Consider the following 115,343-nt stretch of genomic DNA (forward strand, 5'->3'; position numbering starts at 1 on the left):
TCAACCCCAACAACCCCACCGGCGCGGTCTACCCGAAGGAGATCATCGAGGGCATCCTCGACCTGGCCCGTCGGCACGGCCTGATGGTCTTCGCCGACGAGATCTACGACCAGATCCTGTACGACGACGCCGTGCACCACTCGGTCGCCGCGCTCGCCCCCGACCTGGTCGTCCTGACCTTCTGCGGCCTGTCCAAGACGTACCGGGTGGCCGGCTTCCGGTCGGGCTGGCTGGTGGTCACCGGCCCGAAACAGCACGCCAGGAACTATCTGGAGGGCCTGACCATGCTGGCCTCCATGCGCCTGTGCGCCAACGCGCCCGCGCAGTACGCCATCCAGGCGGCGCTCGGCGGCCGCCAGTCCATCCACGAGCTCACCGCGCCCGGCGGCCGCCTGCACGAGCAGCGCACCGTGGCCTGGGAGAAGCTCAACGAGATCCCCGGCGTGTCCTGCGTGAAGCCGAAGGGCTCGCTGTACGCGTTCCCGCGCATCGACCCCAAGGTCCACAAGATCCACGACGACGAGAAGTTCGTCCTGGACCTGCTCCTGCGGGAGAAGATCCAGGTCGTCCAGGGCACCGGCTTCAACTGGCCGACCCCCGACCACTTCCGCATCCTGACCCTGCCGTACGCGGACGACCTGGAGGCGGCGATCGGCCGGATCGGACGGTTCCTGAGCGGGTACCGGCAGTAGCGGGCGCGGCGGTGGGGTCCGTGGCGGACCGGGCGGCCGGCGGGCCCGCCGGCCGCCTCCTCCCCCGCGCCGCCCGCGCCGCCCGCGCCGCCCGCGCCGCCCGCGCCGCCGATCGCTGACATGCGCGCGCCCAGGTCCTGTGTCACGGTGCTGAAGAGGCACGGCAGGAAGGGGCACGCGCGCGTGGGCGACCTGTTTCTCGTGCGGCACGGCGAGACCGAATGGTCCCGCTCGGGCCGGCACACCGGATCGACGGACGTCCCGCTCACCGAGCGCGGCCGGGACGAGGCGCGGCGGCTGCTGCCGCTGATCCGCCCGCTCCGGGTCGGGGCCGCGTTGGTGAGCCCGTCACAGCGCGCGCGGGAGACGGCGGAGCTGATCGGACTGCACGAGGTCCGGGTCGACGCCGGTCTGCGGGAGTGGGACTACGGCGCCTACGAGGGCGTCACGACCGTCGACATCCAGCACACGCGACCGGGCTGGTTCCTCTTCACGGACGGGGTCGCGCCCGGTCCGCCCGACCACCCCGGAGAGACAGTCGAGCAGGTCGGCGAGCGGGCCGACCGGGTACTGACCCAGGTCGACGCGGCGCACGCCGACACCGACGGATGTGTGGTGCTGGTGGCACACGGGCACTTCCTGCGGGTGCTGACCGCCCGCCGGCTCGGGCTGCCGGCGTCGGCGGGAGCACTGTTCCAACTGGCGACGGGGACGCTGTGCCGACTGGGCACGGAGCACGGGAGGCCGGTGATCGCCGCCTGGAATGTCAGACCCGGGTCGTAGCCTTCGACCAGGCCCCCGCCGGGGGCAGCACTCGGAGGGAGCACGCCGTGACCCGACCGCCGACCGCCGCCCAGCGGCGTGTCATCGAGGCCGCCGACCCGGTCAGCGGACGGCTGCGGGGTACGCAGCCGCAGTTGGCGGCCCTGGTGCGGCACGGCCTCGCCTTCCGGCACCCGCGCCCGCCGCACGACCACTTCCTGACGCCGACGGGGCACCGGATACGCGAGACGGTCCAAGCGCCCGAGGCCACACCCGGACCGGCTCCGCAAGCCGCTCCCCGGGCTTCTCCCGAGCCGGCGTCGGCGGACACCGGTGTGTTCGCCGCGCGCGTCGGCGGCGAGGAGAACGCCGGGCCGGCCGCGCCCTCCCGGGCCCGCGAGGTGCACAGCGCCTGGCAGGGACTGCTCGAGCTGCGCCGGATGACCAACCCGGACGGGGGCACGGACCGGCCCTGCGGCTGGGAGCGCACGCACCTCGTGCGGGCCGCCGCGCTCGCCCTGGAGGCGGCCGGCCACCGCCCCGCCGGGCCGGAGGGCGCCGACGGCTACCGGGTGCGGGCGACACCACAGCCGGAGGCGGTCGCCGTGCACGGGCCGGACGACGCGACGCTGCGGGCCTGCGCGGCCACCTTGGAGAAGGCGGGCTGGCAGGTCGGCGAGCACACCGACCCCCGGGCGAGAGCGCGCTATCTGCTGGCTTCCCCACGCCGGGCGTGAGGGGACATGCCAAGATCGATGGGCAGGCCACCGACATCGACAAGGGGACACCGTGAGCGAGCCGTTCTCCGTCCGGATCACCGTACGCGGATACGAGACCGACGTGCAGGGCCACCTCAACCAGAGTGTGTACATCAACTACGCGGAACACGCCCGCTGGTCACTGCTCCAGGCCGCGGGCATCAGCCAGGCGGGTCTGGTCGCCAAGGGGGTGGGCCCGGTCGCCCTGGAGACGACCATCCGCTACCGGCGCGAACTCCTGGCCGGCGACGAGGTCGACGTGACCTGCGTCTTCGAGTGGGGCGGCGGCAAGACGTTCCGGATCGAGCAGAGCATCGTCAAGACCGACGGCACGGTGTCCGCCCAACTCAGCGCGGTCGGCGGGTTACTTGACCTGGAGAAGCGGCGGATGGTCGCCAATCCGCAGGACTACTTCAAGGAACTGGCCACGGATCCCGGCATGTTCGGGCTGTGACCCACGCCGGCTCCGCCCCTCGCTCGGCGTCAGAGGCCGCCGTCGCCTCCACGATGTGGACCCGGCTGCGCTCGGCCCGGTCCGTCGGACCTGCCCGGGCCTCGCGCCTCCCGCACCGGGATCAGGGGGCGGTGTCCGACCGGGACCGGACAGAGGGGTCCGACCGGGACGGGACCGGACAGAGGGTCCGACCCGGGCGGGCCCGGGCAGGCGGAGACCTCGCCCCCCACCGGCCCGGTGCACCGCCGCTTCCGCCCCCGCCCCACCCTCGCTCGCTCACCCCGCGCCGAACGCCTCCCGGTGGTCCCGGGCCCATTCCCGGTAGGTCCGCGCCGGGCGTCCCAGCAGCTCAGGCACATCCTCGGTGACGACGGCGTTCCCGCCCCGGCGGACGTAGGCGGAACCCTTCGCGACTCCGTCCGCGACCGCTTCGCCCTGCCCCCAGCCGAGGAGGTGCTCACGCACCTCGTCCGGGGCGAGGTCGTGTGTCGTCACCGGGCGACCGAGGACGTCCGCGAGGACGGCGGCCTGGCCGGGCACGCTGATGGTCTCGGGCCCGGTCAGCGTGTACGTCCGTCCCGCCCACCGCTCGTCGAGGAGGGCCACGGCCGCCGCCTCGGCCACGTCCCGCGGATCGACGACGCCCTGGAGTCCGTCGCCGCTCAGGTTGGGCACCGGCTCGCCGGCCCCGATCGCCTGCGCCCAGGCGAGGGTGTTGGAGGCGAAGGAGGACGGCCGAAGCACCACCCACTGTGCCCCGCTCTCCCGGACGGCCCGCTCGCCCTCGACGTGCCACTCCCCTCCCGGGCCCACCTCGGGATCACCGGTGGCGATCGCGGACAGCTTGACCAGCCGGCCCACGCCCGCGGCCCGTGCCGCCGCCACCAGGGCGCCGTCGTGCTGCACGGACGGTCCGGGCAGGCCCACCAGGAAGGCTGCCGCCACTCCGGACATCGCCCTCTCCAGCGAGGGCCGGTCGAGGTAGTCCCCACGTGCCACCTCGACCTCCGAAGGCACCACGGCCCTCGCCGGGTCGCGAGTCAGGGCGCGCACCTTCTCACCGCGCGCCGCCAGGTGTCGCAGGAGTTGGCTGCCGATGGTGCCCGTGGCACCGGTCACGAGAATCATGCCGACCACGCTGCCGCCCGGCCTCGCCGCGTCTCTAGGAAATTCCGGCACGCTTCGGCCGCCCGGAGCGACCCGTGACGCGCTTACCGTGGGAGCGTGACCAACAGTCCCGCGGGTCCGGCGGATCCGCCGTCCCCGTCCGAGCAGACCCTGCCCGTCCCCGCCGCGCTGCGCCCCTGGATCACCGGCATCGGGACGGTCGCGGTCGACCGCCCCCTCGACGACGCCTTCGCGCACATGCCGGACACGGCCACGAAGGTGGTCGTCCGTGAGGAGGCGAACGGGCGGCGCGACACGCTGGTCGTCGGTCCGCGCACCCGTGCCTCGTACCACACGGACCCGAACAAGCGGGTGGTGTCGTGCGTGCAACTGCGCCTGGAAACAGGGGCGGTGGGACCGCTGTTCGGCGTGGCCGCGGTGGACCTCGTCGGCCGGGTGGTCCCGCTCGGCGACCTGCCGGCCGGGGCGGCCCGGCGCCTGGCCCGCGAGCTGACCGAGGTCGAGCGGGACGGGATCACGGCACGTCTGGCGGATCTGCTCCCGCCCGCCGAGGACGGCTCACGCGAACGGCTGCTGCGGGCCGCCGTCGACGCCCTGTCGACCCGTCGGCACCGCACCCCCGCCCCGGTGCGGGACGTGGCCCGCGAACTCGCCGTCAGCGAGCGCCAGTTGCGCAAGCTGTTCGCGGACGGCGTGGGCGTCTCCCCCAAGCACTACGCCCGCATCGACCGGGTGCGCCATGTCCTCACCCACGCGTCCTCCGCCCCGTGGGCCGAACTCGCCGCCGCCACCGGCTACTACGACCAGTCGCACATGACGGCCGACTTCCGCACCCTGATGGGCGTCCCGCCCCGGGCGTTCTTCACCGGGCGGCTGCCCCGGGCCACGCCCTGCCAGGCGTTCCGCCGGCGCTGAATCCGGATGCGGCACCCCGTGCGGACCTGCGATGCTCCGGTCCCATGGCACGCCGTGTGAAACCCAGCCTCTACATCTCCGTCGACATCGAGGCGGACGGTCCGATCCCGGGACCGTACTCGCTGCTGAGCCTGGGCGCGGCGGTCGCGGGACGGCAGGACGTCGACGGGTTCACCGCGGCCGATCCCACCCGGCAGACCTTCTACCGGGAACTGCGTCCGATCAGCGCCGAGTTCGACCCCGAGGCACTGGCCGTGAGCGGACTCGACCGGAAGCGGCTGGCCGAGGAGGGGCTCGAACCCGGCCCGGCGCTGGCCCGGTTCACCGACTGGGTGCGCGAGGTGAGCGGGGACGCCCAGCCGGTGATGTGCGGCTATCCGGCGTCGTACGACTGGACGTTCCTCTACTGGTACCTGATCCGTTTCACCGGCGAGAGCCCCTTCGGGCACTCCGGCTGCCTCGACATGAAGACGCTGTACGCCACCAAGGCGGGACTGCCGCTGCGGGCGGTGGCGAAGCGGACGATGCCGGCGCACCTGCTGTCGAGGCGTCCTCACACGCACCATGCGCTGGACGACGCCGTCGAGCAGGCCGAGCTGCTCGCGAACCTCATGGCGTGGCCGGGGCCCGGGCCGACCCGGTGAGCCCTTCCCCCGCCCCCATCGGGTGGGTCACGTCCGTCGCGTTCCGCACCTGGCGGTCATGGAGGTACCTGGAAACCGACCGGGACGGTGAGGAACCGTTCCGGGGCACGCGCGTCCGCGCGCGCCCCGGTCACGGCCACCACGGACCCCGCTCGGAGGTCCGTGGCTCCCGGTCGAGGGCCGTCCCCCTCGACCGGAGTCCGGTGCCCGCCCGTGGGAAGCAAGTCCCTTACGGGCAGGGAGCGTTCAGCCCTGTGCGGCGATTCGCGCCAGCCGCCGGGCCTCCTCCCTCGTCGAGCGGGCGATCGCGTCCTCGTCGGCGTGCAGCAGGCGGCTGTTCTCGACGATCCGACGGCCGTTCACGAAGGAGGCGGTGACGGGAGCGGCCGCGCCGAAGACCAGGGCGGTGACCGGGTCGGCGATGGAGGCGTGGGCGAGGGTGTCCAGCTTCCACAGCACCAGGTCGGCCAGCTTGCCCGGCTCCAGGGAGCCGATCTGGGCGGCGCGGCCCAGCACCTGGGCGCCGCCGAACGTACCGAGGCGCAGCGCCTGACGGGCGTTCAGGGCGGCTTCACGATGGGCTCCGAGGCGGTTGACGAGCAGGGCGTTGCGCAGCTCGGTGTGGAGTTCGCCGGACTCGTTGGACGCCGTGCCGTCGACCCCGAGGCCGACCGGGACGCCGGCCGCCAGCATGTCCGGGACGCGGGCGATACCGGCCGCCAGACGGGCGTTGGACGACGGACAGTGGGCGACGCCCGTTTTCGTCCGGGCGAAGGCGTCGATGTCGGAGTCGTTCATGTGGACGCAGTGCGCCATCCACACGTCCTCGCCGAGCCAGCCGGTGGACTCGAAGTAGTCGGTCGGGCCCATGCCGAACAGCTCGTGGCAGAACTTCTCCTCCTCGACCGTCTCCGAGCCGTGGGTGTGCAGGCGCACGCCGAGACGGCGGGCCAACTCGACGCCCTGGCGCATCAGTTCGGTCGACACGGAGAAGGGCGAGCAGGGGGCGACGGCCACCTGGGTCATGGCGTCGAAGGAGGTGTCGTGGTGCTGCCCGACGGTCTCCTCGGTGGCGGCGAGGGCGTCCTCCAGCGTCTCGACGGCGAAGTCCGGGGGCAGGCCGCCGTCCTTCTCGCTGCGGTCCATGGAGCCTCGGGCGAGGGTGAAGCGGACGCCCATGTCGCGGGCGGCGCCGATGATCGCGCCGGACAGGTCGCCGGAGCCCTTCGGGAAGACGTAGTGGTGGTCCATGGCGGTGGTGACGCCGCCGCGGGCCATCATCGCGAGGGAGCCCTGGGCGGCCGCGCGGACCATCTGCTCGTCGATGCGCGCCCAGGTGGGGTAGAGGGCGACGAGCCAGTCGAAGAGGTTGTGGTCGGTGGCCAGGCCCCGGGTGATCCACTGGTAGAAGTGGTGGTGGGTGTTGACCAGGCCGGGGGTGACCAGGTGCCCGGTGGCGTCGATGCGGAGTTCGACGTTCTCCAGGCCCTCCGGGGCCCTGCCCGCGCCGAGCGACTCGATCCGGTTGCCCGCGAGGACGAGGTGCCCGTTCGCGTACTCGGTGTCTAGCGCGTCGACGGTCGCGATCGAACAGTTCTCGATGACGATGCGCCGGTCTGCTGCCATGGTTTCGTCCTTTTCACTCAGTGGACTCTGGTCGAGAGGGCACGGCAGGACCCTGAAAGTTTGAGTGCCGTGGCCGGAGGCGCGGGCTCGCCGGCCACGGGTGCCGAGAGGGTGGCGGTTCAGAGGTTGGTGAGGTCCACCGGGATCCTCGCCTCGCAGCCGTCCCGCAGCACGGTGGCCTCGATCAGGCCGTAGGGACGGTCGGCGGCGAGGTAGACGGCTCCGTCGGCGGTGTCGTTCTTCAGCCCGAACGGCTTCAGGTCGACCAGGAAGTGGTGCTTGTTGGGGAGCGAGAACCGGACCTCGTCGATCTCGGCGCGGTGGTCGATGATCCGCGCGCCCATGGCGTAGAGGGTCTGCTGGAGGGAGAGGGAGTACGTCTGCGCGAAGGCCAGCAGGAGGTGCTTCTTGACCTGGGCGTACGACTCCTCCCAGTCCGGCGTCCGCTGGGCGTCGTCGGACCAGTTGAAGCGCCAGCGGCTGGACACCTCGGTGGCCAGGATGCGGTCGTGCGCCTCGGGCAGGGTCGTGTACTTGTCCTTGACGTAGCCCCAGAACTCGGAGTTCGTCGAGTTCATGACGGTCAGGTCCTTGAGGCCGGAGACGACCTCCCAGGAGGAGCCGTCGTACGTGATCTGGGTCAGGCGGGTCTCCTGGCCCTGGCGGACGAAGGAGTGCTCGTCCTCGCCGGGCGTCCCGATCCGCTCCCAGGTGTACTCCTCGATACGGATCCGCGCGGTCCTGATCGGTTCCTGCGAGGTCACGAAGTGGCGGGCGAGGTGGATGCCGAACTGCTCGGCGGACTCGATGCCGTGCTCCTTGGCGAACGCGTACACCGTGTTCTTGGTGGTGTCGGTCGGCAGGACGTTGGCGTTCGAGCCGGAGTAGTGGACCTCGTCCATGTCGCCGCTCAGCGACACGGAGACGTTGAGGTCCTTGATGTGGTGGGTGGCGCCGGCCCGCGTGATCTTCACGACTCGGTTCTCGGCCTTGCCGTACTGGTTCTGTCCCAGATAGGTGGGCATCTAGCTAGCTCCCTCGGTAAACGGAGTAGCCGAACGGGTTGAGCAGCAGCGGTACGTGGTAGTGCTCGCCGGGCCTGACGGCGAAGGTGATCGCCACCTCCGGGAAGAACACTTCTGTGGCACCGCTGTCCCGATTCGCGGGGGCGTCCTGCTGCGCATCGGCTTGCTTCTTCTCGGATCGCTCGAAATACGCCTCCACGGCGAAGTCGAGCCGTACATGGGTGGTTCCCTCCGGCAGCGCCGGCAGGTCCTTGCACCGGCCGTCCGCGTCGGTCGCGGAACCGCCGAGCGCCTGCCAGTCCGCCCCTTGCCCGTGGTGGGCGCCCTGGCCCGGGCGGGCGGAGAGGTGGACGGCGACGCCCTCGGCGGGCCGGCCGACGGAGGTGTCCAGGATGTGGGTGGACACCGATGCGGTGGTGCTGGTGCTCATGGGGTGTCTCGGTCCTCTTCGACGAGTCGGGCGAGGCGGATACGGTTGATCTTGCCCAGTTCGACGCGGACGATCTCCCGCTCCTGGTCCGGCGCGTTGCCGATCCGCTCCTCGACCGCGTCGCGCATCTGCTCGCCGGTGCGGCCGGTGGCGCAGATCAGGAAGACGTGGCCGAACTTCTCCTGGTAGGCCAGGTTCAGTTCGAGCATCTCGGCCTTGAGCTCCTCGGTGGCGCCGGCCATGCCGCGCTGTTCGCGGGCCGAGGTCGGGTCGCCGGGTCTGGGGCGGCCGATCGGCGGGTGCCCGGCCATCGCCTCAGCCAGGTCCGCGGCGGTCAGGTCGGCCATGGCCGCGTCGCTGACGGTGTACAGGTCGGCGACGGTGGCGTAGGGGCGGGCCACGAGCAGTCGGGTGGCCCACGCCTCGGAGGCGCACGCCTCGTGGAGCGCGGCGAGGGCCGCGGACTCCTCGAGGGCGTTGAACCGGGCCAGGCCCGGCGGTGGGGAAGTCGAAGTCACGGGAGCCTCCGTGGCCGCGGGACGGCCTTCGTGCTTGAGCGGGCTGCGGCCAGCTAACGCCTTGCCGCGACACCGCGTCAACACTTTGTTGAAAATTCCGGGTAACGAAACCCGTGGCCCGCCATTGCCCCCATCGACCTTGGGGGGCGCACTCCGGGAACGCGCCCGGAGACGTCCCGGAGAGGGCGCTCAGGCGTCCTTCTCCCGGTTGAGATAGTTGTAGACCGTGAAGCGGCTCACCCCGAGCGCGCTCGCCACGGTCTCCACGCCGTGGCGTACGGAGAAGGCGCCGCGCGCCTCGAGTATCCGCACCACCTCCTGCTTGGCCTTGCGGTCCAGGTCGGCGAGCGGCTTGCCCTTCCGGCGCTCCATGGCGGCCAGGATGTGGTCGAGGGAGTCGGCGAGCTGTGGCAGGCGGACGGCGACGGTGTCGACACCGTCCCAGGAGAGCACGACGTCATCGGCGCCGGCCTCGTCGGGCGGGAGCATCTCGCCGCCCATCGCGTCGACCAGCGGCTTCACGGCCGCGATGAAGGCCTCGTCACCGGAGGTGCTCACGCGCCCTCCCCGATGACGTCACCGTCGACGCCTCCGCCCGCGTTCCCGTCGGCGTCCCCGAGGACGTTGACCTGGAGCGAGATGCGGGTGGCGCCCGCGCCGAGGGACTCGCGCAGCAGGGCGTCCACGGCGCCGAGCACCGCGTCGGCGGCGCCCTCCACGGTGTTGCCGAACGGCCCGACGTCCACCGTGTCCAGGTCGGCCGCCTCGATCACCGCACGGGCGACCAGCGCGTGCGCGGGTGCCTCGTCGAGGTCGAAGGGCTCGGTGGTGAACTCCACTTTCAGTCGCATCGTGCCCCACACCTCTCTGAACGGGACCGGACCTTCGGCACCCGTACCCCGACCTTAACGGACCGGACGGACCGATCACCCGGGACTCGGGATTCCGCCGCAGCCGGGCCCGGACGCTTCCGCGTCCCCTTGACAAGCCGCCCGAGCGAGCGGCAATCTTCCAACAAGCAGAAAACAACTTCCGCAATACGGAAATACTCGATACGGAAGGGAGCGCGGAACCCCATGGGCTTCGAAGACCAGCGCTTCAACGTCAACCTGTCGATCCTCTTCACCGAACTGCCGCTCCTGGAGCGCCCCGCGGCCGCCGCCGCGGCCGGCTTCACCGCGGTCGAGCTGTGGTGGCCCTGGGTCGACTCCCCCACTCCCGAGCGGTCCGAGCTCGACGCCCTGAAGAAGGCGGTCGAGGACGCGGGCGTCCGGCTCACGGGCCTCAACTTCTACGCCGGACGGCTCCCCGGCCCCGACCGGGGCGCCCTGTCGCTGCCCGGGGAGGAGTCGGAGCGGTTCCGCGCCAACATCGACGTGGCCGCCGACTTCGCGCAGTCCCTGGGCTGCGGCGCGCTCAACGCGCTGTACGGCAACCGCGTCGACGGCCTGGACCCGGCCGAGCAGGACGCGCTCGCGCTGGAGAACCTGGTCCTCGCGGCCCGGGCCGCGAGCCGGATCGGCGCGATCCTGCTCGTCGAGGCGCTGAACCGGCCCGAGTCGCCCCGGTACCCGCTGGTGAGCGCGCCGGCCGCGATCGGGATCGTCGACAAGGTCAACGACGCGACGGGGCTCGGCAACGCGAAGTTCCTGATGGACCTCTACCACCTGTCGATGAACGGCGAGGACCTGCCGTCGGTGATCGAGCGGTACGCGTCGAGGACCGGCCATGTACAGATCGCCGACAACCCGGGCCGCGGCGCGCCGGGCACGGGCTCGCTGCCCCTCGAGGACCTCCTCGACCGGCTGCGGAAGGCCGGATACGACGGCTGGGTCGGCCTGGAGTACAAGCCGGGCGACCGTCCGAGCGCCGAGGCCTTCGACTGGCTGTCCCGCTGACACCCCCGTACCGAGAGGCACCCCCGATGAGCAACGCACTTCCCAAGATCGCCTGGATAGGCCTCGGCATCATGGGCTCCCCGATGTCCGAGAACCTCGTCAAGGCGGGCTACGACGTCACCGGCTTCACCCTGGAGCAGGACAAGCTGGACCGGCTGGCCGCCGCCGGCGGCCGTGCCGCGGGGTCCGTCGCCGAGGCGGTCCGTGACGCCGACGTCGTGATCACGATGGTGCCCGCCTCCCCGCAGGTCGAGGCCATCGCCCACGGGCCCGAAGGCATTCTGGAGAACGCGCGGTCCGGAGCGCTTCTGATCGACATGTCCTCGATCACCCCGCAGACCTCGATCGACCTGGCACGCGCGGCGAAGGACAGGGGCGTCCGGGTGCTCGACGCCCCCGTCTCCGGCGGGGAGGCCGGCGCCGTCGAGGCCGTGCTGTCCATCATGGTGGGCGGCGAGCAGGCCGACTTCGACGAGGCCCGGCCCGTCTTCGAGGCGCTCGGCAAGACCGTCGTGCTGTGCGGTCCGCACGGTTCGGGCCAGACCGTGAAGGCCGCCAACCAGCTGATCGTCGCCGTGAACATCCAGGCGTGCGCCGAGGCCGTGGTCTTCCTGGAGAAGTCGGGCGTGGACCTGAAGGCGGCGCTGGACGTCCTGGGCGGCGGGCTCGCCGGCTCGACGGTGCTGACCCGGAAGAAGGACAACTTCCTCACCCGCGACTTCAAGCCGGGCTTCCGGATCGACCTGCACCACAAGGACATGGGCATCGTGACGGACGCCGCCCGCACCGTCGGCGCGGCCCTGCCCGTCGGGGCGGTGGTCGCCCAGCTGGTCGCGAGCCTGCGTGCGCAGGGCGACGGCGGGCTGGACCACTCGGCCCTGCTGCGAGCCGTGGAACGCCTCTCCGGCGCGCGACTCTGATGCTTCCGGGCGGCGCCGTCGCCGACATCTGTCGTGTCGCGCCCAGGCGACGACGCCGCCCGGAACCGACCCACCGCACAAGCGGCCCGCAGCAGCCGAACGGCCCGGATGAGGGGTGACCGGTCGGTGGCGTGCGGGCAGGGTGAGGACCGCGGCGGCGTATGAGCCAGTGCGGTGGTGAAGGAACCGAACCGCCTTCTCGACCTGAGGGAAGGCGTGCCCGGTTCCGTCGTACCCGCCGCGGTCCAGCCGCGCAGAACCCCGTCCGGCGGCGCGAACGTCCTGTCGCGCCCGGCCTCGCGCCGTCGGACGGCCATGCCCGGACCCTCCGCTCCGGCGCCCCCGTCGGCGAGACCGACGAGGGGCGCCGGCGCTGTGCGTCGCCCCGGTCGTCCCGCTCCGCATCCGGCGTGCCGCTCCTCCTCCGGCATGCCACTCCCCCCTCCGGCGTGCCGCTCCTCCTCCGGCGTGCGGATCCTCCCCCGCCGCAGGAGGCTGAGGGCATGGGCAATCCGGAGCAGTTCCCCCAGATCGTGGTCCACCCTCCGGCGTTGGACGGGTCCCGCCGGGTCACCTCGGGTGATGCCGTGCTCGGGGTCGCCTCGCATCTCGACGACGTCGTCGAGATCCTGCGTCTGGCCGACCTGGACCGCATCGAGGTGGAGGAGAGCGACCTCATCGAGTGGCGGGGCGGCGGCCCCGACGACTGGCCGGGGCTGTCGGAGCCGCACGGGGCGTAGGGCACGTCGACACCGGCCTCTCCGGCGGCGGAGGTGGCGGCGCGGCGCGGACCGAGCCCGCAGCAGTACGCGCGGGGGACGCGCAGGGGAACCGCGTCCGCGCAGGCGCACGGGAGACTCGTACCGAAGACGCGTACGGAGACGGAAAACGCAGCCAGAAGGAAGGGCGGCCCCTCCCCCCGGACGGGCCGCCCTTCTCGCACGACGAAGCGCGTCAGACCTTCAGCGTCCTGATCGACGTCGGCGCATGCCCCGGCTCGGTGGCGAGTTCCTCGAACTCGACCACGTTGCCGATGTCGTTGGTGCCGCTCATCGAGATGTTGGTGACGCGCTCCAGGATCGCCTCCACGACGACCGGCACCTGGAACTCGGCGGCCAGCTTCCCGGCCTGCTCGAAGGCGGCCCCCAGTTCGGCGGGGTCCGTCACCCGGATCGCCTTGCAGCCGAGACCCTCGACGACCTTGACGTGATCGACGCCGTACACGCCCAGCTCGGGCGAGTTGACGTTCTCGAACTCCAGATTGACCTGGAAGTCGATGTCGAACGCCCGCTGCGCCTGCCGGATCAGCCCCAGGTAGGAGTTGTTGACGAGGACATGGACGTAGGGGATCTTGTGCTGCGCGCCGACCGCCAGTTCCTCGATCATGAACTGGAAGTCGTAGTCCCCGGAGAGGGCGACGACCTGCGCCTGGGGGTCGGCCTTGGCGACCCCGAGGGCCGCCGGGATCGTCCAGCCGAGGGGCCCCGCCTGGCCGCAGTTGATCCAGTGGCGCGGCCGGTGGACGTGCAGCATCTGGGCGCCGGCGATCTGCGAGAGGCCGATGGTGGTGACGTACCGCGTCTGCGGGCCGAATGCCTTGTTCATCTCCTCGTAGACGCGCTGCGGCTTGATCGGGATGTCGTCGAAGTGCGTACGGCGCTGGAGGGTGGCCTTCCTCTCCTGCGTGGCGGCCGCCCACGCCGAGCGGTCGGGGAGCGTGCCTGCCGCCTTCGACTCCCTTGCCGTCTCGACGAAGAGCTCCAGAGCGGCCTTCGCGTCCGAGGCGATCCCGTAGTCCGGAGCGAAGATCCTGCCGATCTGGGTGGGCTCGACGTCGACGTGGACGAAGGTGCGGCCGGCCGTGTAGACGTCGAGGCGGCCGGTGTGGCGGTTGGCCCAGCGGTTGCCGATGCCCAGGACGAAGTCGGACTCCAGGAACGTCGCGTTGCCGTAGCGGTGCGAGGTCTGGAGGCCGACCATGCCGGCGTTGAGCTCATGGTCGTCGGGGATCGCACCCCAGCCCATCAGGGTCGGGATGACCGGAGTGCCGGTCAACTCGGCGAATTCCACCAGGAGTTCGGTGGCGTCGGCCGTGATGACACCACCGCCCGCGACGATCAGCGGCCGCGCGGACGCGTTGAGCATCGCGATCGCCTTCTCGATCTGCGCACGGGTCGCGGCCGGCTTGTACACGGGCAGCGGCTCGTATGTGTCCACGTCGAACTCGATCTCCGTCTGCTGGACGTCGACCGGCAGGTCGATCAGGACCGGGCCCGGCCGGCCGGAGCGCATGAGATGGAAGGCCTGCTGGAAGACGCCGGGGACCTGGGCCGCCTCCAGGACGGTGACCGCCATCTTGGTCACCGGCTTGGCGATGGAGGCGATGTCGACGGCCTGGAAGTCCTCCTTGTGGATCACGGCGGTCGGAGCCTGACCCGTGATGCACAGGATGGGGACGGAGTCGCCGAGGGCGGAGTACAGCCCGGTGATCATGTCGGTTCCGGCCGGACCGGAGGTGCCCACACAGACCCCGATGTTGCCCGGGCGGGTACGGGTGTAGCCCTCGGCCATGTGCGAGGCGCCCTCGACATGTCGGGCGAGGGTGTGGTTGATGCCGCCGGCGGCGCCGAGCGCCGCGTAGAAGGGGTTGATCGCCGCGCCTGGGACACCGAACGCGTCGGTGACGCCCTCGCGCTTGAGGATCTCGACTGCCGCGCGGGCAGCGGTCATACGGGCCATGGAGTACTCCTGCTTCGGCTGTCGGAATCGCTCTCCCGTCGCGCCCCGCGGTGAGAACCGTATTTCCATGATGCGGAAAATATTTTCTGCTATCTGGAAGTAATGTAGGTGGGCGCGCAAAGGTCGTCAAGAGACGGACAAGCGGGGGCCGAAGGAGGACGATGGGGCCATGCCCGAGAGCGTGCCGGTGCGCTGCCCGGCCTGTCGGCGCGAGCGCCTCTACACCGCGCCGTCCTACCCGTGTGCGTGCGGTGCTCCCGTCACGCCCGTGCTCGACCGGCGGTCGGGGCCGACGACCGTCGTACACCGGGCGTGGGACGACGAGTGGGTCGCCCTGCGCTGTCCCGCCTGCGGCCTGCGGCACCAGTGGCCGCAGCCGGAACTGGGCTGCGCCTGCGGAGCGGTGCTGCGGCTCCCGGTGAGCGACCCGCCCCCCGAGCCGGAGCCGGGAACCACCGCGACGACCGCGACACGGCCATCGACACCGCCTCCGCCGAAGCCCGCGCGCACGGCGCCGGCGACACAACGGCGTGCGTTCCGTCCCGTCACCATCCGTACCGCGCGCGACGCGGTCACGGCCGCCGCGCTCTATCTGAACTGGCTCGGGCACGGGGACATCCGGCGGGCGGATCAACGGCCCACGTCCGGCGTCGGCCTCGCCGCCCGCGGGCTCGTGGCGCAGGTGGACCCCAGCGTGCGCCCGGCCTCGCCGCGGGACGTGGAGTGTCTGTGGCTGACGGCCATGACGGAGTCCGCGGACTGCGTCTACTTCTCCCTCGCCGGGTACGACGACGACGCCCGCGCCCGGGCCGACCAACTGCGCGTCCCGCTCTTCGTCCTGGATCTCACGGGCACCCCGAAGCCGGTCAACGCGATGGCCGACGCCCTCGACGCGGGGAGCGTCTGAGGGCGACGGCGGCGCCACGCCGAACCGCTAGCGGGCGTACTTCTCCCGCAGCTCGATCTTGCGTACCTTCCCCGAGACGGTCATCGGAAAGGCCTCCATGACCCGCAGCCTGCTCGGGATCTTGTAGTGCGCCAGCCGACCCTCGCAGTGGGCGCGCACCTCCTGGAGCGTCGGCGGGTCCGCCGCGTCGGCCGGGATCACACAGGCGAGGACCTCCTCGCCGTACCTCTCGTGCGGGACGCCGACGACCTGCACGTCCCGGATCTTCGGATGGCCGTAGAGGAACTCCTCGATCTCGCGCGGGTAGATGTTCTCCCCACCCCGGATGATCATGTCCTTGATGCGGCCGACGATCTCGACGTAACCGTCCTCGCGCATCACCGCCAGGTCCCCGGTGTGCATCCAGCGTCCCGCGTCGATCGACTCGGCGGTCTTCTCCGGCTCGTCCCAATAACCGAGCATCACGCTGTAGCCGCGGGTGCACAACTCGCCCGCGCTGCCCCGGGGCCGGGTCACCCCGGTCGCCGGGTCGACGACCTTGATCTCGATGTGCGGCAGGACGCTGCCCACCGTGCCGGTGCGGTGCTCCAGGTCGTCCTCGCGGCGGGTCTGGGTGGAGACGGGCGAGGTCTCGGTCATGCCGTAGCAGATCGACACCTCCGCCATGTTCATCTCGGCGACCACCCGCTTCATCACCTCGGCCGGGCAGGGCGAGCCCGCCATGATGCCGGTGCGCAGGGAGGAGAGGTCGTAGCTCGCGAAGTCGGGGAGGTTCAACTCCGCGATGAACATGGTCGGAACGCCGTACAGGGAGGTGCACCGCTCCCGCTGGACCGCCTCCAGCGTGGCCCTCGGGTCGAAGGACGGGGCCGGGACGACGATGCAGGCGCCGTGCGAGGTGGCCGCGAGGTTTCCCATCACCATGCCGAAGCAGTGGTAGAACGGCACCGGGACGCAGATCCGGTCCTGCTCGCTGTAGGCGATCGACTCGCCCACGAAGTAGCCGTTGTTGAGAATGTTGTGGTGGGAGAGGGTGGCCCCCTTGGGGAAGCCCGTGGTGCCCGAGGTGTACTGGATGTTGACGGGGTCGTCGCAGGACAGTTCGGCCCGTCGCGTGCGGAACTCGTCCCGCAGGTCGGGCGTTCCGCGGCGCAGCATCGCCTCCCAGCTCGGGTCTTGGACGTAGACGGTCTCCCGCAGCCGCGGGCAGCTGCCGCGCACCTCCTCGACCATCGCCCGGTAGTCGCTCGTCCGGTGACTCAGCGAGGCGAACAGCACGGAGATCCCGGCCTGGTTGAGGACGTACTCCACCTCGTGCGTGCGGTACGCCGGGTTGATGTTCACCATGATTGCGCCGATGCGGGCGGTGGCGTACTGGACCAGTACCCACTCGGCGCAGTTGACCGCCCAGATGCCCACCCGGTCGCCCTTGGCGACCCCGCTCGCGAGCAGCGCGTACGACAGCCGGTCGACGTCCGCCACGAACTGACGGTACGTCCAGCGCCGTCCGGACGGCACGTCGACGAGCGCCTCGCGATCCGGCCAACGAGCCGCCGTCCGGTCCAGGTCGGCCCCGATGGTGTCCCCGAGCAGCGCGGTCCCGCTGGTCCCGTGGGCGTACGAGACGGCTTCGCCGGGCGCGTCCGAAGCGGCCCGGCCCCGCGCCCGCGAGGCTCCCCCGCCCTGCGGGTGAGACGCCTCGCTCACCGGAAGTCCTCCTCGCGGTACTCGTCCGCCGAACCCGCCTCGGTCGCCTCCCGCAGCTCGATCCGGCGGATCTTGCCGCTCACCGTCTTGGGCAGCGGGGCGAACTCCAGGCGCCGGACGCGCTTGTAGGGGGCGAGGACCTCACGGGAGTGCTCGAACAGCACCTTCGCGGTGTCGGGGCCCGGCTCCCAGCCCTCGGCGAGGACGACGTACGCCTTGGGCACGGCGAGGCGCAGTGCGTCCGGGGCGGGGACGACGGCCGCCTCGGCGACCGCCTCGTGCTCCAGCAGCGCGCTCTCCAGCTCGAAGGGGCTGATCTTGTAGTCGGAGGCCTTGAAGACGTCGTCGGCCCTGCCCACGTAGGTGAGGTAGCCGTTCTCGTCGCGGCTGCCGATGTCGCCGGTGCGGTAGTAGCCGCCCGCCATCACCTCCGCCGTGCGGTCGGCGTCGCCGTGGTAGCCGGTCATCAGGCCGACCGGCCGGGCCGACAGGTTCAGCGCGATCTCGCCCTCCCGCGCACCCGGCGCGCCCGACACCGGGTCGAGGAGTTCCACCCGGTAGCCGGGGCTCGGCCGGCCCATCGAGCCGGTCTTCAGTTGCTGTCCGGGGCTGTTGGCGATCTGCACGGCCGTCTCGGTCTGACCGAAGCCGTCCCGGACGGTCACCCCCCAGGCGCGGCGCACCTGCTCGATGACCTCGGGATTGAGGGGCTCGCCGGCGGCCACCGCCTCGCGGGGCGGGGTGCGCAGCTGGGTGAGGTCGGCCTGGATGAGCATGCGCCAGACGGTGGGCGGTGCGCAGAAGGTCGTCACCCCCGCCCGGTCCAGCTCGGTCATCAGCCGGGCCGGGTCGAAGCGGGTGTAGTTGTGGATGAAGACGGTCGCTTCGGCGTTCCACGGGGCGAAGAGGTTGGACCAGGCGTGCTTGGCCCAGCCGGGCGAGGAGATGTTGAGGTGCACGTCGCCGGGTCGGAGCCCGATCCAGTACATCGTGGACAGGTGTCCGATCGGGTACGAGGTGTGGGTGTGCTCCACGAGCTTGGGCCGGGCGGTCGTGCCGGAGGTGAAGTACAGCATCAGCGGGTCGTCGGCGAAGGTGGGGCCGTCGGGCGTGAAGCCGGCCGGGGCGGTGTGGGCCTCCTCGAACGGCTCCCAGCCCTCGGGCGCGCCGCCGACCGCGATGCGCCGGTAGTCGCCGGGGACCTCGTCGAACTTGCCGGTGTCCTCGGTCCGGACGAGGACGTGCCGGACGCGGCCGCGCTCCACGCGGTCGGTGAGGTCGGCGGGGCCGAGCAGCGGGGTGGCCGGGATGACGACGGCGCGCAGCTTCATCGCGGCCAGCGCGGTCTCCCAGAGTTCGGCCTGGTTGCCGAGCATGACGAGGATGCGGTCCTCGGCGGCGACCCCGCGCCCGCGCAGCCAGTTCGCGACCCGGTCGGAGCGCTCCGACAGTTCGGCGAAGGTGAGACGGGTCTCGGAGCCGTCCTCCTCCACGATGTGCAGGGCGGTGCGCCCGTTGCCTTCGGCGATGACGTCGAACCAGTCGAGGGCCCAGTTGAAGTGTTCCGGGCGGGGCCACTCGAAGCGCTCGTAGGCGGTGGTGTAGTCCTCGCGGTGTTCCAGCAGGAAGTCGCGGGCTCTGCGGAAACTCTCCGTGGCCGACGTCATCCGTCCTCCTCGCTTGGTGGTCGTGCGTCTGCGGGGCGCTCTCGGTCCCCGCGGCTCACTCCCGTGGTGCCGGACCATTGCCGGGCGGCTCTCTGCCATCGTGTAATCCGTGATGCAGGTCTCACTACCCCCGGACGGGGGTGTGCGGCACCAAGCCGCGCGGAAAGGGCGAGAACGTGGCGGCAGACGCGGCCGGAACGGTGGAGATTCGCGGTGCGCTGGCACGGCTGCGACGCGCGACGGGACTGCCGGTCGCCTTCGGCGGCCTGGTGGAGCCGGGGCGGCAGCGGATGCGCATCAGCGAGTTCAGCGGGGCGGCCGGTCTCGCGCTGCGCGGGCTGGCGGTGACCTCGGGCAACGGTCTCGGCGGCAAGGCGGTGGCGCTGGCCCGCCCGTGCGCCGTGACCGACTACTCCGTGTCCCGGCAGATCAGTCACGAGTACGACGCGGCCGTCGCCGAGGAGGGCCTGCGTTCGGTGCTGGCGATCCCGGTGATCGTACGGCGCCGGGTGCGCGGGGTGCTGTACGGCGCCCTGCGGACGGCCCAGCCGCTCGGCGACCGGACGCTGACGGCGGCGATGCAGGCGGCGCGGGACGTGGAGCAGGCGCTGGTGGTCGGGGACGAGGCGCGCGACCTGCTGTCGGCGGCCCGGCCGTGCGACGCGCGTGCCGAGCCGGGTCCGAGCACCGGCACGGGGGCCGACCGGGAGCAGGTGCGCGAGGCGCACACGGCCCTGCGCGCCCTGGCCCCGCGGATCTCCGACCCGGTCCTGCGCGCCGAGCTCCTCGCGGTCTGCGGGCTGCTGGCCCCGAGGGGGCCGGAGCGGCCGGCCGGGCGGCCGGTCGTGCTGGCCCCGCGTGAGCTGGACGTGCTGGCGTGCGTGGCGGCGGGGGCGACCAACGCGGCGGCCGCCGAGCGGCTGGGGCTGCGCCCGGAGACGGTGAAGGGCTATCTGCGGTCGGCGATGCGCAGGCTGGGCGCGCGGACCCGGGGAGAGGCGGTGGTCGCCGCCCGCAGGGCGGGTCTGCTGCCCTGAACGCGGGGCGCGCAACACGCCCGTAGCGCGCACAGGGCAAGATGCCGGGGAGCACCGATCACATCAAGCCAGGGAGGCCCCTCACGACAAGCGTCCATTCATTCATCGCCGCCATGAATTTCCCTATGCGGCACGTTGTTATATGCCTCACCACGCCGTGCCTCCGAATTTCAAAGGGACGTTGCCTAGAATTTGGCCCGGACACGACACTCGGAGGGGAGCGGTGACCGTGCGACGGGACTTCAAGGAGCCTGCCAGATGCCGCCCCGACCTGGTCATCGGCAGGGACGAGCTGTTCACGGCCGCCCAGGACCAGCTGGCGCGCGGCGGCAGTGTGCTGCTGCACGGCCCGGCCGGAATAGGAAAGTCGACCGTGCTGCGGGCATTGGCCGCGGATTACGGCGAGGCGGCACGCACCGTCCTGCGCTGCTCGGCGACCGAGTCCGAATCCCACCTCCCGTTCCTGGCCCTGGCGGACCTCTTCGGCCTCGTCCTGGACGAGATCTCGGACAAGCTCCCCGCCGCCCAGCGCACCGCCCTGGAGTCGGCGCTCACCGGCCGCGGCGAATCGACTCTGCAACGCGACGGCCTCGCCCTGCGCCTGGCCGTGCTGTCGGCCCTGCGCGCCCTCGCCGCCGAGGGTCCCGTCCTGCTCGTCGCCGACGACCTCCAGTGGCTGGACTCGGCCAGCGCCGAACTCCTCGGCTTCGCCGCCCGCCGCCTCGGCGACACCCCCGTCCAGCTGCTGTGCGCGGTGCGGACGGAGGAACAGGAGTACGACCGTCATCTACGCGCGTCCCCGCCCGACACCCTGGCCGTCCGCCTCAACCCTCTCTCCCGCGCCCAGGTCTCCGCGCTGCTCGACCACCGCGGCTACACCGACCTGCCCCGCTCGACGATGCGGGAGATCCACCGCACCAGCGGCGGCAACCCCCTCTTCGCCCTGGAACTGGGCCGCGCCCTCGGCGAGAGCCAGACGCCGCCCCGGCCGGGCGAGCCCCTGCCGGTGCCGACCTCGCTGCGCGCCCTGGTCCTCAGCCGCCTCGACATGCTGTCCGACGAGGCCCGCCGCACCCTGCTGGTGGCCAGCGCCGGAGCCCGCCCCACGCTGGCCCTGCTGCACGCGGCCGGCCGCGAGAACGCCGAGGCCGAGACCGCGCAGGCGGCTGCGCTCGGGCTGCTGGCGACGGAGCCCGAGGGACCGGCCGTACGGTTCGCGCATCCGCTGATCTCGGCCGCGCTGTACGCCGAGGCGCCCGCCCACGAGCGCCGGGCCGCGCACGCCGCGCTGTCCACCGCCGCCTCCGATCCGATCGAGCGGGCCCGCAACCTCGCCCTGGCCACCACCGGCACCGACCCGGAGGTGGCCGCCCGGCTCGCCGAGGCCGCCGCGCTCGCCCGCGACCGGGGCGCCCCCTCGGTCGCCGCCTCCCTCGGACTGCTCGCCGCCCGGCACACCCCGCCGGACGGCGCCCCCGCCCCGGACGAACACCGGCTGCGGGCCGCCGAGGACGCGATCACCGCCGGCGAGGTGGACCTGGGACGCGACATCGCGCGCGAGGTGCTGACCCGGGCCACCGTGCCCGCCGACCGGATCCGCGCCTGGGAGGTGGTCATCGAGGCGGCCGGGCAGGCCCTCGGTGACGTCGACGCCGTCTTTCCGCAGGCCCTCGCCGACGCCGGCGACGACCCCCGGCTGCTCGCCCTGGTCCACTACCACCTCGCCTGGCGCAAGCTGATCGTCGAGGGCGACTTCTCCGAGGCCCGGCAGGAGGCCGCGCACGCGGCGGAGCTGGCCGCGCGCGGCGACGACCGGCGCACCGAGCTGATGGCGTTGTCGTTCCAGTCCTCCACCGAGACCCTCATGGGCCATCCGAACGCCCCCGCGACCATCAAGCGGGCGCTGAAGGAGCCTCAGGACCCCTACGTGGCCTGCCATCACAACGGTGTCGGCGCGGCCCGGTTCCGCTGGCTGATGATGAGCGACCAGCTCCCCGAGGCCCGGTCGACCATCACCACGCTGCTGCGCGAGGTGCGCCGGCGCGGCATGGTCGAGAGCGAGGTGCACTTCCAGCGCTTCCTCGCCGAGACCGAGCTGCGCTCCGGGCACTGCGGACGCGCCCTCGACCTGGCCCGCGAGAGCCTCAGGCTGGCCCGGGACTCCGGCATCGGTCTGGGCGCCTCCGCGATGCTGACCTCCCTCGCCGAGGCTTCCGGCGGCGACGTCGACCGGGCGCTGGCGCTGGCCCGGGAGGCGGCGGAGCGCGCCGAGGAGGACGGCGACCAGATGTACCTCTCGCGCGCCCTGGCCGCGCTGGGCCACGCCCAGCTGGTGGCCGGGGACGCGGCGGGCGCGGTCGGCTCGCTGCGCCGGGTGCGCGAGCTCGAGGCAGGACTGCGCATCACCGACCCGGCACGCGGCCGCTGGCACGGCGACCTCGCCGAGGCGCTGGTCCGGGTCGGCGAGCCGGGCGAGGCGCAGGACGTCATCGACGTGACGCGCGAGCACGCGCTCCGGCTCGGCCGGGAGAGCGTGCTGGCGGTGCTGGACCGGTCGGAGGCCATGGTGCGGGCGGCGCTCGGCGACCACGAGGCGGCACTGTCCCGGCTGACGTCCGTTCAGGACCGCCTCGCCAAGCTCGGGTACGGCCTGGAGGAGGCACGGGCGGCGTTCGAGCTGGCCCGGCTGCGCACCGGGCGGCCGGGGCCGACGTCGTACGACGAGGCGGCGCGGCTGTTCCGGCGGTGCCGGGCGCTGCCCTGGCTGCGTCAGGTGGACGCGGCGATCGCGGCGGGCGCTCCGGCGGCGGTCGCCGTTCCCCCGCGGACGGCTCCCCCGGCCGACGCGCTGGAGGGGCTCGCCTCGATGGAACGTCAGGTCGCCGCACTCGTCATGGAGGGCGCGACCAACCGGGAGATCGCCGCGCGGCTGTTCATCAGCGTCAAGACGGTCGAGGCGACCCTGACCCGGGTCTACCGCAAGCTGGGGATCCGTTCGCGGGTGGACATCGTCCGACTGGCGGCGGGGCGCCACGCGAAGTGAGGAATCCACGGGTTAACTGCCCCTCAGGGGCTCACTGCCCTCTGTGGGTTCTGCGTCCCGCGCGGCGGGTCACCTGAGCGCCCCCTCGGCGGCGACTGTGGGTTCCCTGGGACGACCGAGGGTTTTCCCTGCCCCAACTCCCTTAGGGGGTTCCCTCATTGGGGGAAACGGGTGCCGGGTCCTAGCTTAAGGGACGTGCCGCTCGCCGGGCACACGGGGGTCGGTCCCGCGACCCCCGTGCAACCCCCACACCCGCGCGACCCCCCACCGGCAATCCCACCGAGGAGATCCATGTTCGGGCCCAACCGGTTCAAGAAGACCGCCGCCGTCCTCGCGGCGACCGCCGCGGCGGCGGCGACCGCACTGCTCAGCGCCCCCACCGCTGTCGCAGCGCCCCAGCCGATCGTCGGCGGCACGACGACCACGACCACGACGTACCCGTTCATGATGCAGATCACGGACGCCTCGCAGAACCAGTTCTGCGGCGGCACCCTCGTCTCGGCGACGAAGGTGGTCACAGCCGCCCACTGCATGGTCGGCGAGACCACGAGCAGTGTGCGCGTCGTCGGTGGGCGCACCTACCTCAACGGCACCAACGGCACGGTCAGCCGGGTCAGCAAGATCTGGATCAACCCGAGCTACACGGACGCCACCAACGGCGACGACGTGGCCGTCCTGACCCTGTCGACGTCGATGCCGTACACCACGGCGTCGTACGTCTCCTCGTCCCAGACCGGCGTGTACGCGGCCGGCACCACCGCCCGCATCATCGGCTGGGGCACCACCTCGGAGAACGGCAGCTCCTCCAACCAGCTGCGGACCGCGACCGTCCCGATCGTGTCCGACACCAGCTGCAAGAGCTCCTACGGTTCCGACTTCGTCGCGACCGACATGGTTTGCGCCGGATACACATCCGGCGGCGTAGACACCTGCCAGGGCGACAGCGGCGGTCCCCTGCTCATCGGGGGCGTCCTGGCAGGGATCACTTCTTGGGGCGAGGGCTGCGCGGAGGCCGGTTACCCGGGTGTGTACACCCGGCTGACCACCTTCTCCAGTCTGGTGACGACGCAGGTCAACTCGTAGTCACCCGGTAACAGCCTCCAAGAACTCCTGAGTATCCCTCAGGGAACGACCGGGGGGCGCTGCGAGCCTCCACGAGCGGCCCGCAGCGCCCCCTATCCAAGCCCTCACCGGTCCCCGGTGGGGGCTCCCGGCGTCTCCGGCGCTTCGTTCTCCTTCTTCGCCCGTTCCCCCTTCCGGCCGCCGGCCTGCCGGTGGTCATGGCCTAACGACGGTGCCGAACCGGATGTCGTTGGGCCCGCCCGGGTGCATCGCGGCCAGCATCCGCTCGCCCTCCGTGGCCACGTCCTGCCGCTGGGCCTTGGTCAGGGTGCCGAAGGGCTCGACGACCAGGGCGTCCCGCTCCAGTCGCCACAGGCCCGCCAAGAAGCCGTCGACGAGGAGGGTGCAGTACGCCTGGTTGCCCTGCCAGGCGCGGCCCCAATACGCGGACGGGACGACCCGGGTGCGGTCGGCGTGCGACAGCAGGAGGTTGTCGAACTCGGGGAGGAAGCGGGGCGGGGCCGGGGTCAGGGGGTCGGGACGCGGGGCGTCGGGGAGGTCGAAGAGTTCGACGCCGTGCTCGTCCCGGAAGGCGAGGAGCCGCGGGCGGAGGCGCTCGAAGGCCTCGCGCAGCCGGGTCAGCCCGGCCCAGGTCTGCATGTCCTTGACGGAGGCCGGGCCGAAGGCCGCCAGATAGCGCAGGACCACGGAGTCCGGCGTCGGGGCCGGTTCCGCGGGGCGGCCCAGCCAGTGCTCGGCGGTGGTGAGCGCGACCTGTCCGCTCCTGCCCCACAGTCCACGCGGGGTCACCTGGACGAGGGGCAGCCGGCAGCGGGCGGCGACCGCGAGGGACTGCGGGTCGGCGTCGGGCCACTGGGCGGAGAGCGCCTCGCGCAGCTGCTTCATGGTGCGCGGCTCGGCCTCGACCAGATCGCGGGCGAGGGCGGCGAGCCGGTCGAGGTCGACTCCGACGAGACCCTTGCGGAAGTACGTCAGCTCCCGGTCGCGGGCGGGCTGGACGAGCGGCCGGAGCGTGAGGCAGTCGTCGGCGGTGTGGGTGTGGATGGTGGAGCGCATGCTGACGATGCGGACGACCGAGCGGTCGGCCATCAGCGTCGACAGCCGCTCGGGGACGAAGCCTTCGAGACGGGCGGCGAGCGCGTAGTACGGCGGCTTGGCGTTCTGCGCCTGGAGCCCGAGCAGGTGCTCCACCGCGGCCCCCGCGGACAGCGGAGAGGGCCGCAGCAACAGCTGCCGCTCGAGGGTGGCGCGGTTGAGTGCACGGGCGCCGAGCACGGGGGCCGCCGGATGCGTCGTCTTCGTCATGTACGGCAAGCTAACCGGGCTTGCGGACACCTTCCGTCCGCAACGCACCCGCGGGCGCGGACCGGTTCCCAGGACGGCCGGCCGCACGGGGGCCGAATACCCGCGGCCACCGCCCGACGTCCGACGCCGGTCCGGGGCGGCCTCCGGCAGGAACAATAGCGTTCACTCCTCATCCATTGCAACGGTCAAGGCCTGGGTCCGTTGCGTTACCCTCAGGCCTATTGCAACGATTTCATGGCTTCTAGCTGGCATTTCGCAGATGGCATGCAACAAATACGTTGCCGTACCTTCGAATGCAACGTAGCGTTTCCATCACAGGAAACAACAGCTCGCCGATCTCGCGGTTCGAGGGGTGCGCGTGTCGCGGAGTGAGCGACAAAAGGGGGCGGGTCATGGAAACAGTGGAAACAGCGCAGAGCCGGGAGCAGACGGCATCCGGAGCGTTCGCCCGCTTCGTGCTCTGCGGCGGCGGAACAGGCCTCGCCTCCAGCTTCGCCGTGGCCGGCCTCGCCTCCTGGCTTCCCTGGGCCCTGGCCAACGCCCTGATCACCGTGGCCTCCACGCTCCTCGCCACCGAGCTGCACGCCCGCTTCACCTTCGGCGCGAGCGGGCGCGCGACCTGCCGCCAGCACGCGCAGTCGGCCGGGTCCGCCGCAGCGGCGTACGCGGTGACCTGCGTGGCGATGATTGTCCTGCGGCAGCTGGTGGCCGCCCCCGACGCGCTGCTCGAGCAGCTCGTCTACCTGTCCGCCTCCGCACTCGCCGGTGTCGCGCGGTTCGCGGTGCTGCGCCTCGTCGTCTTCGCGCGGAACACGGACCGCCGCGGGCGGCCTCCGGGCACCCCTGCGCTCTGCCCCTGGGTGAGCGCACCTACACCTGCACCGCGTGCAAGAGCGTGTCCCCACGGGACAAGAACTCCGCACGCGTCATGCTCATCCGGGCTGGTCTCAACCCGGCTGGTGCCGAGGGCGCAAGACCTCCTGGAGCGCTGCTCCAGGAGGCAGCCTGAGCCAGGACTCCCCTCCCTTCAGGGAGGGGAGGATTCAACGGAGCGCCCCCTCCTCGCCGAACGACAGGGGCAGGAAACGCTCGGCCATGCGGGCGTAGCCGGCCGCGTTCGGGTGCAGGCCGTCCGGGAGGTCGGCGACGTCGTCGGGCCCGAACAGCGTTGTCCCGTCGACGAGTCGGAGCCGGTCGTCGCCGCTCCTACGGCGCTGCTCGACGTGCCGGCCCAGCAACTCGCGGATGCGGGTGAGCGTGAGCGCGCCGAGCGCGAGTTCGGCGGGCCGGTCGAAGGTGCGGACCATCGCGTCGGGGCCCGCCGGCGTGGGGCCGGGCCGCTGCTCGGCGGCCGGACAGACGATGGGGCTGATGACCAGCACCGGCGTGTCCGGATGCCCGTCGCGGATCGTGTCGAGGAACCCGTGGAACGCCGGTACGAAAGTCCGCTCCCGCATGCTGTCGGCGTTGACCACGTTGATGCCCAGTTCGAGGCTGATCGCGCTCGCGGGAAGGTCGCGGACGGCGCGGGCCATGAACGGGTCGAGCTGGCACTGTCCGCCGAGGCCCAGGTTGAGCAGGGACCGGCCGGCGGAGCGGGCCACGACGGCCGGCCAGGTGGAGGTCGGACGGCCCGCGTCCGCGCACTGGCTGATGGAGCTGCCGTAGTGCACCCACAGCGGGCCGCTCGCCGGGGCCGGGCGCAAGGACGCCCCGTCCGGGATCCGTACGTCGAGCAGCGTGCAGGCCGGGGTGACGGGCAGCCAGATCTCCACGCGTCGTTCGCGGGCCCGCGAGCCCAGGCGGAACCGCACGGTGGCGGGCCCGGCCGGCCGGTCCTCCAGGGCACCGGTGGCGGGGTCCAGGAAGATCAGGCTCTGTTCCGTCGCCACCACCGGCTCGCGCAGTTCACCGTCGACCACCAGGTCGAAGACACTGCCGGCCGACGGCATCCCCGGTGGGAGGACCACGCGCAGCCGCGCGTCGAGCTCGAGCTCGGTGGCGTCCGTGAGCATCTCCAGCCGCACTCCGGACGGCACGGCGCTGCTGAAGTCGAAGGCGCTGTCGGCCAACTGCGCACGTCCCCGCTCCGGCGAACGGTGCAGGGTGACTCCGGCGGGTTGGGCGGGTTCCGTGGGTTCGGTGGGTTCGGTGGGATCGGTGGGATCGGTGGGTTCGGTGGGTTCGGTGGTCTTCCCGAGCGCGCCGACGACACAGTCGAGCGCGAGATCGAGGACGGAATGCACGAAGGGACCTCTCGACGGGGCGCGGCAGGGTCGGATCAGTCGGGCCGGTTGAGTCGGGTCGGTTGAGTCGGGTCGGTTGAGTCGGGTCGGTTTGACCAGGTCGCTTGATTGAGTCAGGTCAGGTCAGTCGTAGTTCTTTGTCCGCCATTCGTCGCGCCAGTCCACGACGGCCGTCTCCGTGTCGAAGCGCACGGGCACGCGTGCGGGTTCCGGACTCCTTCCCGAGCGGTACGCGGTGCTCCTCCTGGAGGAGGACGCAAGCCCGTCGGCTCGTGCAGCGGCACCAGGCGGGAGTGCCAGCACGGGCACGATGCCCCGGCGCACCCCCTCGGGCCAGGCTGGACGTCCACCCGAACCCATACCTGGAGATCCGTTTCCCTTGGCTACCTTGCTCTACCGGATGGGCCGGACCGCCTTCCAGCGGCGCTGGCTCGTGACGCTGTTGTGGGCGGTGATCCTCGGCGCCGTCGGTCTCGGCGCCGCCAAGGCGCCGGCCGCCTCCGACGACGGCACGTCCTTCATGCCCGGCATCGAGGCGCAGCAGGCCTTCGACCTGATCGGAGAACGTTTCCCCGGCTCGGACGCCAATGGCGCGAACGCGCGGATCGTGTTCGTCGCGCCCGACGGGGAGAAGGTGACCGCGGCCGGTCACCGTGCCGCCGTCGACACGCTCGTGGCGGAGGCCGCCGACGAACCTCAGGTCGACAGTGCCGTGAACCCGTTCACGGCGGGTGCCGTCAGCAAGGACGGCACGACCGCCTACGCCACGGTGAACTACAAGGTCAAGGCCGACGACCTCACCGACGCCGACAAGGCCGCGCTGGAGAAGGCCGTCGACGAGGTCCGTGACTCCGGGCTCACGGTCGAGGTCGGCGGTACCGCACTCGCCACCCAGCCGGCGGCGGGCGGGTCCTCGGAGGCCATCGGCATCGCCCTGGCCGCCGTCGTCCTGCTGATCACCTTCGGCTCGCTCGCGGCCGCCGGCCTGCCGCTGCTCACCGCCGTCATCGGCGTCGGCATCAGCATGGCCTCGATCATGGCCCTCGGCAGCGCCTTCGGGCTGTCCCTGACCACCGGGACGCTCGCCACGATGCTGGGGCTGGCGGTGGGCATCGACTACGCCCTCTTCGTGGTCTCCCGTTACCGGGAGGAGCGCGCGAACGGTCATGTTCCGCGCGAGGCGGCCGGCCTCGCGGTCGGCACGGCCGGCTCCGCCGTGGTCTTCGCCGGACTCACCGTCGTCATCGCGCTGGCCGGCCTGTCGGTGGTCGGCGTTCCGATGCTGACCAAGATGGGCCTGTGCGCCGCGGGCGCCGTGGTCGTCGCCGTCCTGATCGCCCTCACCCTGGTCCCCGCACTGCTCGGCATGTGGCCCGAAGCCGTGCTCTCCCGCGCCACGCGCAAGGGCCGCGCCGTGTCCGAGCCGGCCGGCAACGGCGGTTCCCGGTGGGCACGCTTCGTGCTGCGCCGCCCGGTGGCCGTGCTGGTGGCGTGCGTCGCGGGACTGGGCGCCCTGGCGCTGCCCGCCACGCAGCTGGAGATGGGCATGCCGGGGGCCGAGTCCAAGCCCGTCTCGTCGACGGAACGACGGGCCTACGACGCGCTCGCGGACGGCTTCGGGGCGGGTTTCAACGGGCCGCTGACGATCGTCGCGGACGTCAGGGGTTCGGCCGGACCCGAGGCGGCCGTGCAGGCGATCGCCCGGGAGATCGGCGCGACCCGCGGGGTGGTGTCCGTCTCCGCCGCGCAGTTCAACCGGGCCGGTGACACCGCGCTGTTCTCGGCGGTTCCGGCCACCGGTCCGAACGACGAGGACACCAAGGACCTCGTCGAGACGATCCGCTCGGAACGCCCGGACCTCGAGCGGGAGACCGGGGCGACGTTCGAGGTCACCGGCAGCACCGCGATGAACATCGACGTGGCGCAGGCCCTCCAGGCCGCACTCGTCCCCTACCTGGCCGTCATCGTCGTCCTGGCGCTGCTCCTGCTGCTGGTGGTCTTCCGTTCCGTGCTGGTGCCCGTGAAGGCCGCCTTCGGCTTCCTGCTGTCGGTGCTGGCCTCCCTCGGCGCGGTCGTGGCCGTCTTCCAGTGGGGCTGGGGCGCGGAGCTGCTGGGGGTGGAGCAGACCGGTCCGGTCATGAGCCTGATGCCGATCTTCCTGGTGGGCATCGTCTTCGGCCTGGCCATGGACTACGAGGTGTTCCTGGTGGCCCGGATGCGGGAGGCGTACGTCCACGGGGACCGCGCTCCCCAGGCGGTCGTCACCGGCTTCCGGCACAGTGCGCGGGTGGTGGCGGCCGCGGCGGTGATCATGATCGCGGTCTTCTCCGGATTCATGGGCGCCGACGAGTCGATGATCAAGACCATCGGCTTCGGTCTCGCCGTCGCCGTGCTGTTCGACGCCTTCGTCGTCCGCATGGCGCTCGTGCCCGCGGTGCTGGCCCTGCTCGGCGACAAGGCGTGGTGGCTGCCCAGGTGGCTGGACCGGCTGCTGCCGCAGGTCGACGTCGAGGGCGTCGGGCTCACCGCGCCGCCGGCGCCCACCGCCGGACGGGCGGGCGGCGAGCCCGCGCCCAAGGAACCGGCCCGCACCTGAGCCCCGCACCCCCCTGTGGCCGCAGGACACCGGGAGGACAGGTCGCGGCGCCCGGCACGACGGCGTCGCGACCCGCGCCGTGTGCCGGCCCGCGATGTGTGAGCATGTCTGTCCCCCGACCCTCTCGGAGCGTGATGAGCACCAGCTGGCAGCGCCGGGCGGCGGCCCGTCCGGAAGCCGTCGAGGCCACGACGTCGGTCCTGCTGTGCGCGCTCACCGTCGCCGGCGTCTTCGTCACCCGGGCGATCATGCCCGCGACGCCGGCCCTGTGGCCCGGCGTCGGGCTGGCCGTCGTCGCCTGCGCGGCACTGCGCCGACGCCGTGACCACCCCCTTCCGGTCCTCGCCGTCACCCTGGTGTGCACCATGGCGCAGGCCGCCCTGGGCTACTTGCTGACCCCGGGGCTGATGGGCCCGCTCCTGTGGGCGCAGTACTCCGTGAGCGTGCGGAGCCCTCGCCGCGCCACCTGGAACAGCGCGCTCACGGCCGCCGCCGGCATCGCCGTCACCGGTCTGTTCCTCACCTCGTTCCACGACTCGCCGATCCTCGCCATCGTCAACCCGGCGGCCTGGGTGCTGCTCTCCGCGGCCTTCGGCGCCTACGTCAGGGTGCGGCGCGAGTACGCCGCGGCCCGGGCCGAGCACGCCGACCGGCAGCGGGAGGAGGAGGCGCGTCACCGGGTGATCCAGGAGCGCATGCGCATCGCACGGGAACTGCACGACGTGGTCGCCCACCACCTGACCCTGGCCGACGCCCAGGCCGGCACCGCTGCCCACCTCTCGCGGACCGACCCCGGCAAGGCCCTGGAGATCATCGACAAGCTGCCCCGGACGACGGCCGCCGCGCTGCGTGAGCTCAAGGCGACCGTCAGCGTCCTGCGCGAGGACGCCGACTCCGCGGACGAACTGACGCCCGCGCCGGGGCTGGGGCAGCTGCCCGGCCTGGTGGACTCCTGCTCGGCGGCCGGTCTGGAGGTGACCGTCGCCGTCGAGGGGCCGCCGCGCCCGCTGCCCCCCGTCCTCGACCTGACGGCGTACCGGATCGTGCAGGAAGCCCTGACCAACGTCAGCAAGCACGCCGCGACCCGTACCGCGCGGGTCCGGCTCGGCTACGCCCCCCACTGTCTGACCCTCACCATCACCAACGACACCGTCCCCGGCCGCCCCGCGTCGGTACCCGGTCCGGGCCGCGGCTTCGGCCTGCTCGGCATGCGCGAGCGGACCGCGGCGGCGGGCGGCACCTTCCGGGCCGGCCACCGGCCGCGGGGAGGCTTCGAGGTCGCCTGCGTTCTTCCGCTCGACCGCCCCGACGAAAGTCCCGCCCCATGACGATCCGCGTCCTGCTCGCCGACGACCAGGCCCTGCTCCGGGCCACCTTCCGCATTCTCATCGAGTCGGTCGCCGACATGACCGTCGTCGCGGAGGCGGCCGACGGACAGGAAGCCGTCGACCTCACCGACACGCACCGGCCCGATGTGGTGATCATGGACATCCGGATGCCGAACGTCGACGGCGTGGCGGCCACCGCCGCCATCTGCGCCCGGCCGGAGCTGTCGGGGACCCGGATCCTCGTCCTCACCACCTTCGAGGACGACCGGAACGTCGCCAAGGCCCTGCGCGCCGGCGCGAGCGGCTTCCTCGGCAAGGGCGTCAGCCCCGAGGTCCTCCTGTCCGGCATCCGTACCGTGGCGGCCGGCGACGCCCTCCTCTCCCCCACCGCCACCCGGGCCCTGATCACCCGTTTTCTCGCCGTCCCGGACACGGACGACCTCCTCGGGCTCCCCGAGGTGCTCAAGGCCCTGACGGACCGCGAGCGCGAGGTCATGGCCCTGGCCGCGCTCGGCAGGTCGAACGCGGAGATCGCCGCCGAGCTGGTCCTGAGCCCGTTGACCGTCCGCAGCCACATCCAGCGGGCCATGACCAAACTCGACGCCCGCGACCGCGCCCAGCTGGTCGTCGTCGCGTACCGGAGCGGGCTGGTGAAACCGCCGGATCAGCGCGGCTGAGCGCGGCACTCCGAGGGAGCGGCCGTGAAACCCGGCACCGCCCGGCACCCCGCCTCCGCGGCACTCCGACGGAGCGGCCGTGAAACCCGGCACCGCCCGGCGCCCGGCCTCGTTCCGGTCCGCCCCGATGACGCCGATCAGCCCCGGAGCGTCCCGCCGCTCGACGGCGTACCGGAACGGATCGTCAAGGGTGCGGGCCAGGTCGCTCGGTGTTGTCGCCGTGTCGCGGTCCCGTGGCTCGCTGGTGGGGCCCCGGGCCCGGGTGCCAGAGTCTGCTCATGGCCATCGATGTCACCGCCCTCCGAGCCCGTTTCCCGTCCCTCGCGCAGGGACTCGCCTTCTTCGACGGGCCGGGTGGGACACAGACCCCCACCCCCGTCGCCGAGGCCGTGACCAGGACGCTGACCGGCCCGCTGTCCAACCGGGGACTGGTCAGCGCCTCCGAGCGCAACGCCGAAGCGGCCGTCGCCGGCTTCCGGGCCGCCTACGCCGACCTGCTGGGCGTACCGGAGAGGGGCGTCGTGCACGGGCGCAGCGCCACCCAGCTCACGTACGACTTCTCCCGGACCCTGGCGAAGAGCTGGCGGGCCGGTGACGAGATCGTCCTGAGCCGTCTGGATCACGACGCCAACGTCCGCCCCTGGATCCAGGCTGCCGGGCGCGCCGGGGTCACCGTCCGCTGGATCGAGATCGACGGCGCGAGCACGGAACTCGACCTCGACTCCTACGAGCGGGCGCTGTCGCCGCGGACGCGGCTGGTCGCGGTGACGGCGGCCTCGAACGTCCTGGGCACCATGCCGCCCGTGCGCCGGATCGCCGACCGGGCCCATCAGGCGGGGGCCCTGGTGTTCGTGGACGGGGTGCACTACGCCGCGCACCATCTCGTGGACGTGCCCGCACTGGGGGCCGACCTGTTCGTCTGCTCGCCGTACAAATTCCTCGGTCCGCACTGCGGGGTGCTGGCCGGATCGCCCGAGGTCCTCGAGGTCCTCGCACCGGACAAGCTGCTGCCGTCGCCCGACACGGTGCCGGAGCGCTTCGAGTTCGGCACGCTGCCCTACGAAATCCTGGCGGGCGCCACCGCAGCCGTGGACTTCCTGGCCGGGCTCGACGCGAGCGCCGCGATCGGACCGCGGCGACCGGATGACGCGCCGGGGACGGCGGTGTCGCGCAGGGAGCGGCTCGCGCGGTCGCTGCGGTCCCTGCACGACCACGAGAACGCGGTCCGCGCCAGGGTGGAGGAGGGGCTGCGCGCGCTGGGCGGCGCCGTCACCGTCCACTCGAAGGCGCGGGACCGCACGCCGACCGTCCTGATGAGTTTCGGGGGCCGGGACGCACGCGAGGCGCAGGCGCACCTGGCCGCACGGGGTGTCGTGGCCCCGGCGGGCTCGTTCTACGCCTACGAGGCCTTCGCCGCGCTGAAGCTCGACGATCCCGCGCTGCGGGTGGGACTCGCGCCCTACAACGACACCGAGGACGTCGACCGGCTCCTCGACGGGCTCGCCTCGTTTCTCTGACATGCGGCGTTTCCCAGACTTGTACCATTCGTTTTCTTGAATCGTTCGTGTTTATGCAGTAGGTTCGCCGTCATGACAGCACCCCGTACACCGACGACCGCCGAGGAGTTGCGCGGTGTCGGCCTGCGGGTGACGGCCGCCCGTGTCGCGCTGCTCGAGACCGTCCGGGAGGGCGACCACCTCGGCGTCGAGGCACTCGCCTCCGGAGTGCGCGGCCGCGTGGGCCACATCTCCCTCCAGGCCGTGTACGACGCCCTGCATGCGCTGACCACCGCGGGACTGGTGCGCCGCATCGAGCCCCCGGGCAGCCCCGCCCGGTTCGAGGGACGCGTGGGGGACAACCACCACCACCTCGTCTGCCGGTCGTGCGGCGCCGTCGTCGACGTCGACTGCGCCGTGGGTCACGCCCCCTGTCTGACCGCCTCCGACGACCGCGGCTTCGCCATAGACGAGGCCGAGGTCATCTACTGGGGCCTGTGCCCCGACTGTTCCACCGCCCGCAGCACCTGAGCACCTGAGCACCCGCAGTGGTACCGCGGTTCCCGAGACCTGCGGTACGTGAGCATGTGATCCGACCACCAGAAGGATTCCCCCATGACCGAGAACCATGATGCGATCGTGACCGAGCCGAAGGCGGCGGAGGCAGGCGGCTGCCCGGTCGCCCACGGTCGCGCCGCGCACCCGACCCAGGGCGGCGGAAACCGCCAGTGGTGGCCGGAGCGGCTCAACCTGAAGATCCTCGCCAAGAACCCGGCGGTGGCCAACCCCCTCGGTGAGGGCTTCGACTACGCCGAGGCGTTCAACGCCCTCGACCTGGCGGCCGTGAAACAGGACATCGCCGAGGTGCTGACCACCTCGCAGGACTGGTGGCCCGCCGACTTCGGCAACTACGGCCCGCTCATGATCCGCATGGCCTGGCACAGCGCGGGAACCTACCGCATCAGCGACGGCCGCGGCGGCGCCGGCGCCGGCCAGCAGCGCTTCGCTCCGCTGAACAGTTGGCCGGACAACGCCAACCTGGACAAGGCCCGCCGTCTGCTGTGGCCGGTCAAGAAGAAGTACGGCCAGAGCATTTCCTGGGCCGACCTCATGGTCCTCACGGGCAACGTCGCGCTGGAGCAGATGGGCTTCACGACCTTCGGCTTCGCCGGCGGCCGCGCGGACGTCTGGGAGGCGGAGGAGGACGTCTACTGGGGTCCCGAGACCACCTGGCTCGACGACCAGCGCTACACCGGCGACCGCGAGCTGGAGAGCCCGCTCGGCGCCGTCCAGATGGGCCTCATCTACGTCAACCCCGAGGGCCCCAACGGCAACCCGGACCCGCTGGCCGCGGCCCGCGACATCCGCGAGACGTTCCGCCGGATGGCGATGAACGACGAGGAGACGGTCGCCCTGATCGCGGGCGGTCACACCTTCGGCAAGACGCACGGCGCCGGCCCGGCGGACAACGTCGGCGACGACCCCGAGGCCGCCGCGCTGGACCAGCAGGGCCTCGGCTGGAAGAGCACGTACGGCACCGGCAAGGGCGGCGACACCATCACCAGTGGCCTCGAGGTCACCTGGACCAGCACGCCGACCCAGTGGGGCAACGGCTTCTTCGACAACCTGTTCGGCTTCGAGTGGGAGCTGACCGAGAGCCCGGCCGGCGCCAAGCAGTGGGTCGCCAAGGACGGCGCGGGCGCGGGCACCATCCCCGACGCGCACGACCCGTCCAAGAGCCACGCCCCGACGATGCTCACGACCGACCTGTCGCTGCGCTTCGACCCGATCTACGAGCAGATCTCGCGTCGCTTCCACGAGAACCCCGACCAGTTCGCGGACGCCTTCGCCCGTGCCTGGTACAAGCTGACCCACCGCGACCTGGGCCCCAAGGCCCTGCACCTCGGCCCGGAGGTTCCGGCCGAGACCCTGCTGTGGCAGGACCCGCTGCCCGCCGCCGAGGGCGATGTCATCGGCGCCGAGGACATCGCGGCCCTCAAGGCCAGGCTCCTCGCCTCCGGACTGAGCGTCTCGCAGCTGGTGTCCACCGCGTGGGCGTCGGCCTCCACCTTCCGCGGCAGCGACAAGCGCGGCGGCGCCAACGGCGCCCGTATCCGCCTGGAGCCGCAGCGTGGCTGGGAGGTCAACAACCCGGACGAGCTCGCCCAGGTGCTGCGCGTCCTGGAGGGCATCCAGGCGGAGTTCAACTCCGGCGCGAAGAAGGTCTCCCTGGCCGACCTGATCGTCCTCGGCGGTGCCGCCGCCGTGGAGAAGGCCGCCAAGGACGCCGGCCACGACGTGGAGGTCTCCTTCACGCCGGGCCGGGTGGACGCCTCGCAGGAGCAGACGGACGTCGAGTCGTTCGCCGCGCTCGAGCCGACCGCCGACGGGTTCCGCAACTACCTCGGCAAGGGCAACCGCCTGCCGGCCGAGTTCCTGCTGATCGACCGGGCGAACCTGCTGAACCTGAGCGCCCCCGAGCTGACCGTTCTCGTCGGTGGCCTGCGCGTGCTGGGCGCCAACCACGCCCAGTCCTCGCACGGCGTCCTCACCGACGCCCCGGGCAAGCTGACCAACGACTTCTTCGTCAACCTGCTCGACCTGGGTACGACGTGGTCGTCGACCTCCGCGGACCAGGCCACCTTCGAGGGCCGCGACGCCGCCACGGGCGAGGTCAAGTGGACCGGCACCCGCGCCGACCTCGTCTTCGGCTCGAACTCCGAGCTGCGCGCGCTGGCCGAGGTCTACGCGAGCGACGACGCGAAGGAGAAGTTCGTGAACGACTTCGTCGCGGCGTGGGTCAAGGTCTCGAACCTCGACCGGTTCGACCTGATCTGATCCCGGACTCTCCGTCAGGAGAGGCCGGCAGGAACGGAAGAGCAGCACACCCAGGGCGCCCTGCCCGGTCCCACAGCGACCGGGCAGGGCGCCCTGGCGCGTTCCCCACCGCGCGCCGGCCGTACGGGGCGGTTGTGGCCCGGGCCGACTCCCGATGCCGGTGGGGCTGTCGAAACCATTGACGAGGACATGCACGCCCCCTATCTTCTGGCCGAAGTTACGAACTGTGTTCGAAATCTCGGACAGGCAGCTTCACGGACAAGGGACGGTCCTGTATGCCTCGGAAGTACCGCCACAGACCCCTGCTCGTCTGCGTGCTGGCCCTTCTCGTCGCCTTGGTGGCGGCGACCCAGCCTGTGTCCGCGGCGGACGGCCGCCCGTACACCAACCCGCTGAAGTCGGCCAAGGGCGCGGACCCCTGGCTGGAGTACTACGACGGCAACTACTACCTGATCACCACGACGTTCACAGGCGTCCTCGGCATGCGCAAGGCGCCGACCCTGGCGGGTCTCGCCACCGCGCCCACCGTGCAGGTGTGGTCGGACACCACCTCCACCCGCAACACCAACATCTGGGCGCCGGAGATCCACCAATTCAACGGCCACTGGTACCTGTACTACTCGGCCGGCCAGGGCGGCACGGCCTGCTGCGACTCCCAGCGCACCCACGTCCTGGAGAGCTCCGGCACCGACCCGCTGGGCCCGTACACCTACAAGGGCTCCCTCACCGGCTCCAATCTCACGCCCGGCGGCTGGCTGATCGACGCGAGCGTGCTGCAGGCGAACGGAAACCTGTATCTCGTCGGCAGCGGCTTCGTGAACGGCAGCACACAGAGCCTGGTCATCGCGCCGATGAGCAACCCGTACACACTTTCCAGCAGCACCTTCACGGTGATCTCCAGCCCCACGCTGGACTGGGAGCGGGTGGGCGCGCCCGTCAACGAGGGCCCGGAACCGCTGTACCACGGCGGCCGTACCTTCCTCAGCTACTCCGCCAGCTACTGCCAGACCGCCGACTACAAACTCGGCCAACTGGAGTTGACGGGAAGTGATCCGCTGAACCCCGCGTCGTGGACCAAGAAGCAGACGCCCGTCTTCCAGCGCAGCGACACGAACGGCGTCTACGGGCCGGGCCACAACGGCTTCTTCACCTCGCCCGACGGCACCGAGAACTGGATCGTCTACCACGCCAACTCCTCGGCGAGCGGGGGCTGCGGCAACGGCCGCACGACACGCGCTCAGAAGTTCACCTGGAACGCCGACGGCACCCCGAACTTCGGCACTCCCGTCGCTCTGGGTACGACGCTCCCCGGCCCGTCCGGCGAGACGGCGACGACCCCGACGGCGTACACCCTCGTCAACCGCAACAGCGGCAAGTGCCTCGACGTGTCCGGCGGTTCGACCGCCAACGGCACCAACATCCTCCAGTGGACCTGCTCCGGCGGGGCCAACCAGAAGTGGCGGATCGAGGACCAGGGCGACGACACCAGCCGGCTGGTGAACGTGGCCACCGGCGGGGTGATGGACACCGCCGACTGCTCCACCGCCGACGGCGCGGACCTGCGCCAGTGGTCGTGGCTGAACAACAAGTGCCAGCGATTCCGGCTCGTCTTCACCGCGAGCGGCGACTACGTCCGGCTGGTGGGCGAGAACAGCGGCAAGGTCGCCGACGTGGCGGACTGCGGGACCGCGAACGGCACCGACGTGCGCCAGTGGACCTGGCTGAACAACACCTGCCAGCAGTGGCGCCTCGTGCCCACCACATGAGCCCCGAAGCCTCTCTCCGCCCGGCCCGCCCCGAGGCACACCCCCCTGCACACCCTCCCCTCCCCCCATCCATCTGGAGAACCCCCTTGAGACGCAACGCCGTTCGGCTGCTCCTGGCCGGCCTCGTCGCCCTCGCGGCCGTCCTCACCGGCGTGGGCGCCCCCGCCCAGGCAGCCGTGCCCGACTCCCCCGCGGTGACGTACACCAACCCGATCGCGGAGAAGCGCGCCGATCCGCACATCTACAAGCACACCGACGGCTACTACTACTTCACCGCCACGGTCCCCGAGTACGACCGCATCGTGCTGCGCCGGGCGACGACCATCCAGGGCCTGTCGACGGCCCAGGAGGTCACCATCTGGACCAAGCACAGCAGCGGGGTCATGGGCGCCCACATCTGGGCGCCGGAGATCCACTTCATCGACGGCAAGTGGTACGTGTACTTCGCGGCCGGGTCCACCAGTGACGTCTGGGCGATCCGGATGTACGTGCTCGAGGGCACCGGCGCCAATCCGCTCACCGCGGCCTGGACCGAGAAGGGCCAGATCAAGACCACGTGGGAGAGCTTCTCGCTGGACTCCACCACGTTCGTCGTGAACGGCGTGCGCTATCTCGCCTGGGCGCAGCGCAACCCGTCCGAGGACAACAACACCAGCCTGTTCATCGCGAAGCTGGCCAACCCCTGGACGATCGAGGGCACTGCGGCGGAGATCTCGCAGCCGACGCTCTCCTGGGAGACGATCGGCTACAAGGTCAACGAGGGGCCCGCGCTGATCCAGCACGGCGGGAAGGTCTTCATGACCTACTCGGCGAGCGCGACCGACGCCAACTACTGCCTGGGCATGCTGACCGCCTCCGCGACCGCCGATCTGACGAACCCGGCATCCTGGACCAAGGGCGCCCAGCCGGTCTTCACCACGAACGCCTCGACCTCGCAGTACGGGCCGGGCCACAACTCCTTCACGGTCTCCGAGGACGGCAAGTCCGACATCCTCGTCTACCACGACCGCAGCTACCGGGACATCACCGGCGACCCCCTGAACGACCCCAACCGCCGTACCCGCGTGCAGAAGCTGTACTGGAAGGCGGACGGTACCCCCGACTTCGGCATCCCGGTGGCCGACGGGGTCACCCCGCAGCGCTTCTCCTCGTACAACTTCGCGGACCGCTTCATCCGGCACTGGGAGTACCGCGCCCGTATCGAGGCCGGTGTCAGCCCGCTCGCCGACTCGCAGTTCCGGGTGGTGAGCGGTCTCGCCGGCACCGGCACGGTCTCCCTGGAGGCGGCCAACCTCCCCGGCTACTACCTGCGGCACAAGAACTTCGAGGTGTGGCTGGAGAAGAACGACGGCACCTCGACGTTCGCGTCCGACGCGAGCTTCTACCGGCGGGCCGGTCTCGCCGACGCCGCCGGGGTCTCGTACGAGTCGTACAACTACGCCGGCCGCTACGTCCGCCACTACAACTACCTGCTGTACGTGCAGACACCAAGCACGGCGACGGACCGGGGCGACGCCACGTTCTACGCCCAGTGAGGCCCGTTCCGGCCTGAGGAGCGCATGACGACCCAGACTATACATAGGGTGTATACACCCTATGTATAGTCTGGGCATGCCTTCTCTGACCAGGAAGATGAAGAAAACGGGGGCCGGGTTGCGTGCCGTCGCCGTCTCGGCGGCGGCCACCTGCCTGGCGGTCACACTGACCGGCTGCGGCGGTGCCGACATCACCCACCCCAGCACCGCCCGCGCCCGTCCGGCGGCCACCACCCAGGCCGCCCGCTTCGGCCCCGTCGACTGCCGGGAGGCGAAGTGCATCGCCCTCACCTTCGACGCCGGCCCGAGCGAGAACTCGGCCCGTCTGCTCGACATCCTGAAGGAGCGACAGGTCCCCGCGACCTTCTTCCTGCTGGGCGAGCGGCACATCGAGAAGTACCCGGAGCTCGTCCGGCGCATGGCGGCCGAGGGACACGAGGTGGCCAGCCACACCTGGGACCACAAGATCCTCACGCAGATCACGCCGGAGGAGATACGCGACGAACTCCAGCGGCCGAACGACGAGATAGAACGCCTCACCGGCCGACGCCCCACCCTGATGCGCCCGCCGCAGGGCCGCACCGACGAGACCGTGCACGGGATCTGCCGTGAGCTGGGGCTCTCCGAGGTGCTCTGGACGGTGACCGCCAAGGACTACACGACGACCGACTCCGCGCTGATACGGCGCCGGGTACTCGCGCAGGCGAACCGGGACGGCATCATCCTGCTGCACGACATCTACGACGGGACGGTGCCGGCCGTACCGGGGATCATCGACGCGCTGAAGGAGCGCGGCTACGTCTTCGTGACGGTTCCCCAACTGCTGGCCCCCGGCACGGCGGTGCCGGGCCAGGTCTACCGCTGAGGGGTCACCACACCGCGAAGGTCTGTCCGAGGCTGTGGGCCGGAGGGTGATCCGCCGTCGGACCGTCCCGACTCCCTACGATCACCGAGTGGTCATCTTCCAGCTCGAACGCACGGTTCCGCTCTCCCCGGACGACGCCTGGCGTCGCCTGACCCAGTGGCCCCGGCACGGCGACGTGGTACCGCTCACCCGCGTCACCGTGCTCACTCCCCCGCCGACCCGTGAGGGAACGGTCCTCGTGGCGCGTTCGGGCCTCGGCCCGCTCGCCTTCGACGACCGGATGGAGGTGACCGTGTGGCAGCCGCCGTCCCCCGACGGGCCGGGCCGATGCCGGCTGGACAAACGCGGCCGGGTGGTCCGGGGCTGGGCCGAGATCGAAGTGCGGCCGGGGCCCGGTGGGCGGGCCCGGGTGGTCTGGCGGGAGGAGGTGCGGGTGCGCTTCCTGCCGCCCCTCTTCGACCCGCTCCTCGGGGCCGCGGCCCGCTCGGTGTTCGGGCGCGCGGTCAACCGGCTGCTCCGCGGACAATGACGGTGCGAGGGCGGTGACCACCGTGTGAGGGTGGGCGCATGACGACAGCTGACGAGGTCGAGGAACTCGCCGTGGACGCCCTGCGCTGGATGCGGGGCACGGCGCGGGACACCGGAGGCGGGGGGCTCGGCTGGCCAGTCGGCCCCTCAAACGACGACGTCGATCCGATGCTCTACAACGGGACGGCCGGGGTGGTGCCCGTACTCCTGGAGGCCTGGCGGCACTTCGGCGACGACTCCTACGCCGACACCGCCCTGCGCGCCGCCCGCAGCCTCGCGGACGCCGTCGACGAACACCCCGACGACTCCCTGTACTTCGGGCTGACCGGCATCGCCCTCGTGCTGCGGACCGTGCACCGCGAACTCGGCGCCGAGAGCTCCGGCACCGCCGCGGACCGGGCCCTGGAACGGGTGCGGTCACGCTTCGACGGGACGCGCTGGGGCGAATTGTTCGAGCTGATGGGCGGCAACGCCGGCATCGGCCTCGGCGCGCTGGCGGCCGGCGACCCCGACCTCGCCGTACGGGCGCTGGAGCCGTATCTCGGCACCGCCGAGACCACCGAACGGGGCGGGGTCACCTGGGAGTTCCGGCTCGGTGCGCCGGCCCGGCTGCACCATGTCTCGCACGGCACGCTCGGAATCGGATACGCCCTGGCCGCCGTCGGGGCCGCCACCGGCCGCGGGGACCTGGTGGAGCTCGCGCGGGCCGCCGTCGCGGATGTCGTCGCCCGCGACGAGGGCGGCCCGGACGGCTTCCTGGTGCCGCACTCCGACCCGCCCCACCGGCCAGACGTGGTCGAGCGGTTCAGCTACGGCTGGTGTCACGGCCCGGCCGGCGACGCCCAGGTCTTCCGGCTGCTGCGGGACGTACTGGGCGAGCCCTCCTGGCAGGAGCTCGGCGACCGCTGCTGGCACACCGTGACCCGCTCCGGTCTGCCCGGCCGGCTGCGCCCCGGGTTCTGGGACAACAACGGCCGCTGCTGCGGGACGGCGGGGGTGCTGGCGCTGGCCTGCGACCGGATCGCCGAGCAGGGCGACTCCCCCGACTTCGCCGGGGCACTCGTGGCGGACCTCGTCTCGCACGCCACCCGGGACGCCGACGGCGCCCGCTGGTCCAACGTCGACCACCGGGCCACCCCGGGCGGCCTCGAACCGCAGACCGGCTGGGCGATGGGCAACGCGGGCATCGCGCGCGAGTTGCTGCGCCATGTCCGGCTGAGCAGGGGCGGCGATCCGCGCTACGCCTTCACCTGGCCGGACCAGCCGGCCGTGCGCGGGGCGACGGCTCAGGCCACCGAGCCGATCCGGCCCGTGGGCATCGAGGCCACGTCGTGATGGATGGGTGTGTGCGCCCCGGTCAGTGAGACCCCGCTGCCGCCGCGCCGGTCGGCCACGATCTCCGCGGCGATCGACAGCGCCGTCTCCTCGGGCGTACGGGCGCCCAGGTCGAGGCCGATGGGGGACCGCAGCCGGGCCAGCTCCAGCTCGGTCACGCCCACCTCACGCAGGCGGGCGTTGCGGTCGAGGTGGGTGCGGCGGGAGCCCATCGCGCCGACGTAGGCGACCGGGAGTCGCAACGCCAGCCGGAGCAGCGGTACGTCGAACTTGGCGTCGTGGGTGAGGACGCACAGGACCGTCCGCGCGTCCACCTCCGTGCGCTCCAGGTACTCGTGGGGCCAGGCGACGACGATCTCGTCGGCCTCCGGGAAACGGGCCCGGGTCGCGAAGACGGGACGCGCGTCGCACACCGTCACGTGGTAGTTCAGGAACTTGCCGACCCGCACCAGCGCCGACGCGAAGTCGATCGCGCCGAACACGATCATCCGGGGCGGCGGGACCGACGACTCGACCAGGACCGTGAGCGGAGCCCCGCAGCGGGAGCCCTGCTCGCCGATCTCCAGGGTGCCGGTGCGGCCGGCCTCGAGGAAGGCGCCGGCCTCGGCAGCGACCGTGCGGTCCAGCTCGGGATGGGCGCCGAAGCCGCCTTCGTACGCACCGCTGCCGTCGTCGCCTCCGGTGGGGCGGACCAGCAGCGCGCGGCCGACGAGGTCCGCCGGGCCGGTCACGATCCGCGCCAGCGCCGTGGCCCCGCCGGAGGCGGCGGCCTCCAGTCCGGCCGCGATCACCGGCCGGACGCGGTCGCCCGCCCGCACCGGGGTGACGAGGATGTCGATGATCCCGCCGCAGGTGAGCCCGACGGCGAACGCGTCGTCGTCGCTGTAGCCGAAGCGCTCGAGGACGGACTCCCCGTCCTCCAGCGCCTGTCGGCACAGCTCGTACACCGCGCCCTCCACACACCCACCGGAGACCGAGCCGATCGCCGTGCCGTCGCCGTCCACCGCCAGGGCGGCGCCCGGGCGGCGGGGCGCGCTGCCGCCGACGGCCACCACGGTGGCGACGGCGAAGTCACGGCCCTGCTCGACCCACCGGTTCAGCTCCTCGGCGATGTCCAGCATCTCTCGGCCTCCTTGACTGCGGTGGTGTGGGGGGCGGTTGTGCGCAGGGCGGGTGCCCCTCGGGTCTGGGGACCTGCGTTTGGATCAGGGCGGATCAGGGAGCGGGGTCCGGCGCCGTGCGTCGCAGGGCGGGCGACGGAGTCGGGGCGCGGTCCTGGCGACCGGCGACAACGCGGCGAGGTGCGGCGCCGGACCCCGCGGGCCCGGCCTGATCCGAACGAGAGGCCCTAGTGCACGCCCAGCCAGCTCTCGATCGGGTTGAGGGCGAAGTAGACGAGGAAGATCGCCGTCAGCCCCCACATGAAGGCGCCGATCTCCCGCGCCCTGCCCTGCGCGGTCTTGATGGCGACCCAGGAGACGACTCCGGCCGCGACACCGGTGGTGATGGTGTACGTGAACGGCATCAGGACGACGGTCAGGAACACCGGGATCGCGGTCGCCCGGTCGGCCCAGTCGACATGACGGGCGTTCATCAGCATCATCGCGCCGATGACGACCAGGGCGGCGGAGGCGACCTCCTGCGGGACGATCGCGGTGAGCGGGGTGAAGAAGAGACAGGCCGCGAAGAAGGCGCCGGTGACGACCGAGGCGAGACCCGTGCGGGCTCCCTCGCCCACGCCGGTCGCCGACTCGATGAACACGGTCTGGCCGGAGCCGCCCGCCACGCCGCCGATCGCTCCGCCGGCGCCGTCGATGAACAGCGCCTTGGACAGGCCGGGCATCCGGCCCTTGTCGTCGGCGAGCCCGGCCTCGGTGCCGACGCCGATGATGGTGGCCATCGCGTCGAAGAACCCGGCGAGGACGAGCGTGAAGACGATCATGCCGACGGTCATCGCGCCGACCTCGCCCCAGCCGCCGAACTCCACGTCCCCGAAGAGCGAGAAGTCGGGCATCGAGACCGCGCTGCCGTGCAGTTCGGGAGCGCCGGCCGCCCACTGCTTCGGATCGACGACGCCGGTGGCGTTGAGGATCGCGGCGACGGCCGTGCCGCCGACGATGCCGACGAGGATGGCGCCGGGGATGTTCCGGGCCTGGAGCATGAAGATCAGCAGGAGCGTGCCGGCGAACAGCAGGACGGGCCAGCCGGCGAGTTCGCCCGCCGGGCCGAGGGTGACCGGGGTCGCCTCGCCCTGGTGCACGAAGCCGGACTTGTAGAAGCCGATGAGCGCGATGAACAGGCCGATGCCCATCGTGATGCCGTGCTTGAGCGCGAGCGGGATCGCGTTCATGATCATCTCGCGCAGGCCGGTGACGACCAGCAGCATGATGACGACGCCGTACATCACGCACATGCCCATCGCCTGCGGCCAGGTCATCTGCGGAGCGACCTGGGAGGACAGCACGCCGGAGACGGAGAGGCCGGCGGCGAGGGCCAGGGGCACCTTGCCGAGGAAGCCCATCAGCAGCGTGGTGAGGGCGGCGGCGAAGGCGGTCGCGGTGATCAGGGCCTGCCGGCCGAGGGTGTCCCCGGCCACGTCCCTGCCGGACAGGATCAGGGGGTTGAGCAGCAGGATGTACGCCATCGCCATGAAGGTGGTGACGCCGCCGCGCACTTCGCGCCCGGCCGTGGATCCCCGCTCGGATATGTGGAAGTACCTGTCGAGCCAGGACCGTCCGGCCGGGACGCGGGTGCCTTCGCCCGCGTCCTCGGCTGTGCTCCTCGGCTCCAGTGACTGCTGGGTCATGGGCCATCTCCCAAGGTTCAAAGGGACACCCGCGTGGCGCCTTCGGCAGCAGCGGGATTTGGGAATGGACGACCCGGGGGACGGCCCGAGACGAACAAGGGGTCCGGGGGATGCGGCAGGGTGCGGCACCCCCCGGGTGACAGCGGCTCAGACCCCTTGGGGTCCCGTTCCGGTGAGGTGCTCCGGACGTACCGGTGTGCGGTTGAGCTCCAGCCCCGTCGCGTTCCGGATGGCCGCGAGGACCGCCGGAGTCGACGACAGGGTGGGTGCCTCGCCGACGCCACGGAGCCCGTAGGGGGCGTGGTCGTCGGCGAGTTCGAGCACGTCGACGGGGATGGTCGGCGTGTCGAGAATCGTGGGGATCAGGTAGTCCGTGAAGGACGGGTTCCTGACCTTCGCCGTCTTGGGATCGATGATGATCTCCTCCATGACCGCCACGCCCAGACCCTGGGTCGTGCCGCCCTGGATCTGACCGATCACGGACAGCGGGTTGAGCGCCTTGCCGACGTCCTGGACACAGGCCAGCTCGATGACCTTCACCAGGCCGAGCTCGGTGTCCACCTCGACGACGGCACGGTGCGCGGCGAAGGAGTACTGGACGTGTCCGAAGCCCTGCCCGGTGCGCAGGTCGAACGGCTCGGTGGGCCGGTGCCGCCACTCCGCCTCGACCTCGACGCTCTCGTCCTCGAGCACGTCGGCCAGGTCGGCGAGGACCTCACCGCCGTCGGTGACGACCTTGCCGCCCTCCAGGAGCAGCTCGGCGGTGGCCCAGGCGGGGTGGTAGGAGCCGAACCTGCGACGTCCGATCTCCAGGACCTTCTCCCGGACGAGCTCGCAGGAGTTCTTGACGGCGCCGCCGGTGACGTACGTCTGCCGGGAGGCCGAGGTCGAACCCGCGCTGCCGACCTGCGTGTTGGCGGGGTGGATGGTCACCTGGGCCACGCCCAGCTCGGTGCGGGCGATCTGCGCGTGCACGGTGACACCGCCCTGGCCGACCTCCGCCATGGCCGTGTGGACGGTCGCGACGGGCTCACCCGCGACGACCTCCATGCGCACCCTGGCGGTCGAGTAGTCGTCGAAGCCCTCGGAGAAGCCGACGTTCTTGATGCCGACCGCGTAGCCGATTCCGCGTACGACGCCTTCGCCGTGCGTGGTGTTGGACAGCCCGCCGGGCAGCTGCCGTACGTCCGCGCCCTCGCTGCTCTCCCACTGGCGCTCCGGGGGCAGCGGCATCGCCTTGACGCGGCGCAGGATCTCGGCGACCGGCGCCGGGGAGTCGACCGGCTGCCCGGTCGGCAGGAGGGTTCCCTGCTCCATGGCGTTGAGCCGGCGGAACTCCACCGGGTCCATCCCGAGTTCCGCCGCGACCTTGTCCATCTGTGCCTCGTAGGCGAAGCACGCCTGGACCGCGCCGAAGCCGCGCATCGCGCCGCAGGGCGGGTTGTTGGTGTAGAGGGCGATGGCCTCGATCTCGACGTCGTCGACGACGTACGGGCCGATGCCGAGCGAGGAGGCGTTTCCGACGACGGCCGGGCTGGCCGAGGCGTACGCGCCGCCGTCGAGGACGATGCGGCACTTGACGTGGGTGAGCTTGCCGTCGCGGGTCGCGCCGTGCTCGTAGGAGAGCTTCGCCGGGTGGCGGTGGACGTGACCGAAGAAGGACTCGAAACGGTTGTAGACGATCTTGACGGGTTTGCCGGTGCGCAGGGCCAGCAGACAGGCGTGGATCTGCATCGACAGGTCCTCGCGGCCGCCGAACGCGCCGCCGACGCCGGCCAGCGTCATCCGCACCTTGCTCTCGGGCAGGCCGAGGACGGGCGCGATCTGGCGCAGGTCGGAGTGGAGCCACTGGGTGGCGATGTAGAGGTGGACGCCGCCGTCCTCCTCGGGCACGGCGAGGCCGGACTCGGGGCCGAGGAAGGCCTGGTCCTGCATGCCGAAGGTGTACTCGCCCCTGACCACGACGTCGGCGCGCGCGGCGGCCGCGGTGGCGTCGCCCCGGATGATCGGCTGGCGGTGGACGATGTTGGGGTGGGCGACGTGGCCGACGTGGTGGTCGTCGCGGCCCTCGTGGATCAGGATCGCGTCCGGGGCGGTCGCCGAGGCCTCGTCGGTGATGACGGGCAGTTCGCGGTACTCGACCCTGATCTTGGCGGCGGCGCGGCGGGCGGTCTCCGGGTGGTCGGCGGCGACGATCGCGACCGGCTCGCCGTGGTGCCGGACCTTGCCGTGGGCCAGGACCGGCGTGTCCTGGATCTCGAGGCCGTAGTTCTTCACGTCGGTCGGCAGGTCGTCGTACGTCATGACGGCGTGGACGCCGGGGGTGGCGAGGGCCTCGGAGGTGTCGATGGAGACGATCTCGGCGTGGGCCACCGTGGAGCGCAGGATCTGGCCCCAGAGCATGTCCTCGTGCCACAGGTCGGACGAGTACGCGAACTCGCCGGTGACCTTGAGGGTGCCGTCGGGTCGGAGGGTGGACTCCCCGACGCCGCCCTTGGTCCGGGAGCCCTGGGTGACCTTGGTGGGAGTGCCGAGGGGGGCGCTGATGGGGACACCGCCCGCTCGATCGGAGCCGCGAGTGGGAGAAGGCATCGTCAGACCGCCTCTCCCTGCCGGGCGGCCGCGAGGCGGACCGCGTCCATGATCTTCTCGTAACCGGTGCACCGGCAGAGGTTGCCGGAGAGCGCCTCGCGGATGTCCGCGTCGGTCGGGTTCGGGTTGTGTTCCAGCATCTCGTCGGCGGCGACCAGCAGGCCCGGTGTGCAGAAGCCGCACTGGACGGCGCCGGCGTCGATGAACGCCTGCTGGATCGGGGCGAGTTCGATCCCCCCGCCGGCCTGGGAGTCGGCGCCCTCGGCCCGCGGGCCGTCGGCATCGGGGGAGGCGCCGCAAGCGCCCGGCGTGCCGCGGGAACCGGTTCCGCGATCGCCGCGCCCGGCTCGCCCGGCCCGCTGCCTGGCGTGGTCGGCGAGACCCTCGACGGTCACGACGTCACGGCCCTCGGCCTGCCCGGCGGCGACCAGGCAGGAACACACCGGGACGCCGTCCAGCCGGACCGTGCACGAGCCGCACTCGCCCTGCTCGCAGGCGTTCTTCGAACCCGGCAGCCCGAGCCGCTCACGCAGCACGTAGAGCAGGCTCTCGCCCTCCCAGACGTCGTCGGCTTCCTGCGGACGTCCGTTGACGGTGAAGTTGACGCGCATCACGCGGCTCCCTTCGCGGTGCGGCGGGCGCCGCGGTACGACTCCCAGGTCCAGGTCAGCGTGCGGCGGGCCATGACGCCCACGGCGTGCCGGCGGTAGCTCGCCGTCCCCCGGACGTCGTCGATCGGGTTGCAGGCGGCGGCGCACAGATCCGCGAACTGCTTGGCCACCGACGGGGCGATGATCTTCCCGTTGTCCCAGAAGCCGCCTTCTTCGAGCGCCGCGCCGAGGAATTCCTCGGCGGTCTTCGCCCGGACGGGGGTGGGCGCGGCCGAGCCGATGCCGGTACGGACGGTCCGGGACCCCGGGTGCAGTGCGATCCCGAAGGCACAGACGGCGATGACCATGGCGTTGCGGGTACCCACCTTGGAGTACTGCTGCGGACCGTCGGCCTTCTTGATGTGGACGGCGCGGATCAGCTCGTCGGGGGCGAGCGCGTTGCGCTTCACCCCGGTGTAGAACTCGTCGACCGGGATCCGGCGGGTACCGCGCACCGACTCCGCCTCGACCTCGGCGCCGGCCGCCAGCAGGGCGGGATGGGCGTCGCCGGCCGGGGAGGCGGTGCCGAGGTTGCCGCCGACGCCGCCGCGGTTGCGGATCTGCGGGGAGGCCACGGTGTGCGAGGCGAGGGCGAGGCCCGGCAGCTCCGCGCGCAGGTTCTCCATGATCCGGGTGTACGGGACGGAGGCGCCCAGCCGCACGCTCTCCTCGCCGACCTCCCATTCGTAGAGGTCGCCGACGCGGTTGAGGTCGAGCAGGTACTCGGGCCTGCGGTGGTCGAAATTGATCTCGACCATCACATCGGTGCCACCCGCAATCGGCACAGCGGTGGGGTGCTCGGCCTTCGCGGCGAGCGCCTCCTCCCAGCTGGCGGGGCGAAGGAAGTCCATGACCGGCTCTCTTCTTCGTCTCGTGAGTCTCGTGAGTCGTCTCGATCGAGCCAGAATCGGGTGCGGCGGGCCCGGCTCGTACATGTGGTGTTCACGTGGAGTGAGCCCAGTACACAGCGCCTTGCTCCGACCGGGTCAGTCACGGAAACCATGAAGGAGTTGGCTGGTCGACTCGGCCATCTTGTAGATTCGTATGAACGGAGGCCCTCGGTAACCTCCTCGTTTTCCTGTGGAAACGCAGAAAACGACCTGGCGATCGAAGAATGCGGTGCGTGACTGTCCGCCGCGCGGGTCGGGCCCCCGGAGGCGGGACCGACGGCGGCCCTCTTCCCCACGTCCTTCAGGATTCATCGTAGTTTTCGAGACAAAGAACGGCGGCGACGAGATGCGGCTGCGCGCACTTCTGGACACCGATGCGCTGGGCCTCAGGCTCCTCGGCGGCGAGGACGAGATGGACCGCGCGGTACGGGGTGTCATGACCACCGACCTACGGGACCCCAGCCGCTACCTCTCCGGGGGCGAGCTGGTGCTGACGGGCCTGGCCTGGCGCCGGGACGCGGCGGACTCCGAGCCGTTCGTGCGGATCCTGGTACAGGCCGGGGTGGCCGCGCTCGCGGCCGGCGAGGCGGAGCTGGGCGACGTGCCGGAGGACCTGGCCGTGGCCTGCGCCCGGCACCGTCTCCCGCTGTTCGCGGTGCACGAGTCGGTGGCGTTCGCCTCGATCACCGAGCACGTCGTGCGGCAGGTGTCCGGCGAGCGCGCCGGGGACCTCGCGGCCGTCGTGGACCGGCACCGCCGGATGATGACCTCGGGCCCGGCGGGCGGCGGACCGGACGTGGTCCTGGACCTGCTCGGCTCCGATCTGGACCTGCGCGCCTGGGTCCTGTCCCCCACCGGCCGGCTCATCGCGGGCCCGAAGCCGACCGGGCCCGGCCTGTCGCCCGACGCGTGCGCGAAGCTCGCGGCGGAGCACCTGGCGGCCGTCCGCACCGGACGACGCGGACCGCACCGGGTGATCGTGGGCCAGGCGACGTACTCGCTGTTCCCGATCCGCGGCGGCGTCCGCGCTCCGCAGCCCTCGCAGGCTCCCCAGGCGGCGCGGGACGTGCGCGAAAGCGTCCTGTCGGACTGGCTGCTGGCCGTCGAGGCGGACGCCGGGGACTGGGCGGACGAGCGCCTCGACCTGCTCCAGGGCGTCACCCAGCTGATCGCCGTCGAGCGGGACCGCCGGGACGCCGCGCGCTCCGTGCGCAGGCGGCTCGCGCAGGAGGTGCTGGAGCTGGTCCAGACGGGCGCGGCCCCGGCGGAGATCGCGGCACGCCTGCGGGTGGCCGCGCCGGTGCTGCTGCCGGGGCTGGGGGCCGCCCCGCACTGGCAGGTCGTCGTGGCCCGGGTCGAGTGGGACGAAGGCGGCCCGGAGGCCGGCCCGGTCGCCCAGTCGCTCCTGGAGGAGATCCTGGTCGACCCGCTCGCCACCGGACCCGAGCCCTCCGACCGCATCGCCGTGGCCCACACGGGCGACGAGGCCATCGCGCTGGTCCCGCTGCCGGCGGTGTCGAGTGAGCACGACGGCTCCGAGACGGGCGTCCTCGCCGACGCGCTGCTGGCGGCCGTACGGGAGCCGCTGTCGTCCGGCCTCGACGGCGACGGCCGGCTCACGCTGGGCGTCAGCGCGGCCGTGCACTCGGCGGAGGGGCTGCGCGGGGCGCTGGAGGAGGCACGGCACGCGCGGCGGGTGGCCGCCGCCCGTCCCGGCCGGGTCTGCGCCGCGGGCCACCAGGAACTGGCCTCGCACGTGCTGCTGCTCCCGTTCGTCCCGGACGATGTCCGCAAGGCGTTCACCGCCCGGCTCCTGGACCCCCTGCGTGACTACGACCGACGCCACCGCGCCGAGCTGATCCCGACGCTGGAGGCCTTCCTGGACTGCGACGGTTCCTGGACCCGGTGCGCCTCCCGTCTGCACCTGCACGTCAACACGCTGCGCTACCGGGTCGGGCGGATCGAGCAGTTGACGAGTCGTGACCTTTCGCGGCTGGAGGACAAGCTGGACTTCTTCCTGGCCCTGCGGATGAGCTGACCCGAACGGCGCCGGTCACCGCCCGTCGGCCGCGAACCGTCGAAACCCTTGGGGCGCGGAGTCCCACGACTTTGTGAAATCCTTCACCCGCCCCCTTGGCCCGGCGCTGTGATCCGTGCTGAGATGCGGCCACCACTCAAAGCTCGACGGCGCGCTCGGGGAGGGCAACGTGGCGTACACCGCCATGTCCGGTACCGGAACGACCTCAGGTGACGATCCCCTCCAGACCGCGGTATGGCGGCTGCGCTCGCGGGCCTGCTGGACGGACGCGGCCGCTCTGATCCCGCCCGACAGCGCGGCGGGCGCGATCCAGCGGGCCTCGCTGCTCGTGGAACGGTGCCTGTACACCGAGCAGGGCTGGCAGGACGCCGAGGACGCGCTGCGCACGGCGGAGGCGCTGGCCCACGACGACGAGGAGCGCGGCGCGGCCGCTTGTGAACGAGGGCAACTTGCCTACGCGGCCACGCTGCACGGCGTGCGCGACCGGGTGGACGAGGCACGGGCCGCGCTCGGCCGGGCGGCGGCACTGATCCCGCCGGACGCGGCCGGGCGGGCGCTGCTGGACTTCCGCCGGGGCCTGCTCGCGGAGAACATCTCGCGGTCCCCGCAGGCCGCGAGGGCCGCGTACCGACGGGCCCACACCGCGGCCGCGGCCCACTCCGACTCGCTGCTGCTGTCCTTCACCTGGCGCCACCTCGCCGGACTCGCCCTGCGCGACGGCGAGGTGGCGGAGGCCCGGCACGGCTTCGCCGAATCCCTGCGCATCCGGGAGGAGTTGGGCTACCTGGTGGGAACGGCCCCGGCGCTCGCCTCGCTGGCGGACGCGGAGGTCGACCCGGAGGCCTCCCGGCTGCGGGAGGAGGCGCGACGGCTGTTCCGGCTCCTGGGCGGCGTACCGACCTGGCTGGCCCGACAGTTGACACCGCCGGCGACCCCGAGCCCGTCCGGCGTGTGAGGACGACTTCCTCGTCAGGGCCACGAGGGACGGGGTTCTCCAAGGGCTCGAACAGGTTCCCTCAGGGTAGGGGACGGCGATCCCGGGGCGGCGGCCCCGGTGGTCACGTCAACTGCCCGCAGCCGCGAAGTGCCCGCGCACCAGCGCCTGCACGGCGTCCGGCTCGTCGCCCGCCGTCAGCGCTTCCAGCAGCTCCATGTGCTCCGCCGCGTCGGCCACGAGATCCGCCCGCCCGCGCCGCACCGTCCCGCCGGCCAGCGGCCACTGCGAGCGCCGGTGCAGATCATCGGCGAAGCCGACCAGCTGCTCGTTGCCGGACAGGGCGAGCACCGCCCGGTGGAAGACCCGGTCGGCCTCCGCGTACGTGGCCGGACAGCCTGAGGCCGCCGCGCGCACGCTCGCCTCTCCGAGGGGCCGCAGCTCCGCCCAGCGCTCGGCCGGCACCGTGCGCGCGAGCCGCAGCATCACGGGAACCTCGATCAGCGCCCGCACCTCGGCCAGCTCGGCGAGTTCGCGCGTGCCCCGCACGATCACCCGGAACCCCCGGTTGGGAACGACCTCGACGGCGCCCTCCAGCGCGAGCTGCTGCATCGCCTCGCGGACCGGCGTCGCGGAGACCCCGAAGCGTTCGCCCAGGACCGGCGCCGAGTACACCTCGCCGGGGAGCAGTTCCCCGCCGACGAGCGCGGTGCGCAGGGCGTCGAGGATCTGGCCGCGCACCGAGGCGCGCTGGACGACCGGCCGGGGGAGGGGGGTCTCGCTGTGCGTGTGTTCACCGCGCGCGGCGCCCGTGGGGCCGCGTCTCTCACGGTCCGTGCCCTCGCCGTACCCGGCGGACCACCGCGACTGCGCCGGTACCCGGGCCCGGCCGTCGGACCCCTGCGCGGCCGGCGATCCGGTACCGGTGGAGCCCTGCGCACTCCGCTCCACGGGGCCTCCTCCGGCCTTGTCGGTACTTGGGGTCATTACGGCGGGTTGTTACTCGTCCGTCAAGCACCTTAGGCGTACTGGCCGTCAGTTCAAATCCCGACGATACTGGGTAAGGTAAGGCTTACCTTTAATCGCTCCCGAAACGGCGGTCCCGGCATGCCCACAGCTCCGTCGGCCACAGCGGAGGCCTACGCCCGCCTCGCGGAGGTCTTCCCCGACCTGACCGTGACGGAGCTGGGGCACCGGGAACCGTTTCCGCGGGGCGGCGGCTGGGTCACGGCGGCCGAGCTCGCGGCGGGCGGAGCGGCGCTGGAGGCGTTCCTCGCGTGGGACGACGCACAGGTCGTCCGCGACTACGGCCGGACCGCCCGCCCGGACGTCGTCGCCAGCTTCGGACTGCACCGGTACGCCTGGCCCGCCTGCCTGCTGATCACCGTCCCCTGGTTCCTGCACCGCCGGGTGCCCCGTTTCCCCGTGACGCACGTCTCGTACGACCGCACCGGCGACGGCATGCGGATGGCCGTCCGCCCCACCCCCTCCTTCGCCTGCCTGCCGGGCGACCCGGCGGCGCTGCTGCCCGGCGCCCGGGTGGTCCCGGACGAGGAGACGCTGCGGGCGGAGGTCCGCACGGCCATAGCCGAGCACCACGAACCGGTGCTCGCCGGGTTCGGACCGCCGGCGCGGCGCCGTGGCCGCGCCCTGTGGGGCATGGTGACCGACGAGATCGTCGAGGGCCTCTGGTACGTCGCCCAGTTGCTCGGCGAGGGCGAGCAGGACCGGGCGCGACGGGAACTGGAGCTGCTCCTGCCGGGCGCCACGCGCCCCTATGTCGGCTCGGCGTCCTTCCGCGAGCTGACCGGACCGGACGGCGAGGCGCTGGCCACCCGGGACCGCGCGAGCTGCTGCATGTTCTACACGGTGCGCCCCGAGGACACGTGCGCCACCTGCCCGCGCACCTGCGACGCGGACCGCGTCACCAAGCTCACCGCGGCCGCCGCCAGTTGAGGAGGCCTCAGAGGCCACCCGGGGGCCGGGGGCCGTCGGACGTCCCGTAAGATCACCGGGTCGAGACTCCTCCCAGGGTTACAGGCAATTCACAACTTCCTCACCTGCCCCGGGAACTTTCCGTGGAACCACCCGTACGGGTAGTCTTATTCGAACTCAACTCCCGCCCCTCAAGCGGCAGTTCGAGCAGAACGTCGCCCTGGGCATCCCCTTGCACTTCCTTGGCGGCCTCTTGCCCCGAAACCCCCTGAGGGACGGCGGGATTGCGCCACTATGGCGGGCGTTACGCCCTATCCCAATGCAAGGGACCCCAATGAGATTGACCGACATATCGCTGAACTGGCTGCTTCCGGGCGCCGTACTGCTCCTGGGCATGCTGGCGGCTGTGGCGGTGCTCGCGCGCGGCAAGCGCTCCTCCGGGGCAAACGCGAGCGCGGACGATTCGTGGGAGCGTACCGAGGAGCGCCGCAGGCGCAAGGAAGCCATATACGGCACCGCCTCCTACGTCCTTCTGTTCTGCTGTGCGGCCGTTGCCGCCGCGCTCTCCTTCCACGGTCTGGTCGGCTTCGGCCAGCAGAATCTCGGCCTCACCAACGGCTGGGAGTACCTGGTTCCGTTCGGCCTCGACGGCGCGGCCATGTTCTGCTCCGTGCTCGCGGTACGCGAGGCCAGTCACGGCGACGCCGCACTCGGCTCCCGGATACTCGTGTGGACGTTCGCGGGCGCGGCCGCCTGGTTCAACTGGGTGCACGCGCCCAGGGGCCTCGGCCACGACGGCGCCCCGCAGTTCTTCTCCGGCATGTCCCTCTCGGCTGCCGTGCTCTTCGACCGGGCCCTGAAGCAGACCCGCCGGGCCGCGCTGCGCGAGCAGGGTCTCGTCCCCCGTCCGCTCCCGCAGATCCGCGTGGTGCGCTGGGCACGTGCTCCCCGCGAGACCTACAAGGCCTGGTCGCTCATGCTCCTCGAGAACGTGCGCAGCCTGGACGAGGCCGTCGAGGAGGTCCGTGAGGACAAGGCCCGCAAGGAAGAGACGAAGCTGCGCCGCCGCGAGCAGCACCGCGTCGAGCGGGCCCAGTTGAAGGCGATCAGCCGCGGCCACGGCGGCCGCTTCCCCGGTCGCGGTGGTGGCGGTGGCGGCCGTCAGGTGGAGTCCCCGGCCGCCCTGGAACCGGCCACGGCCGAGCGGGTCTCCGCGGAGCCTGCCATAGCGAACTCGGCGGAGCAGCTGCCCCTGCGCTCGCGGCCCTCCCTCCAGCCCGTCCGCCACGGTTCTGACTCCTCGATCACCGTCGACCTCACCGCGGAGGACGACACCATGGCCCTGCCGCGCCTCGACTCCCTGGAGCGCAAGCTCAAGGACCTGGAGCAGCAGTTCGGCTGACAGGCTGTCAGGTACCGCGCTCAGTCGGTACCACGGGAAGGGGGCGCGACCTCGGCGGTCGCGCCCCCTTCCCGTCGCCCGTTGCCCGGCACCGGTCGTTCCCTGCCCGTCGGCCCTCGCTCACGCGGCTCCGGCGCCCAGTTCGAACCAGACGACCTTCCCGCCGCCCTGCGCCCGTACCCCCCACGTGTCCGCGAGGGACTCCACCAGGACCAGACCCCGTCCGTGCGTGGCCTCGTCGGCGCTCGGCACCCTCGGCCGGGGACGGTGCGCCACGGAGTCGCGCACCTCCACCCGCAGGCCGGAGGGCGAGACCGTGGCCGTCAGGAGCGCGTCGTCGTCGGTGTGCACGAGCGCGTTGGTGACGAGTTCGCTGGTGAGCAGTTCCGCCGTCTCCGACCGCCCCGGCCTGCCCCAGCCCCGCAACAGCTCCCGCAGCGCCCGGCGCGTCTCGGGCACCGCCCGCAGGTCCGCCCGTCCCAGTCTGCGCCTGAGCTGTGAAGCCTTGCCCTGCTCCGTCACGTCCTCGGCCGTGTCCTCCCCCGCCCGTCCCGTCGCCGAGGTGCCCGCGATCGCCGTCGGACGCCTTCCCCGTGCCTGCCTCTCCATGACCCCCGCCCGCGTGTCGATGTGGGTTCCCCTCCTGCTCGAACACGTTCACGGGGATCCTTGCCCGGTCGACACCACGCCAGTCATGTCGAACCATTGACGCCCGGGTGTTCAGCCATGTTGGGGCGGGCCTCGGGGGGGCTCCCGCGGGTGGGACGACCGTCCGACAGCGGCGCCCGGGCCCTCGACGAAGGGGGCGTGCGCCGCTCGTCCGCCCCCGCCCCGGGCGCATCCGGAGGGGGCGGTGAGACAGTTCGCGCCTGGAGCACGGTACGTGGCCCCTGTGCCGCCGGTGCCGTCGATGCGGCCGTGACCTGGCGAGCCGGTGGCGGCGGACCAGGCCGTACGCGCCGCCCACAAGCCCTTCGCGACCGGCGTCCAAGGGGAGAAGCCCTGGTCGGTGAGCTGCTTCCGGCCGGCATGACGGGTGTCCGGGGGGAGGGGCAGGGCATCGTGCGGAGACGGTGGTCGTCCCGGGACCGCCGGTGCCGGACCGGGTTTCCGGACGGAGGGGATGCCGTACGACGGCGCGGGCGTCTCTTCGGGGGGCGTGCACCCGCGCAACGGCACATGACAGTCACTCCCCCGTGAAGGGAGGCGGGTCGGCCCGTCCGCGGTTCGACGCGACCGCCGGCCCGCCGTCCCGTCCGCCGTCGGACCTGCACACCCGTGCGGCCCGCTGACCGTGTGGGCCCGGCCCGACCCCCGGTACACGTGCCGGGGAATCCTCCGCTTGCGACACCGACTTCGCGCGACCGACGAGGTTGGCCTGAATCCGCTGGTGTTTCGGGCGGAACGCGGACTCCCCGGTGGGCCGGAGGGGGTTCACCGACCCTCCGGTACGCGAAACGGCCGCAGTGCCGGGCCCGGAGGCCTTCCGCACCGCGGCCGTTCAGGGCCGTTCAGGGCCGTTCAGGGCCGTTCACGATCAGGGACGCACGATCACGACGTCCGGCCCGAGGCCGACTGGCTCCCGCCGATCCCTGTCGTACCGATGTGGAAGATCTTGTGGGTGCCGCGGGTCATGTCGACGATGAGCTGCGTGGTCTGGCTGCCCCAGGTGAGCGTGACGACGGCCTCCGTGTAGTTCGCCGTGCCGTTGTCGGTGACCTTCCACGCGAGCGGGACGTTCTGGGCCTGGAGGACACCGTCGGCGTGGTTCTTGTCCTCCCAGGCCGTCAGCTCCTTCTGGAAGGCGGGGGTGAGGTAGTGCTTGCGGAGTTCGTCCTGGAGCTTGCCGCCGCCCTCGTCGGTCACCGCGTCGATGTAGGCGCCGTAGAAGTCGGCGATGCGGGTGATGTTGTCGGACGGCTTGCCGCTCACGCTGCGCGGGCTGCCGGCGGAAGCCTGAGCCGTCACGCCGAGGCCGAGCGCCAGGGCGAGGCCGGCGGCCACGGCCGTACGCCGTCGGGTGGTGCGGAAACGGGCCGTGCTCTTGCCGGTCGTGCTGCTGGAACCGGTCGAACTGGTCATGTGCGTGTTCCCCGTATGTCTCGTGTGTCCGGCCTGTTCGGCCTGTTCGGCCTGTTCGGACTGTCTGGTGGCTGGGCGGTTCGTGCGGGGCCACCGGCCCTCCCGACCCCCGTGGCGGGAGGGCGGCGGCCCCGGGTTTTCCTCAGTGGTCCTGTGTCAGTGGAGCTTGTGGACGGCCGTGACGGCCGTCTTCTTGAAGGCCTTCAGCGGGGCGTCACCGAAGTCGCCCATCTGGCCCCAGTCCACGACCGTCACCGTCGTGCCGTCCCGGCCGACGGCGAGCAGGCGGATGTCGGTCGCGCCCCAGGAGGTCTCGGTGTGCAGGCCGTAGACGTGGGCGCCCTCCTCCACGTTCAGCTTCCCGTAGTCCTTGAGCGTGGCCTCGACCTCCGGGTCGGCCCGCTCGATCCGGACGGGACAGGACCTGATGTCCCGGTCGACCCGTGAGAACCGGCCCTTCGCCGCGCTGACGCTCGACAGCCGGACGCTCACCTGACGGGCGCTCGTGTCGAGGTCGGTCCGGAAGTCCCGGTACCAGGAGCCCCGGCCGTCGCCCAGCGCCATGCTGAGGCAGCGGTCCACCTCCACGTCCGGCGAGGCGCCGGCGGTGATCCTGCCGGCCGTCCAGGACGAGCCGGGGTGCGGCGGAAGGTCGGCGGCCGAGAGGAAACCGGGCGGCCGAGGGGCGGCGGCGCCGGCCGGTGCGGCGAGTACGGTGCCGAGGGCGAGGCCCGCGGCCGTGAGTGCGGTGAGCCCGGCGAGCGTGCCTGTTCGGATGCGCTTGGGCATGAGTGTCCCCCGTGGGTGAGTGCATGGCTGTGGGGCGTCGCCACGACGCCGGTTGGTCGGTCCGGCCCTGGTCGGTGCGACACCAAGAGCATCGGCGGTCCGGGCGGCCCGATGCAACGGTCTTCGCCCGATCGGCCGTGGTGGAACCATCCCAGCCCATCTGACGTGCAGGTATATGAGTGCCTGGGATGACCGCCAGGGCCGGACGAGCACGGGGAGAACGGTGTCGACCGACGACGGCGTGGCCGAGGTGGCGGAGTTCGCGGCGCTGCTGACGGAACTCAAGGGGCGCACGGAGCGCAGCTACGGCTCCCTCGCGCGCCGGCTGGGCATGAACACCTCGACGCTGCACCGGTACTGCGCCGGGGAAGCGGTGCCGCAGGACTTCGCCCCCGTCGAACGGCTCGCGGAGTTCTGCGGGGCGACTCCGCAGGAGCGCCTCGAACTGCACCGGCGATGGCTGCGAGCGGTGGCGGCCCGCCAACGGGCCCGGACCACGGCGGCTTCGCAGGCACCGGAATCCCGGGAGGCAGCGGAATCACCGGCAACCCGGGAGACCCCGGGGTCACCGGACACCCGGAGAGCACCGGGATCGCCCGGATCACTGGAAGCACCTCGAACTCCGGAGGCCGCGAAGACCTCCGAGCGCACGAAGATGTCGGAGGCCGCGAAGACCTCGGAGACCGCGAAGACCTCTGGAACGCCGACGGAGTCGGAAGCCCGGCCTCCGGCGGATGTGGTGACGTGGGATCCGGCTGGGCGACAGGCAACGCCTCGCCGTTGGTACCGTCGCCGCCGCACCACGGTCGCCGTCGGTGTCGCCTGTGCGCTGCTCGCCACCCTGGGCGCCCTGTCCGCTCTGCCCGGCGGCGGCGACCCGTCGGCTTCCGGCGAGGTGACCGAGCCCTCCGCGTCCACCGCGGACCGGGTGCGGACGACGGCCCCGCACCACTCCCCGACGGCCGGCACCGGGCCGACGCTCACCCACAGGGCCGGCACCACCTCCGCCTCCGCCCGCCCTGGGAGCACCTCCCCCTCCCCCGGGAACTCCCCGCCCGGCGGCAAGGCCTCGGCGCCCGCTTCGGGCTTACCGCTCGCCTGGACCGTCGATTCGCAGGTCTGGGCGCAGGGTTGCGGTCACGACTACGTCCTCGACAAGCCGCCGGCGCAGGTTCCGCCGCCCCCGGCGGAGCAGGACGCCGGCCCCTGGGCGAGCGCCCAGGGCGCGGTGCACGGGCGGGAGACCAATGTGGAGATCTCGGTGCAGGGACGCAGTTCCACGGCCGTGGTCCTGACAGCGCTGCGCGTACGGGTCGTCGGCCGAGCCGCGCCCCTGCCGGGCACCGTGTACGCCATGGACCAGGGCTGCGGCGGTTCCCTCAGCAAGCGCTACTTCGCGGTCGACCTGGACAAGGACCGTCCCGTGGCGCACTCCGTCGCCGGCGATGACGCGGGCACGCCGATCCCGGCGGTGAGCCTGCCGTACCGCGTGTCCAGCACCGACCCCGAGGTGCTGCTGGTCACGGCGAGGACGGAGACCTGCGCCTGCGACTGGTACCTCGAACTCGACTGGTCCTCCCAGGGCCGCACCGGCACGGTCCGCGTCGACGACCGCGGCCGCCCCTTCCGGACGAGCGGCATCAAGGGACTGCCCCGCTACTGGTACGGGTCCGACGACGGCGGACGCACATGGGTCCCCGCCGACTGACACCCCTCGCGGGGCCGACGTCCGCCTACGGCCGGGGCACGTTACGCAGGTTGGAACGGGCCATCTGAAGCATCCGGCCCACTCCGCCGTCGAGCACGATCTTCGAGGCGGACAGTGCGAACCCGGTCACCATCTCGGCGCTGATCTTCGGCGGGATGGACAGGGCGTTGGGATCGGTGACGACGTCGACGAGGGCCGGGCCCTTGTGGCGGAAGGCGTCCCGCAGCGCGCCCGCCAGCTGCTTGGGCTTCTCGACGCGCACACCGTGGGCACCGCAGGCGCGGGCGACGGCCGCGAAGTCGGGATTATTGTTGGTCGTTCCGTACGAGGGCAGCCCGGCGACCAGCATCTCCAACTCGACCATGCCCAGCGATGAGTTGTTGAAGAGGACGACCTTCACCGGCAGGTCGTACTGCACCAGCGTCAGGAAGTCGCCCATCAGCATGGCGAAACCGCCGTCGCCGGACATCGACACGACCTGACGGCGTCGGTCGGTGAACTGGGCTCCGATCGCCATGGGCAGCGCGTTCGCCATGGACCCGTGGGAGAACGAACCGATGACACGGCGTCGGCCGTTGGGCGTCAGATAACGGGCCGCCCAGACATTGCACATGCCGGTGTCGACGGTGAAGACGGCGTCCTCGTCGGCGAGTTCGTCGAGAACGGCGGCGACGTACTCGGGATGGACGGGAACGTGTTTCTCCACTTTCCGTGTGTACGCCTTCACCACCCCCTCCAGCGCGTCCGCGTGCTTCTTGAGCATCCGGTCGAGGAAGCGCCGGTTCTCCTTGGCCCGCACCCGCGGGATGAGACAACGCAGGGTCTCCCGTACGTCGCCCCAGACGGCGAGGTCGAGTCTGGAACGCCGGCCGAGGTGTTCGGGCCGTACGTCGACCTGGGCGATCCGCACGTCGTCGGGAAGGAAGGCGTTGTAGGGGAAGTCGGTTCCGAGCAGGATCAGCAGATCGCACTCGTGCGTGGCCTCGTAGGCGGCTCCGTAGCCGAGGAGGCCGCTCATCCCGACGTCATAGGGGTTGTCGTACTGAATCCACTCCTTGCCGCGCAGGGCGTGCCCCACCGGGGACTTGATCTTCCCGGCGAACTCCATGACCTCGGCGTGCGCGCCGGCCGTGCCGCTGCCGCAGAAGAGGGTGACCTTGTCGGCCGCGTCGATCATCGCGACCAGCGCGTCGATCTCGGCGTCGCCGGGGCGGACGGTGGGCCGGGCGGTGACGAGAGCCGTTTCGACGGCTTTCCCGGGGGCGGGCTGGTCGGCGATGTCACCGGGGAGCGAGACGACGCTGACACCGCTGCGGCCGACCGCGTTCTGGATCGCGGTGTGCAGCAGCCGGGGCATCTGTTTCGGGCTGGAGATCAGCTCGCTGTAGTGGCTGCACTCCCGGAACAACTGGTCGGGGTGGGTTTCCTGGAAGTATCCGAGGCCGATCTCGCTGGACGGGATGTGCGAGGCGAGGGCGAGGACGGGAGCCATGGAGCGGTGGGCGTCGTAGAGGCCGTTGATGAGGTGGAGGTTGCCGGGTCCGCAGGAGCCCGCGCAGGCCGCCAGTCTCCCGGTGATCTGGGCTTCCGCGCCGGCGGCGAAGGCGGCCGTCTCCTCGTGACGGACGTGGATCCAGTCGAGGGCGGGGTTGCGCCGCACCGCGTCCACCACCGGGTTGAGGCTGTCCCCGACGACACCGTAGAGGCGCCTCACTCCGGCGCGGGCGAGGATGTCCACGAACTGTTCGGCGACGTTCTGCTTGGCCATGGATCGACGCACTCCTTCGCTCTCCTCGGGTCCGTCCCTCCACAGTGGCCGCAGCGACCCGGTCACGCCTCCCAGACGGCCGCGGCCGTGCGGTCGTCGGCGTAGCCCTTCACCCTCACCTGGGTGTCGGCGAGGAAGGCGGCGAGACCGGGCGGGGTGGGGTCCGACCAGCGTTCCGCCAGGTGCGCGGACAGGCCGGGCTCGCCGCGCAGGGGTTCGGCCAGGCCGCTGGTGCACATCAGGAGCGTGTCACCCGGGCGGGCTACGGAGGCGCGGAAGCGGAACGGTTCGCGGGGCGGTCCGGGGTCCGGGTCGTAGGGGTTCGGCGGTGTGGTGATGCCCAGGTCCATGGTGAGCCGGTCGCCCTCGGGCGTCTCGGCCGGCAACGAGCCGAACCCGACGACCGGCTCGCCGGCCACCTCGCCCACCTGCGGTTCGATGTCCCGCCACACACCGCCGCGCAGCCGGAACAGTCCGCCGGCGCCGACGCCGAAGAAGACGCGCGTACGGCAGGCGGGGTCGGCGGGGAGCAGCAGACAGCGCAGCGTCGCCGCGTACTCGTCCGGTTCCAGGCCCTGTTCGGCGGCGCCGGCGCGAAGCCGGCCGAGGCTGCGGTCGGTGAGGCGGTGCAGGCCCGACTTCAGGTCTCCGCGCCGGGCCGCCCTTATGTCCTCCGCGAGCCGGACATGGCTGCGGCCCACGGCCCGCCCGATCCACTGACACACCTCGGCGGCCGCCCGATGCGCTCCCGGGGTCGCCCGGGCCCCGGTCGCCATCGCGACCAGGATCAGCGCGTGGTCGCCCGCGCCGAAGCGGGCGGTGAGAAGCGAGTCACGGCGCGGCTCCCCCCGGTACCGCGCGGAGTCCCCGCGCACGGACGCGGCCCGCAGCGCGAAGGCCCCGTACCGGGCTCCGTCCAGGACGGTGTCGGCGACCAGGTCGTCCAGGTCGTCCGGGTCCGCGGGGGGAAGGGCGGTGGGCTCCGCGTCGTAGGTCGGCGGACCGGAACCGACGTAGTCCTTGGAGACGGGAAGGGGCGGAAGGTCGGGCAGCACGGGAAGGGCGGAAATGCCGGGGAGGGTGGGGGGATGGTCCGGCGGGGAGACGGGGAGCGGGGCTGAAGTGCTCGGGGGGACCGGGACGGGGGTGCTCGGGGAAACGGGGGCGCCTGGGGCGTGCTGCGAGCCTGGCGCGCGGTCCGCCACCGGCGTGGGGTCTGAGGCCGGCCCGCGGGCGGGGGCCGGTGCGGGGTTCGTCGGACCGAGGGGTGCCGTGGTGCCGGCCACCGAGGTCGTGGGGGCCATCGGAGGTGACGGCGCGTGGGCCGGAACGGGTGGCATCGCGGGCGGGGCCGGCGGCACGGAGGGTACGGGCGGCGCGGCGTCCGACCCGGTCGCGGACACCGGCCCGGGCGGTGAGGTCGCCGGCCCGGTGGGTGAAGTCGCCGCCCCGGCCGGGGAGGTCGTCGGCAGCGGCGGCTGTGCGGGTGGAACGGAGGGCGTCGGGGGCTCGTCGGAGGCGCCGGGGGGTGTCCCCGTCGACGTGAGGCCGTCGGTGCCGGAGGCGGAGCCGCGGGACTGCCGCTGGGCGAAGCCCTGCGGCAGTGGGCCGGGCGGGAAGTTCGTGGCACCGGCGGGCGTCACCGACGGCGGCTCCCAGGGAGCACGGTGTCGACCCGGCGGACGGACACCCGGGCCCGCTTCGACGCCACCCGCACCGACGTCGGCCCCCGCCCCGGCGGCATCACGTACGGGACTGCCGCCGACGCCGTCCCGTCCGGTACCCCGCACGGTGTCGCGCCGAGGGCCCCGCTCGCTGTCACGCTCGGCGCCGAGTCCGACGCCACGCTCGCCGTCATGTCCGGCGTCACCGCGCCCGTCACGCCCGTCGACGTCGCGTCCGGGACCGTCACGCGGACCGGCACCGGCACTGGAACCGGCCTGTTCGAAGTCGGGTCCGCCGAGCCGCCCGATGTCCCGCCCAGGAGCGGACTCGGCGGTGGATCGGCTTCTGGGCGGCGGAACGGTGGCCTCCGCGGAGGTCGTCGTCCCTGCCGCCGTCGCGGTCGGCGAGGTCCACCAGTCGGGGCGCCCGCCGGGTTCGGCGGGTTCGGCGCGAGGTGCCGGCACCGGGCCCGCGGCTCCGGGAGCGTCCGCCGCGTCCGCGCCGCCCTCCGGGTGCCGCGAGGCCGCCGCGGCTCCCGTGCCGACGCTCTCCGCCGCATCCGCGGAGCGCACCGCTCCGGCGGCCGAGGCGAAACGGTCGTCCAGGGAGTCGGCGGTGCGCGCGGGCCCCGTGTCCTCGGTGGAGTCGTCGTACAGCTGCCCCCACCAGTCGTCCTCGTGACCGGTGGGCGTTCCCCCCTGCTGGCTCATGCCCCCAATTGTCCACCGCCCGGCCCGGTTGAAAACGGGGCATCCGGAAATTGCGCCACGCCAAGAGTGTCGAACAGAGGCCCGAGTGAAGTCCTGAACGGCAGTGCGAGGCGAGGTGTGACAGCGGTCGCCGGGCGGTTCCACCCCCCACGGGAGAACCGCCCGGCGACATGAGGTGACCCGGGCCCAGATCCCCTGGGCGCCCCTGCGCGTCATGAGCCCCGGTCACGTTCTCGAAAGGTCTCGCGCCGCGGCGTCGTGGCCGGCCGGTCCGAGTCCGTGGGCGTTGTCGGACGTCCGCTGTGGATGGCCAGTGGATGATCACGTGTTCCCGCCGTGGCCACACCTTGGCAGAGTGACCGGCGGTACGGCGATGATGTGCGGCGGCGGGTTTACGCCGTGGCTGTTTCCCGCCACTCACCGGACGTCAGAAGGAGGAAGGCACCCGATGCTGGGAGCTATAGGGCTCGACGAGACACACGAGTCGGCGTACCGGGCGCTGGTGTCGGTGGGCGCCGCCGACGTGCCCGATCTGGCGCGCCGGCTGGCCCTCGGCGAGCACGACACCGAACGCGCGCTGCGTCGGCTGGAACGGCACGGTCTCGCCGCGCAGTCCTCGGGTCGCCCCGGCCGCTGGGTCGCCGCGCCTCCGGGCGTCGCGCTGAGCGCGCTGCTCACCCAGCAGCGTCACGAGTTGGAGAAGGCCGAGCTGGCGGCGGCCCTGCTCGCGGAGGAGTACCGGGCGGCCGGCGCCGAACCGGCGGTGCACGATCTGGTCGAGGTGGTGACGGGCGCCGCCGCCGTCGCCCAGCGCTTCCTCCAGATCCAGCTCGGGGCGAGCGAGGAGGTGTGCGCGCTCGTGACCGGCACGCCGGTGGCGGTGACCGGCGGCGAGAACGACGCGGAGGAGCGGGCGGCCGAGCGCGGGGTGCGCTACCGCGTCGTACTGGAGCGGGCGGTGCTCGACCAGCCGGACGGCATGACGGAGCTGGCCGCCGCGCTGGGCCGGAACGAGCAGGTCCGGGTGGTGGACCAGGTGCCGACGAAGCTGGTGGTCGCCGACCGCTCGCTCGCCCTGGTGCCGCTGACCGGCCGCTCGGGGGAGCCGGCCGCGCTGGTGGTGCATGCCAGCGGGCTGCTGGAGCTGCTGTCGGGCCTGTTCGAGTCGGTGTGGCGGGACGCGCTGCCGCTGCGCCTCGGCACGGCCGGTGTCGCCGAGCAGGCCCCGGACGGTCCCGACGCCGCCGACCTGGAGATCCTTTCCCTGCTGCTGGCCGGGATGACCGACGCGAGCGCGGCCAAGCAGCTCGACCTCGGGCTGCGGACCGTACAGCGACGGGTGAAGAGGTTGATGGAACTGGCGGGAGTGACGACCCGGTTGCAACTGGGCTGGCACGCGTACGAACGCGGCTGGGTGGCCCGGGAGCGCTGACCGTACTGGTCCGCGCTGCGTCGTGTCGGCGCTGCCGCGTCCCGAAGCCGTACGCCTTGACCTGCGTCTTCTCCTTGTCTCGGGCACCCTGGGCAGATGGGAGTGTCGCAACTCCTGCTGGTCGGACTGGTCATTCTGCTCGGCCTGTGCGGAGTGCTGGTGCCCGGCGTGCCGGGATCGTGGCTGGTGTGGGCCGCGGTCCTGTGGTGGGCGCTGGAGGATCCGCAGGCGGTCGCCTGGGGCGTGCTGGTCGGCGCCACGGTGACGCTGTTCCTCTCGCAGGTGGTGCGCTGGGCACTGCCGCCCCGGCGGCTGCGCGAGAGCGGCGCGACTCCCCGGATGGCGGTGTACGCGGGGCTCGGCGCGCTCCTCGGGTTCTTCCTGCTCCCCGTACTCGGCGCGATCCCCGGCTTCATGGGAGGGATCTACCTCTCCGAGCGGCTCCGCCTCGGCCGTCACGGCGAAGCCCGGGCGGCCCTTCGCACGGCGATGCGCTCGGGCGGCTCCAGCGTCTGCACGGAGCTGTTCACCTGCCTGTTGATCATGGGGGCGTGGCTGGGAGCGGTTCTGTGGGGGTGACGCTTCCCGGCGGCCGGAGGGAGCGCCTCAGAGCGAGCCCTCCAGGGTGAGCAGCCGGATCTTGCGCTCCAGACCGCCCGCGTATCCCGTCAGCGTGCCGTCGGCGCCGATCACCCGGTGGCAGGGCCGCAGGATCAGCAGCGGATTCGCCCCGATCGCCCCTCCGACGGCGCGTACGGCCATCCGTGAGGCGCCGACCCGGGCGGCGATCTCGCCGTAGGTCGTGGTCGCCCCGTAGGGCACGGAGTCGAGGGCGGCCCACACGCGCTCGCGGAACGCGGTGCCTTCGGCGCGCAGGGGCAGCCGGAACTCCTTCAGCTCGGCGGCGAAGTAGGCGGCGAGCTGTTCCTCGGCGGCGCGGAAGGGCCCGCGGTCGTGCCGCCAGCCGTCCTGGACGGTCCGCCCGCCCTTCTGTCCGGGCACGGACAGGGAGGTCAGGATGGAGTCGGGGTCGGCGGTGAGCAGCAGCGGACCGAGCGGGCTCTCCACGCTGGTCCAGTACGTCAGGTCGGTCATCGTTCCTCCGCGGCGCGCAGGTGGTGCAGGGCATAGGTGCGCCAGGGGCGCCAGGTGTCGGGGGCGTGCACGCCGGGTGGCACGACGTCGGGGTCGCCGAGGGCCCGGGCCCGGATCTCCGCGATCGTACGGGCGTCCAGCCCGGGCAGCGCGAGCAGCGCTTCCCGGGCGTCGTCCCGGTCGACGCCCGGGTCCAGCCTTACGGTGCCGTCGGCGAGGGCGGTGGCGAGGGCGCCCAGCGGCCCGTCGAACACGGACTCGGTCCCGGCCCCGGGCTCAGCCCCGGACCTGCGCCCGGGCCCTGGCCCTGACCCGGACGCCGCCTGCGCCAGGACGGCCGGTTCGGGGAAGAGGTGGGTGAGAGTTCCGCAGGGCGCGTCGAGGGCCTTGCCGTAGGCACGGACGAGCAGTTCGGCCGCCGCCCGCCCCACGACCGCCCGCACCGCGTACTCCTCGGGATCGGCGGCCCCCGGCGCGCGCAGCCCGGGCCGGGCGGCGACCAGCGGGGCGAGCCGCGGATCGGCGCCGAGCCGCTCGTCGACGGCGTACGGGTCGGAGTCGAGGTCGAACAGCCGACGCAGCCGCTGGACGGCGGTGGTGAGGTCGCGCGGGTCGGTCAGATGCAGCCGCGCGTCGAGCCAGCCGCCGGGATGCACGGCCGAGGCCCGGCCCGGGCCCCCTGCCCGCTCGTCGACCGCCACGATCCCGGTGCCGTACGGCAGCCGCAGCGTACGGCGGTAGGTACGCCCGCCGGGCGGTCCGCTCACCTCCTCCACCCCGGCCACCGCCTCCCGGCGCAGCAGATCGAACACGGCGCCCGCGTGGTACGGGCCCCGGTGGGCGAGCCGCAGCGGAATCCCGGCGGACGGGGTCGCGGTGCGGTCGGCGGTGCGTACCGCGGCCCGCAGTGCGGTCGGGGTGGCCGCGTACACGGTCCGGACGGTGTCGTTGAACTGGCGCACGCTGGCGAACCCGGCCGCGAAGGCGATCTCCGTGACCGGCAGGCCCGTCGTCTGCAGCAGCACCCGCGCGGTGTGCGCGCGCTGCGCCCGGGCGAGGGCGACCGGTCCCGCGCCCAGTTCGGCGGTGAGCTGCCGCTGCACCTGGCGGGCGCTGTAGCCGAGCCGCACGGCGAGTCCGGCGACGCCCTCCCGGTCGACGACGCCGTCGCCGATCAGCCGCATCGCCCGGCCGACGACGTCGGCACGCGCGTTCCAGTCCGCCGATCCCGGCACGGCGTCCGGGCGGCACCGCCGGCAGGCCCTGAATCCCGAGCCCTGCGCGGCGGCGGCCGTCGCGAAGAAGCGCACGTTGTGGCGCTTCGGCGTCACGGCGGGGCAGCTGGGCCGGCAGTAGATGCCGGTGGTCTCGACGGCGAAGAAGAACTCGCCGTCGAACCTGGCGTCCCTGCTGCGGACCGCCTCGTAGCGGGTGTCCTGGTCCGTCATGGGTCCCAGTCTTCGCCCGCGAGGGCGACCCCGCTAGCGGAAATCGGACGTGACGCTGAAAGGAGAACCGGCTGCGGGACCGGCTCCCGAACCGGCTGCCGGACCGGCGACAGCCACGGCCACAGCCACCGCCACCGCCACCGCTACCGCCACCGCTACCGGGGAGGTGCGGGACGCCATGGCCCCCGTCCCCGCTTCGCCTCCCCCGCCGCCCGGCCGGCGGCCTGCCTGCGCTTCCAGTCCTGACGGACGTCGGCGCGCATCCGGGCGTCGGACTTGGCGACGATCCACTGGTTCTCCCGGACGAGCTTGCGATAGCTCTCCAGCCGACGCACGGGCAACTCCCCGTCGTCGACGGCCGCCCGCACCGCGCATCCCGGCTCGGACTCGTGCGCGCAGTCGTGGAACCGGCAGTTCAGGGCGAACTCCTCGATCTCCGAGAAGACCTGTCCGACCCCGGCGCCCGCGTCCCAGAGGCCGACGCCGCGCAGCCCGGGCGTGTCGATGAGGACGCCCCCGCCGGGCAGCGGCAGCAGGTTGCGGGTGGTGGTGGTGTGCCGCCCCTTGCCGTCCATGTCGCGGGTGGCCCGGACGTCCATCACGTCCGCGCCCACGAGCGCGTTCGCGAGCGTCGACTTGCCCGCGCCGGACGCCCCGAGCAGCACGGAGGTGCCCCGGCCGACGAGATCGGCGAGCTCCTCGACGCCCTCGCCGTCCCGCGCGCAGACGGTGAGCACCGGCACGCCCGGCGCGCTGGTCCCGACGTCCTCGACGAGGTACGACAGCGCCACCGGGTCGGGCACGAGGTCGGCCTTGGTGAGCACGACGACGGGTTGTGCGCCGGACTCCCAGGCCAGCGCGAGGAACCGCTCGATGCGGCCGAGGTCGAGTTCCACGGCCAGGGACATCGCGACGACCGCGTGGTCGACGTTGGCCGCGAGGACCTGTCCCTCGGACCGCTTGGAGGAGGTGGAGCGCACGAACGCGGTACGCCGCGGCAGCAGCGTGCGGACGTAGCGCGGGTCGCGGCCCTCGGGATCGACGGCGGCCCAGTCCCCCGTGCACACGACCTTCATCGGGTCACGGGGAACGACGAACTCGGTGTCGGCGCGGACGACTCCGGCCGGGGTGACGACATCGCACAGGCCACGGTCGACCCGGACGACACGGCCGGGCAGAAGACCCTGCGCGGCATGGGGGGCGAACTCGGTGTCCCAGCCCCCGTCCCAGCCGTAGGCGGCGAGCGGGTGCGACGAGGTCGACGAAGAAGAAGCCGACGACGAAGCCGTCGGAGAAGCGGAGAAAGTCAAGGGAGACCCTTCACAGGGCGATCCCGGCAGCGCGCTCACGGGCGCGCGAAGCAGGTGAAGTGGTCAGCCGGAGACCGCGGAGGTGGAGTGGACGAACGTCTGGTCGCTGCGAACAGCACCCTTTTCGGCGACAGTCATCGGTCACACCTCCCGTTCTCTGCACAGCTGACCGCGGCGACCGTCGGCCACCGCGCGAAGCTCCCTCAGCATAGGAATCCACGACGGCGGACGCCACCCGATTTCGGCCCGCTCACCGACGCCGCCCAGCGCGCCGGGCGGGACCGCGCACCACACCGGCAGGCGACCCACGCCGGAGGTCCACGCCTCGGGGGAGCCGGCCGCGCAGGCGGCCTGCTCCCCCGGACTCTCCGTCACCGGCCGTCCGCGCCCGGCGCCGGGCGGACCCTCGCGCCGGCTTCGTCCACGACCGGTTCAGCCGTCGCGCGTCAAGAAATCGTGCACGTCTGCCCGTTGAGGGTGAACGCGTACGGCGCGGAGTTCTTGTTCTGCCACGAGGCGAGGAAGCCGAAGGTGAGGGTGCCGTTCGCCGCGACGGACCTGTTGTAGTCGGCGGCGGTCGCGGTGACGCGTGAGCCGTTCTGGGCGACGCTCGCGTCCCACATCTGGTCGACCTTCTGGCCGTCGCGGAAGGACCAGGCCAGGCGCCACGCGTCGAGCGTCGTGGCGGTGGTCACGGTGACGGTGGCCTGGAAGCCGTCGGGCCACTGGTTGACGAGGTCGTACTTGACCTCGCAGGCCGCCGGGTCCTCGCTCCCCCCGGCGCCGGCGGTGGCCGAGGAGGTGCCCTGGGGCTCGGGGTCGGGCTTACCGGCGTCGTCGGCGTCCGGCGTCTTCGGCGTACCGCTCCCGGACGGCGCCGGACCGGACGAGGAAGGCGCGGCGGAGGTGGCGGGATCGGCGGACGGCAGGACGGAGCCGGGGCCCGCCACCGGGCTGCTGTCCCCGGGGTTGCCCTTCGCGACGCGCTCGCCACCGCTCTCGCCGCTGCTGTCGCCGGGCATCATCGACACCGCGAGGGCCAGCCCGGAGACCAGGACGGCGGCGACGAGCATTCCGCTGCGCAGGGCGCGCGCCCTGCCCGCGGCGGCGTATGCGGCCGTGCCCTCGGCGTCCGGCGCGTCGGGGCGTCCGGCGCCGAGGCGCACCTCGGAAGCCCGGCGGCGGCGCTCCAGGTAGGCGAGGCCGCCCCAGCCGATGACCCCCTGGGCGAGGGCCGCGGGCAGTCCGCCTCCGTGCAGCCGCAGGCAGGCGGCGGCCTCGGCGCACTCCACGCAGGTGGCGAGATGCCGGGAGAGGTCGGGGGGCGTGTCGGCGGCGGGCGAGCGGGTGACGGCGTCCAGGAGCCGGACGTAGCTGCGGCACTCCGCGTCCATCGGGGTGTCGAGATGGTTGCGGTGGCAGCGGTCCCGGAACAGACCGCGGACCTGGTTCAGCTCCTCCACCGCCGCGGTCGGGTCCAGGCCCTGACGGCGGATCACGGCGTGCAGCGGCAGCGCCTCCACCTCGGCCAGCCACAGCAGGGCGGCGTCCGGTTCCTGCATGTCACGCAGTCCGCGCAGGGCGATGGGACGGCTCAGGGGCGGTCCGACGTACCGTGCGGCCTTGCCTGAGTTCAGCCACAGGCGCAGATCGGGGTCGAGTTTGTGGCCCTGTCCCCGGGCCTCCCAGGTGGCCGCCGTGGTGCGTACGGCGGTCAGCAGCAGCGGGATCCGGGGCAGCCGGGACGAGCGGCGGCCGGCACCGCGCGCGGCGCCGTCCTCGGCTGCGCGGGCCTCGCGTATGCCGAGCGCGAACGCCTCACGGGCCAGCTGGTTCGCCGCGGTCGAGCCGGACGTGCACAGGTCGGCGTACGACAGGACGGCGTCCCAGCACTCGGAGAACAGTGCGGCCTCGGCGGCGTCCTTCGGGGTCGGCAGGTCGGGCATGAGTCTCCTGCATCCACAAGCGAGGTCAACTCACCATGACGGCAATGGAGTTGGGGGGAACCTCGCGGCAGGGGCAGAGCTTTTCACGTTTCCAACACAACTGACAAGCGCCCTGTTCAGATGTCATGTCAGGACAGCAGGACAGACGGCGGAACAGGACGACGAGCAGCCGACCGCGCCCGGTACTCCGGCCTCCAGTACGGGCGCGGACCGCCCCGTGTTCAACACCGGCACCAGGTTTCGACACCGGTTTCGGGAACCGACACCGGTGCCGGGACTATACGGTCGCCGAGTCCTGCGCCGGAAGGCTGTCCATGAAGGAGCTCACGGAGAACACCGCGCGGCCGGGTCCGGGCAGGCCGTAACCGGGAGGCGAGGCGAGCCCGAACTCGTCCATGGTGGCGCGGTACGCCTCCAGCAGCCGGATGTGGTACTCGAGCGGCGCGCCCTGGGGGTTGGCCTTGCCGAGCGGGGTGGTGGGCTCGGGGCACCAGGTGGTGAAGCGGGGCGTGATGCCCTGCGACATGAAGAAACGCAGGCCCTCGGTGGTGGAGGCGATGGCCTCGTCGACGGTGGTGAAGCCGAAGGGCTCGGCCATCTCCACCCCCGCGACGAAGTTGGGGATCACGTTGCGCGCGCCGAAGATCTCCGCCGAGTCGAGGATCCGCTTGTGCCACTCGTCGCGGCCGACGTAGCGCTCCTTGCCCGGGCAGTACAACTCGAACAGACGGCGGTCCCACACCTCGTAGTTGGGGTGGTAGATCTGCACCCCGTAGTCCTTGAAGCGCTGGACGTCGTCGCGGGGCAGTGCCTGGGCGACGACCTTGCCGATCCAACGGCCCGGGAAGCGCTCCTCGATGGCCTTGGCGTAGTGACCGTAGAAATCGGCCTCGTCGCGACCCGCGACGGTCTTGGTGATGGCGCCGCCGGTGAGGGTGTAGGCGGTGGACGCCTTCTGGGTGTCGTACCGGTCGATGATCTCCAGGGCTTCGAGGACCTCCTCGACGTCCTTCACGCCCGTGTACGGCCGGCCGGCCGCCTTGTGCTGGCGCCAGTTGTGGTTGATGTCGCAGTACTGGCACTCCTCCTTGGCGCCGAAGTACTGGCACACCCGGAAAACCGTCAGGTAGATCAGGTAACCCCACTGGATGGTCGGGGCGACCTCCATGACGGACTTCCCGTTGGAGAGCTTGTGCCGGTAGTACTCCGGCATCGGCGGCACGCCGACGTCGGCGATGCGCCTGCCGTCGAGGTACAGCCCGAGCAGGCCCTCGCCGTCCGCCGCGACGCGGTACGGGGAGGACGGGTTCACGCGGACCGAGACGACCGTGCGCCGCAGGTCGTACGGGCCTCCCGTGAGGATGATCTCCTCCGGCGGGCGACGCAGCGCGGCCTCGCCCAGCTCGGGCAGGGTGCCGTGGTCGAAGGAGAAGATGAAGTAGGACTTCGGTTTGACCTCGCCCGACTCGTTGTCGCTCAGGGCGGAGGGGTCGAAGGCCACACCTCCACGCAGCAGGTCCTCCTTGAAGACGGCCTCCCGCGGTACATGCGGAAACCGCTCCATCAGATCCTCGACCAGCGCGGTACGGCTGCCCATCCCTCTCTCCTCCCGGTCACACGTACGACTCCTCACGGTATGCCCCCGGCGGCGCGCGGGTGGGGGCGGGGGCCCCGTGTCGCGGGCAAGGTAGGTTCCACCTGGGAACTCCGGGTTCTCGATCTCCTCGGGAGGAGCGAGCAGTCGCATGACCGAAACCGTGACCAACTGGGCCGGCAACATCACCTTCGCCGCCACGGAACTGCACCGTCCGCGCTCCCTCGACGCGCTGCGCTCACTCGTGGCCGGGAGCGGGCGGGTGCGGGTGCTGGGCAGCGGGCACTCGTTCAACGAGATCGCCGAGCCCGGCGGCGACGGGGTACTGCTGTCGCTGGAGGCTCTGACCGGTGAGGTCGACGTCGACACGGCGGCCCGGACCGTGCGGGTCGGGGGCGGGGTCCGGTACGCCGAGCTGGCGCGCCTCGTGCACGAGCACGGGCTCGCGCTGCCGAACATGGCCTCCTTGCCGCACATCTCGGTCGCCGGCTCGGTCGCGACCGGTACGCACGGGTCGGGGGTCGGCAACGGCTCGCTCGCCTCGGCCGTACGGGAGGTGGAGATCGTCACCGCCGACGGCTCGACCGTCGTCATCGGACGCGGCGACCGCCGGTTCGGCGGGGCCGTCACCTCGCTGGGCGCTCTCGGCGTGGTCACCGCGCTCGTCCTCGACCTGGAGCCCGGCTTCGAGGTGGAGCAGCATCTGTTCACCGAACTGCCGCTGGACGGGCTGGACTTCGAGACCGTCGCAGCGGCCGCTTACAGCGTCAGCCTGTTCACCGACTGGGCCGCCCCCGGCTTCCGGCAGGTGTGGCTGAAGCGGCGCGCGGACGAGCCCCTCGCCGACTTCCCGTGGGCCGCGCCGGCCGTGGAGGCGCTGCATCCGGTGCCCGGCATGCCGGCGGTCAACTGCACCGAGCAGTTCGGGGTGCCGGGGCCGTGGCACGAGCGGCTGCCGCACTTCCGGGCGGAGTTCACGCCGAGCAGCGGGAACGAGCTGCAGAGCGAGTATCTGCTGCCGCGTCGGCACGCCACCGAGGCGCTGCACGCGATCGACGGTATCCGGCAGACGGTCGCCCCCGTGCTCCAGATCTGCGAAGTGCGTACGGTGGCCGCCGATGAGCAGTGGCTGAGCCCCTCCTACGGCCGGGACACCGTGGCGCTGCACTTCACCTGGGTCGAGGACACGGTGGCCGTGCTGCCGGTGGTGCGGGCGGTGGAAGCCGCGCTGGAGCCCTTCGAACCGCGGCCGCACTGGGGCAAGGTGTTCGAGGTACCGGCCGGCGTGGTGCGCGCGCGGTACCCGCGGATCGACGACTTCACGGCCCTGGCGCGGGTGCTGGATCCGGCCGCGAAGTTCACCAACGCCTTCGTGCGGGACGTTCTGGCGGGCTGACCGCGCGCTGCCTCGGGGCGACTTTATAAAGCCCCTTTCCTAACCCCTTGTAGAACGGTTCGGCACCCCATAGCCTGGCGCGGCGCCGGTGCCGTCGCGGTGCGGGCCCGTCCGGCACGGAGAGGGACGGAAGGGATGAGGGGGCACGTTCCATGAAGCGCGGCACATCACGTGACATCCGCACCGCGAACCGCTACGAGGTGCTGCGCCAGATCATCGCCGCCTCGCCCACCTCCCGGCAGGAGCTCGCGGCCGCGACCGGTCTCTCGCTCGCCACCGTCGCCACCCTCGTCGGCGAACTGCTCGACCTCCGCATGATCACCGAGGTCGGGTTCGAGGACTCGGCGGGTGGCCGCCCCCGGGGCCTCGTGGCCGTCAACGCGTCGGGGGGCGCGTTGATCGGCGTCGACATCGCGGAGACCTACGTCCATGTCGAGCTCTTCGACCTCGCCCTGAACGTGCTGGCCCGCGCCGAGGAGAACATGCGGCCCGGCGAGAGCCGCCCCGAGCAGGTGGTCGGCCATGTCGCCGCGGCCGCCGGTTCGGTCGTCGCGCAGGCCGGGGTCGAGGCCGCCCGGGTGCTGGGCGTCGGGGTGAGCGTGCCGGGCCAGGTGGACCGCGCCACCGGCATCTCCGAGTACGCGCCCAACTGGGACTGGCACGACGTCCCGTTGCTCGACCTGCTCTCCGAACACATCGCGTATCCCCTGTACTTGGACAACCCGCTGCGCGCCGGCGCGGTCGCCGAGCTGTGGTTCGGGGCGGCGCGCGGACACGGGGACGCCGTGGTGGTCAACCTGGGTACGGGAGTCGGGGCCGGCCTGGTCCTCGGCGGTGAACTGCACCGGGGTGTCAGCAACAGCGCGGGCGAGTGGGGGCACACCACCCTGGTGCTCGACGGCAGACTCTGCCGCTGCGGCAACCACGGCTGCGTGGAGACGTACGTCGGCGCGCCCGGCATCATGCAGAACCTGCGGGAACTCAGCCCGCGGAGCCCGCTGTTGCACCCCGACGACCAGACCGCCACCATCGACGCCCTGGCCGCCGCGGTCGTCGCGGGCGACCCGGTCGCCGTCAAGGTGGTCCGCGACACCGCCCGTTACCTCGGCGCCGGCATCGCCAACCTGGTCAACGTGCTCAACCCCGAGGTGGTCGTGCTGAGCAGCTGGGTCGCGGCCCGGCTCGGCGAACCCCTCCTCGACGAGGTGCGCGAGGCCGTGGCCCGGCACGCGCTGAAACGGCCGCTGGCCGCCAACCGGATCGTCCTTTCCCCGATCCCCACCGACCCGGCCTGTCTGGGCGCGGCGACGTTCGCGCTCGAAGGAGCGTTGCAGTCGGTCGGGCAGAGACACACCAAGCGGGCCGTCTTCGCCGCCACCAGGAGCCGTACCGCACCGCCCGCCTGAACCGTGCGCACCGCGACGCCCCCACCCCCACGACGACGGAAGGGAAGCAGCCCATGACGCGAGCCGACGGCGACTTACGTCCTCGACCGGAAGAAGCCCGGCGGTTCGCCCGCCGTCCCGCGGCCCCGGACGCAGAACGCTCCGCCGCGCCGCCGGCCGCGGACGCGGGCGCGGACGCGGGCGCGGGCGCCGGCGCGGGCGCGGGCGCGGGCGACGCCTCCGTCACGCCCGCGTGGGCGCCGGCCTGCGGCCCTGGTGCACGACGTGCGGCCGGCGCCCCGGGACGGGAGAGGACGTCCGCCCGCCGGAGGCCGGGGGCCGGCGCGGCGGGCCCGCTCACCGGTGACGTCCCCCCGCGACGATCGGCGAACGCCAACGGACACCTTGTCGGCCGGACCGGCGGACAGGCCCCCTCCGTCGGCGATCGGACGCTCGTCGACGGCTCGCAGGTGATCCTCCACAGCCGCACCGCCGAGGCCGACGAGGTTCGGTCCCGGCCGTAGCCGCACGGGGATCACCCCTATGACCGAGGGCCGCCGGCCCTGACACCGGCGGCCCTCAACCCACCTGACGCCGACCCGCGTTACCCCGGCGGCAGCCGGGTCACACCCCTGCCCACCGCCCCTTGCGTTCGCCATCCCGAACCGATCACAACGCTTCGAACAGACTTCGTCCAACCCCTTGCCGAAGCCTTAGCCGAAGGTTAACGTCCGGCTCCGCAACGCCATTCAAGCCATCTGGCGCTGAAGCCGCCCAGCCGCAGCCGTACTCGAGACAAGGACGTCACATGTCGGCAATGAGCAACAGCAACTGGTCCCGCCGATCCCTCTTCCGGGCCGCCGCGGGCATGGCCGCGGCCGGCTCGCTCGCCGCCTGCGGCGGCAACAACGGCCGCAGCGGTGGCTCCGGTTCGGGCGTCAACCTGACGCAGTTCTTCCACGCGTACGGCGAGCAGGGCACCGAGCAGGCCATCAAGAAGTACGCGAAGGCCTACGACAAGGCGAACGTGACCACGCAGTGGATCACCAGCGCCGACTTCGAGAGCAAGCTCTTCGCGACGCTGCTCACCAAGAGCGCGCCCGACCTCTTCGAGTTCCACCCGCAGATCCAGCTGATCAAGAGTGGTCAGGTGGCGGATCTGACCGACATCATCACGCCGGTCAAGGACGACTTCAACCCGGCCGACATCAAGTCGCACACGGTGGACGGCAAGATATACGGCGTCCGCATGATCGACGACCCGCAGTTCTTCTTCTACCGCAAGTCGTTGCTGGAGAAGGCGAAGGTCGACGTGCCGACCACGCTCGACGAACTGGCGGAGGCCGCCGCCAAGCTCACCACCGGCAAGGTCAAGGGCCTGTACATGGGCGACGACCTGCACAGCGTCATCGACACGATGATCTGGTCGGCCGGCGCGGACCACCTCAACGAGAAGAACGAGATCGCTTACCACACCCCCGGCGTCATCGAAGGCATCAAGAAGATGCGCAAGCTGTTCACCAGCGGCGACCTTCTCCTCGGCGCACCGACCGCCTCCTGGGACCCCTCCTCGCTCAACCAGGGCCTGTGTGCCATCCAGTTCTGTGGCATGTGGGCGATGCCGGCGATCCAGCAGGCGCTCGGCGACGACTGGGGTGTCTTCCCCTTCCCGAAGACCATCGACTCCGGCAAGCAGTCGGTCTACAACGGCGGTTGGTCGATGTTCGTCAACGCCAAGGGCAAGAACGTCGAAGCGGCCAAGGAGTACGTCAAGTGGCTGTGGATCGACCAGAAGAAGTACCAGGAGGAGTGGGCCACCTCCTTCGGCTTCCACATCCCGCCGCGCACCTCGATCGCGCAGACGGCCACCAAGCTGAAGTCGGGCAACGCCGCTGAGGGCGTCCGGCTCTTCAACGAGTTCGGGCACTTCGACAACATCGGCTGGACCCAGGCCATGCGCACCTCCCTCGAGGACGTCTTCGCCAACAGCGTCCGCAAGGACATGGACCCGGAGGCCGCGCTCGACAAGGCCGACACGGCCGTCAACCGCGAGCTCAAGAAGCTGTTCGGATAGGCCGCGGGACGGATCACGACATGTCGACGACCCACACGCGTGACCTCGCGCGCCCCACCCCGGCGAAGGCCTCACCGGCCAAGCGGCGGCGGGGCCTGCGGGGCAGCCCCACCTTCAACTTCTGGCTCTTCACCGGGCCGTTCCTCATCGGTCTGGCGATCTTCGTCTACGCGCCGATCCTCTGGAGCATCTGGCTCAGCTTCTTCGAGGCCCGCTTCACCGTCACGCCCGACAAGTTCGTCGGCTTCGAGAACTACACGTACATGCTGACGAACGACGACTTCGTCGGCTCGCTCGGCACCTTCACCGCCTTCGCGGCGTTCATCGTGCCCACCACCTGGGCGCTCTCCCTGGGCCTCGCCCTGCTGGTGAACCGGCTGCGCTTCATGCGGGCGTTCTTCCGTTCGGTCTTCTTCCTGCCGACCGCGTGCAGTTATGTGGCCGCCTCGCTGATCTGGAAGATGTCCATCTTCAGCGGGGTCCGCTTCGGCATGATGAACACGGTCCTCGGCTGGTTCGGGATCGAGAACATCGCCTGGCTGGTCGACCCCAACCCGCCCTGGTACTGGCTCGTCATCGTCTCGGCACGGCTGTGGCTGCAGTCCGGCTTCTACATGATCCTTTTCCTGGCCGCGCTGCAGAACATCCCGGGCGAGCTGTACGAGGCCGCCGCCATCGACGGCGCCAAGCCGGGCTGGCAGACCTTCCGGTACATCACCCTGCCCCAGCTGCGCGCCACCTCCACCGCGGTGATCCTCCTGCTGCTCATCGCCGCCTACCAGGCCTTCGACGAGTTCTACAACCTCCTGTCGAAGACCACATGGGGTCGTCCGCCCCTCGTCGAGCTGTACTACAAGGCCCTGGGCGAGAGCCAGGACTACGGTGCCGGCAGCGCGGGCGCGGTGATCCTGACGGTGCTGATCTGCGCCGTGACCCTGCTCCAGGGCAAGTTCCTGGGCTTCGGAAGGGGTGAGGAGTCCAAGTGACCACCACGTTGCCCGAGGCACGGGAATCCGCGCCGCCGCCGGACAGGCCCCGCCGCGAGGGTCGTGGCGGCGGCGTGATGAGCTCCACCGGCCTCTACATCGCCACCGGGATCGCCGGCTTCTTCTTCCTGATCCCGTTCTACCTGCTGATCCGCAACGCCCTCTCCACCGACGCCGAGATCACCGGAGAGAACTGGAAGTTCTTCCCCACGGACATCCAGTGGGGCAACATCAGCGAACTGTTCACCGACGAGACGGTGCCCTTCGCCCAGTCCCTGTGGAACTCGGCGGTCGTGGCCACCCTGCACACCGCCGGTGTCCTGCTGGTGTGCTCCCTCGCGGGCTACGGGCTCGCCCGCATCCCGTACAAGCACGCCAACAAGGTCTTCTACGCCGTCCTGGGCACGCTGATGGTCCCGACGGCGGTCACCTTCGTCCCGAGCTTCGTCCTCGTGTCGTCGCTCGGCTGGGTGGACACCTACCGGGGTCTGATCATCCCGGGCCTGTTCAGTGGTTTCACCTGCTTCCTGTTCCGGCAGTACTTCCTGGGGTTCCCCAAGGAGCTGGAGGAGGCGGCACGCGTGGACGGGCTGGGCTACTGGGGCGCCTACTGGCGCATCGTGGTGCCCAACTCGCTCAACTTCTTCGCGGCGATGGCGACCATCACCTTCATCAACGGCTGGAACTCCTTCCTGTGGCCGCTGGTCATCGGTCAGGACCCCGGTTCGTGGACCGTCCAGGTCGCGCTCTCCAACTACATGACCAACCAGACCGTGATCTTCCATCTGATCTTCATGGCCACGGCCATGTCCATCCTGCCCCTGGTCTTCGTGTTCCTCTTCCTCCAGCGCTGGCTGGTGCAGGGCATCGCGCAGACCGGCATCAAGGGCTGACACCCTCCTCTCGAGACCTGGAGACAGATGACTTTCCGCACCACCACTGACATCGGCTACGTCGAGGACGTCTCGCCGGGCAGCGGGGCCCTTCCGCCCCGTGCCTGGTACGCGTCCTCGGACGCCGGCTCCCTTTCGCTGAACGGGAGCTGGCGTTTCCGGCTGTCCGGGACGGCCGATGCCGAGGACGACTCCTTCGCCGACGACGGTTACGACGCCGGGGACTGGGCCGAGGTCACGGTCCCGGGGCACTGGGTGCTCCAGGGCGACGGGGCCTTCGGCTCGCCGATCTACACCAACCACCTGTATCCCTTCCCCGTCGACCCGCCCAGGGTGCCGACCGAGAACCCGACCGGCGACCACCTGAGGGTCTTCGACCTGCCCGACGGGTGGCCGGACCTTTCCGAAGGCGGTTTCGTTCTCCGGTTCGACGGCGTCGAGTCCTGCGCCCGCGTCTGGCTGAACGGCACGGACGTGGGCGAGTTCAAGGGTTCGCGGGTGCCGCACGAGTTCGCGGTCGGGCATCTGCTCAGACCGACGGGCAACGTCCTCGCGGTCCGCGTCCACCAGTGGTCGGCGGGCTCGTACCTGGAGGACCAGGACCAGTGGTGGCTGCCGGGCATCTTCCGTGACGTCACACTGCTGCACCGCCCGGCCGGCAGCGTGCTCGACTTCTTCGTGCGCGCCTCCTACGACCACGGCACGGGGCAGGGCACCCTGCGCGTCGACTCCGACGTCGACGGACGGGTGCTCGTGCCCTCCCTGGACATCGATGTCGAGACCGGGCGGGCCGTCACGGTGCCGGTGCGGCCGTGGACGGCTGAGACGCCCGCGCTGTACGACGGCGAACTGGTGACGGAGGGCGAACGGGTGCCTCTGCGCATCGGTTTCCGTACCGTGGAGCTCGCGGACGGCCTGATCAAGGTCAACGGCCGCCCCCTCCTCTTCAAGGGCGTCAACCGGCACGAGTGGCACCCGGAGACGGGCCGGGCCCTCGACCTGGAGACGATGCGCGCGGACGTGCTGCTGATGAAGCGGCACAACGTCAACGCGGTCCGCACCTCTCACTACCCGCCCCACCCGGCCTTCCTCGACCTGTGCGACGAGTACGGGCTGTGGGTGATCGACGAGTGCGACCTGGAGACCCACGGCTTCGTCGAGCAGAACTGGCGGGACAACCCCGTCGACGACGACCGCTGGACCCCCGCTCTCCTCGACCGCGCCGCCCGCATGGTCGAACGGGACAAGAACCACCCGTCGGTCGTCATCTGGTCCCTCGGCAACGAGGCGGGCACCGGGCGCGGTCTGACCGCCATGGCCGAGTGGATCCACGACCGCGACGCCTCACGCCTGGTGCACTACGAAGGCGACATCGACTGCCGCGACACGGACGTCTATTCGCGCATGTACGCCTTCCACGACGAGGTGGAGCGGATCGGACAGGGGCTGGACGGCGGTACCCGCAAGCGTCGCCAACTGCCCTTCATCCTCTGTGAGTACGCCCACGCCATGGGCAACGGGCCGGGTGGACTGGCCGACTACCAGCGGATCTTCGAGGCGCACGACCGCCTCCAGGGCGCCTTCGTCTGGGAGTGGATCGACCACGGCATCAGGCACCCGGAGCTGGGTTACGCCTACGGCGGCGACTTCGGCGAGGAGCTGCACGACGGCAACTTCGTCTGCGACGGTCTGGTCTTCCCGGACCGGACGCCGTCGCCGGGCCTGGTCGAGTACAAGAAGGTGATCGAGCCGGTCCGCATCGAGGGCGACGGCACGGGCGGGAGCGTACGGGTCACCAACGCGTACGACTTCTCGGACCTGTCCCATCTGGAGTTCGAGTTCTCCCACCAGGTGGACGGTTTGCCCACCGGCGCGAGGAAACTCACGGTCGGGCCCCTCGCACCCGGGGAGTCGGCCGAGGTCAAGCTGCCGGCGGCCCCCGACGGCCAGGGCGCCGAGGTGCAGTGGACCGTCCGCGCGCTGCTCGCCGAGGACACCCCATGGGCGTCCGTGGGTCATGCGGTGGCGTGGGGCCAGGAGACCGTCGCCCCGCGCGCACCCGTGACCGTCGCCGCCTCGGAGGGCCCCGTCCCCGGCGAGCGGCTGATCACGCTCGGTCCGGGCGCCTTCGACGCCCGTACCGGCGAACTCAGGACGATCGGCGGCGTCGACGTGACCGGGCTGCGTCTGGATGTGTGGCGGGCGCCGACCGACAACGACGACGGCGCGTCCTGGCAGGACGACACGCGCTACGGCGTGCTCTGGCGCACCTACGGTCTGCATCGCATGCGGCACCGCCTGGACGGCGTCGAGTCGGGCGACGACGCGCTGACCGTACGGACCCGGGTCGCGTCGGCCGCCCGGGAGGTGGGCCTGCGCACCGTGTACCGCTGGACGTCCGACGGGACACGGCTGAAGCTGACGGTCTCGGTGGGACCCGAGGGCGACTGGAAGGTGCCGCTGCCCAGGATCGGCATCCGCTTCGGGCTGGCGTCCTCCGCGGGGCACGCGCAGTGGTTCGGCGGCGGTCCCGGCGAGGCGTACCCGGACACCAGGGCCGCATCCATGCTCGGCCAGTGGGACGGGAGCATCGAGGAGCTGCAGACGCCGTACGTGCGCCCGCAGGAGAACGGCGCCCGGGCCGGCGTCCGCTGGGCGGAACTCGGCGGGCTGCGGATCGAAGGCGACGCGGAGTTCTGGTTCACCGCGCGGCGCTGGACGACCGAGCAGCTGGACGCGGCGCGGCACCTGCCCGACCTCACACCCGGCGACACGGTCTGGGTCAACCTCGACCACGGCCAGCACGGCATCGGATCCCAGTCCTGCGGCCCGGGCCCGTTGCCGCGGTACTTCCTCGACGCCGCTCCCACGGAGTTCTCGTTCGTCTTCACCGCGATCGATTGATCGCTTGACCATGTGAACGACATTCCGACACGGTGATGACGTCTCCCGCGGCCGGCCGGCTCCCCAGCCGGCCGGCCGCGCTTCTCTGGAGGTTCCACGAGTGATCGGCAGCATCGAGGTGCGCGGCCTGTCCCGCACGTTCCACACCACCGTCCGTCGACCCGGCCTCGTCGGCGGCCTGCGCTCCCTGGTCGATCCCGAGCGGGTCGCCAAGCACGCCGTCCGCGACATCACCTTCGACGTGGCCGCTGGCGAACTCCTCGCCCTGCTCGGCCCGAACGGCGCCGGGAAGTCCACCACCATCAAGATGCTCACCGGCATCCTCACCCCCACCTCCGGCGAGGCGCGCGTCGCGGGCGTGGTGCCGTACCGGGAACGGGAACGCAACGCCCGCAACATCGGTGCCGTGTTCGGACAGCGCACCCAGCTGTGGTGGGACCTGCCGGTGCGCGAGTCGTTCGCGATCCTGCGGGACATCTACGAGGTGCCGAAGGCCGAACACGCCTCCCGGCTGCGCGAGTTCGACGCCCTGCTGGAGCTCTCCTCGTTCTGGGACACCCGGGTGCGCCACCTCTCCCTCGGCCAGCGCGTGCGCTGCGATCTCGCGGCGGCGCTGCTGCACGACCCGCCCGTCGTCTTCCTCGACGAGCCGACGATCGGGATGGACGTGGTGGTGAAGGAACAGGTCCGCGAGTTCCTGCGTCACCAGGTCGAAGAGCGCGGCCGGACCGTCCTGTTGACCACGCACGACATGACGGAGGTCGAGCGGCTCGCCGAACGCGTGGTGCTGATCAACCACGGGCGCCTGGTCCTGGACGGCACCCTCGACGAGATCCGTCGCACGTTCGGTTCCACCTGGCAGGTGCGGGCCACCCTCGCCGACCCGCAGACCGAGGTCGTGGCCCTGCCGGGGATCGCGGTGCTGCGACACGAAGGCTCCCGGGTGGTGTTCGGTCCGGACCAATCAGGCGCGCCGACGGTGCACCAGGCGCTGAAAGCGGTCATCGAGCGGTACGAGGTCACCGACATCGCCCTCGACGAGGCCGAGTTGGAGGACGTGATGCGGACCGCGTACGTCCAGGCCGGAGACGCGTGATGTCGGTCCTGTACGCCTGGCGCGCCGCCCGGGTCACCCCGCTGGGCGAGTTGCACTCCCCGCCCCGGATGACAGCCGCCCTGCTGCGGCTGGCCGTCCAGGTGGTACTGGTGGCGTCCCTGTGGCACGGCCTGTACGCCCATACGGGAACCACCGCCGGAATCACGCGCGACCAGGCGGTCACCTACGCCGTGCTGGCCGTACTGGCTTCCCGGCTGAGGGAGTTGGATCAGTTCACGGCCCGGGACACCGTGATCCAGCACATGCACTTCGGCACCATCGTCTACTGGTACCTGCGCCCGCTGTCGCCCCGGCGGTACTACGCCCTGCGGGCCCTGGGGGAGCAACTGTACGGACTCGCGTGGGCCTTGGCCGGCTACGCCGTGTGCCTGGCCGCCTCGGTGGTGCGGCCGCCCGGGTCGGCCGCAGTGGCCGGGGTGTTCGCGCTGAGCCTGCTGCTCGGCCAGTGGATCCTGTACTACGTCATGCTGGCCATCGACCAGCTGTGTTTCTTCACCCTGCGCAACAACGCGGCCATGCTCATCCTGATCTTCGCGCAGAACCTGCTGTCCGGGGTCTACGCGCCGCTGTGGTTCTTCCCCGACTGGTTCGTCACGCTGAGCGGCTTCCTGCCGTTCCAGGCCACGCTGAGCGTTCCACTGTCCCTCTACGTCGGCCGCATCCCGCTGTCGGACGCCGTGCCCGCGCTGCTGGTCCAGGCCGCCTGGGTGGCCGCGCTGGCCCTGTTCACCCGACTGGTGTGGCGACTGGCCGCCCGGCAGGTCATCTCGCAGGGAGGCTGACGTTCTTGAAAGCCGTACGCCTCGCGTGGCGCATCACGCGTCTCAACTTCCGCGCCCAGCTGGAGTACCGCTCGGAATTCCTGATGATGGTCGCGATCGGCGCCGTCTGGCAGGTCTCGGTGATCGTGTTCGCGACCGTGCTGCTGACCCGCTTCAGCGGGATGGGGGGCTGGGACAGCTCGGACGTGCTGCTCATCCCGGCGACCCGGATGCTCGCCCACGGCCTGTTCGTCCTCTTCCTGGGACGCATGCACGGCATCGGTTACTACATCCAGGAAGGCGGTATCGACGTCTGCCTGGTCCGGCCGATGCCCGTGCACCGGCAGGTCCAGCTGCGCGTGTTCCCGACCAACGCCATCGGCGATCTGACCGTCGCGGTGGGTCTGATGGTGGCGGCGCTCGGCCGCAGTCACCTCGACTGGACGGCGGGCCGGATCTCGTACCTGGTCGCGGCCGTGCTCGGCGGCATGCTGCTGGAGGCCGCCCTGTTCACGGCGGTCGCCGCCGCCGCGCTGCGCTTCCCGGCCGCCGACTACTGGGGCCGCTGGCTGGAGGAACTCCTCGGCACCTTCGGCAGCTACCCGCTCAACGTGCTGCCCAAGGCGGTGGGCGGCCTCCTGACGTACGGCCTCCCCCTCGCGTTCGTCGCGTACTTCCCGGCCGCCGTCCTGACCGGCCACGGCCAGGGCACCGGTGTGCCCTACTGGCTGGCGGCCGCCTCCCCGCTGCTGGGCCTGCTGACGTATCTCGGCTCACGGCTGCTCTGGCGGTGGAGTCTGGGGCACTACACGGGGGTGAACGGATGAGGGCCGCGGCCACGACCGGCTCTCCGGTCCCGGAGTGTGCCCCGCGAGCAGCGCAAACCGCGCAAGCGGAACAAGAGGCAGTAAGCGGTTTCTCCCTTACACCGACTGTTTCCTCAACAACCCTTGTGCGTCCCTCCGGCCGGCCCCAATCTGAGCTTTGCTCAGCTTCTTCGCCGCTCCTGACCGACCGGAGACACCCCCACATGAGACGACTCATCGGCACCCTCGCGGCCGGCGTCCTGGCCCTCACCGGCCTCACGGCGACCGCCGCGGCCCCCGCCCGGGCGGCCACGGCCGCCGCGTCCGGCACCTTCAACGTCCTGACGTACAACGTCGCCGGTCTGCCCGAGGGCCTGAGCTCCGGCCACCCGGCGACGAACACCCCGCTGATCTCACCGCGGTTGGGGGCCTACGACATCGTCAACGTCCAGGAGGACTTCAACTACCACGCGGCGCTCTACGCGGGCGACAACCACCCGTACCGCACCGCGACCAGTGGCGGCGCCGCCATCGGCGACGGCCTCAACACCCTCTCGGACCACGCCTTCGAGGACTTCGAGCGGGTGCGGTGGAACGACTGCACGGGAACCAACTGCCTCACGCCGAAGGGCTTCACGCTGTCCCGGGTCCGGTTGGCCGCAGGTGTCTTCGTGGACCTCTACAACGTGCACACCAACGCGGACGACTCGGACGACGCGCTGGCCGCCCGCCGCGCCAACATCGAGCAGTTGTCGGACTTCATCCAGGCGAACTCGTCAGGCAACGCGGTGCTCGTGATGGGTGACACCAACACGCGCTACACCCGCGCCGGAGACAACATCCGCACCCTCGCCGACGAGAACGGCCTGACGGACGCGTGGGTACAGCGGATGAAGGGCGGCACGCGGCCCACCCAGGGCGCGGACGCGCTGCTGTGCCCGACGACCGCGCCGACCAACGACTGCGAGGTCGTGGACAAGGTCCTCTACCGGGGCAGCAAGCTCCTGACCCTCGACGCGATCCGGTACGACAACGAGTGGGCGTCGTTCCTGGACTCCGCGGGCGCCAACCTGTCGGACCACTTCCCTCACACGGGTTTTCTCGGCCGCGTTCACCACGGACAGGAGCCGCACGCTGTCCTCGGGCACGGCGACGACCGACACGACCACCTTCACGGCCCCGTCCGGCTGGCAGATCGCCGGGTTCACGGGCCGCGCGGGCGGCGAGGTGGACAAGCTGGGCGTGCTGTACGCGCCGATCGGATGACCGTCGTCGGGGCCGCGAGCTTCCACGTCGTCGGGACCGGGAAACGCCCGTCGTGGGGACGAGGGAAGGCCCTCGGGCCTTTAGGATCCTGCCTGACACCCCATGCTTCCCGGTCCGAGCGCACCCAAGGCGGTCCCCCATGCCACGAGTCGGCCTCACCACCGACCGCCTCGTCGAAGCCGCCGCCGAGCTCGCCGACGAGGTCGGGTTCGACAACGTCACCGTCTCGGCGCTGGCACGGCGGTTCGGGGTCAAGGACGCGAGTCTGTACTCGCACGTCAGGAACCTGCGGGAACTGCGGACAAGGCTCGCGCTGCTGGTCGGCGGCGAGATGATCGACCGGATCGCCGTGGCCGTCGTCGGACTCGCCGGCAAGGAGGCGCTGGTCGCCTTCGCGGGGGCCTATCGGGAGTACGCCCTCCGCCATCCGGGCCGGTACGCGGCCACCCAGGTCCGTATCGACCAGGAGATCGACCGGGAACTGGCCGCCGGTTCCGCCGCGCTGCGCCGCACCGCCGAGATCACCTACGGGATGCTCCGCGCCTACGGCCTCGACGAGCCCGACCTCACCGACGCCGTCCGCCTGCTGCGCAGCACCTTTCACGGGTACTGCGTGCTGGAGGCGGGCGGCGGCTTCGGTGCGCCCCGGGACGTGCAGCGGTCGTGGGACAAGGCGATCGAGGCCCTGCACACGGCCCTGATCCACTGGCCGCGGGAGACCGGCACCGGCGACGCCGCCGACTGACGCCGTCAGGTGTGGCGCGGTACGCGAGCGCCGAGTCGCTGCGTCTCCTCGTACGTCGGCGTACGACCACCCGGCCTGCGCCCCTCACGGATCTCGTCCAGTGCCGCGAGCGCCGCGCCCATGGCCCTTCTGTACAGGAACGAGCCGAGGCTGACACGGCTCACTCCCAGGTCACCGAGGCGAGTCACCGTGAGGCCGGCCGGCGAGTAGAGGATGTTGAGGGGAACGTGCAGCCGTGCGACGAGAGCCGCGATCTCGCGCGGATCGGTCATTCCGGGGACGAAGACAACGTCCGCGCCCGCCTGTTGATAGGCGTCCAGGCGGGACAGCGTCTCGGGCACACCCCGTTCGTCGTCTCCGCCGAGCCAGTACGTGTCCGTCCGGGCGTTGACGAAGAGGCTGGGGGCGGCAGCCTTGACGGCGGCGATCTTCGCCGCATGCCGGTCGGCCGGTCCCAGGGCGTCCTCCAGGTTGATGCCCACCGCCCCCACCGCCTCGAGCAGGCGAGCGAACTCGCCCACCTCGTCCGGATCTTCGCTGAAGCCGCTTTCCGCGTCGACGGACAGGAGAAAGGGTTGCGAACCCAGAACCAGCGCGAGCCCCAGGGTTTCCTCCCGCGTCGCCGACGCTCCGTCCGGCAGTCCCGCCGCCGCGGCCACGGCGAGACTCGTCGTGCCGACCGCCCGGAAGCCCTGCCCCGCCATGGCCGACGCGGAGGCGTGGTCCCAGGCGTTGGGCAGGAGAAGGGGAGTGCCGGCGTGGTGAAGGTCGGCGAAGGCGTTCGAGGCCGCCCTTGGTGCGCGCATGCAGTCCACGCTAGGTGCGGGTCCTTTCGGTCCCCGCCGAACTGTCCGCGCCGAGCTTTCTCTCGCCGAGCTTTCTTCGCCGAAGTGGCCCTGGGCCTGTCCTGCTCCCCGGCCGCCGCCTCAGCCCGCGGCCCGTTCTGCCGCGCTGCGCTCCACGCAGAACTCGTTCCCCTCCGGGTCGGCGAGGACCGCCCACCCCGTGCCGTCGGGCCTGCGGCGGTCGTCGGCCAGCGTGGCGCCGAGGGCGAGCAGACGCTCGACCTCCTCCTCACGGGTGCGGTCCTGCGGCTGGATGTCGAAGTGGATGCGGTTCTTCTGGCTCTTGGCCTCCGGGACGGTGACGAAGAGCATGCCCGCGCCCTCGATCAGCGCCTCGGGGTCGCCCGGGTTGTCGTCATCATGGAGGGGCAGGCCGAGCACCTCGGACCAGAAGCTGCCGAGAGCGTAGGCGTCGGAGCTGTCGATCGTCACGTGACGGATGGCAGAAGTCATAACCGGATTCTTCTGCACACCGTTCCCATGAGGCAACGGAGAATCCCCTCCCCCAGTCGTAACCGCCGGGCAACCCTGTACGGGCCGGCGGCAACCACTCGCCATGACATCTGCACGACGCACGACGCGCCCTCGTCGACCCGGGGTGCTCGCCCCGGGCCCGGTGGGCCACCGCCGGGGCCGCGACGGCCTCCCCGAATCTCACCCCCACCAACACCCGTGCCAGCACCGCCGCATTCCTGCGCATTCCCCTACCGGACCCACACCCGTGACGCCGTCCTACGCGAAGGCGCTCACCGGGGCCTCACCGACCACGACGACGCTGCGGATGGCTCGTCCGAAGCCGTGAAGCGGAAATGCCGCACCGAGCCCGTCGGCCACCGGACGCTCAGGTCGTACGACCCGTGAGCGGTGTCGGCGCCCGCCTTCCGCACCTCCACGGACGCCAGCTCCCGCAGGGGCAGGGGGTCGGCCTCGGCGGTGAGCCGGGCCAGCGCGACGAACAGGGTCGCGGGGCCTTCGCCCACCACACCGGACAGGGGGAGCGTGCCCGTGAGCCCGTGCGCGGGCAGCAGATCCGCCCGCTCGTGCCCGCCCTCCACCGGCGCCCAACCCGTGACGCGCACTTCCGTCCCCGGCTCCGCGCCGGCCACCAGATGGGCGCGCACCTCCACCGCGCCCTCGGCCACCACCAGGCTGGTGACCTCGGCCCCGGAGCTCAGCCTGTGCCGGGAGGCCGCCCAGTCCTCCCCCACGCCGAGCGGGACGATGCCCTCGCGACGCGGGTCGCCGCCGACCGTGACGACGTTGTCCGGCGTCGCGTCCAGCGGTCGGGTGACCGTGGAGTAGGCGAACCGTGTGTAGTACGGGTCGTAGCGGACGTCCTCGCTGCCGTGGTTGTGCAGGCGCACCAGTCCGTCGGAACCCGTCGACTGGAGCAGCCAGTTGGGGGCGGCGACCGGGGTGACCGCGTCTTCCCGTTCCGCCGGGCCCGCCTCCTCCGTCGCGGTCCACACCTCGTGGTCCGGCGGGATCAGCAGCCCGAGGAAGCCCTTGCTCGCCCAGTACGGGGAGGCCGGTCCCGAGTAGCCCTGGAGGACCGACTCGTCGGGGCCGTGCCAGCCCAGCGTCAGCAGACCGTGTGCGTCGACCGCGTCCCGTTCCAGGAAGTACTTCAGCGCGCCCGAGGCCAGGCGGCGGGTCTCGCCGGGGAGCAGCGGGGTGTGGCCGGTCAGGGCGCCCAGCCACAGGGGGGCGGTGGTGGCGAAGCGGTAGGTGAGGGAGCGGCCCTGGTGCAGCGGGGCGCCGTCGCCGCCGAACAGACGGGCGTAGTCGGCGAGATGGGTCCTGAGCCGGCCGCCGTAGAGGGTGAGCAGGTCGGGGTCGTCGGCCAGCCAGGCGTGCAGGACCGGGTAGAGGTGCATGGCCCAGCCGTTGTAGTAGTCGAAGGCGCGGCCGGCGCCGTCGCTGTACCAGCCGTCGGCGACGTACCACTGCTCGATGCGTTCGAGCCCGCGGTCGATCGCCTTGCGGGAGGCCTCCGGCTGATGGCCGACCGACTCCAGGAAGCCGCCGACCGTCACCGGGAACAGTTCCCAGTTGCAGGGCCAGGCCTCGGCGGTCAGCGCGTCGCCGAGCCAGGCGGCGGCACGCTGTCGGACGCCGTCGTCGAGGCGGTCCCAGAGCAGCGGACGGGTCAGCCGCAGCGCGAGGGCGATCGACGCGGCCTCGACGAGGGGCTGTCCGCGGTCCTCGATGCGGGGCCAGACCCCGCCGACGCCGGCCGCGAGACCGCTCGCGTAGCGCTCCAGCGCCGTCTCGTCGCGGCGGAAGGCGGCCAGCAGCAGGGTGCGGGCGTACCCTTCCAGGCCGTCGGAGAGGCGGCCCGACCAGCTCTCCCGGTCGCCGGGAAAGTGGTAGAGAGCGTGATCCTCGGTGGCGTACGGCTCCACCGCGGCGAGCAGGGAGTCGGCGGCCGCCTCCCAGTGGGCACGGGTGTATCCGGTGCGGGGGCTGCGGGCGGGGTCGGGCGGGGGCAGGCGCATGTGCTGTGTCATTCCTTCGGGGCGGGGCCCGGTGGGGCCAGGACCTGGGGGCGTCCCGGTTCCGGTCGGGGCGCCCCCAGGCGTTCATCCCACCCGCACGGTGCCCCTCGGCACCAGATGCTGGGCGGCGAGTTCGTCACGTACCAGGCCCGCGTAGACCGTCGCTCCGTGCACGGAGGTGTGCGTGTTGTCGCGCTTCTCGTTGTACAGGTAGAGCGCCTTGGAGCCCTCGACCCCGAGGGACTCCACCAGCGCCTTGGTCTTGGCGGTGAGGTCGATCAGCGGAACGTCCTGCGCGGCGGCGACCGAGCGGATCACCGCCGGGTGGTCGACGCCGAGTCCGTTGACCAGCAGAGCCGTTCCGTTGTTCAGCGTGCCGTCGGCGTTGAACCAGCGGCGCACGATGGGGGTCACCAGGACCGGCCGACCGCCCTTCTCCCTCACTCCGGCCACCAGTGTCTCGAGATTCGCCCGGTACGTCGCCTCGTCGGTCGTCTTGTCGTTGTGGGCCAGTTGGACCAGGACGAGGTCGCCGGGGCGGATCAGCGGCCGAACCGTGGCCCACAGCAGCGGGTTCCCCAAGTAGGTGACCGTACTCTCCCCGGAATCGGCGTAGTTGGCGACCGAGACTCCCTTGCGCAGATACTGCGGCAACTGCTGGCCCCAGCCGGTGTACGGGTCCCCCGGCTGGTCGCAGACCGTGGAGTCGCCGACGAGGAAGACCTGCCGTGCGTGCCGGGCAGGGGTGACCCGGATGTCGGCCAGGGCCGGCGCCGAGCCGCCGACCACCAGGTCCAGACCGGCGGTTCCGGCCACGCCCGTCGGCTCTCCCTCAGGGGTGCGGACGTCGACCGTGAAGCTGCGGACGACGCGTTCGCCGGAGGCGGCGGCGGTCTCGGGGAGCAGGGCGCGCCGGGTCTCTCCGCCGATGCTGGTGCTCGACCCGGTGTCGCCACCGAGGACGACCTTGACGTCGTAGGTTCCGGGCGGGACGTCGAAGTGGCAGCCGGTCGCGGTGCAGTTGTCGATGCCGAGCGGTGCGCGCCCGCCGTGGGCCTGGGCGGGCACGGCCGTCAGGCCGACGGTCAGGGTCAGCGCCGCCAGCACGGCGGTGTTGAAACGTCTCACTTGCGGCTCCTCCGGCACGGGAACAGGGCTGGCGGCTGGACCGTACCGTCTCGGGCAAGCGCTTTCTAGAGCTGGGACCGATTTCACAAGATTGGCAACCTCCAGCAGGTGAAAGCCCTTTCGCGAAATCGATTCAACTGTCAATCTCTCAGACACCCGCACCCCCACACCTCCCGAAGGAGGCACCCCCATGTCCGGATCCGAGAGCCACAGGCCGGTCCGACGCCGCACCTTCGTCCTCGGCACCGCGGCCGCCGCCGGTTCGGCGGCCCTGGCCGGGCCGCTCGCCGCACCGGCCGCCGCGGCGGCCTTCGGCTACACCGACGACGGCTCGAACTACGTCGTCGACACCGGCGCCAACCTGGTCTTCAAAGTCAGCAAATCCACCGGCGACCTGACCTCACTGGCCTACCGGGGAACCGAGTACCAGGGCTACGGCGGCATGAACTCGCACATCGAGTCGGGCCTCGGCAGCTCGACCGTGACGATCGCGCGGTCCGGGTCGACGATCCTGATCTCGGTCACGCACGGCACGCTCAAGCACTACTACGCGGCCCGCAGCGGCGAGAACAACGTCTACCTGTGGACCAACAAGGCCGACACGTCCGTTTCGGCGACGCGTTACATCGTGCGCGTCAAGGCGGGCCTGTTCCTCAACGACCAGCCCGACTCCTACACGTACACGACCAGCACCATCGAGGCCTCCGACGTCTTCGCGAAGTCCGACGGCCAGACCCGCTCCAAGCACTACTCCAAGCTGCGCGTCATCGACTACGACTACATCGGCTGGACGACCGGCGGCGTCGGCCTCTGGATCGTGCGCAGCAACCACGAGAAGGCCTCCGGCGGCCCCTTCTACCGCTCCCTCCTGCGTCACCAGAGCGCCGACGGAGGGGGTCTGTACGAGATCCTGTACTACGGCCAGAACCAGACCGAGGAGCAGCGCTTCGGGCTCCAGGGCCCCTACGTCATCGCCTTCACCGACGGCGGCGCGCCCTCCTCGGCACTGTTCCCGGGCACCCTGACCACCTCGTGGGCGGACTCGCTCGGCATCTCCGGCTACGTCGGAGCGAGTGGCCGGGGCCGGGTCGCGGGAGTCGGCATCACCGGGCGCGACACGGCCTACCCGTACACGGTCGGACTGGCCAACTCGACTGCCCAGTACTGGGGTTCGGCCAGATCGTCGGACGGCTACTTCTCGATCACCGGGGTACTCCCGGGGACGTACACGCTGACCGTCCACAAGAGCGAACTGGCTGTATACAGTACACAGGTGACCGTCTCCGCAGGCGGGACGACCACCCTCAACTCGATCGCGATCCCGTCCTCGAACGACCCGGGCAACGCGAGCGCGATCTGGCGGATCAACGACTGGACCGGCACGCCGAGCGGATTCAAGAACGCCGAGCTGATGACGTACGCGCACCCGTCGGACGTGCGGGCCGCCGCCTGGACCGGCAACGTGGTGATCGGCAGCGGCAGCGAGACCTCGGCGTTCCCCTGCTACCTCTGGAAGGACGTGAACAGCGGTCTGCTCGTGTACTTCAAGCTGACCGCGGCCCAGGCGGCCGCCGCGCACACCCTGCGGATCGGTGTGACGACGGCCTACGCGAACGGCCGGCCCCAGGTCGTCGTGAACGACGCCTGGACCTCGGCCATCCCCTCCCCGCCCACCCAGCCGAGCACCCGGTCCCTGACCAACGGGTCCTACCGGGGCAACAACCACACGTTCACCTACAGCGTCCCGGCGAGCGCGTGGCTCACGGACACCGGTCAGTACAACGTGCTGAAGATCAACGTGGTGAGCGGTTCGGGGTCGACCTCCTATCTCAGCGCGGGCACGGCGATCGACGCGATCGACCTGCTCGCCTGACGCGGGTCACGTTCCGCGCGTCCACTGCTGGTTGGTCCCTCCGTTGCACGTGTAGGTGATGAGGGCGGCGGAGTTGGCGGTGGACGCGCCGTTCACGTCGAGGCACTTGCCGCTCGCGCGGGCCTTGATGCTGACGTAGCCGCCCGTGGTCGTCAGCGACCACTGCTGGCCGGTGGCCGTCGCGTTGCAGTTCTCCTGACTGACCGTGCTCGCGTTCTCCTGCACGCACAGGGAGCTGTTCCTGACGACCAACTGGTAGTAACCGCTGCCGACGGACTTGAACCAGTACTTCTGGTTGTTGCCGCCGTTGCAGTCGTACTGCTTGATCTGGGCACCCGCCCAGAGGGACTGGCTCGGGACATCCGCGCACTTGCCACTGTGCCGGGCGACGAGGGTGTTGTACGTGGCGCTCGTGCCGGTGACCGTGCCGGCGGCCGTGTCCACGGTGACCTCGGGGGACCAGGACATCGACAGCGAGGTGGTCGTGGGGAACGTCAGCGGCAGCCAGACGTAGCGCGAGTCGTTGACGGTCCCGCCGAAGGAGTTGCCCCAGCGGTCGCCCAGGTAGAGGTACGAGGTGCCCGAACTTCCCTGCACGGGAAGGACGTACGCGGTCTGCGAACCGTACGCCGTCGAGTCGCCGACGTTCGTCATGGCCGACCAGGGGCCGGCGAGCGAGGTCGCCGTGGCGTACTGCTGCTGGTTGGGGTTCCAGCCGGTCGCGGCCGAGGTGAGCATGAAGTAGACGCCGCCTCGCTTGAACAACGCCGGCGCCTCGCGGTGGCCGCCGTGCCAGGGGTCGGCGACCAGGCTCGCGATCCCGGTGTAGTCGGCGGTGAGCCGGTAGATCTGGAGGTCGTAGTTCTCGCGTGCGGCCGAGACCATGTACCCGGCGCCGTCGCTGTCCACGAAGACCGTGATGTCTCGGGACATGTGCTGGCCGAGCGGACGGAAGCTGCCCTGCCAGGTGTAGTCGCCGTCGACGGTGTCCGACACGGCGACGGCGGCTCGGGCCTCGCTGTAGTCGGTCCCGTTCTCCTTGTGCATCCACATCACGAACTTGCCGGTGGACGCGTTGTACATGACCTTCGGGCGCTCGATGTTGGCGTCGGCCAACTCGGAGTCGCTCGACTGGGTCAGCACGTGGTTGCGGAACTCCCAGTTCTTCAGGTCGGTGGAGCGGTAGGCGTCCACATACCGGAAGGTGTTGTCGGCGTTGCGGTTCTCGCCGAACCAGTAGTAGTAGGAGCCGACTTGGAGGACTCCGCCGCCATGGGCGTGCACGGGGCCGCCGGAACCGTCGGTGAACTGTGTGCCGTTGGCGATCGTCACAGGCGTCGCCTGAGCGGGCCCCGCGGTCGCCAGGGCGCCGATCAGCACCAGACAGAGGGCCAGCAGGGCGGTGTACGCACGTCTCATCTCACGCACTCGCTTTCACGGTGTCGGCGACGGGGACGCCGAACTCGGGGGTGCCGCCCGGTGTCCAGCCGAGGGACTGGATCCGGGTCCGGCGGTCGGGGTCGTTCGACGAGCCGCCGTCTGTCTCCTGGCGCGGTACGCGCGGCTGCCTGCCGAGAGGGGGCGTTCGGAATCGCGAACGACATGTGGAATGACGAACGCCGAAAAGGTAAGGGCGTGTTACGAGCAGGTCAACGGGTCTGACGGGACTTGACGGAAAGCCCTTTCCGGAGTTTTCCGGCGGGATGGTGGTTTTCCGGGTCGGGCGAGGTCCGGTCGGTCTTCGGTCTGTGCTCGGTCTGTGCTCGGTCGACTCTCGGAGACAGGGAAGTTTCTGTTATCGAAGCCGCGCGGACGCGTCTCCGATACGTGCGCAGCCCTCTCCACATCTCAGCAGCGGTCGTCGACGCCCTCGCGACCGTCGCCGCCCTCCTGGCCATCGCTCCCCCGGCTATGGCCGCCGGCGTCCGGGACGTCACCGCCGACGTCCTCGCGAACCGGGACGTGACGCTCGCCGGCGACACCGTGGTCACCGTGCCCTCCGGGACGACGACCTACGACGGCGTCTTCCGCGGCCTGGGGACGCTCACCGTGCGCGGCGGCGGAACACTCGTCCTGAGCAGGGACAGCGACTTCACCCTGCCCAGGGCGCGGCAACGGCAGGTGGTGCGCACGCAGGGCGGGAACCATCCCTACACGACGGTCGGCAACCCCGACCCGCCCGCGATCACCGTGGAGCGCGGGACGACCCTGCAGTACGGCACCGGCGGGGGCACGGGTCTGATCGGGCACTTCCCCTACGACACCCCCGGCTACCGGCTCAACCAGCTCAACGTCCGCGTCGACGGCACGCTCCGGCTGTCACTGACCCGCACCTTCAACATCGGCACGATCAGCGGCACCGGCCTGGTCACCCAGCCCCGCAACATGTGGGGCACCCTCGACCTGGCGGGCACCCACCCCTTCTCCGGGGTCATCGACAACGGCACCGGAATGGCGGTCGGCCGCCCCGAGTACCCGGTGTCGCTGCCCGACGCCCGGGCGATCCTCAACCAGGGCTCCTGGATCATCGACACCCCGCTGAACCAGACGATCACCCTGCGGCAGGACTTCTACCAACGGGAGTACGGCAGCGACGTCAACGTCCACACGCGGCCCGGCAGCAAGGTCGTCCTCACGGGGCAGTACAGCTACAGCGACCGGGGCGGCGACACCGACCCCTCGCTCAGCGACCCGGACATCAACTGGCGTGCCGTCGCGCACCAGGTGAACAAACGCGGGACCAACATCGAGGGCGCCGACGTGCGATGGGGCGACGGCACCACGCACAAGATCTTCATGCCGGGCACCAAGGACACCGTGTACATCAACCTGCACGAGGCCAGTGGACGGCGGTCCCGGCTGACCTTCGACTACGACGGGCCGGTCACCCTGGGTGCGCCGATCGGCGGCGGCAGGTACCACGACACGCTGGCCGCGCCCGGCGCCGGTGACGTCGTCGTCGCCGGGACCAAGGGGAACGACGTCACCTTCGCGGCCGCGCAGTACTACGACGGTTCGACCACCGTGGAGAAGGGGGCGGTCCTGCGGCTGGGTTCCGCACGAGGGGACGGCTCCCTGCTCACCGGTGGGGACCGGCGCCGGATCGTGAACGACGGCACCCTCGTCGTGCGCAACACGAGGACCGCGATCTCCCTGGCCCGGCTCGGCGGCAGCGGCTCGCTCGTCCAGTCCGGAGCGGCGACGACGACCCTCACGGGTTCCGCGGTGACGTACACCGGGACGACCACGGTCAGGCAGGGAACCCTCGCGCTCAAGGACGGGGCGACCCTCGCCAACAGCAGGGCGGTCCGGTTGACGTCGGCGCAAGCGCGGCTCGACACGGGCGGCTCGGCGCTGCGGGTGGCGAGCGCGCTCAGCGGCGAGGGAACCGTGGCCGGGTCCGTGACGAACGAGGGCGTGGTGACGGGCGGGCTCACCGTGACGGGCGCCTACACCCAGAACGACCAGGGCCAACTGGTATTGGCCGGAACCCCCTTGAAGGTGGGCGGCAAGGTCGTCCTGGCCGGCGGACTCGACCTGTCCACGGCAGGGCGGGCCGCCGCGACGGCCGGCGCGGGTACCGCTGCCGCCGGAGCCTCCGCGTCGAGCGGTGCCGGAACCGGTAGCGACTCCGGCGAGGCGTCCGCCATGGCCGGGAAGACGCCCGTCCGGGAGATCACCGTCCTCGACCACACCGGTGACACGCCCACGACCGGCGCCTTCGACGGACTGCGCGAGGGAACCGAGGTGAAGCTGGCCGACACGGTCTACCGGATCACCTACCGGGGCGGGGACGGCAATGACGTCGTCCTCGCCGCGGCGACCGCGAGCCCGTCGGCGAGCGCGCGCGAGCGAGGCTCGTCGGGTGCCGCGACGGCCGGGACGCGCAGCGTGAGCGCCGGCCGGAGCGGCGCGTTCGGCTGGTGGCCGTACGTCCTGGCGGCCGGCCTGCTCGGCGGACTGCTGGTCCCGGCGTCCAGGCACACGCGGGGCGGTGGGCGCCGGCGGGGCGGTGGGCGCCGGCGGGGCGGGCCGCACCCGACGCACGGGCGGTGAACCGTCGCCCGCCTCGCCTCCCGTACCGCGCGCGCGTCCGCCGAGTCCGGACCGGGCGGTGGTGGCCCCATCCCGCCCTGTGGTCGCTTTGCTCATTCAGCGGACGGATACGGCTGTCTGCCGTCCCTTCGACTAGCGTCGCGACATGACCAGCGACACCCCCGTTCCCCCCGCCGAGACCTCCCTCGCCGTGACGCTCGCCGCCGGAGCCGTCGTCCTTGACGGCGGTATGTCCAACCAGCTGGCGTCCGCCGGACACGACCTGAGCGACGAGCTGTGGTCGGCGCGGCTGCTCGTCGAACAGCCCGAGGCGATCACCGAGGCGCACCTCGCCTATTTCGAGTCGGGTGCGGACGTGGCGATCACCTCCAGCTACCAGGCCACGTTCGAGGGTTTCGCCAAACGCGGCATCGACCACGACCAGGCGGCCCGCCTGCTCGCGCTGAGCGTCGAACTGGCTCGGCGGGCGGCCCGGCAGGCCCGGGACAAGGGCGTCGCCCGGTCGCTGTGGGTGGCCGCGTCGGTGGGGCCGTACGGGGCGATGCTCGCCGACGGTTCCGAGTACCGGGGCCGCTACGGGCTGAGCGTCGAGGAACTCGAACGTTTCCACCGTCCCCGGCTGGAGGTCCTGGCCGCCGCGGCGCCCGACGTGTTGGCGCTGGAGACGGTTCCCGACGCCGACGAGGCGGAGGCGCTGCTGCGCGCGGTGCGCGGGCTCGGCGTGCCGGCCTGGCTGTCGTACTCGATCGCCGGCGACCGTACGCGCGCCGGGCAGCCGCTGGACGAGGCGTTCGCCCTGGCCGCCGGCGCGGACGAGGTGATCGCGGTGGGTGTGAACTGCTGCGCGCCGGAAGACGTCGAAGCCGCCGTGGCGACCGCGGCTCGGGTCACGGGCAAGCCGGTCGTCGTCTATCCGAACAGCGGCGAGACCTGGGACGCGCAGGCCCGCGCCTGGCACGGCCGGTCCACCTTCACCGCGGAACAGGTCCTGGGATGGCGGGACTCGGGCGCGCGGCTGATCGGCGGCTGCTGCCGGGTCGGGCCGAAGGCGATCACGTCGATCGCCCGGACCCTGACCTCCGCGTAGGTCTCCGACCGGCCGCGAGTGCTGGGCGGGGTCGGCAGCCGGGCCATCGCGGTTCCGCCACGCCCGCCTAGGTCCCGCCCATGCCCTCGTGCCCAGCCACGCCCCCGGTCCCACTCATGCCATGTGGCCCGCTATGCCCTCGTGCCCGGCCACGCCCCCGGTCCCGCCCACGACGTCGGGCCCACTCACACCCTCGGTCCCACTCATGCCCTGTGGCCCGCTATGCCCTCGTGCCCGGCCACGCCCCCGGTCCCGCCCACGACGTCGGGCCCACTCACGCCCTCGGTCCCGCCTACGCCCTCGGGCTCGGCCTCGCACCCGGTCGGTCCCGTCCACGCACCTCGCCCCGGCCGGGCACGGACTTGAGGGCGTGCCCGAGGCGGCCAAGCGGGCGGCGACGGAGCCGGCCTGCTCCGGCGTGAGCGGGGAGAGGTCCGGGCACGGGGCGGGAAGCCACCCCGTCAGGCTCCCTCCCCGGGCCACGGCCACGGCGACTTTCGGTGCGACGTGACAGGGAGAGGGCCACCTGCCCCGGCGCCAGGGCGGCCCGGGTGTCAGCGTTCCCGCACTCCCCCGGCCCGGCGCAGCCGGCGTACCGCCGACCTCAGCTCCGTGCCGCGCAGGGCCTTGCCGGGCAGCGGATCCGCGGGCGCAGCCGCCTCGTCGACGGCTCCTTCCGCTGGTGCGGCCGCTGCCTCCGCCGCCCACAGGGCCATCTCACGGTCTCGTAGACCGTATGCGGTATACGAGATGCCGCTGGCCGAAGGCAGCTCGCTGCCGTCTTCCGCATATCGCCCACCGCTGTCGGCCTCGCCGAAGACCCGCACCGGATGCGCCGCGCCCCAGGCCTCCCATCCCGGATCGCCCGTGGCCACGAACCGTGTCCATGCCCCGTGCATCGCGTCGGCGAGTTCCTGCGGCACGCCGGCCCCGGCGAGCTTCGCGGACTCGGCCGTCTCGCCGGTGTCGAAGACGAAGCCGAGCTCGAGGGCGTGGCAGGCGCCGAGGCCGGGCCTGAGCGACGGCCAGGCGAACTCGTACACGTAGGACGACCCGGGGCGGGCCTCGGCCAGCCGTTGCAGGGGCCGGCGCAACAGACTGTCCGTGACCATCTGGCCGACGATCTCGGCCGTGCCGGCTCCGGGGCGCAGGGCCCGATAGCCGCGCGGCACCTCGTGGCCGCAGTGACAGCGGGCCATCGCGCCGGCCAGGGCCACGGGCCCCAACCGGTCGACGCGCTCCATCAGACCGCCCGGGACCAGCCACAGCCGGTATTCGTCCCGGGTCCAGCCGAGGAGCAGGTCGACGCCGGGGGCCGCGTCGCCGTCGAGCAGGGCCCGCAGGGGGTCGCGGGGAACGAGGTCGCCGTCCACGACGACGCCGAAGGCGGGTCCGCCCAGGACGGGGCTGCTGAGCCTGCCGACCTCGGCCTGCGTGCGCAGCAGCAGATCCCGGTCGACGGCGGCGAAGGCCTCGGCGGTGGCCGGGATCTTCAGCCGGGTAGCCATACGGCGCACCATGCGCCGGACCTTGTCACGCTCGGAGGCGTCCGGCGGTCCGCTCTGGAGGACGGCCCGCCGGACCAACCCCTGTGCCTGCGGGGCCGCGATCAGGACTCCCGCGCTGATGGCTCCGGCGGACTGCCCCGCCAGGGTGACCCTGTCGGGGTCGCCCCCGAAGGCCCTGATCGAACGGTGCACCCACTCCAGCGCGGCGAGCTGGTCGCGCAGGCCGGCATTGGCGGGAGTGTCCGGGAAGAGTCCGTAGCCCTCCACGCCCAGCCGGTAGTTGACCGAGACGAAGACGATCCCGTCACGGGCGAAGTTCCGTCCGTCGTACACCGGGACGGCCGAGGAGCCCCTGGTCAGAGCGCCGCCGTGCAGCCACACCAGGACGGGCAGCCGAGCGGCCGGGCCGGGCTCGGGGGTCCAGACGTTGAGGTTGAGACAGTCGTCGCCCGCCACGACGGGGTCGGACAGGTACTGGGCGAAGGCCTCGGAGTAGGGCGGTTTCGGCGGTGTCGGACCGAAGGCGCCCGCGTCGCGCACTCCCTCCCAGGGCTCGGGAGGCACGGGCGGTCGGAACCTGCGGGCCCCGAAGGGCGGTGCCGCGTACGGGATCCCGCGGAATGCCGCGATGCCGTTCTCGTACCGTCCGCGCACGGCCCCGTAGGGGGTCGCGACGACGGGGTCGGGGTCGGGGTCCGTCCGGGCCTCGCCCCCGGAGTCCGTCCGGTCTGCTGCCATCTACCCACCAGCCCTTCGACGCGCTCACGCACCGGTACGACCAGAGCACCACAGCACTGCGCGGTATTCCGGTGCACGGGCCCGCGGCAGGGCTGTTCGGCGTAGATCGGGGTGCCGGGACCGGGCCGGCCGTGGGTCGTCGCCGCTCGTGGGCCGGTGGCCCGGTTCTGGGATTCAAGATCCCGCGTTTTCCGGAGTCTTCACGTCACGCCCGGGCACACCTAGGATAGCAAGCGCTTTCTGTGAGCCGCCTGTTTCCGAATCGGCTCCGTAAGGGCGCTGGTCGAACTTTCGCTGGCCCTCGGGCGGGCCGGAGAGGTGGTTCCCGATGGTGCGCACGGCGAGTGCGAGTGCGGGCGTGACGGCTGGGCCGACCCTGGCGGTCGTGGCCCGCGAGGCGGGGGTGTCCGTGCCGACCGCCTCCAAGGTGGTCAACGGAAGGGAGGACGTCGCCCCCGAGACCAGACGGCGGGTGACGGAGGCGCTGGACCGGCTGGGCTATGTGCGCAGGCCCCGCTTCGACGCGAGCAAGCCGCCGAGGCTGATCGACCTCGTCGTGCATTCGCTGGACAGCTCCTGGTCGGGCGCGGTGCTGCACGGTGTGGAGGAGGCGGCTCACGACGCGGGCCTGGACGTGGTCGTCTCGGCCGCCCTGTCCCGCACCCGCGCCGGCCGTCCGCAGCGCGGCTGGCTGGACAAGCTGACGGTGCGAGGTTCGGCCGGAGTGCTGTTCAACCTGGCCGAGCTGACGGGCTCTCAGTACGCCTGGCTGGAGCAGCACCGCACCCCGTTCGTGATGATCGACCCGGTGGTCGATCCACCGCCGGGGGTGGTGTCGGTGGGCGCGGCGAACTGGCAGGGCGGGGTGACGGCGACCGAACACCTGCTGGAGCTCGGGCACGAACGCATCGCCGTGATCTCCGGCCCGCGCCGCAGGATGTGCAGCCAGGCCCGGGTCGCCGGCTACCGCTCGGCCCTGGCCTCGGCAGGGCTCGCGCACCGCCCCGACTACCTGCGCAACGGCGGCTTCGACGAGTCCGTCGCGCACCGGCGCACGCACGAACTGCTCGACCTGCCCGAACCGCCGACGGCCGTCTTCGTGTGCTCCGACCGCATGGCCCTCGGAGTCTGTCTGGCCCTGGCGGAGCGGGGGTTGAGGATCCCGCACGACGTCAGCGTGGTCGGTTTCGACGATCTGCCGGAGTCCCGGTGGACCACCCCCGCTCTCACCACCGTGCGCCAGCCGCTGGCGGAGATGGCCGCGACCGGGTTACGGCTGCTGCTGCGGATGATGGACGGCGAGCACCCGGAGGGCACCCGGACGGAGTTGTCGACACGGCTCGTGGAGCGGGCGAGCACGGCTCCGCCGCGCCGGCGGCCGGGAGCGTGAAACGGTGACCTCCGGACGCGCTCGAACGCGCGCAGGCCCGACGCGGCGGCCCGATGGGGATGCCTGACCTCGAGGTGCCGGTCGCCGACGCGCCAGACGCCAAGGTGCCGTGCGCCGCGGTGCCGGGGGGCTTCCAGGTGCCAGGCGCCGAGGTGCCGGGCGCCAAGGTGCCTGACGTGGAGGTGCCTGACGTGGAGGTGCCGGGGGGCTTCCAGCTGCCGGGCGCCGAGGTGCCTGACGTGGAGGTGCCGGGCGCCAAGGTGCCTGACGTGGAGGTGCCGGGGGGCTTCCAGGTGCCGGGCGCCGCGGTGCCGGGGGGCTTCCAGGTGCCAGGCGCCGAGGTGCCGGGCGCCAAGGTGCCTGACGTGGAGGTGCCGGGGGGCTTCCAGGTGCCGGGCGCCGAGGTGCCTGACGTGGAGGTGCCGGGCGCCACCCTCACGGTGACACCCGGCCGGTGCTCTCCTCGCCTCGGCGCCCATCCCCGTCCTCGTCCTCGTCTCAGTCCTCCCCCCGGTCCGGACCGCCGACCAGCGCCTCCATCATGTCGACGGCACTCCCGTCGTGGTCGCTGCCCGCTGTGCCGCTGCTGCCCTGCTGGACGTTGGCCGCCCGGTCGACCTCGAGGATCGAGTCGGCGTGCGAGTTGTCGATGACGGTGATCAGGCTTCCTTCGGCGACCGCCGGCGCCGCGGCGGCGCCCAGCAGGGCGACCGCGAGGACCGTCGCCGTCCGAAGCCGGGGCGGGACCGGACTCACGCGTCGACGCTCTCGGGCGCGGTGCGCAGGCGGGCGATGTTCCGCTCCAGCAGTTCGGTCGAGGCCCGCACGCCGACGCCGCTCGCCGCGTCCACCGCGGGCAGCCGGCCGTCGGTCCGCTTGAGGTCGACGAGCGCAGAGTCCATCGCCGCGTGGGCGGCGAAGAGGCACGGCGTGCTGTAGATCGCGACGTCCACGCCGAGGTCGGACAGTTCGCTCAGGGAGAGTCTGGGTGACTTGCCGCCGGCGATCTGGTTGAACAGCAGCGGCTTGTCTCCCACCACGTCACGGATCCGGCGGATCCACTCCACGGTGCGGACGCCGTCGACCAGGATCACGTCCGCGTCCGTGGCGGCCAGCGTCCTGGCCCGCCGCAGGATGTCGTGCTCGTCGGTGGCGTCCGTACGGGCGACCACGACCAGGTCGCGGCGGGTGGCCAGCACCATCTCCAGTTTCGCCAGGTACTCGTCGAGGGGCAGCACCTGCTTGCCGTCGGCGTGCCCGCACCGGCGCGGCCGTTTCTGGTCCTCCAGGATCACGCCCGAGGCCCCGATGCGCTCCAGGGCCTCCACCACGTGACAGGCGACCTCCGGATCGACGTAGCCGTCGTCGATGTCCACCAGCAGGTGCTGCTGCGGGAACGCGCCCCGCAGCCGCTGGACGAAGGCCAGCATGTCCGGCCAGGCGATGAAACCGATGTCCGGCAGCCCGTAGTGCGAGGCCGCGAACCCGAAGCCCGAGACGAACATCCCGTCGTAGTGCTCCGCCGCGATCGACGCCGAGTACATGTCGTACACGCCGATCAGCGGGGTCGTTCCAGGTTCGGCGATCTGCTCCCGCAGCTTGTTCCCGTAAGTCACCGGCCGGCTCCTCCAATGGAGTCGAGGGGTCAACACACCAGACGCAAGAGAGCGGTCGCGACACGACGGCCCTTTGCCAAGACAAAAGGATCTCTATGTCGACGTCCGACTTCCTCCAGGCGAAGGCTTTGCTCACCCCAATGGCGCAACCGGTTCACCGGAGAAACGTCACTGGTCACGCAGCCGTGCCGCCCAGGCGATGCCACCGCTGAGCTGGGTCAGGAAGCGGGGGTCCGCGTAGGCCTCGGAGGCATGTCCGAGGGCGGTGTAGAAGACGCGTCCCCGCCCCTGCTCACGGCACCACACCAGCGGGTGGTCGGCGCCCATCCCGCCGCCGGTGTACGACGACTCGTCGGCCACGGCGAGCACGCGCACGCGACCGCGCGGGTTGGTGTGGAAGTCGTACCACTCGTCGGTGAGGTCCCAGACGGGCGGAGTCGCGCGGGTGGCGGGGTGGTCGTGGTCCTCGATCACCACCTTGCCCGGCTGGTACTCGGGGTGGCGGGCGAAGCGGGCGCCGAGCAGTTCGCCGTAGTACGGCCAGTCGTACTCGGTGCAGGCCGCCGCGTGCACCCCGGCGAATCCGCCGCCCGCCTCGACGTATCCGGCGAGACGTTCCCGCCCGGCCGGGGTCAGCACCTCGCCGCTGGTGGAGAGGAAGACCACGGCCGCGTACCCGTCGAGGGAGACCTCGAGGGCCGCGGGGTCCTCGGTGTGGTCGACGGTGAACCCGCCCAGCTCGCGTAGGGCGGCGACGGCGTCCGGGATGGAGTCGTGGCGGTAGTCGGTGGTGCGGGTGTACACGAGCAGGCGAGCGGTCATGGGAACGAACCCTAGGCGGGCCGAGTCCAGGGAGCGGGCCCCCGGCGGGAGTCCGGGGCGAATCCACGGGGCTGCCCGCCGCACAGGTGCCGCACCGGCACGGCCGTTCCGCAGGCCGGGCGCGTAGGCTCGGGCGGGATGAACACCCTTCCCGCACACCTCGACCACATCGTCCTCGCAACGCCCGATCTGGCGGCGACGGTCGCCGAGTTCACCCGGCGCACGGGAGTGGTCCCGGCGCCGGGCGGTGTGCATGTCGGGCTCGGTACCCGCAACCATCTGGTGGGGCTCGGCCATGGCGCCTACCTGGAGATCATCGGCCCGGATCCGGAGCAGCCCACGCCGTCCCACCCGCGCCCCTTCGGTGTGGACGCGCTCGCCTCCGCGCGGACGATCACCTGGGCCATCGGCCCGCCCGACCTGGACGCGACCGTTGCGGCCGCCCGCGCCCGGGGGTATGACGCCGGTGAAGTACGGGAGATGAGCCGGCGTCGCCCCGACGGCACCCTGCTTCGGTGGCGGCTGACCGACGGCGGCTCCCCGCACCCGTCCGGTCTCGTGCCCTTCCTCATCGACTGGGGCGGCACGACCCACCCCTCCGCCTCCGGCCTGCCCGTCAGCCCCCTGTTGGAGCTGACCGCCACCGCCCCGGACCCCGAGGAGATCCGCCCCCTGCTGGCCACCCTCGGCACCGACCTCGCCCTTGGCGAGGGCCCGGCGGGGTTCTCGTTCACGGTGGACACGCCCAACGGGCCGGTGACGTTCGGCTGAGGCCGGATGCCCGCGTCCTCAGCGGGCGCAGCCGCCAGGTCCCGACGTGTCCGTTTCCTTCAAGACCGGCCGCGGGGCGACGCCTACCGTCACCGCATGAGTCCACGATTCGATGCCATCGGCCTGGTCGTCTCCGACATGGCCGCCTCCGTCTCCTTCTACCGCCGGCTCGGCTTCGACTTCCCCGAGGGGGCCGAGCACGAGCCGCACGCCGAGGCCGGACCACCCGGTGGGCCGCGGCTGTTGCTGGACACCGAGGACACCGTTCGCTCGTTCCACCCGGAGTGGCGGCCGCCGTCCGGGGGCGGCCGAGCCTCACTCGCGCTGCGCTGTGACACACCGGGCGAGGTGGACACGGTGTACGAGGAGTTGCTGGGCGCCGGTCACCGGGGCGACCTGAAGCCGTGGGACGCCTTCTGGGGCCAGCGGTACGCCGTCGTACTCGACCCCGACGGAAACGGCGTCGACCTGTTCGCGCCGCTCTCCCCGTAGGCCGGCCGCCGACGCGTCAGCGCACCCAGGGTGAGTCCGGTGAACTCCCGTACGTCCCGGGCGAGATGTGCCTGGTCGGCGTAGCCGCTCCGGTCCGCCGTGTCCGCGTAGGGCACGCCCTCCCGGGCCAGAGCGAGGGCTCGTTGGAGGCGCAGGATCCTGGCCAGCGTCTTGGGGCCGTAGCCGAAGGCGGACAGCGAGCGGCGGTGCAACTGGCGTGCTCCGAGGCCCAGTTCATCGGCCGCGTCCGCCACCCCCCGGCCCGCGGCGAGGGCGGCGACCAGTCGGCGCAGTGCCCGGTCGGGCGGAGCCGCCCGCTCCAGCGCCAGTTCCTCCAGCGCCGCCGCCGGGTATGCGGCCGCAGCGACCCTGCCGCTCAGGCGGCGCACCTCCGGCCCCGGCCACAGATCGGCCAAGTCCACGCGTCGGTCGCGCAGTTCATGGGCCGGTACGCCGAGCAGCGGGGGCGCGGTGCCGGGGAACAGGCGGATGCCCGCCCAGGGCACGGGCGGACCGTCGAGGGCGTGAGCGCGGGTGTCCGGTCCGGCGACCAGCAGTCTGCCCTCGCTCCACAGCAGGTCCATGCAGCCGTCGGGAAGCACGGGGAGCGCGCCGGGCGCCGCCGACGGCGTGTTCGTCCACACCACCGCCCCGGCCAGCCGGGAGGCCCGTTCCTCGTACATGTACGCCAGGCTACGCCGCCCGCGTCCGGTGTTCCTGCGGGCTGACCCCGTACACCCGCTTGAAGGCGCTGGAGAGCGCGAAAGCGCTTCCGTAGCCGACCTGGCGGGCGATCGCGCCGATCGTGTCCTCGGTGTCGCGCAGCCGGTCGGCAGCGAGGGCGAGGCGCCGGCCGGTGAGGTAGGTCATCGGGGGTTCGCCCACGAGGTCGCTGAACCGGCGGGCCAGGGCCGCCCGGGACACGCCCGCCTTCGCGGCGAGGGACGCGACGGTCCAGGGGTGCGCCGGGTCGTCCTGGACCAGGCGCAGGACGCGGCCGACGACCGGGTCGGCCAGCGCCTGGTACCAGGCCGGGGCCGCCGCCTCCGGACGGGAGAACCAGGCCCGCAGCGCGGCGATGACGAGGAGGTCGAGCATGCGGTCCAGGACGACCTCCTGACCCGGTTCGTCGCGGACGATCTCCTCCATGAGCAAGGGGGTGAGCGGGCACTGCCAGACGTCGGAGGTGAGGGACAGCAGTGGGGGCAGCGCGTCGAGCAGCCGGGCGCTGATCTCGCCCTGCATCAGGTACGTGCCGATCAGGACGACCGTCGAGCCGTCCGTCCGGTCGCCCCAGGTGCGCACTCCGAGGTCCATGGAGCCGTTCAGGAGGCGCCCGTCGGGATACGCGCACTGTCCGCCGGGAAGGATCAGCGCCTGCGCGGGCGTGCCGGGGGCGTCGGCGCAGGTGTACGGGGCGGGGCCGCGGGCGATGGCGAGGTCGCCGGCTCGCAGGCGGACGCCCTCCCCCTCGTCCGGCACGACCAGGCCCTCGCCGCGCACCATGAGCATCACCGTCAGCGGGGCGCGGTCCTCGACCCGTACGGCCCACGGCGGGTCGAAGCACGCGCGGATCATGAGGGCGCCACGCGCGCGTGGACCCTCCAGCAGCCCTGCGAGGGGGTCACCCCGCGTGAGCATGTCCGAGCCTGGGGGAGCGTCCATGCGGCCAGCGTAGACGCGCGCTTATGGGAATGAGCCGTTCAGCGATGGGCCCGTGCGGCGTACGGCAGTTGACTGAACGCATGACACAGAACACGGCACAGGACATGACGGTGGTGGTGACCGGCGCGTCCGGTCGGACGGGCAGCCGGGTGGCGCAGGCGGCCGAGCTTGCCGGGCTCACGGTACGGGCGGCCTCGCGGGCGCAGGGCTTCGACTGGCACGACGGCTCGACGTGGGCGGAGGTGCTGCGCGGCGCGGACGCGGCCTATCTGGTGTATCCGACGGACGTGGGGGCGCCGGACGCGGCCGAGGCGGTGGGACGGCTGGCCCGGGAGGCCGTCGCGCTCGGGGTGCGGCGGCTGGTGCTGCTGTCGTCGCGGGGCGAGGAGCGGGCGCTGCCGACCGAGGAGGCGCTGCGGGCGTCGGGCGCGGACTGGACGGTCGTCCGGGCCGCGTGGTTCGCGCAGAACTTCAGCGAGGGGCCGCTGGTGGAGGAGCTGAGGCAGGGCGGGGAGCTGGTGTTCCCCGGTGGGGAGGTGCTCGAGCCGTTCGTCGATCTGCGCGATGTCGCCGACGTGGTGGTGAAGACGCTCACCGAGGGCGACCGGTATGTGGGCAGGGCGGTCGAGGTGTCCGGGCCGCGGCTGCTGACGTTTCGGGAAGCGGTCGCCGAGGCCGGGCGGGCGGCCGGGCGCGAGCTGACGTACACGCCCGTGCCGGCGCGTCAGTACGGGGAGCGGTTGACCGGGTTCGGGGCACCGCCGGAGGAAGTCGCGTTCCTGGTGGAGCTGTTCGAGTCGCTGCTGGACGGGCGCAACGCCCACCTCTCGGACGGCGTCCGGCAGGTGCTGGGCCGCGAGCCGCGCGACTTCGCGGAGTTCGCGCAGGAGTCGGCGGCGGCGGGCGCCTGGAAGGCGTAGCGTCCGCGCCCGACAAGGCGCTGCGGGACCGGGCCTCTCAGGGACCGCTCCGGGAGCTCACCTCTGCGGGGGCTCCTCCTCGGTTCCGCCGTTCGCCCCGTTGGTCCCGTTCGCCCCGTTCGCCCCGTTGGCCTTGGGGAAACTCTTCGCGTGCGTGCGGAACCGGCCCGTCACGTCCTCCGGCGGGAGAAACCGGGACCACCGCTCGGGGAACTCGGACGGCATGTCGGGGTCGTCGGGGTCGTCGTCCTCGTGGGAGCGGACCGCCGCCACGCGGGCGACGTACTCCGCGGCCTCCTCCTGCCGGAGCCGTTCGTTGGCGGCGCGGGCCGCGGCCGTCGCGGCGGCCGGCCAGACCCGGTCGATCGCCGCGTTGACGGCGGCGCCGACCAGCACGGCGAACGCGGACACACCGATCCACAGCAGTACGGCGACGGCGGCGGCGAGCGAACCGTAGATGGTGGCGCCCTCGATCGTGCTCGTCAGGTAGATGCGCAGCAGGAAGCTGCCGAGCACCCACATGGCGAGGGCGACGAGCGCGCCGGGGACGTCCTCGATCCACGGCGAGCGCACCGGTACGGAGACGTGGTAGAGCGTGGTCAGGAACGCGACGGACAGGACGATCACGACCGGCCAGTAGAGGACCTGCACCACGGTCGTCGACCAGGGGACGATCCGCACCACCGCGTCCGGACCGGCGACCATCAGCGGCAGCGCGACCGAGCCGATCAGCAGGGCGCCGACGAACAGCAGGAACGCCACCAGCCGGGTCTTGACGATCCCGCGCACGCCGTCGAGGCCGTACATCACGGTGATGGTGTCGATGAAGACGTTCACCGCGCGCGAGCCCGACCACAGCGCGAAGAGGAAGCCTATGGAGATGACGTCGGGGCGGCCGCCCTTCATCACGTCGTCGAGGATCGGCTGCGCGATCTGCCTGACGCCCTTGTCCGAGAGGACCGTGCGCGAGGCGTCGAGGAGGTTGGCCTCCAGGCTGGTGATGGTGTCGGTACCGGTCCAGTCGTCGACGTAGCCGAGCAGGCCGATGAGGCTGAGCAGCAGCGGCGGCACGGACAGCAGCGTGAAGAAGGCGGCTTCGGCGGCGAGGCCGAGGATGCGGTACTCGATGCAGGAGTTGACGGTGTCCTTCAACAGCAGCCAGGCTGTCCGCCGCTTGGAGACGTTCCGGTAAAGGGCACGCGCCCGATGGAGACGCCCGGTGGGGCTCCCGGGTTGCTCGGGTGACTGACTTCCTGGCTGCACGCCCTAAAGGTATCCGCCGTTCGGGGCTGCACTCACCTCCGGCCAGGCCACTTCACCGGGTCGGGGAGCGGCACGCGGGCTCCCGGGCGGTCATGACCGTCGTACCCGGGGGTACGTTCGGGCTATGGCAGGCAGCACGCACACCGTGACCAACCAGCCCCCGCCCCTGACCGGGTACGACGTCTACAGCGCCGATCAGGCGCTGGTGGCGGCCGTGGAACGGCAGCTGGATCCGGATCTGCTCGACGAGACGCGCGGCGAGCTGTCGGCGCTCGGCAGGGCGGCCGGGTCGGCGCAGGTGCAGGAGTGGGCCGTGCAGGCCGACGCGAATCCGCCGACACTGCGCACACATGACCGATACGGGCATCGTGTCGACGAGGTCGACTTCCATCCGGCGTGGCACCGGCTGCTCGGCAAGGGGGTCGGGGCCCATCTGACGGATGCCTGGGTGCGGCCGGGCGGCCATGTGCGCCGGGCGGCGGCCTTCCTGGTGTGGACACAGGTGGAGGCGGGCAACTGCTGCCCGTTGTCGATGACCCACGCGGCGGTGCCCGCGCTGCGCGCCGATCCGGGACTGGCGGCCGAGTGGGAGCCCCGCCTGACGTCCACGATCTACGAACGTGAGCTGCGGCCGGCCCGTCTGAAGTCCGGGGTCCTGTTCGGCATGGGCATGACGGAGAAGCAGGGCGGCAGCGACGTACGGGCGAACGCGACGGTCGCCACCCCGCTCGCCGAGGACGGGACGTACGAACTGACCGGCCACAAGTGGTTCTGTTCGGCCCCCATGTCGGACGGTTTCCTGGTGCTCGCGCAGGCGGCTCCCCTCCGGGGCGAAGGCGGGCTCACCTGCTTCCTCGTGCCGCGCGTGCTGGAGGACGGCACTCGCAACGTCTTCCGCCTCCAGCGGCTCAAGGACAAGCTGGGGAACCGGTCCAACGCGTCCGGCGAGGTCGAGTTCGACGGGACGTGGGCCCGCCGGGTCGGTGAGGAGGGGCGCGGGGTGCGCACCATCATCGACATGGTGGCGGCGACCCGGCTGGACTGTGTGCTGGGGTCGGCGGGGCTCATGCGGCAGGCGGTGGCCCAGGCGATCCACCACTGCACCTACCGTGAGGCCTTCGGCGGGAAGCTCGTCGACAAGCCGCTGATGCGCAACGTCCTGGCCGATCTCGCACTGGAGTCGGAGGCGGCGACCACGCTCGCGCTGCGGCTCGCGGCGGCCTGTGACGACGGTGGCGAGCAGGAGCGGGCTCTGTTGAGGATCGCGGTGCCGGCGGCCAAGTACTGGGTGACCAAGCGCTGTGCGCCGGTGACGGTGGAGGCGTCGGAGTGCCTGGGCGGAAACGGGTACGTGGAGGAGTCGGGGATGCCCCGGCTGGTGCGCGAGTCGCCGCTGAACTCGGTCTGGGAGGGCGCGGGCAACGTGCAGGCGCTGGACGTGCTGCGCGCACTGCGGCGGGAGCCGCAGGCGCTGAACGCCTATCTCCAGGAGGTGGGACAGGCGCGCGGTGCCGATCACCGGCTGGACCAGGCGATCAAGGGGCTGCTGACGGAACTGGCCGACCTGGACGGCGCCGAGGGGCGGGCCCGCCGACTGGCGGAGCGGTTCGCTCTGGTGCTTCAGGGGGCGCTGCTCGTGCGATTCGCGCCGCCGGAGGTCGCCGACGCGTTCTGCGCCTCGCGGCTGGGCGGGGACGGGGGCGCGGCCTTCGGGACGCTGCCCCACAGCCTGGACCTGGCGTCGATCGTCGAGCGGGCCGAGCCCCGGTCCTGACCGAGGCCGACCTGCGCGGACAGGAAGCGGGGGTGGTGCTGCGCCGACACGGCACCACCCCCGCCGCAATGGCCCTGCGAGGCCAGAATCGCCGCTCGGGACGACGTGGCTCAAGTTTCAAACACCCTGTGGACGTTCACCAGGGTTGCAGGGGGTTGCAACTTGTCGGTGGTTGTGACCGGACTATGCCCCTCCGTCACCGGCGGACGGCAAGATGGGTGCCTGCAGCAAGACCGGAAACAGTCGGCGCAGGAACTTGACATCCGGTTGTCCGTCGTGTGCTCCCGGGAGGCCCAGTGGTGATGCCACCGATGAACGTGCCGCAGCTCGCCGCCGTCGACGCCGCGCGGGCGGCGCGGGTGCTCAACGAGGTGCGCGACGCCCGGCTGGCAGGTCAGCGGGCGCGCGTCGCCCCGCGCCCGGTGATCGAGCAGTCCTGGGAGCGGATGCTGCGCAGCGGTGTCGACCCCGACCACGATTTCAGGGCCGGGTTGCTCAGCGCCGACGAGGTGCGGCGGCGGCGGGAGGAGTCGCCGTTGCGGGAGGTGCTGCCGGTGCTGCGCGAGGGGCTGCTGTCGGTCGCGGACATCGCCCACCACATCATGGTCGTCGCCGACGCGGAGGGCCGGGTGTTGTGGCGCGAGGGCTGCGGACCCGTCCTGCGCAAGGCCGACGGGCTCGGCTTCGAACTGGGCGCGGACTGGGGCGAGGACGTGGTCGGCACCAACGGCGTGGGCACGCCGGCGGTGGTGCGCCGGCCCGTTCAGGTGTTCGCCGCCGAGCACTTCGTGCGCTCGCACGCGGCCTGGACCTGCGCGGGCGCTCCGATCACCGACCCACGCAACGGCCGGCTGCTCGGTGTGGTCGATGTCAGCGGGCCGCTGGAGACGATGCATCCGGCCACGCTCGCCTGGGTCGACACGGTGGCGAAGCTCGCCGAGTCCAGGCTGCGTGAGCGGCACCTGGGTTCGCTGGAGCGGCTGCGGGCGGTGGCGGCGCCGGTCCTTGCCCGGCTGGGCGGCCGGGCGGCGGTGGTGGACGCGGACGGCTGGACGGCCGCGGTGACCGGGATGGCGTACGCGAGCCGGCTCACGCTGCCCAAGTCGACGTCCCCGGGCCGCCGCCGGCTGCCGGCGCTCGGGCTGTGCTCGATCGAGCCGCTGGCCGGTGGCTGGCTGGTGCGGTCGGTGGACGAGGCCGCCGAGCCGCTGCCGCGCGGCACGACCCGGATCGTGCTGGACGTGAGCCGGCCCCGGCGCTGGTCGGTGACGGTGTCGGGGGGCGCGGGGGCGTGGTCCCACGAACTGAGTCCCCGGCACGCCGAGTTGCTGTACCTGCTGGCGGCGGACCGCGGCGGCCGCAGCGCGGCGGCCCTGGCCGAGGACGTGTTCGGCGACTCGGGCCGTACGGTGACGGTGCGGGCGGAGATGTCCAGGGTGCGGCGGTATCTCGGGGGACTCCTGGAACATCGGCCGTATCGTTTCTGCGAGGAGGCCGAGGTCGAGGTGCTCCTCCCGGCGGACGCGCGGGCCCTGCTGCCGCATTCGAACGCGCCCGCGGTGGTGAGAAACCGGGCGGCGGCACCCCGGTGACCGAAGTTCCCCGAGTCCTTCGGTGGCGTCTTCCGCATATTTGCGGGGTCTTCGCCCCCGACGGCGCCCGACTGCCGTAGCATCCCCCTACGGGTCACCCCACCTGCTCCTCGGTCAACGTACGGATCATCAGGCGCAGTTGGCCCGCCTCGGGAGGGCAAATGAAGCAACGCGGCCGACACCGCCGGCGCAGACGAGGCAGGGCACTACGGGCGTTCCTGTCCGGAACCGCTGTCGCGCTCACCGCTGCCGCCACCATGATCAGCGCCTCCCAGGCGACGGTCACCGACCACGGTCCCGGGGATCTGAAACCGCTCACGGCCTCGGCCGACACCGGAAAACTGCGGCTCACCGAGAACCGGGTACCGCAGGCCTCGCTGAACCGGCTCGCCGCCGGAATGGGCCGTCCCGTCGGCGTCGGCGCGGTGCTCGCCGGGGCCGACCGCAGCCTGCGGGACGCGATCGACTGCACGCCCGCCGAGCGCAGGGCCCTGCCGGTCTCCCCCGCGGCCTCACGCGCGTACTGCTGGAACACGGACGACACCGCGGGCTGGCAGCCGGGCGGGGTCACCACGTCGGGGGACGCGGACGACGACGGCGTCTGGGGCGCGAACCGCGTGATCCTCTCCGGCTGGTCGCGCACCGGCGGCACCGCGGCCGACCGGGGTATGGCCCGGGTCGGCTTCGTGAACGCGGGCGACCTGAACCACCTCTCCTACACCTGGGCGCTGCTCGCCGTCCCGGTCGACGGCGGACGGGACTACCGGGGTCTGGTCTCCCATGTCTCCGGGATGGTCTGGTACCAGGACAAACTGCTGGTCACCGCCGACGACGGGGACCGGACCGGCCTCTATGTGTACGACATGAACCGGATCCAGCGCGCCACCGTCGCCGCCGACGCGGTCGGCCGGGTGCCGGGCGGCTGGTCCGCGAACGGCTATCGCTTCGTGTTGCCCGCCATCGGCTCCTACGAACTGAGCGGCGACTCGGACGCCCCGCACCCCGCGACCGTCTCCCTCGACCGCAGCACCGTGCCGGACAGCCTGGTCGCCGGGGAGTGGACCCTCGACGACGGCGACCGCAGCGCCCGCCTGTGGCGCTACCCCTTCAGCACCGCCCCCGGCCACGAGGGCCTGCTCGCCACCACCGCCACCGGCCGGGTACGGGCCTCGGAGGCGTACAAGACCGAACTGACGGGCGTGCGGGGCGTGCTGTCGTACGGGGCGAAGTGGTACGTGACCCGTGCGGCCGGACCGCGCGACGCCCACGGGACTCTGTGGCGGCAGGACGCCGGCCGGCCGGACGACGAGGCGGACGAGTCCAAGGCCGCCGTGTGCGGCGCCAAGGAGAAGCACGACTGCTGGAGCCCGCAGACGGAGTCGCTTTCCTACTGGGAGGCGACCGGCGAGGTCTGGACGCAGTCGGGACGAACGCTCTTCGCACTGCCGCTGGCCTCGATCGACAGAACAACCGGGTAGATGATTCCCTGGCGGGCATGACCAACATCCCCGTGACCACCTGGTCCCTGGAGCAGACCGATCCGACCGACGCCCTCCCGGCCGCCGCGCCCGAGGGCGACGTCCGGATCGTCCGCTCCGAGGTCCCCTCCCCCGAGTTCAGCCGTTTCCTGTACGCGTCGGTGGGCGGGGACATCCGCTGGATCGACCGGTTGCGCTGGTCGTACGCGCAGTGGGAGGAGCACCTGGCGCG

General features: G+C 72.0%; 93 protein-coding genes and 3 pseudogenes (2 of these 96 running past the window's edge). 56 read left to right on the forward strand and 40 right to left on the reverse strand.

Annotated features, from left to right (window positions below; translation table 11 throughout):
* From ACIPFH_RS24535 to ACIPFH_RS24550, 4 genes are all read left to right on the forward strand, one after another.
* A protein-coding gene (locus tag ACIPFH_RS24535; RefSeq protein ID WP_401829398.1) for a pyridoxal phosphate-dependent aminotransferase crosses the window boundary here: on the forward strand, positions 1 to 692 show its 3' portion. Its footprint begins 517 nt before the window's first position; 692 of the gene's 1,209 nt are visible here — the last part of the coding sequence; the start codon falls outside the window, past its left edge; the stop codon is at positions 690 to 692.
* A gap of 183 nt (positions 693 to 875) precedes the next feature.
* Positions 876 to 1,475, forward strand: a complete 600-nt coding sequence (locus ACIPFH_RS24540) for a histidine phosphatase family protein (protein WP_401829399.1) — start codon at positions 876 to 878, stop codon at positions 1,473 to 1,475.
* A 47-nt stretch (positions 1,476 to 1,522) separates the two neighbouring features.
* Positions 1,523 to 2,191: a hypothetical protein gene (locus ACIPFH_RS24545; RefSeq protein ID WP_401829401.1), complete on the forward strand. Its 669-nt coding sequence runs from the start codon at positions 1,523 to 1,525 to the stop codon at positions 2,189 to 2,191.
* Positions 2,192 to 2,243: 52 nt separating this feature from the next.
* A complete protein-coding gene (locus ACIPFH_RS24550; protein WP_401829403.1) occupies positions 2,244 to 2,666 on the forward strand; it encodes an acyl-CoA thioesterase in 423 nt (140 codons plus the stop codon).
* A 276-nt stretch (positions 2,667 to 2,942) separates the two neighbouring features.
* Here the strand turns inward: ACIPFH_RS24550 and ACIPFH_RS24555 are convergent, their stop codons facing one another.
* Entirely contained in the window at positions 2,943 to 3,794 is an 852-nt protein-coding gene (locus tag ACIPFH_RS24555; protein ID WP_401829405.1) for an NAD(P)H-binding protein, read from the reverse strand.
* A 96-nt stretch (positions 3,795 to 3,890) separates the two neighbouring features.
* On the opposite strand from ACIPFH_RS24555, the gene ACIPFH_RS24560 reads away from it, so the two are divergent.
* Positions 3,891 to 4,709 (forward strand): helix-turn-helix domain-containing protein, encoded by an 819-nt coding sequence (locus ACIPFH_RS24560; RefSeq protein WP_401829407.1) that lies wholly within the window; start codon positions 3,891 to 3,893, stop codon positions 4,707 to 4,709.
* Positions 4,710 to 4,753: 44 nt separating this feature from the next.
* A complete protein-coding gene (locus ACIPFH_RS24565) occupies positions 4,754 to 5,353 on the forward strand; it encodes an exonuclease (protein WP_401829410.1) in 600 nt (199 codons plus the stop codon).
* A 246-nt stretch (positions 5,354 to 5,599) separates the two neighbouring features.
* Here ACIPFH_RS24565 and ACIPFH_RS24570 read toward each other — a convergent pair whose 3' ends face one another.
* The 6 genes from ACIPFH_RS24570 to ACIPFH_RS24595 form a co-directional block, all read right to left on the reverse strand.
* Positions 5,600 to 6,979, reverse strand: a complete 1,380-nt coding sequence (locus ACIPFH_RS24570) for an 8-oxoguanine deaminase (protein ID WP_401829412.1) — start codon at positions 6,977 to 6,979, stop codon at positions 5,600 to 5,602.
* Between the two features lie 119 nt (positions 6,980 to 7,098).
* Positions 7,099 to 8,004, reverse strand: a complete 906-nt coding sequence (pucL, locus tag ACIPFH_RS24575) for a factor-independent urate hydroxylase (RefSeq protein ID WP_401829414.1) — start codon at positions 8,002 to 8,004, stop codon at positions 7,099 to 7,101.
* Positions 8,005 to 8,008: 4 nt separating this feature from the next.
* Entirely contained in the window at positions 8,009 to 8,434 is a 426-nt protein-coding gene (uraH, locus tag ACIPFH_RS24580; protein ID WP_356263521.1) for a hydroxyisourate hydrolase, read from the reverse strand.
* Entirely contained in the window at positions 8,431 to 8,952 is a 522-nt protein-coding gene (uraD, locus tag ACIPFH_RS24585; protein ID WP_401829417.1) for a 2-oxo-4-hydroxy-4-carboxy-5-ureidoimidazoline decarboxylase, read from the reverse strand. Before uraD ends, uraH begins: the two co-directional genes overlap by 4 nt.
* A 189-nt stretch (positions 8,953 to 9,141) precedes the next feature.
* Positions 9,142 to 9,510, reverse strand: coding sequence for a helix-turn-helix domain-containing protein (locus ACIPFH_RS24590; protein ID WP_356263526.1), 369 nt, complete (start codon positions 9,508 to 9,510; stop codon positions 9,142 to 9,144).
* Positions 9,507 to 9,803 (reverse strand): hypothetical protein, encoded by a 297-nt coding sequence (locus ACIPFH_RS24595; protein ID WP_356263528.1) that lies wholly within the window; start codon positions 9,801 to 9,803, stop codon positions 9,507 to 9,509. Before ACIPFH_RS24595 ends, ACIPFH_RS24590 begins: the two co-directional genes overlap by 4 nt.
* Positions 9,804 to 10,028: 225 nt before the next feature.
* Here ACIPFH_RS24595 and ACIPFH_RS24600 point away from each other — a divergent pair, with 225 nt between their 5' ends.
* The 3 genes from ACIPFH_RS24600 (at position 10,029) to ACIPFH_RS24610 (ending at position 12,510) form a co-directional block, all read left to right on the forward strand.
* Positions 10,029 to 10,850 carry a TIM barrel protein gene (locus tag ACIPFH_RS24600; RefSeq protein WP_401829420.1) on the forward strand — a complete coding sequence of 274 codons (822 nt, stop codon included), beginning with the start codon at positions 10,029 to 10,031 and terminating at the stop codon, positions 10,848 to 10,850.
* Between the two features lie 26 nt (positions 10,851 to 10,876).
* Entirely contained in the window at positions 10,877 to 11,770 is an 894-nt protein-coding gene (locus ACIPFH_RS24605; protein WP_401829422.1) for a 2-hydroxy-3-oxopropionate reductase, read from the forward strand.
* A gap of 503 nt (positions 11,771 to 12,273) precedes the next feature.
* Positions 12,274 to 12,510: a hypothetical protein gene (locus ACIPFH_RS24610; protein ID WP_401829425.1), complete on the forward strand. Its 237-nt coding sequence runs from the start codon at positions 12,274 to 12,276 to the stop codon at positions 12,508 to 12,510.
* A 214-nt stretch (positions 12,511 to 12,724) separates the two neighbouring features.
* Here ACIPFH_RS24610 and gcl read toward each other — a convergent pair whose 3' ends face one another.
* Positions 12,725 to 14,509 (reverse strand): glyoxylate carboligase, encoded by a 1,785-nt coding sequence (gcl, locus tag ACIPFH_RS24615; protein WP_401829427.1) that lies wholly within the window; start codon positions 14,507 to 14,509, stop codon positions 12,725 to 12,727.
* 169 nt (positions 14,510 to 14,678) lie between these two features.
* On the opposite strand from gcl, the gene ACIPFH_RS24620 reads away from it, so the two are divergent.
* Complete coding sequence (locus tag ACIPFH_RS24620) at positions 14,679 to 15,416, forward strand: hypothetical protein (RefSeq protein WP_401829428.1); 738 nt, start codon at positions 14,679 to 14,681, stop codon at positions 15,414 to 15,416.
* 27 nt (positions 15,417 to 15,443) lie between these two features.
* On the opposite strand, the gene ACIPFH_RS24625 is transcribed toward ACIPFH_RS24620, so the two are convergent.
* Together ACIPFH_RS24625 and ACIPFH_RS24630 are read right to left on the reverse strand one after the other, a co-directional pair.
* Positions 15,444 to 17,009, reverse strand: a complete 1,566-nt coding sequence (locus ACIPFH_RS24625; RefSeq protein WP_401830213.1) for an AMP-binding protein — start codon at positions 17,007 to 17,009, stop codon at positions 15,444 to 15,446.
* A 110-nt stretch (positions 17,010 to 17,119) separates the two neighbouring features.
* Positions 17,120 to 18,790, reverse strand: coding sequence for an AMP-binding protein (locus ACIPFH_RS24630; RefSeq protein WP_401829430.1), 1,671 nt, complete (start codon positions 18,788 to 18,790; stop codon positions 17,120 to 17,122).
* 176 nt (positions 18,791 to 18,966) lie between these two features.
* On the opposite strand from ACIPFH_RS24630, the gene ACIPFH_RS24635 reads away from it, so the two are divergent.
* The 3 genes from ACIPFH_RS24635 (at position 18,967) to ACIPFH_RS24645 (ending at position 23,953) form a co-directional block, all read left to right on the forward strand.
* Complete coding sequence (locus tag ACIPFH_RS24635; protein WP_401829433.1) at positions 18,967 to 19,827, forward strand: response regulator transcription factor; 861 nt, start codon at positions 18,967 to 18,969, stop codon at positions 19,825 to 19,827.
* Between the two features lie 223 nt (positions 19,828 to 20,050).
* Positions 20,051 to 22,870: an AAA family ATPase gene (locus ACIPFH_RS24640; RefSeq protein ID WP_401829434.1), complete on the forward strand. Its 2,820-nt coding sequence runs from the start codon at positions 20,051 to 20,053 to the stop codon at positions 22,868 to 22,870.
* 291 nt (positions 22,871 to 23,161) lie between these two features.
* Positions 23,162 to 23,953: a S1 family peptidase gene (locus tag ACIPFH_RS24645; protein WP_401829436.1), complete on the forward strand. Its 792-nt coding sequence runs from the start codon at positions 23,162 to 23,164 to the stop codon at positions 23,951 to 23,953.
* Between the two features lie 195 nt (positions 23,954 to 24,148).
* Here ACIPFH_RS24645 and ACIPFH_RS24650 read toward each other — a convergent pair whose 3' ends face one another.
* Positions 24,149 to 25,258 carry a winged helix DNA-binding domain-containing protein gene (locus ACIPFH_RS24650; RefSeq protein WP_401829438.1) on the reverse strand — a complete coding sequence of 370 codons (1,110 nt, stop codon included), beginning with the start codon at positions 25,256 to 25,258 and terminating at the stop codon, positions 24,149 to 24,151.
* Between the two features lie 392 nt (positions 25,259 to 25,650).
* Here ACIPFH_RS24650 and ACIPFH_RS24655 point away from each other — a divergent pair.
* Together ACIPFH_RS24655 and ACIPFH_RS24660 are read left to right on the forward strand one after the other, a co-directional pair.
* A pseudogene (locus ACIPFH_RS24655) lies at positions 25,651 to 26,154 on the forward strand (hypothetical protein); the annotation flags it as partial.
* Positions 26,106 to 26,267 (forward strand): annotated as a pseudogene (locus tag ACIPFH_RS24660) (RNA-guided endonuclease TnpB family protein); the annotation flags it as partial. The pseudogenes ACIPFH_RS24655 and ACIPFH_RS24660, both read left to right, overlap by 49 nt.
* A gap of 34 nt (positions 26,268 to 26,301) precedes the next feature.
* On the opposite strand, the gene ACIPFH_RS24665 reads toward ACIPFH_RS24660, so the two are convergent.
* Entirely contained in the window at positions 26,302 to 27,504 is a 1,203-nt protein-coding gene (locus ACIPFH_RS24665; RefSeq protein ID WP_401829440.1) for an SGNH/GDSL hydrolase family protein, read from the reverse strand.
* A gap of 379 nt (positions 27,505 to 27,883) precedes the next feature.
* On the opposite strand from ACIPFH_RS24665, the gene ACIPFH_RS24670 reads away from it, so the two are divergent.
* From ACIPFH_RS24670 to ACIPFH_RS24720, 11 genes are all read left to right on the forward strand, one after another.
* Entirely contained in the window at positions 27,884 to 30,100 is a 2,217-nt protein-coding gene (locus ACIPFH_RS24670; protein WP_401829442.1) for an MMPL family transporter, read from the forward strand.
* A gap of 134 nt (positions 30,101 to 30,234) precedes the next feature.
* Entirely contained in the window at positions 30,235 to 31,428 is a 1,194-nt protein-coding gene (locus ACIPFH_RS24675) for a sensor histidine kinase (protein WP_401830215.1), read from the forward strand.
* Positions 31,425 to 32,105, forward strand: coding sequence for a response regulator (locus ACIPFH_RS24680; protein WP_401829444.1), 681 nt, complete (start codon positions 31,425 to 31,427; stop codon positions 32,103 to 32,105). Before ACIPFH_RS24675 ends, ACIPFH_RS24680 begins: the two co-directional genes overlap by 4 nt.
* Before the next feature lie 278 nt (positions 32,106 to 32,383).
* Positions 32,384 to 33,622, forward strand: a complete 1,239-nt coding sequence (locus ACIPFH_RS24685) for a cysteine desulfurase-like protein (RefSeq protein WP_401829446.1) — start codon at positions 32,384 to 32,386, stop codon at positions 33,620 to 33,622.
* Positions 33,623 to 33,694: 72 nt separating this feature from the next.
* Entirely contained in the window at positions 33,695 to 34,132 is a 438-nt protein-coding gene (locus ACIPFH_RS24690) for a Fur family transcriptional regulator (RefSeq protein ID WP_356263541.1), read from the forward strand.
* An 84-nt stretch (positions 34,133 to 34,216) separates the two neighbouring features.
* On the forward strand, positions 34,217 to 36,439 hold the full coding sequence (katG, locus tag ACIPFH_RS24695) for a catalase/peroxidase HPI (RefSeq protein WP_401829448.1): 2,223 nt from the start codon (positions 34,217 to 34,219) through the stop codon (positions 36,437 to 36,439).
* 275 nt (positions 36,440 to 36,714) lie between these two features.
* Positions 36,715 to 38,205 carry a family 43 glycosylhydrolase gene (locus tag ACIPFH_RS24700; protein WP_401829451.1) on the forward strand — a complete coding sequence of 497 codons (1,491 nt, stop codon included), beginning with the start codon at positions 36,715 to 36,717 and terminating at the stop codon, positions 38,203 to 38,205.
* An 86-nt stretch (positions 38,206 to 38,291) separates the two neighbouring features.
* Positions 38,292 to 39,740, forward strand: a complete 1,449-nt coding sequence (locus ACIPFH_RS24705; protein WP_401829453.1) for a family 43 glycosylhydrolase — start codon at positions 38,292 to 38,294, stop codon at positions 39,738 to 39,740.
* Positions 39,741 to 39,837: 97 nt separating this feature from the next.
* The gene (locus ACIPFH_RS24710; RefSeq protein ID WP_401830218.1) at positions 39,838 to 40,605 is read left to right on the forward strand and encodes a polysaccharide deacetylase family protein; all 768 of its coding nucleotides are present in this window, start codon (positions 39,838 to 39,840) and stop codon (positions 40,603 to 40,605) included.
* An 88-nt stretch (positions 40,606 to 40,693) separates the two neighbouring features.
* Positions 40,694 to 41,134 (forward strand): SRPBCC family protein, encoded by a 441-nt coding sequence (locus ACIPFH_RS24715; RefSeq protein ID WP_401829456.1) that lies wholly within the window; start codon positions 40,694 to 40,696, stop codon positions 41,132 to 41,134.
* A 38-nt stretch (positions 41,135 to 41,172) separates the two neighbouring features.
* The gene (locus tag ACIPFH_RS24720) at positions 41,173 to 42,468 is read left to right on the forward strand and encodes a lanthionine synthetase LanC family protein (RefSeq protein ID WP_401829458.1); all 1,296 of its coding nucleotides are present in this window, start codon (positions 41,173 to 41,175) and stop codon (positions 42,466 to 42,468) included.
* Here the strand turns inward: ACIPFH_RS24720 and ACIPFH_RS24725 are convergent.
* The 5 genes from ACIPFH_RS24725 to ACIPFH_RS24745 form a co-directional block, all read right to left on the reverse strand.
* Positions 42,420 to 43,589, reverse strand: a complete 1,170-nt coding sequence (locus ACIPFH_RS24725; protein ID WP_401829460.1) for an XdhC family protein — start codon at positions 43,587 to 43,589, stop codon at positions 42,420 to 42,422. The two genes, ACIPFH_RS24720 and ACIPFH_RS24725, sit on opposite strands and share 49 nt — an antisense overlap.
* 227 nt (positions 43,590 to 43,816) lie before the next feature.
* Positions 43,817 to 45,274 carry an NCS2 family permease gene (locus ACIPFH_RS24730; protein WP_401829462.1) on the reverse strand — a complete coding sequence of 486 codons (1,458 nt, stop codon included), beginning with the start codon at positions 45,272 to 45,274 and terminating at the stop codon, positions 43,817 to 43,819.
* A gap of 147 nt (positions 45,275 to 45,421) precedes the next feature.
* Positions 45,422 to 47,866, reverse strand: a complete 2,445-nt coding sequence (locus ACIPFH_RS24735; protein WP_401829465.1) for a xanthine dehydrogenase family protein molybdopterin-binding subunit — start codon at positions 47,864 to 47,866, stop codon at positions 45,422 to 45,424.
* Positions 47,867 to 47,868: 2 nt separating this feature from the next.
* Positions 47,869 to 48,477 (reverse strand): (2Fe-2S)-binding protein, encoded by a 609-nt coding sequence (locus tag ACIPFH_RS24740; RefSeq protein ID WP_401829466.1) that lies wholly within the window; start codon positions 48,475 to 48,477, stop codon positions 47,869 to 47,871.
* Positions 48,477 to 49,367: an FAD binding domain-containing protein gene (locus tag ACIPFH_RS24745; RefSeq protein WP_401829467.1), complete on the reverse strand. Its 891-nt coding sequence runs from the start codon at positions 49,365 to 49,367 to the stop codon at positions 48,477 to 48,479. Before ACIPFH_RS24745 ends, ACIPFH_RS24740 begins: the two co-directional genes overlap by 1 nt.
* Positions 49,368 to 49,752: 385 nt before the next feature.
* Here ACIPFH_RS24745 and ACIPFH_RS24750 point away from each other — a divergent pair, with 385 nt between their 5' ends.
* Positions 49,753 to 51,444 carry a PucR family transcriptional regulator gene (locus ACIPFH_RS24750; RefSeq protein WP_401829469.1) on the forward strand — a complete coding sequence of 564 codons (1,692 nt, stop codon included), beginning with the start codon at positions 49,753 to 49,755 and terminating at the stop codon, positions 51,442 to 51,444.
* A gap of 169 nt (positions 51,445 to 51,613) precedes the next feature.
* On the forward strand, positions 51,614 to 52,399 hold the full coding sequence (locus ACIPFH_RS24755; protein WP_356248876.1) for a hypothetical protein: 786 nt from the start codon (positions 51,614 to 51,616) through the stop codon (positions 52,397 to 52,399).
* Positions 52,400 to 52,507: 108 nt separating this feature from the next.
* Here ACIPFH_RS24755 and ACIPFH_RS24760 read toward each other — a convergent pair whose 3' ends face one another.
* On the reverse strand, positions 52,508 to 53,329 hold the full coding sequence (locus ACIPFH_RS24760) for a GntR family transcriptional regulator (protein WP_401829470.1): 822 nt from the start codon (positions 53,327 to 53,329) through the stop codon (positions 52,508 to 52,510).
* Between the two features lie 156 nt (positions 53,330 to 53,485).
* Here ACIPFH_RS24760 and ACIPFH_RS24765 point away from each other — a divergent pair, with 156 nt between their 5' ends.
* Both ACIPFH_RS24765 and ACIPFH_RS24770 read left to right on the forward strand, forming a co-directional pair.
* A complete protein-coding gene (locus ACIPFH_RS24765; RefSeq protein WP_401829472.1) occupies positions 53,486 to 54,334 on the forward strand; it encodes a (2Fe-2S)-binding protein in 849 nt (282 codons plus the stop codon).
* 313 nt (positions 54,335 to 54,647) lie between these two features.
* A complete protein-coding gene (locus tag ACIPFH_RS24770) occupies positions 54,648 to 55,715 on the forward strand; it encodes a DUF2637 domain-containing protein (RefSeq protein WP_356248882.1) in 1,068 nt (355 codons plus the stop codon).
* Between the two features lie 120 nt (positions 55,716 to 55,835).
* Here ACIPFH_RS24770 and ACIPFH_RS24775 read toward each other — a convergent pair whose 3' ends face one another.
* The 3 genes from ACIPFH_RS24775 to ACIPFH_RS24785 form a co-directional block, all read right to left on the reverse strand.
* Complete coding sequence (locus ACIPFH_RS24775; RefSeq protein WP_401829474.1) at positions 55,836 to 56,324, reverse strand: ATP-binding protein; 489 nt, start codon at positions 56,322 to 56,324, stop codon at positions 55,836 to 55,838.
* Between the two features lie 942 nt (positions 56,325 to 57,266).
* Positions 57,267 to 57,797 carry a hypothetical protein gene (locus ACIPFH_RS24780; protein ID WP_401829476.1) on the reverse strand — a complete coding sequence of 177 codons (531 nt, stop codon included), beginning with the start codon at positions 57,795 to 57,797 and terminating at the stop codon, positions 57,267 to 57,269.
* Positions 57,798 to 57,953: 156 nt separating this feature from the next.
* Complete coding sequence (locus ACIPFH_RS24785; RefSeq protein WP_401829477.1) at positions 57,954 to 58,586, reverse strand: hypothetical protein; 633 nt, start codon at positions 58,584 to 58,586, stop codon at positions 57,954 to 57,956.
* Positions 58,587 to 58,809: 223 nt separating this feature from the next.
* On the opposite strand from ACIPFH_RS24785, the gene ACIPFH_RS24790 reads away from it, so the two are divergent.
* Positions 58,810 to 60,294, forward strand: a complete 1,485-nt coding sequence (locus ACIPFH_RS24790; protein ID WP_401829478.1) for a helix-turn-helix domain-containing protein — start codon at positions 58,810 to 58,812, stop codon at positions 60,292 to 60,294.
* Between the two features lie 25 nt (positions 60,295 to 60,319).
* Here the strand turns inward: ACIPFH_RS24790 and ACIPFH_RS24795 are convergent, their stop codons facing one another.
* Complete coding sequence (locus tag ACIPFH_RS24795) at positions 60,320 to 62,062, reverse strand: pyruvate dehydrogenase (protein WP_401829480.1); 1,743 nt, start codon at positions 62,060 to 62,062, stop codon at positions 60,320 to 60,322.
* Between the two features lie 62 nt (positions 62,063 to 62,124).
* On the reverse strand, positions 62,125 to 64,437 hold the full coding sequence (locus tag ACIPFH_RS24800) for a protein phosphatase 2C domain-containing protein (RefSeq protein WP_401829483.1): 2,313 nt from the start codon (positions 64,435 to 64,437) through the stop codon (positions 62,125 to 62,127).
* Positions 64,438 to 64,885: 448 nt separating this feature from the next.
* Here ACIPFH_RS24800 and ACIPFH_RS24805 point away from each other — a divergent pair, with 448 nt between their 5' ends.
* Positions 64,886 to 65,869, forward strand: coding sequence for a helix-turn-helix domain-containing protein (locus ACIPFH_RS24805; RefSeq protein ID WP_401829484.1), 984 nt, complete (start codon positions 64,886 to 64,888; stop codon positions 65,867 to 65,869).
* Positions 65,870 to 65,965: 96 nt separating this feature from the next.
* Positions 65,966 to 66,448: a DUF456 domain-containing protein gene (locus tag ACIPFH_RS24810; RefSeq protein ID WP_359121083.1), complete on the forward strand. Its 483-nt coding sequence runs from the start codon at positions 65,966 to 65,968 to the stop codon at positions 66,446 to 66,448.
* A 27-nt stretch (positions 66,449 to 66,475) separates the two neighbouring features.
* Here the strand turns inward: ACIPFH_RS24810 and ACIPFH_RS24815 are convergent, their stop codons facing one another.
* The 5 genes from ACIPFH_RS24815 to ACIPFH_RS24835 form a co-directional block, all read right to left on the reverse strand.
* Positions 66,476 to 66,964: a methylated-DNA--[protein]-cysteine S-methyltransferase gene (locus ACIPFH_RS24815; protein WP_401829487.1), complete on the reverse strand. Its 489-nt coding sequence runs from the start codon at positions 66,962 to 66,964 to the stop codon at positions 66,476 to 66,478.
* A complete protein-coding gene (locus tag ACIPFH_RS24820) occupies positions 66,961 to 68,412 on the reverse strand; it encodes a DNA-3-methyladenine glycosylase 2 family protein (RefSeq protein WP_401829489.1) in 1,452 nt (483 codons plus the stop codon). Before ACIPFH_RS24820 ends, ACIPFH_RS24815 begins: the two co-directional genes overlap by 4 nt.
* A gap of 155 nt (positions 68,413 to 68,567) precedes the next feature.
* Positions 68,568 to 69,722, reverse strand: coding sequence for a ribosome small subunit-dependent GTPase A (rsgA, locus tag ACIPFH_RS24825; protein ID WP_401829491.1), 1,155 nt, complete (start codon positions 69,720 to 69,722; stop codon positions 68,568 to 68,570).
* Positions 69,723 to 70,168: 446 nt separating this feature from the next.
* Positions 70,169 to 71,668: a cellulose binding domain-containing protein gene (locus ACIPFH_RS24830; RefSeq protein WP_401829493.1), complete on the reverse strand. Its 1,500-nt coding sequence runs from the start codon at positions 71,666 to 71,668 to the stop codon at positions 70,169 to 70,171.
* Positions 71,669 to 71,945: 277 nt separating this feature from the next.
* The gene (locus ACIPFH_RS24835; protein ID WP_401829495.1) at positions 71,946 to 73,265 is read right to left on the reverse strand and encodes a radical SAM protein; all 1,320 of its coding nucleotides are present in this window, start codon (positions 73,263 to 73,265) and stop codon (positions 71,946 to 71,948) included.
* Positions 73,266 to 73,413: 148 nt separating this feature from the next.
* Here ACIPFH_RS24835 and ACIPFH_RS24840 point away from each other — a divergent pair, with 148 nt between their 5' ends.
* From ACIPFH_RS24840 to ACIPFH_RS24895, 12 genes and pseudogenes are all read left to right on the forward strand, one after another.
* A complete protein-coding gene (locus ACIPFH_RS24840; RefSeq protein ID WP_401829497.1) occupies positions 73,414 to 74,658 on the forward strand; it encodes an FAD-binding protein in 1,245 nt (414 codons plus the stop codon).
* Positions 74,659 to 74,810: 152 nt separating this feature from the next.
* Positions 74,811 to 76,064, forward strand: a complete 1,254-nt coding sequence (locus tag ACIPFH_RS24845) for an ROK family transcriptional regulator (RefSeq protein ID WP_401829499.1) — start codon at positions 74,811 to 74,813, stop codon at positions 76,062 to 76,064.
* Positions 76,065 to 76,117: 53 nt separating this feature from the next.
* Positions 76,118 to 76,567, forward strand: a complete 450-nt coding sequence (locus tag ACIPFH_RS24850) for a hypothetical protein (protein ID WP_401829502.1) — start codon at positions 76,118 to 76,120, stop codon at positions 76,565 to 76,567.
* A gap of 293 nt (positions 76,568 to 76,860) precedes the next feature.
* Entirely contained in the window at positions 76,861 to 78,117 is a 1,257-nt protein-coding gene (locus ACIPFH_RS24855; protein ID WP_356248948.1) for a sugar ABC transporter substrate-binding protein, read from the forward strand.
* 20 nt (positions 78,118 to 78,137) lie between these two features.
* Positions 78,138 to 79,103 (forward strand): carbohydrate ABC transporter permease, encoded by a 966-nt coding sequence (locus ACIPFH_RS24860; RefSeq protein WP_401829504.1) that lies wholly within the window; start codon positions 78,138 to 78,140, stop codon positions 79,101 to 79,103.
* On the forward strand, positions 79,100 to 79,996 hold the full coding sequence (locus ACIPFH_RS24865; RefSeq protein ID WP_401829506.1) for a carbohydrate ABC transporter permease: 897 nt from the start codon (positions 79,100 to 79,102) through the stop codon (positions 79,994 to 79,996). The genes ACIPFH_RS24860 and ACIPFH_RS24865 overlap by 4 nt, the downstream gene beginning before the upstream one ends.
* A 27-nt stretch (positions 79,997 to 80,023) precedes the next feature.
* Entirely contained in the window at positions 80,024 to 82,900 is a 2,877-nt protein-coding gene (locus ACIPFH_RS24870; protein ID WP_401829508.1) for a glycoside hydrolase family 2 TIM barrel-domain containing protein, read from the forward strand.
* Positions 82,901 to 83,000: 100 nt separating this feature from the next.
* Positions 83,001 to 83,996, forward strand: coding sequence for an ATP-binding cassette domain-containing protein (locus ACIPFH_RS24875; RefSeq protein WP_401829509.1), 996 nt, complete (start codon positions 83,001 to 83,003; stop codon positions 83,994 to 83,996).
* Positions 83,996 to 84,799, forward strand: coding sequence for an ABC transporter permease (locus ACIPFH_RS24880; protein WP_401829512.1), 804 nt, complete (start codon positions 83,996 to 83,998; stop codon positions 84,797 to 84,799). The genes ACIPFH_RS24875 and ACIPFH_RS24880 overlap by 1 nt, the downstream gene beginning before the upstream one ends.
* Before the next feature lie 5 nt (positions 84,800 to 84,804).
* Positions 84,805 to 85,605, forward strand: a complete 801-nt coding sequence (locus tag ACIPFH_RS24885; protein WP_401829514.1) for an ABC transporter permease — start codon at positions 84,805 to 84,807, stop codon at positions 85,603 to 85,605.
* A 203-nt stretch (positions 85,606 to 85,808) separates the two neighbouring features.
* Positions 85,809 to 86,850 (forward strand): annotated as a pseudogene (locus ACIPFH_RS24890) (jacalin-like lectin).
* Between the two features lie 139 nt (positions 86,851 to 86,989).
* Complete coding sequence (locus ACIPFH_RS24895; protein WP_401829515.1) at positions 86,990 to 87,595, forward strand: TetR/AcrR family transcriptional regulator; 606 nt, start codon at positions 86,990 to 86,992, stop codon at positions 87,593 to 87,595.
* Positions 87,596 to 87,600: 5 nt separating this feature from the next.
* Here the strand turns inward: ACIPFH_RS24895 and ACIPFH_RS24900 are convergent, their stop codons facing one another.
* From ACIPFH_RS24900 to ACIPFH_RS24915, 4 genes are all read right to left on the reverse strand, one after another.
* Complete coding sequence (locus ACIPFH_RS24900; protein WP_401829517.1) at positions 87,601 to 88,401, reverse strand: isocitrate lyase/phosphoenolpyruvate mutase family protein; 801 nt, start codon at positions 88,399 to 88,401, stop codon at positions 87,601 to 87,603.
* A 120-nt stretch (positions 88,402 to 88,521) separates the two neighbouring features.
* A complete protein-coding gene (locus ACIPFH_RS24905; RefSeq protein ID WP_359121050.1) occupies positions 88,522 to 88,893 on the reverse strand; it encodes a VOC family protein in 372 nt (123 codons plus the stop codon).
* Between the two features lie 293 nt (positions 88,894 to 89,186).
* Positions 89,187 to 90,938 (reverse strand): DUF2264 domain-containing protein, encoded by a 1,752-nt coding sequence (locus tag ACIPFH_RS24910; RefSeq protein ID WP_401829519.1) that lies wholly within the window; start codon positions 90,936 to 90,938, stop codon positions 89,187 to 89,189.
* An 84-nt stretch (positions 90,939 to 91,022) separates the two neighbouring features.
* Positions 91,023 to 92,066 (reverse strand): rhamnogalacturonan acetylesterase, encoded by a 1,044-nt coding sequence (locus ACIPFH_RS24915; RefSeq protein WP_401829521.1) that lies wholly within the window; start codon positions 92,064 to 92,066, stop codon positions 91,023 to 91,025.
* A gap of 190 nt (positions 92,067 to 92,256) precedes the next feature.
* Between ACIPFH_RS24915 and ACIPFH_RS24920 the strand changes: the two genes are divergently transcribed.
* Complete coding sequence (locus tag ACIPFH_RS24920; RefSeq protein WP_401829524.1) at positions 92,257 to 93,939, forward strand: rhamnogalacturonan lyase B N-terminal domain-containing protein; 1,683 nt, start codon at positions 92,257 to 92,259, stop codon at positions 93,937 to 93,939.
* A 6-nt stretch (positions 93,940 to 93,945) separates the two neighbouring features.
* On the opposite strand, the gene ACIPFH_RS24925 is transcribed toward ACIPFH_RS24920, so the two are convergent.
* Positions 93,946 to 95,358: an RICIN domain-containing protein gene (locus ACIPFH_RS24925; RefSeq protein ID WP_401829525.1), complete on the reverse strand. Its 1,413-nt coding sequence runs from the start codon at positions 95,356 to 95,358 to the stop codon at positions 93,946 to 93,948.
* A 408-nt stretch (positions 95,359 to 95,766) separates the two neighbouring features.
* Between ACIPFH_RS24925 and ACIPFH_RS24930 the strand changes: the two genes are divergently transcribed.
* Entirely contained in the window at positions 95,767 to 97,995 is a 2,229-nt protein-coding gene (locus ACIPFH_RS24930) for an autotransporter (protein WP_401829527.1), read from the forward strand.
* A 145-nt stretch (positions 97,996 to 98,140) separates the two neighbouring features.
* Complete coding sequence (gene mmuM, locus ACIPFH_RS24935) at positions 98,141 to 99,082, forward strand: homocysteine S-methyltransferase (RefSeq protein ID WP_401829528.1); 942 nt, start codon at positions 98,141 to 98,143, stop codon at positions 99,080 to 99,082.
* A gap of 554 nt (positions 99,083 to 99,636) precedes the next feature.
* On the opposite strand, the gene ACIPFH_RS24940 is transcribed toward mmuM, so the two are convergent.
* Positions 99,637 to 101,328 (reverse strand): carboxylesterase/lipase family protein, encoded by a 1,692-nt coding sequence (locus ACIPFH_RS24940; protein WP_401829531.1) that lies wholly within the window; start codon positions 101,326 to 101,328, stop codon positions 99,637 to 99,639.
* Positions 101,329 to 101,656: 328 nt separating this feature from the next.
* On the opposite strand from ACIPFH_RS24940, the gene ACIPFH_RS24945 reads away from it, so the two are divergent.
* Positions 101,657 to 102,718: a LacI family DNA-binding transcriptional regulator gene (locus ACIPFH_RS24945; RefSeq protein ID WP_401829534.1), complete on the forward strand. Its 1,062-nt coding sequence runs from the start codon at positions 101,657 to 101,659 to the stop codon at positions 102,716 to 102,718.
* A gap of 498 nt (positions 102,719 to 103,216) precedes the next feature.
* On the opposite strand, the gene ACIPFH_RS24950 is transcribed toward ACIPFH_RS24945, so the two are convergent.
* From ACIPFH_RS24950 to ACIPFH_RS24960, 3 genes are all read right to left on the reverse strand, one after another.
* The gene (locus tag ACIPFH_RS24950) at positions 103,217 to 103,474 is read right to left on the reverse strand and encodes a hypothetical protein (protein WP_401829537.1); all 258 of its coding nucleotides are present in this window, start codon (positions 103,472 to 103,474) and stop codon (positions 103,217 to 103,219) included.
* Complete coding sequence (locus ACIPFH_RS24955) at positions 103,471 to 104,334, reverse strand: oxaloacetate decarboxylase (protein WP_401829539.1); 864 nt, start codon at positions 104,332 to 104,334, stop codon at positions 103,471 to 103,473. Before ACIPFH_RS24955 ends, ACIPFH_RS24950 begins: the two co-directional genes overlap by 4 nt.
* A gap of 168 nt (positions 104,335 to 104,502) precedes the next feature.
* A complete protein-coding gene (locus ACIPFH_RS24960; protein WP_401829541.1) occupies positions 104,503 to 105,156 on the reverse strand; it encodes a ThuA domain-containing protein in 654 nt (217 codons plus the stop codon).
* A 138-nt stretch (positions 105,157 to 105,294) separates the two neighbouring features.
* On the opposite strand from ACIPFH_RS24960, the gene ACIPFH_RS24965 reads away from it, so the two are divergent.
* Both ACIPFH_RS24965 and ACIPFH_RS24970 read left to right on the forward strand, forming a co-directional pair.
* A complete protein-coding gene (locus ACIPFH_RS24965) occupies positions 105,295 to 105,927 on the forward strand; it encodes a VOC family protein (RefSeq protein WP_401829543.1) in 633 nt (210 codons plus the stop codon).
* A gap of 96 nt (positions 105,928 to 106,023) precedes the next feature.
* On the forward strand, positions 106,024 to 106,419 hold the full coding sequence (locus tag ACIPFH_RS24970) for a VOC family protein (RefSeq protein WP_401829545.1): 396 nt from the start codon (positions 106,024 to 106,026) through the stop codon (positions 106,417 to 106,419).
* On the opposite strand, the gene ACIPFH_RS24975 is transcribed toward ACIPFH_RS24970, so the two are convergent.
* Complete coding sequence (locus tag ACIPFH_RS24975; RefSeq protein ID WP_401829548.1) at positions 106,311 to 107,102, reverse strand: helix-turn-helix domain-containing protein; 792 nt, start codon at positions 107,100 to 107,102, stop codon at positions 106,311 to 106,313. The two genes, ACIPFH_RS24970 and ACIPFH_RS24975, sit on opposite strands and share 109 nt — an antisense overlap.
* 10 nt (positions 107,103 to 107,112) lie before the next feature.
* Complete coding sequence (locus tag ACIPFH_RS24980; protein ID WP_401829551.1) at positions 107,113 to 108,084, reverse strand: AraC family transcriptional regulator; 972 nt, start codon at positions 108,082 to 108,084, stop codon at positions 107,113 to 107,115.
* Between the two features lie 80 nt (positions 108,085 to 108,164).
* Between ACIPFH_RS24980 and ACIPFH_RS24985 the strand changes: the two genes are divergently transcribed.
* Positions 108,165 to 109,004: an NAD(P)H-binding protein gene (locus ACIPFH_RS24985; RefSeq protein ID WP_401829554.1), complete on the forward strand. Its 840-nt coding sequence runs from the start codon at positions 108,165 to 108,167 to the stop codon at positions 109,002 to 109,004.
* Between the two features lie 57 nt (positions 109,005 to 109,061).
* On the opposite strand, the gene ACIPFH_RS24990 is transcribed toward ACIPFH_RS24985, so the two are convergent.
* Complete coding sequence (locus ACIPFH_RS24990; RefSeq protein ID WP_401829557.1) at positions 109,062 to 110,267, reverse strand: YihY/virulence factor BrkB family protein; 1,206 nt, start codon at positions 110,265 to 110,267, stop codon at positions 109,062 to 109,064.
* Between the two features lie 124 nt (positions 110,268 to 110,391).
* Here ACIPFH_RS24990 and ACIPFH_RS24995 point away from each other — a divergent pair, with 124 nt between their 5' ends.
* From ACIPFH_RS24995 to ACIPFH_RS25010, 4 genes are all read left to right on the forward strand, one after another.
* Positions 110,392 to 112,041, forward strand: a complete 1,650-nt coding sequence (locus ACIPFH_RS24995) for an acyl-CoA dehydrogenase family protein (protein WP_401829559.1) — start codon at positions 110,392 to 110,394, stop codon at positions 112,039 to 112,041.
* A 311-nt stretch (positions 112,042 to 112,352) separates the two neighbouring features.
* Entirely contained in the window at positions 112,353 to 113,633 is a 1,281-nt protein-coding gene (locus ACIPFH_RS25000) for a GAF domain-containing protein (protein ID WP_401829562.1), read from the forward strand.
* Between the two features lie 161 nt (positions 113,634 to 113,794).
* Positions 113,795 to 115,111, forward strand: coding sequence for a hypothetical protein (locus tag ACIPFH_RS25005; RefSeq protein WP_401829565.1), 1,317 nt, complete (start codon positions 113,795 to 113,797; stop codon positions 115,109 to 115,111).
* Positions 115,112 to 115,128: 17 nt separating this feature from the next.
* Positions 115,129 to 115,343, forward strand: partial view of a GNAT family N-acetyltransferase gene (locus tag ACIPFH_RS25010; protein WP_401829567.1) — the beginning only. It continues 358 nt past the right edge of the window; the window shows 215 of its 573 coding nt (coding positions 1–215); it begins with the start codon at positions 115,129 to 115,131; its stop codon lies off the right edge, out of view.

This window comes from Streptomyces sp. NPDC088157, assembly GCF_044741545.1.
Classification (GTDB): domain Bacteria; phylum Actinomycetota; class Actinomycetes; order Streptomycetales; family Streptomycetaceae; genus Streptomyces.

Coding starts and splice junctions, on each gene's coding strand:
- ACIPFH_RS24555 (WP_401829405.1), bottom strand. CDS start 3,794: ATGATTCTCGTGACCGGTGCCACGGGCACCATCGGCAGCCAACTCCTG.
- ACIPFH_RS24565 (WP_401829410.1), top strand. CDS start 4,754: ATGGCACGCCGTGTGAAACCCAGCCTCTACATCTCCGTCGACATCGAG.
- ACIPFH_RS24570 (WP_401829412.1), bottom strand. CDS start 6,979: ATGGCAGCAGACCGGCGCATCGTCATCGAGAACTGTTCGATCGCGACC.
- pucL (WP_401829414.1), bottom strand. CDS start 8,004: ATGCCCACCTATCTGGGACAGAACCAGTACGGCAAGGCCGAGAACCGA.
- uraH (WP_356263521.1), bottom strand. CDS start 8,434: ATGAGCACCAGCACCACCGCATCGGTGTCCACCCACATCCTGGACACC.
- ACIPFH_RS24595 (WP_356263528.1), bottom strand. CDS start 9,803: ATGCGACTGAAAGTGGAGTTCACCACCGAGCCCTTCGACCTCGACGAG.
- ACIPFH_RS24600 (WP_401829420.1), top strand. CDS start 10,029: ATGGGCTTCGAAGACCAGCGCTTCAACGTCAACCTGTCGATCCTCTTC.
- ACIPFH_RS24605 (WP_401829422.1), top strand. CDS start 10,877: ATGAGCAACGCACTTCCCAAGATCGCCTGGATAGGCCTCGGCATCATG.
- ACIPFH_RS24610 (WP_401829425.1), top strand. CDS start 12,274: ATGGGCAATCCGGAGCAGTTCCCCCAGATCGTGGTCCACCCTCCGGCG.
- gcl (WP_401829427.1), bottom strand. CDS start 14,509: ATGGCCCGTATGACCGCTGCCCGCGCGGCAGTCGAGATCCTCAAGCGC.
- ACIPFH_RS24620 (WP_401829428.1), top strand. CDS start 14,679: ATGCCCGAGAGCGTGCCGGTGCGCTGCCCGGCCTGTCGGCGCGAGCGC.
- ACIPFH_RS24630 (WP_401829430.1), bottom strand. CDS start 18,790: ATGACGTCGGCCACGGAGAGTTTCCGCAGAGCCCGCGACTTCCTGCTG.
- ACIPFH_RS24645 (WP_401829436.1), top strand. CDS start 23,162: ATGTTCGGGCCCAACCGGTTCAAGAAGACCGCCGCCGTCCTCGCGGCG.
- ACIPFH_RS24650 (WP_401829438.1), bottom strand. CDS start 25,258: ATGACGAAGACGACGCATCCGGCGGCCCCCGTGCTCGGCGCCCGTGCA.
- ACIPFH_RS24675 (WP_401830215.1), top strand. CDS start 30,235: ATGAGCACCAGCTGGCAGCGCCGGGCGGCGGCCCGTCCGGAAGCCGTC.
- ACIPFH_RS24680 (WP_401829444.1), top strand. CDS start 31,425: ATGACGATCCGCGTCCTGCTCGCCGACGACCAGGCCCTGCTCCGGGCC.
- ACIPFH_RS24685 (WP_401829446.1), top strand. CDS start 32,384: ATGGCCATCGATGTCACCGCCCTCCGAGCCCGTTTCCCGTCCCTCGCG.
- ACIPFH_RS24690 (WP_356263541.1), top strand. CDS start 33,695: ATGACAGCACCCCGTACACCGACGACCGCCGAGGAGTTGCGCGGTGTC.
- katG (WP_401829448.1), top strand. CDS start 34,217: ATGACCGAGAACCATGATGCGATCGTGACCGAGCCGAAGGCGGCGGAG.
- ACIPFH_RS24700 (WP_401829451.1), top strand. CDS start 36,715: ATGCCTCGGAAGTACCGCCACAGACCCCTGCTCGTCTGCGTGCTGGCC.
- ACIPFH_RS24710 (WP_401830218.1), top strand. CDS start 39,838: ATGAAGAAAACGGGGGCCGGGTTGCGTGCCGTCGCCGTCTCGGCGGCG.
- ACIPFH_RS24720 (WP_401829458.1), top strand. CDS start 41,173: ATGACGACAGCTGACGAGGTCGAGGAACTCGCCGTGGACGCCCTGCGC.
- ACIPFH_RS24725 (WP_401829460.1), bottom strand. CDS start 43,589: ATGCTGGACATCGCCGAGGAGCTGAACCGGTGGGTCGAGCAGGGCCGT.
- ACIPFH_RS24730 (WP_401829462.1), bottom strand. CDS start 45,274: ATGACCCAGCAGTCACTGGAGCCGAGGAGCACAGCCGAGGACGCGGGC.
- ACIPFH_RS24735 (WP_401829465.1), bottom strand. CDS start 47,866: ATGCCTTCTCCCACTCGCGGCTCCGATCGAGCGGGCGGTGTCCCCATC.
- ACIPFH_RS24740 (WP_401829466.1), bottom strand. CDS start 48,477: ATGCGCGTCAACTTCACCGTCAACGGACGTCCGCAGGAAGCCGACGAC.
- ACIPFH_RS24745 (WP_401829467.1), bottom strand. CDS start 49,367: ATGGACTTCCTTCGCCCCGCCAGCTGGGAGGAGGCGCTCGCCGCGAAG.
- ACIPFH_RS24750 (WP_401829469.1), top strand. CDS start 49,753: ATGCGGCTGCGCGCACTTCTGGACACCGATGCGCTGGGCCTCAGGCTC.
- ACIPFH_RS24765 (WP_401829472.1), top strand. CDS start 53,486: ATGCCCACAGCTCCGTCGGCCACAGCGGAGGCCTACGCCCGCCTCGCG.
- ACIPFH_RS24770 (WP_356248882.1), top strand. CDS start 54,648: ATGAGATTGACCGACATATCGCTGAACTGGCTGCTTCCGGGCGCCGTA.
- ACIPFH_RS24775 (WP_401829474.1), bottom strand. CDS start 56,324: ATGGAGAGGCAGGCACGGGGAAGGCGTCCGACGGCGATCGCGGGCACC.
- ACIPFH_RS24780 (WP_401829476.1), bottom strand. CDS start 57,797: ATGACCAGTTCGACCGGTTCCAGCAGCACGACCGGCAAGAGCACGGCC.
- ACIPFH_RS24785 (WP_401829477.1), bottom strand. CDS start 58,586: ATGCCCAAGCGCATCCGAACAGGCACGCTCGCCGGGCTCACCGCACTC.
- ACIPFH_RS24795 (WP_401829480.1), bottom strand. CDS start 62,062: ATGGCCAAGCAGAACGTCGCCGAACAGTTCGTGGACATCCTCGCCCGC.
- ACIPFH_RS24800 (WP_401829483.1), bottom strand. CDS start 64,437: ATGAGCCAGCAGGGGGGAACGCCCACCGGTCACGAGGACGACTGGTGG.
- ACIPFH_RS24805 (WP_401829484.1), top strand. CDS start 64,886: ATGCTGGGAGCTATAGGGCTCGACGAGACACACGAGTCGGCGTACCGG.
- ACIPFH_RS24810 (WP_359121083.1), top strand. CDS start 65,966: ATGGGAGTGTCGCAACTCCTGCTGGTCGGACTGGTCATTCTGCTCGGC.
- ACIPFH_RS24815 (WP_401829487.1), bottom strand. CDS start 66,964: ATGACCGACCTGACGTACTGGACCAGCGTGGAGAGCCCGCTCGGTCCG.
- ACIPFH_RS24820 (WP_401829489.1), bottom strand. CDS start 68,412: ATGACGGACCAGGACACCCGCTACGAGGCGGTCCGCAGCAGGGACGCC.
- ACIPFH_RS24830 (WP_401829493.1), bottom strand. CDS start 71,668: ATGCCCGACCTGCCGACCCCGAAGGACGCCGCCGAGGCCGCACTGTTC.
- ACIPFH_RS24835 (WP_401829495.1), bottom strand. CDS start 73,265: ATGGGCAGCCGTACCGCGCTGGTCGAGGATCTGATGGAGCGGTTTCCG.
- ACIPFH_RS24840 (WP_401829497.1), top strand. CDS start 73,414: ATGACCGAAACCGTGACCAACTGGGCCGGCAACATCACCTTCGCCGCC.
- ACIPFH_RS24845 (WP_401829499.1), top strand. CDS start 74,811: ATGAAGCGCGGCACATCACGTGACATCCGCACCGCGAACCGCTACGAG.
- ACIPFH_RS24850 (WP_401829502.1), top strand. CDS start 76,118: ATGACGCGAGCCGACGGCGACTTACGTCCTCGACCGGAAGAAGCCCGG.
- ACIPFH_RS24855 (WP_356248948.1), top strand. CDS start 76,861: ATGAGCAACAGCAACTGGTCCCGCCGATCCCTCTTCCGGGCCGCCGCG.
- ACIPFH_RS24860 (WP_401829504.1), top strand. CDS start 78,138: ATGTCGACGACCCACACGCGTGACCTCGCGCGCCCCACCCCGGCGAAG.
- ACIPFH_RS24870 (WP_401829508.1), top strand. CDS start 80,024: ATGACTTTCCGCACCACCACTGACATCGGCTACGTCGAGGACGTCTCG.
- ACIPFH_RS24880 (WP_401829512.1), top strand. CDS start 83,996: ATGTCGGTCCTGTACGCCTGGCGCGCCGCCCGGGTCACCCCGCTGGGC.
- ACIPFH_RS24895 (WP_401829515.1), top strand. CDS start 86,990: ATGCCACGAGTCGGCCTCACCACCGACCGCCTCGTCGAAGCCGCCGCC.
- ACIPFH_RS24900 (WP_401829517.1), bottom strand. CDS start 88,401: ATGCGCGCACCAAGGGCGGCCTCGAACGCCTTCGCCGACCTTCACCAC.
- ACIPFH_RS24905 (WP_359121050.1), bottom strand. CDS start 88,893: ATGACTTCTGCCATCCGTCACGTGACGATCGACAGCTCCGACGCCTAC.
- ACIPFH_RS24910 (WP_401829519.1), bottom strand. CDS start 90,938: ATGCGCCTGCCCCCGCCCGACCCCGCCCGCAGCCCCCGCACCGGATAC.
- ACIPFH_RS24920 (WP_401829524.1), top strand. CDS start 92,257: ATGTCCGGATCCGAGAGCCACAGGCCGGTCCGACGCCGCACCTTCGTC.
- ACIPFH_RS24925 (WP_401829525.1), bottom strand. CDS start 95,358: ATGAGACGTGCGTACACCGCCCTGCTGGCCCTCTGTCTGGTGCTGATC.
- mmuM (WP_401829528.1), top strand. CDS start 98,141: ATGACCAGCGACACCCCCGTTCCCCCCGCCGAGACCTCCCTCGCCGTG.
- ACIPFH_RS24940 (WP_401829531.1), bottom strand. CDS start 101,328: ATGGCAGCAGACCGGACGGACTCCGGGGGCGAGGCCCGGACGGACCCC.
- ACIPFH_RS24945 (WP_401829534.1), top strand. CDS start 101,657: ATGGTGCGCACGGCGAGTGCGAGTGCGGGCGTGACGGCTGGGCCGACC.
- ACIPFH_RS24960 (WP_401829541.1), bottom strand. CDS start 105,156: ATGACCGCTCGCCTGCTCGTGTACACCCGCACCACCGACTACCGCCAC.
- ACIPFH_RS24965 (WP_401829543.1), top strand. CDS start 105,295: ATGAACACCCTTCCCGCACACCTCGACCACATCGTCCTCGCAACGCCC.
- ACIPFH_RS24970 (WP_401829545.1), top strand. CDS start 106,024: ATGAGTCCACGATTCGATGCCATCGGCCTGGTCGTCTCCGACATGGCC.
- ACIPFH_RS24975 (WP_401829548.1), bottom strand. CDS start 107,102: ATGTACGAGGAACGGGCCTCCCGGCTGGCCGGGGCGGTGGTGTGGACG.
- ACIPFH_RS24980 (WP_401829551.1), bottom strand. CDS start 108,084: ATGGACGCTCCCCCAGGCTCGGACATGCTCACGCGGGGTGACCCCCTC.
- ACIPFH_RS24985 (WP_401829554.1), top strand. CDS start 108,165: ATGACACAGAACACGGCACAGGACATGACGGTGGTGGTGACCGGCGCG.
- ACIPFH_RS24995 (WP_401829559.1), top strand. CDS start 110,392: ATGGCAGGCAGCACGCACACCGTGACCAACCAGCCCCCGCCCCTGACC.
- ACIPFH_RS25000 (WP_401829562.1), top strand. CDS start 112,353: ATGAACGTGCCGCAGCTCGCCGCCGTCGACGCCGCGCGGGCGGCGCGG.
- ACIPFH_RS25005 (WP_401829565.1), top strand. CDS start 113,795: ATGAAGCAACGCGGCCGACACCGCCGGCGCAGACGAGGCAGGGCACTA.